Annotated in this window: 96 protein-coding genes, 2 tRNA genes and 2 riboswitches (2 of these 100 running past the window's edge); of the genes, 39 read left to right on the top strand and 59 right to left on the bottom strand. The window is 73.3% G+C overall.

Annotated features, from left to right (window positions below; all coding sequences use genetic code 11):
- Positions 1-1,886: the 3' portion of a beta-phosphoglucomutase family hydrolase gene (locus tag RF644_RS10840; protein ID WP_368796524.1), read on the top strand. Its footprint begins 1,438 nt before the window's first position; only the last 1,886 of its 3,324 coding nucleotides appear in the window; the start codon falls outside the window, past its left edge; the stop codon is at positions 1,884-1,886.
- 35 nt (positions 1,887-1,921) lie between these two features.
- Entirely contained in the window at positions 1,922-2,458 is a 537-nt protein-coding gene (locus RF644_RS10845) for a gamma carbonic anhydrase family protein (protein ID WP_368796525.1), read from the top strand.
- A gap of 18 nt (positions 2,459-2,476) precedes the next feature.
- Here RF644_RS10845 and RF644_RS10850 read toward each other — a convergent pair whose 3' ends face one another.
- Positions 2,477-3,058 (bottom strand): TetR/AcrR family transcriptional regulator, encoded by a 582-nt coding sequence (locus RF644_RS10850; protein WP_031282322.1) that lies wholly within the window; start codon positions 3,056-3,058, stop codon positions 2,477-2,479.
- A gap of 84 nt (positions 3,059-3,142) precedes the next feature.
- Here RF644_RS10850 and RF644_RS10855 point away from each other — a divergent pair, with 84 nt between their 5' ends.
- The 3 genes from RF644_RS10855 to RF644_RS10865 all read left to right on the top strand — a co-directional run bounded on the left by RF644_RS10855 (position 3,143) and on the right by RF644_RS10865 (position 7,312).
- Complete coding sequence (locus RF644_RS10855) at positions 3,143-4,237, top strand: Gfo/Idh/MocA family protein (RefSeq protein WP_368796526.1); 1,095 nt, start codon at positions 3,143-3,145, stop codon at positions 4,235-4,237.
- A 138-nt stretch (positions 4,238-4,375) separates the two neighbouring features.
- Complete coding sequence (locus RF644_RS10860) at positions 4,376-4,879, top strand: Hsp20/alpha crystallin family protein (RefSeq protein ID WP_017832166.1); 504 nt, start codon at positions 4,376-4,378, stop codon at positions 4,877-4,879.
- A gap of 210 nt (positions 4,880-5,089) precedes the next feature.
- Positions 5,090-7,312, top strand: coding sequence for an NADP-dependent isocitrate dehydrogenase (locus tag RF644_RS10865; RefSeq protein ID WP_368796527.1), 2,223 nt, complete (start codon positions 5,090-5,092; stop codon positions 7,310-7,312).
- Positions 7,313-7,442: 130 nt separating this feature from the next.
- Here RF644_RS10865 and purH read toward each other — a convergent pair whose 3' ends face one another.
- Together purH and purN are read right to left on the bottom strand one after the other, a co-directional pair.
- On the bottom strand, positions 7,443-9,053 hold the full coding sequence (purH, locus tag RF644_RS10870; protein WP_368796528.1) for a bifunctional phosphoribosylaminoimidazolecarboxamide formyltransferase/IMP cyclohydrolase: 1,611 nt from the start codon (positions 9,051-9,053) through the stop codon (positions 7,443-7,445).
- A 79-nt stretch (positions 9,054-9,132) separates the two neighbouring features.
- A complete protein-coding gene (gene purN, locus RF644_RS10875) occupies positions 9,133-9,714 on the bottom strand; it encodes a phosphoribosylglycinamide formyltransferase (RefSeq protein ID WP_368796529.1) in 582 nt (193 codons plus the stop codon).
- Positions 9,715-9,774: 60 nt separating this feature from the next.
- Here purN and RF644_RS10880 point away from each other — a divergent pair, with 60 nt between their 5' ends.
- Positions 9,775-10,281 (top strand): hypothetical protein, encoded by a 507-nt coding sequence (locus RF644_RS10880; protein ID WP_115162366.1) that lies wholly within the window; start codon positions 9,775-9,777, stop codon positions 10,279-10,281.
- Here the strand turns inward: RF644_RS10880 and RF644_RS10885 are convergent.
- Positions 10,170-11,822 (bottom strand): DUF6350 family protein, encoded by a 1,653-nt coding sequence (locus RF644_RS10885; RefSeq protein ID WP_368796608.1) that lies wholly within the window; start codon positions 11,820-11,822, stop codon positions 10,170-10,172. The genes RF644_RS10880 and RF644_RS10885 overlap by 112 nt on opposite strands.
- Before the next feature lie 115 nt (positions 11,823-11,937).
- Between RF644_RS10885 and RF644_RS10890 the strand changes: the two genes are divergently transcribed.
- A complete protein-coding gene (locus tag RF644_RS10890) occupies positions 11,938-13,113 on the top strand; it encodes a glycosyltransferase family 1 protein (protein ID WP_133410628.1) in 1,176 nt (391 codons plus the stop codon).
- 3 nt (positions 13,114-13,116) lie between these two features.
- Here RF644_RS10890 and RF644_RS10895 read toward each other — a convergent pair whose 3' ends face one another.
- Entirely contained in the window at positions 13,117-13,500 is a 384-nt protein-coding gene (locus RF644_RS10895) for a PIN domain-containing protein (RefSeq protein ID WP_368796530.1), read from the bottom strand.
- A gap of 11 nt (positions 13,501-13,511) precedes the next feature.
- The gene (locus RF644_RS10900; RefSeq protein WP_368796531.1) at positions 13,512-13,739 is read right to left on the bottom strand and encodes a hypothetical protein; all 228 of its coding nucleotides are present in this window, start codon (positions 13,737-13,739) and stop codon (positions 13,512-13,514) included.
- A gap of 13 nt (positions 13,740-13,752) precedes the next feature.
- Positions 13,753-13,878: riboswitch (SAM riboswitch) on the bottom strand.
- Between the two features lie 417 nt (positions 13,879-14,295).
- Here RF644_RS10900 and RF644_RS10905 point away from each other — a divergent pair.
- Positions 14,296-14,592, top strand: coding sequence for a hypothetical protein (locus RF644_RS10905; RefSeq protein ID WP_368796532.1), 297 nt, complete (start codon positions 14,296-14,298; stop codon positions 14,590-14,592).
- A gap of 102 nt (positions 14,593-14,694) precedes the next feature.
- On the opposite strand, the gene RF644_RS10910 is transcribed toward RF644_RS10905, so the two are convergent.
- The 5 genes from RF644_RS10910 to RF644_RS10930 all read right to left on the bottom strand — a co-directional run bounded on the left by RF644_RS10910 (position 14,695) and on the right by RF644_RS10930 (position 16,624).
- On the bottom strand, positions 14,695-14,883 hold the full coding sequence (locus RF644_RS10910) for a hypothetical protein (RefSeq protein ID WP_368796533.1): 189 nt from the start codon (positions 14,881-14,883) through the stop codon (positions 14,695-14,697).
- A 107-nt stretch (positions 14,884-14,990) separates the two neighbouring features.
- Positions 14,991-15,197, bottom strand: a complete 207-nt coding sequence (locus RF644_RS10915; protein ID WP_017832155.1) for a cold-shock protein — start codon at positions 15,195-15,197, stop codon at positions 14,991-14,993.
- A gap of 222 nt (positions 15,198-15,419) precedes the next feature.
- Positions 15,420-15,743 (bottom strand): multidrug efflux SMR transporter, encoded by a 324-nt coding sequence (locus RF644_RS10920; protein WP_368796534.1) that lies wholly within the window; start codon positions 15,741-15,743, stop codon positions 15,420-15,422.
- Positions 15,743-16,090 carry a multidrug efflux SMR transporter gene (locus tag RF644_RS10925; RefSeq protein ID WP_368796535.1) on the bottom strand — a complete coding sequence of 116 codons (348 nt, stop codon included), beginning with the start codon at positions 16,088-16,090 and terminating at the stop codon, positions 15,743-15,745. The genes RF644_RS10920 and RF644_RS10925 overlap by 1 nt, the downstream gene beginning before the upstream one ends.
- Positions 16,091-16,093: 3 nt before the next feature.
- Positions 16,094-16,624 carry a TetR/AcrR family transcriptional regulator gene (locus RF644_RS10930; protein ID WP_368796536.1) on the bottom strand — a complete coding sequence of 177 codons (531 nt, stop codon included), beginning with the start codon at positions 16,622-16,624 and terminating at the stop codon, positions 16,094-16,096.
- A 177-nt stretch (positions 16,625-16,801) separates the two neighbouring features.
- Between RF644_RS10930 and betT the strand changes: the two genes are divergently transcribed.
- From betT to RF644_RS10945, 3 genes are all read left to right on the top strand, one after another.
- A complete protein-coding gene (betT, locus tag RF644_RS10935) occupies positions 16,802-18,946 on the top strand; it encodes a choline BCCT transporter BetT (RefSeq protein WP_368796537.1) in 2,145 nt (714 codons plus the stop codon).
- Positions 18,943-20,436 (top strand): aldehyde dehydrogenase family protein, encoded by a 1,494-nt coding sequence (locus RF644_RS10940; RefSeq protein ID WP_368796538.1) that lies wholly within the window; start codon positions 18,943-18,945, stop codon positions 20,434-20,436. The genes betT and RF644_RS10940 overlap by 4 nt, the downstream gene beginning before the upstream one ends.
- Positions 20,437-20,551: 115 nt before the next feature.
- On the top strand, positions 20,552-22,138 hold the full coding sequence (locus RF644_RS10945) for a GMC family oxidoreductase (RefSeq protein ID WP_368796539.1): 1,587 nt from the start codon (positions 20,552-20,554) through the stop codon (positions 22,136-22,138).
- A gap of 93 nt (positions 22,139-22,231) precedes the next feature.
- Here RF644_RS10945 and RF644_RS10950 read toward each other — a convergent pair whose 3' ends face one another.
- A complete protein-coding gene (locus RF644_RS10950) occupies positions 22,232-25,357 on the bottom strand; it encodes a hypothetical protein (RefSeq protein ID WP_368796540.1) in 3,126 nt (1,041 codons plus the stop codon).
- 127 nt (positions 25,358-25,484) lie between these two features.
- Between RF644_RS10950 and RF644_RS10955 the strand changes: the two genes are divergently transcribed.
- The 5 genes from RF644_RS10955 to purU all read left to right on the top strand — a co-directional run bounded on the left by RF644_RS10955 (position 25,485) and on the right by purU (position 34,779).
- A complete protein-coding gene (locus RF644_RS10955) occupies positions 25,485-28,847 on the top strand; it encodes an SNF2-related protein (RefSeq protein ID WP_368796541.1) in 3,363 nt (1,120 codons plus the stop codon).
- Between the two features lie 208 nt (positions 28,848-29,055).
- Positions 29,056-30,468: a hypothetical protein gene (locus RF644_RS10960; RefSeq protein WP_368796542.1), complete on the top strand. Its 1,413-nt coding sequence runs from the start codon at positions 29,056-29,058 to the stop codon at positions 30,466-30,468.
- A 187-nt stretch (positions 30,469-30,655) separates the two neighbouring features.
- The gene (locus RF644_RS10965) at positions 30,656-31,894 is read left to right on the top strand and encodes a benzoate/H(+) symporter BenE family transporter (protein WP_368796543.1); all 1,239 of its coding nucleotides are present in this window, start codon (positions 30,656-30,658) and stop codon (positions 31,892-31,894) included.
- Between the two features lie 252 nt (positions 31,895-32,146).
- Complete coding sequence (locus RF644_RS10970; RefSeq protein ID WP_368796544.1) at positions 32,147-33,292, top strand: VIT1/CCC1 family protein; 1,146 nt, start codon at positions 32,147-32,149, stop codon at positions 33,290-33,292.
- A gap of 620 nt (positions 33,293-33,912) precedes the next feature.
- Positions 33,913-34,779 (top strand): formyltetrahydrofolate deformylase, encoded by an 867-nt coding sequence (purU, locus tag RF644_RS10975; RefSeq protein WP_368796546.1) that lies wholly within the window; start codon positions 33,913-33,915, stop codon positions 34,777-34,779.
- A gap of 26 nt (positions 34,780-34,805) precedes the next feature.
- On the opposite strand, the gene RF644_RS10980 is transcribed toward purU, so the two are convergent.
- From RF644_RS10980 to RF644_RS10995, 4 genes are all read right to left on the bottom strand, one after another.
- Positions 34,806-35,870, bottom strand: a complete 1,065-nt coding sequence (locus RF644_RS10980) for a Gfo/Idh/MocA family oxidoreductase (RefSeq protein ID WP_368796547.1) — start codon at positions 35,868-35,870, stop codon at positions 34,806-34,808.
- Positions 35,871-35,959: 89 nt separating this feature from the next.
- Positions 35,960-36,862 carry an ATP-binding cassette domain-containing protein gene (locus RF644_RS10985; RefSeq protein ID WP_368796548.1) on the bottom strand — a complete coding sequence of 301 codons (903 nt, stop codon included), beginning with the start codon at positions 36,860-36,862 and terminating at the stop codon, positions 35,960-35,962.
- A complete protein-coding gene (locus RF644_RS10990; RefSeq protein WP_368796549.1) occupies positions 36,863-37,963 on the bottom strand; it encodes an ABC transporter permease in 1,101 nt (366 codons plus the stop codon).
- 29 nt (positions 37,964-37,992) lie between these two features.
- The gene (locus tag RF644_RS10995) at positions 37,993-38,934 is read right to left on the bottom strand and encodes a substrate-binding domain-containing protein (protein ID WP_017832139.1); all 942 of its coding nucleotides are present in this window, start codon (positions 38,932-38,934) and stop codon (positions 37,993-37,995) included.
- Between the two features lie 278 nt (positions 38,935-39,212).
- On the opposite strand from RF644_RS10995, the gene RF644_RS11000 reads away from it, so the two are divergent.
- Positions 39,213-39,953, top strand: a complete 741-nt coding sequence (locus RF644_RS11000; protein ID WP_017832138.1) for a GntR family transcriptional regulator — start codon at positions 39,213-39,215, stop codon at positions 39,951-39,953.
- Positions 39,954-40,018: 65 nt separating this feature from the next.
- Positions 40,019-40,936 carry a 5-deoxy-glucuronate isomerase gene (gene iolB / locus RF644_RS11005; protein WP_368796550.1) on the top strand — a complete coding sequence of 306 codons (918 nt, stop codon included), beginning with the start codon at positions 40,019-40,021 and terminating at the stop codon, positions 40,934-40,936.
- Between the two features lie 73 nt (positions 40,937-41,009).
- Here the strand turns inward: iolB and RF644_RS11010 are convergent, their stop codons facing one another.
- Positions 41,010-42,017 carry a sugar phosphate isomerase/epimerase family protein gene (locus RF644_RS11010; protein WP_368796551.1) on the bottom strand — a complete coding sequence of 336 codons (1,008 nt, stop codon included), beginning with the start codon at positions 42,015-42,017 and terminating at the stop codon, positions 41,010-41,012.
- Entirely contained in the window at positions 42,014-43,192 is a 1,179-nt protein-coding gene (locus RF644_RS11015; protein WP_368796552.1) for a Gfo/Idh/MocA family protein, read from the bottom strand. Before RF644_RS11015 ends, RF644_RS11010 begins: the two co-directional genes overlap by 4 nt.
- Before the next feature lie 191 nt (positions 43,193-43,383).
- Here RF644_RS11015 and RF644_RS11020 point away from each other — a divergent pair, with 191 nt between their 5' ends.
- Positions 43,384-44,391, top strand: coding sequence for a LacI family DNA-binding transcriptional regulator (locus RF644_RS11020; RefSeq protein WP_368796553.1), 1,008 nt, complete (start codon positions 43,384-43,386; stop codon positions 44,389-44,391).
- Between the two features lie 102 nt (positions 44,392-44,493).
- On the opposite strand, the gene RF644_RS11025 is transcribed toward RF644_RS11020, so the two are convergent.
- The 7 genes from RF644_RS11025 to RF644_RS11055 form a co-directional block, all read right to left on the bottom strand.
- Positions 44,494-45,531, bottom strand: a complete 1,038-nt coding sequence (locus RF644_RS11025) for a Gfo/Idh/MocA family protein (protein WP_368796555.1) — start codon at positions 45,529-45,531, stop codon at positions 44,494-44,496.
- Between the two features lie 89 nt (positions 45,532-45,620).
- Positions 45,621-47,156 carry a CoA-acylating methylmalonate-semialdehyde dehydrogenase gene (locus RF644_RS11030; RefSeq protein ID WP_368796556.1) on the bottom strand — a complete coding sequence of 512 codons (1,536 nt, stop codon included), beginning with the start codon at positions 47,154-47,156 and terminating at the stop codon, positions 45,621-45,623.
- Positions 47,157-47,168: 12 nt separating this feature from the next.
- Complete coding sequence (iolD, locus tag RF644_RS11035; RefSeq protein ID WP_368796558.1) at positions 47,169-49,124, bottom strand: 3D-(3,5/4)-trihydroxycyclohexane-1,2-dione acylhydrolase (decyclizing); 1,956 nt, start codon at positions 49,122-49,124, stop codon at positions 47,169-47,171.
- Positions 49,121-50,059 (bottom strand): hypothetical protein, encoded by a 939-nt coding sequence (locus RF644_RS11040; RefSeq protein ID WP_035926938.1) that lies wholly within the window; start codon positions 50,057-50,059, stop codon positions 49,121-49,123. The genes iolD and RF644_RS11040 overlap by 4 nt, the downstream gene beginning before the upstream one ends.
- On the bottom strand, positions 50,056-51,042 hold the full coding sequence (gene iolC / locus RF644_RS11045) for a 5-dehydro-2-deoxygluconokinase (protein ID WP_126349894.1): 987 nt from the start codon (positions 51,040-51,042) through the stop codon (positions 50,056-50,058). Before iolC ends, RF644_RS11040 begins: the two co-directional genes overlap by 4 nt.
- Positions 51,039-51,965 (bottom strand): sugar phosphate isomerase/epimerase family protein, encoded by a 927-nt coding sequence (locus RF644_RS11050; RefSeq protein WP_368796559.1) that lies wholly within the window; start codon positions 51,963-51,965, stop codon positions 51,039-51,041. Before RF644_RS11050 ends, iolC begins: the two co-directional genes overlap by 4 nt.
- Positions 51,966-51,999: 34 nt before the next feature.
- Positions 52,000-52,959, bottom strand: a complete 960-nt coding sequence (locus RF644_RS11055; protein WP_017832725.1) for a sugar phosphate isomerase/epimerase — start codon at positions 52,957-52,959, stop codon at positions 52,000-52,002.
- A gap of 277 nt (positions 52,960-53,236) precedes the next feature.
- On the opposite strand from RF644_RS11055, the gene RF644_RS11060 reads away from it, so the two are divergent.
- Positions 53,237-53,629 (top strand): tautomerase family protein, encoded by a 393-nt coding sequence (locus RF644_RS11060; RefSeq protein ID WP_368796561.1) that lies wholly within the window; start codon positions 53,237-53,239, stop codon positions 53,627-53,629.
- 98 nt (positions 53,630-53,727) lie between these two features.
- Here the strand turns inward: RF644_RS11060 and sucD are convergent, their stop codons facing one another.
- The gene (gene sucD, locus RF644_RS11065) at positions 53,728-54,645 is read right to left on the bottom strand and encodes a succinate--CoA ligase subunit alpha (RefSeq protein WP_031282624.1); all 918 of its coding nucleotides are present in this window, start codon (positions 54,643-54,645) and stop codon (positions 53,728-53,730) included.
- Positions 54,646-54,684: 39 nt separating this feature from the next.
- Entirely contained in the window at positions 54,685-55,854 is a 1,170-nt protein-coding gene (gene sucC, locus RF644_RS11070; RefSeq protein WP_017832728.1) for an ADP-forming succinate--CoA ligase subunit beta, read from the bottom strand.
- Between the two features lie 262 nt (positions 55,855-56,116).
- On the opposite strand from sucC, the gene RF644_RS11075 reads away from it, so the two are divergent.
- Positions 56,117-56,866 carry a hypothetical protein gene (locus tag RF644_RS11075; protein ID WP_368796562.1) on the top strand — a complete coding sequence of 250 codons (750 nt, stop codon included), beginning with the start codon at positions 56,117-56,119 and terminating at the stop codon, positions 56,864-56,866.
- 234 nt (positions 56,867-57,100) lie between these two features.
- Entirely contained in the window at positions 57,101-58,549 is a 1,449-nt protein-coding gene (locus RF644_RS11080; protein ID WP_368796564.1) for a sugar porter family MFS transporter, read from the top strand.
- A gap of 185 nt (positions 58,550-58,734) precedes the next feature.
- Here RF644_RS11080 and pcrA read toward each other — a convergent pair whose 3' ends face one another.
- Positions 58,735-61,188, bottom strand: coding sequence for a DNA helicase PcrA (pcrA, locus tag RF644_RS11085; protein ID WP_368796565.1), 2,454 nt, complete (start codon positions 61,186-61,188; stop codon positions 58,735-58,737).
- A gap of 55 nt (positions 61,189-61,243) precedes the next feature.
- Positions 61,244-61,972: an integrase gene (locus tag RF644_RS11090; RefSeq protein WP_368796567.1), complete on the bottom strand. Its 729-nt coding sequence runs from the start codon at positions 61,970-61,972 to the stop codon at positions 61,244-61,246.
- A gap of 149 nt (positions 61,973-62,121) precedes the next feature.
- Between RF644_RS11090 and RF644_RS11095 the strand changes: the two genes are divergently transcribed.
- Positions 62,122-62,796, top strand: a complete 675-nt coding sequence (locus RF644_RS11095; protein WP_368796569.1) for a hypothetical protein — start codon at positions 62,122-62,124, stop codon at positions 62,794-62,796.
- Between the two features lie 95 nt (positions 62,797-62,891).
- Here the strand turns inward: RF644_RS11095 and RF644_RS11100 are convergent.
- A tRNA-Arg gene (locus RF644_RS11100) sits at positions 62,892-62,964 on the bottom strand.
- Positions 62,965-63,026: 62 nt separating this feature from the next.
- Here RF644_RS11100 and RF644_RS11105 point away from each other — a divergent pair.
- Positions 63,027-64,418, top strand: a complete 1,392-nt coding sequence (locus tag RF644_RS11105) for a DUF4031 domain-containing protein (protein WP_368796570.1) — start codon at positions 63,027-63,029, stop codon at positions 64,416-64,418.
- Here the strand turns inward: RF644_RS11105 and RF644_RS11110 are convergent.
- The 4 genes from RF644_RS11110 to RF644_RS11125 all read right to left on the bottom strand — a co-directional run bounded on the left by RF644_RS11110 (position 64,336) and on the right by RF644_RS11125 (position 67,783).
- Positions 64,336-64,602: a hypothetical protein gene (locus RF644_RS11110; protein ID WP_368796572.1), complete on the bottom strand. Its 267-nt coding sequence runs from the start codon at positions 64,600-64,602 to the stop codon at positions 64,336-64,338. The two genes, RF644_RS11105 and RF644_RS11110, sit on opposite strands and share 83 nt — an antisense overlap.
- A gap of 131 nt (positions 64,603-64,733) precedes the next feature.
- A complete protein-coding gene (locus tag RF644_RS11115) occupies positions 64,734-65,636 on the bottom strand; it encodes an NlpC/P60 family protein (protein ID WP_368796573.1) in 903 nt (300 codons plus the stop codon).
- Positions 65,637-65,917: 281 nt separating this feature from the next.
- Positions 65,918-66,583, bottom strand: a complete 666-nt coding sequence (locus tag RF644_RS11120) for a C40 family peptidase (RefSeq protein WP_035926910.1) — start codon at positions 66,581-66,583, stop codon at positions 65,918-65,920.
- A 5-nt stretch (positions 66,584-66,588) separates the two neighbouring features.
- A riboswitch (cyclic di-AMP (ydaO/yuaA leader) is annotated at positions 66,589-66,778 on the bottom strand.
- A 318-nt stretch (positions 66,779-67,096) separates the two neighbouring features.
- Positions 67,097-67,783, bottom strand: coding sequence for a metal-dependent transcriptional regulator (locus RF644_RS11125; RefSeq protein ID WP_017832738.1), 687 nt, complete (start codon positions 67,781-67,783; stop codon positions 67,097-67,099).
- A gap of 234 nt (positions 67,784-68,017) precedes the next feature.
- Between RF644_RS11125 and serC the strand changes: the two genes are divergently transcribed.
- Positions 68,018-69,157 (top strand): phosphoserine transaminase, encoded by a 1,140-nt coding sequence (gene serC / locus RF644_RS11130; protein WP_368796575.1) that lies wholly within the window; start codon positions 68,018-68,020, stop codon positions 69,155-69,157.
- Here serC and RF644_RS11135 read toward each other — a convergent pair.
- From RF644_RS11135 to RF644_RS11145, 3 genes are all read right to left on the bottom strand, one after another.
- Entirely contained in the window at positions 69,154-70,374 is a 1,221-nt protein-coding gene (locus tag RF644_RS11135; protein WP_368796576.1) for an MFS transporter, read from the bottom strand. The two genes, serC and RF644_RS11135, sit on opposite strands and share 4 nt — an antisense overlap.
- Positions 70,375-70,427: 53 nt before the next feature.
- Positions 70,428-70,985 (bottom strand): DUF3027 domain-containing protein, encoded by a 558-nt coding sequence (locus RF644_RS11140; RefSeq protein ID WP_368796577.1) that lies wholly within the window; start codon positions 70,983-70,985, stop codon positions 70,428-70,430.
- An 81-nt stretch (positions 70,986-71,066) separates the two neighbouring features.
- A complete protein-coding gene (locus RF644_RS11145; RefSeq protein ID WP_017832742.1) occupies positions 71,067-71,450 on the bottom strand; it encodes a cold-shock protein in 384 nt (127 codons plus the stop codon).
- A 154-nt stretch (positions 71,451-71,604) separates the two neighbouring features.
- Between RF644_RS11145 and RF644_RS11150 the strand changes: the two genes are divergently transcribed.
- Genes RF644_RS11150 through RF644_RS11170 form a run of 5 tightly spaced genes read left to right on the top strand, consistent with a single transcriptional unit; the run spans position 71,605 to position 77,900 of the window.
- Positions 71,605-71,856: a hypothetical protein gene (locus RF644_RS11150; protein WP_368796579.1), complete on the top strand. Its 252-nt coding sequence runs from the start codon at positions 71,605-71,607 to the stop codon at positions 71,854-71,856.
- A 3-nt stretch (positions 71,857-71,859) separates the two neighbouring features.
- Positions 71,860-73,998 carry a helicase-associated domain-containing protein gene (locus RF644_RS11155; protein ID WP_368796580.1) on the top strand — a complete coding sequence of 713 codons (2,139 nt, stop codon included), beginning with the start codon at positions 71,860-71,862 and terminating at the stop codon, positions 73,996-73,998.
- On the top strand, positions 73,986-75,662 hold the full coding sequence (locus RF644_RS11160) for a DNA repair helicase XPB (RefSeq protein WP_368796581.1): 1,677 nt from the start codon (positions 73,986-73,988) through the stop codon (positions 75,660-75,662). The genes RF644_RS11155 and RF644_RS11160 overlap by 13 nt, the downstream gene beginning before the upstream one ends.
- A 36-nt stretch (positions 75,663-75,698) precedes the next feature.
- Entirely contained in the window at positions 75,699-76,421 is a 723-nt protein-coding gene (locus RF644_RS11165; protein WP_017832745.1) for a response regulator transcription factor, read from the top strand.
- A 12-nt stretch (positions 76,422-76,433) separates the two neighbouring features.
- Entirely contained in the window at positions 76,434-77,900 is a 1,467-nt protein-coding gene (locus tag RF644_RS11170; RefSeq protein WP_017832746.1) for a cell wall metabolism sensor histidine kinase WalK, read from the top strand.
- A gap of 9 nt (positions 77,901-77,909) precedes the next feature.
- On the opposite strand, the gene RF644_RS11175 is transcribed toward RF644_RS11170, so the two are convergent.
- From RF644_RS11175 to RF644_RS11205, 7 genes are all read right to left on the bottom strand, one after another.
- Positions 77,910-78,914 (bottom strand): RNase H family protein, encoded by a 1,005-nt coding sequence (locus RF644_RS11175; protein ID WP_368796582.1) that lies wholly within the window; start codon positions 78,912-78,914, stop codon positions 77,910-77,912.
- A gap of 60 nt (positions 78,915-78,974) precedes the next feature.
- Positions 78,975-79,682, bottom strand: a complete 708-nt coding sequence (locus tag RF644_RS11180) for an MgtC/SapB family protein (protein ID WP_368796583.1) — start codon at positions 79,680-79,682, stop codon at positions 78,975-78,977.
- A gap of 150 nt (positions 79,683-79,832) precedes the next feature.
- Positions 79,833-81,464 carry a chaperonin GroEL gene (gene groL, locus RF644_RS11185; RefSeq protein WP_035926880.1) on the bottom strand — a complete coding sequence of 544 codons (1,632 nt, stop codon included), beginning with the start codon at positions 81,462-81,464 and terminating at the stop codon, positions 79,833-79,835.
- A gap of 250 nt (positions 81,465-81,714) precedes the next feature.
- Entirely contained in the window at positions 81,715-82,314 is a 600-nt protein-coding gene (locus RF644_RS11190; protein WP_095650833.1) for a GNAT family N-acetyltransferase, read from the bottom strand.
- A gap of 83 nt (positions 82,315-82,397) precedes the next feature.
- Positions 82,398-82,616: a hypothetical protein gene (locus RF644_RS11195; protein ID WP_368796584.1), complete on the bottom strand. Its 219-nt coding sequence runs from the start codon at positions 82,614-82,616 to the stop codon at positions 82,398-82,400.
- Positions 82,613-82,942: a DUF3263 domain-containing protein gene (locus tag RF644_RS11200; RefSeq protein ID WP_368796585.1), complete on the bottom strand. Its 330-nt coding sequence runs from the start codon at positions 82,940-82,942 to the stop codon at positions 82,613-82,615. The genes RF644_RS11195 and RF644_RS11200 overlap by 4 nt, the downstream gene beginning before the upstream one ends.
- 14 nt (positions 82,943-82,956) lie before the next feature.
- Positions 82,957-83,664 carry an SDR family oxidoreductase gene (locus RF644_RS11205; RefSeq protein ID WP_368796586.1) on the bottom strand — a complete coding sequence of 236 codons (708 nt, stop codon included), beginning with the start codon at positions 83,662-83,664 and terminating at the stop codon, positions 82,957-82,959.
- A gap of 110 nt (positions 83,665-83,774) precedes the next feature.
- Here RF644_RS11205 and RF644_RS11210 point away from each other — a divergent pair, with 110 nt between their 5' ends.
- The 4 genes from RF644_RS11210 to RF644_RS11225 all read left to right on the top strand — a co-directional run bounded on the left by RF644_RS11210 (position 83,775) and on the right by RF644_RS11225 (position 88,685).
- Complete coding sequence (locus RF644_RS11210) at positions 83,775-84,884, top strand: YihY/virulence factor BrkB family protein (protein WP_368796587.1); 1,110 nt, start codon at positions 83,775-83,777, stop codon at positions 84,882-84,884.
- A 113-nt stretch (positions 84,885-84,997) separates the two neighbouring features.
- Positions 84,998-85,675 carry a uracil-DNA glycosylase gene (locus RF644_RS11215; protein WP_368796588.1) on the top strand — a complete coding sequence of 226 codons (678 nt, stop codon included), beginning with the start codon at positions 84,998-85,000 and terminating at the stop codon, positions 85,673-85,675.
- A 30-nt stretch (positions 85,676-85,705) separates the two neighbouring features.
- On the top strand, positions 85,706-86,641 hold the full coding sequence (locus tag RF644_RS11220; protein ID WP_368796589.1) for a siderophore-interacting protein: 936 nt from the start codon (positions 85,706-85,708) through the stop codon (positions 86,639-86,641).
- Positions 86,642-86,849: 208 nt separating this feature from the next.
- The gene (locus RF644_RS11225) at positions 86,850-88,685 is read left to right on the top strand and encodes a DUF222 domain-containing protein (RefSeq protein ID WP_368796590.1); all 1,836 of its coding nucleotides are present in this window, start codon (positions 86,850-86,852) and stop codon (positions 88,683-88,685) included.
- Between the two features lie 129 nt (positions 88,686-88,814).
- On the opposite strand, the gene RF644_RS11230 is transcribed toward RF644_RS11225, so the two are convergent.
- Together RF644_RS11230 and RF644_RS11235 are read right to left on the bottom strand one after the other, a co-directional pair.
- Positions 88,815-90,773 carry a threonine/serine exporter ThrE family protein gene (locus RF644_RS11230; protein WP_368796591.1) on the bottom strand — a complete coding sequence of 653 codons (1,959 nt, stop codon included), beginning with the start codon at positions 90,771-90,773 and terminating at the stop codon, positions 88,815-88,817.
- Positions 90,774-90,843: 70 nt separating this feature from the next.
- On the bottom strand, positions 90,844-91,926 hold the full coding sequence (locus RF644_RS11235) for a lipid II:glycine glycyltransferase FemX (RefSeq protein WP_368796592.1): 1,083 nt from the start codon (positions 91,924-91,926) through the stop codon (positions 90,844-90,846).
- A 314-nt stretch (positions 91,927-92,240) separates the two neighbouring features.
- Between RF644_RS11235 and murJ the strand changes: the two genes are divergently transcribed.
- On the top strand, positions 92,241-93,788 hold the full coding sequence (gene murJ / locus RF644_RS11240; RefSeq protein WP_368796593.1) for a murein biosynthesis integral membrane protein MurJ: 1,548 nt from the start codon (positions 92,241-92,243) through the stop codon (positions 93,786-93,788).
- A gap of 12 nt (positions 93,789-93,800) precedes the next feature.
- On the opposite strand, the gene RF644_RS11245 is transcribed toward murJ, so the two are convergent.
- The 6 genes from RF644_RS11245 to RF644_RS11270 form a co-directional block, all read right to left on the bottom strand.
- Positions 93,801-95,003, bottom strand: a complete 1,203-nt coding sequence (locus RF644_RS11245; protein WP_368796594.1) for an ATP-grasp domain-containing protein — start codon at positions 95,001-95,003, stop codon at positions 93,801-93,803.
- Between the two features lie 141 nt (positions 95,004-95,144).
- Positions 95,145-95,423 carry an HPr family phosphocarrier protein gene (locus tag RF644_RS11250; RefSeq protein WP_017832764.1) on the bottom strand — a complete coding sequence of 93 codons (279 nt, stop codon included), beginning with the start codon at positions 95,421-95,423 and terminating at the stop codon, positions 95,145-95,147.
- An 81-nt stretch (positions 95,424-95,504) separates the two neighbouring features.
- Positions 95,505-97,205 (bottom strand): phosphoenolpyruvate--protein phosphotransferase, encoded by a 1,701-nt coding sequence (gene ptsP, locus RF644_RS11255; RefSeq protein WP_031282639.1) that lies wholly within the window; start codon positions 97,203-97,205, stop codon positions 95,505-95,507.
- A gap of 69 nt (positions 97,206-97,274) precedes the next feature.
- Positions 97,275-99,416, bottom strand: coding sequence for a fructose-specific PTS transporter subunit EIIC (locus tag RF644_RS11260; protein ID WP_368796595.1), 2,142 nt, complete (start codon positions 99,414-99,416; stop codon positions 97,275-97,277).
- Positions 99,417-99,485: 69 nt separating this feature from the next.
- Positions 99,486-100,460, bottom strand: a complete 975-nt coding sequence (locus RF644_RS11265; protein WP_368796596.1) for a 1-phosphofructokinase family hexose kinase — start codon at positions 100,458-100,460, stop codon at positions 99,486-99,488.
- Complete coding sequence (locus tag RF644_RS11270) at positions 100,457-101,248, bottom strand: DeoR/GlpR family DNA-binding transcription regulator (protein WP_017832768.1); 792 nt, start codon at positions 101,246-101,248, stop codon at positions 100,457-100,459. Before RF644_RS11270 ends, RF644_RS11265 begins: the two co-directional genes overlap by 4 nt.
- 245 nt (positions 101,249-101,493) lie before the next feature.
- On the opposite strand from RF644_RS11270, the gene RF644_RS11275 reads away from it, so the two are divergent.
- The 4 genes from RF644_RS11275 to RF644_RS11290 all read left to right on the top strand — a co-directional run bounded on the left by RF644_RS11275 (position 101,494) and on the right by RF644_RS11290 (position 106,332).
- The gene (locus tag RF644_RS11275) at positions 101,494-103,227 is read left to right on the top strand and encodes an ABC transporter ATP-binding protein (protein WP_368796597.1); all 1,734 of its coding nucleotides are present in this window, start codon (positions 101,494-101,496) and stop codon (positions 103,225-103,227) included.
- Positions 103,227-105,185 (top strand): ABC transporter ATP-binding protein, encoded by a 1,959-nt coding sequence (locus tag RF644_RS11280; protein ID WP_368796598.1) that lies wholly within the window; start codon positions 103,227-103,229, stop codon positions 105,183-105,185. Before RF644_RS11275 ends, RF644_RS11280 begins: the two co-directional genes overlap by 1 nt.
- On the top strand, positions 105,172-105,627 hold the full coding sequence (locus RF644_RS11285) for a DUF3817 domain-containing protein (protein WP_368796599.1): 456 nt from the start codon (positions 105,172-105,174) through the stop codon (positions 105,625-105,627). Before RF644_RS11280 ends, RF644_RS11285 begins: the two co-directional genes overlap by 14 nt.
- 102 nt (positions 105,628-105,729) lie before the next feature.
- Positions 105,730-106,332: a TIGR03085 family metal-binding protein gene (locus tag RF644_RS11290; protein ID WP_017832772.1), complete on the top strand. Its 603-nt coding sequence runs from the start codon at positions 105,730-105,732 to the stop codon at positions 106,330-106,332.
- A 70-nt stretch (positions 106,333-106,402) separates the two neighbouring features.
- On the opposite strand, the gene RF644_RS11295 is transcribed toward RF644_RS11290, so the two are convergent.
- The 7 genes from RF644_RS11295 to RF644_RS11325 form a co-directional block, all read right to left on the bottom strand.
- Positions 106,403-108,598, bottom strand: coding sequence for a L,D-transpeptidase family protein (locus RF644_RS11295; protein ID WP_368796600.1), 2,196 nt, complete (start codon positions 108,596-108,598; stop codon positions 106,403-106,405).
- Positions 108,599-108,618: 20 nt separating this feature from the next.
- Positions 108,619-109,266: a hypothetical protein gene (locus RF644_RS11300; protein WP_368796601.1), complete on the bottom strand. Its 648-nt coding sequence runs from the start codon at positions 109,264-109,266 to the stop codon at positions 108,619-108,621.
- Positions 109,267-109,421: 155 nt separating this feature from the next.
- Positions 109,422-110,474, bottom strand: a complete 1,053-nt coding sequence (locus tag RF644_RS11305; protein WP_368796602.1) for a glycoside hydrolase family 26 protein — start codon at positions 110,472-110,474, stop codon at positions 109,422-109,424.
- Between the two features lie 232 nt (positions 110,475-110,706).
- Positions 110,707-113,145: an OpgC domain-containing protein gene (gene opgC, locus RF644_RS11310; protein WP_368796603.1), complete on the bottom strand. Its 2,439-nt coding sequence runs from the start codon at positions 113,143-113,145 to the stop codon at positions 110,707-110,709.
- A gap of 296 nt (positions 113,146-113,441) precedes the next feature.
- A complete protein-coding gene (locus RF644_RS11315; RefSeq protein ID WP_368796604.1) occupies positions 113,442-114,077 on the bottom strand; it encodes a hypothetical protein in 636 nt (211 codons plus the stop codon).
- A gap of 443 nt (positions 114,078-114,520) precedes the next feature.
- Positions 114,521-114,597 (bottom strand) — tRNA-Thr (locus tag RF644_RS11320).
- Between the two features lie 174 nt (positions 114,598-114,771).
- Positions 114,772-115,343 carry the 3' portion of a DsbA family protein gene (locus RF644_RS11325; protein ID WP_368796605.1) on the bottom strand. It continues 292 nt past the right edge of the window, so the window shows 572 of its 864 coding nt (coding positions 293-864); the start codon falls outside the window, past its right edge; it ends in the stop codon at positions 114,772-114,774.

Raw genomic sequence — 115,343 nt, forward strand, 5'->3', positions numbered from 1 at the left:
ACGAGACCCTGCTCTCGCACGTGCGCACCACCCAGTCCAAGATCGAGATCACCACGGCCCAGCGCACCACCATCGAGGGCGGCCAGAACGTCCGGGAGCGCCGCGAGATCCGGCCCGGCGGCACCGAGTTCCGCCGCCACCAGGTCAACATCGCCGACGGCCGCCCGGTGATCATCGACTCGACCACGGCCGTGGTCACGAGCCGCGACGCCGCGATCGGCTCGCCCCGCGAGGGCGCCCTCGCGGAGCTCGACCGCAACCCCAGCGGCGTCCGGGGCCTGCTGCCCTCGCACGAGATCGAGTGGTCCCTGCTGTGGGACCGCTTCGACGTGGACGTGTGCCCGGACCCGGAGGAGCGCACCGGGGAGCTGGCCATCACCCAGCTGGCGCTGCGGGTGCACCTGTTCCACGTGGCCCAGACGCTGGCGCCGCACATGTCCCTGCGCGACGCCGGGGTCCCGGCCCGCGGCCTGCACGGCGAGGGCTACCGGGGGCACATCTTCTGGGACGAGCTCTACATCCTCCCGGTCGTCAACCTGCACCAGCCGCAGGTGACGCGCGCCCTGCTCTCCTACCGGTGGCGCCGGCTGCCCATGGCCAAGCACCGGGCCACCGAGTTCGGGCTCGAGGGCGCGGCGTTCCCGTGGCAGTCCGGCTCGGACGGCCGGGAGGAGACCCCGCCGGAGCTGTTCAACCACCACTCCAACCGGTGGCTGCCGGACAACTCGTGGCGGCAGTTCCACGTGGGCCTCGCGATCGCCTACAACGCCTGGATCTACTACGAGACCACCGGTGACCTCGACTGGCTGGCGGGGCAGGGCTCGGAGCTGATCATCGGGATCACCCGGCTGTTCGCGTCCCTCACCGACTACGACCCCGCGGACGGCCGCTACCACATCGCCGGCGTCATGGGCCCGGACGAGTACCACGACGGCCCGCGCGGCCAGCACGGCGGCGGGCTGAAGGACAACGCCTACACGAACGTGCTGGCGGCTTGGCTGTTCCGGCACAGCGCGCACATCTTCCACGACATGGTGGAGCACCAGCGCGAGGAGCTCTCCGCCCGCTTCGACCTCTCGGCCGAGGAGGTCGGGACCTGGCAGCGGATGGCCGAGCGGATGTTCGTGCCGTTCAACACGGACGGCACCATCAGCCAGTTCCACGGCTACGACGACCTCGACGAGCTGGACTGGGAGTACTACCGGGCCAAGTACCGCAACATCGGCCGCCTCGACCTCCTGCTGGAGAACGAGGGCGACATGACCAACAACTACAAGCTGGCCAAGCAGGCCGACACGATCATGCTGGTCTACCTCTTCGGCCCCGACGGCCTGGTCGAGGAGCTCGGCCGGATGGGCTACGAGGTGGACCACGCCGCCATCGAGCGCACCGTCGACTTCTACATCGCGCGGTCCTCGCACGGCTCCTCCCTGTCCCGGGTGGTCAACGCCTCGGTGCTCGCCTGGCTGAACCCGGACCGTTCGTGGTCCGCGTTCCAGGACTCCCTCCTGGTGGACCTCGACGACACCCAGGGCGGGACCACGGGCGAGGGCATCCACCTGGGCGCCATGGCCGGCTCCGTCGACGTCGTGACCCGCGCCTACGCGGGGCTGCGCGTGCGCGGCGGCTGGCTCGAGTTCGACCCGGCCCTGCCGAGCCAGCTGGACACCGTCTCGTTCACGGTGCTGTACCGCGGCCAGGTGATCCGGGTCTGCATCGACCACCACGTCCTGGAGCTCGAGGGGGCCTCCCGGCGCGCGGACGACGTCACGATCCACGTGCACGGCGCGGAGTACGTGCTCAAGGGCGGCCAGAAGATCCGCGTGGCCATCCAGCACGGGCACCAGCGCGCCCCGCGGCCGGCCGTCACGCGGCAGGGCGTCTGAGCCGCGGGCGGCGGGCCCGCCGCTAGGCTGGGCCCATGGCACACTCCACGACGCCCGGCACGGTCCTCCCGCACGGGGGGCACGAGCCCCGGATCGACTCCTCCGCCTTCGTGGCCCCGACCGCCACGGTCGTGGGCGACGCCGAGCTGGGACCGGAGTCCGGGGTCTTCTACGGCGCCGTGGTGCGCGGCGACCGCTCCCCCGTCCGGCTGGGCGCGCGGTCCAACCTGCAGGACAACGTGGTGGTCCACTCCGACCCCGGCCACCCCTGCACGATCGGCGCGGACGTGAGCGTCGGCCACGGCGCCGTGGTGCACGGGTGCACCGTGGAGGACGAGGTCCTGATCGGGATGAACGCGACCGTCCTCAACGGCGCCGTGATCGGCACGGGTTCGCTGGTGGCCGCGGGCGCCGTCGTCCTCGAGGGCACCGTGGTGCCGCCCCGGTCCCTCGTGGCGGGGGTGCCGGCCGGGGTCCGGCGCGAGCTCACGGACGAGGAGCAGGAGAAGGTCCGCGCCAACGCGCGCACCTACGTCCGGCTCTCCGCCGAGCACCGCCGGCTCACCGCCTGAGCCGGGCCCGGCGGCCCGTCACTGCGCCGCGAGGGTGCGCGCGTAGTCCAGGTACGCGCCGTGGTCGAAGCCGGGCAGCAGGCAGGACTGCACCACCCAGCCCTGCAGCACCGAGAGGATGGCCTGGGCGAACATGCCGGCCCACTCGCGGGCCGCGTCGTCGTCGAGGCCCAGCTCCTCGACCGCCCACCGTCCGTAGCGCTCCTCCACCCGGTCCCGCACGCGCCCCAGGTGCTCCCCGGCCAGCGCGGCCAGACCGGGGTCGCTCACCGCCCCGCCCCACGTGATGAGCAGCAGGCGGGTGGTGGCGGGATCCGCGGCCAGCCGCTCCAGCAGTCCCACGACCCACGCCGCGGGGTCGGTGCCGGGCTCGTCCTCCGCGGCCGCGAGGACCCGGTCCAGGGCCGCGCGGGCGGCCGCGGCCACGAGCTCCTGCTTGCTCGGGAAGTGGTTGTAGAGCGCCCCCGCGGACAGCCCCGTGGCGGCGATGATGCGGTGCATCGACGCCCCCTCGTAGCCGTGCTCGAGGAAGCACTCACTGGCGGCGGCCACGATCTCGCGGCGGCGCTCGTCCTTGTACTGCTGGCTCACCCGGGGCACGGGCTCAGCCTACGCCACGAACGGACGTTCGATCGGAGCCGGCGGGCGGGACCCCGGCGGCGGGCGGCGTGGCAGAATGCGCCCATGCCTGCCCAGACCCTCAGCCCGTTCGTCGACGCCTCCCTCGACGCCGCCCACCTGGACGACCCCGGCACCGCGACCGGCCGCACGCTCGGATGGGGCGTGGTCAGCACCGCCGACATCGCGGAGAAGGTGGTCCCGGACATCGCGGCGCTGCCCGACGCCCGGCTCGTGGCCGTGAGCTCGCGGGACCAGGACCGCGCCGAGGACTTCGCCCGCCGGCACGGGGTGGAGCGGGCCTACGGCGGCACCGCCACGAGCACGGGACTGGACCGGCTCGCGGCCGACCCGGACGTGGAGATCGTCTACGTGGCCACCCCGCACGGCTACCACCACCGGGACGTCTCGGCGCTGCTGCGGGCCGGCAAGCACGTGGTGTGCGAGAAGGCCCTCGCCATGACCGCGGCGGAGGTCCGCGACCTGTTCCGCCTGGCCCGCGAGCACGGCGTCTTCCTCATGGAGGCCGTCTGGACCCGCATGACCCCCGGCTTCCGCACCGCGATGCGCTGGGTCCGGGAGGGCCGGCTCGGCCGGGTCCGCTCGGTCGAGGGGTCCATCGGCACGCACCGGGCCCTGGACCCGGCCCACCGCCTGTTCCGCCGGGCCGACGGCGGCGGGGTGCTGCTGGACATGATGGTCTACCCCCTGACGTGGACCTCCGCGGTCCTGGGGGCCCCGGATCGCTGGAGCGCCCGCGCGGAGCTCGGCGCCACGGACGTGGACCTGGACACCGCCCTGACCCTGGACTTCGGGCACGGCCGGGCGCACGTGAGCGGCACCCTGTCCGCCACGGTCCCCCACCAGGTGACGATCAGCGGCACGGACGGCTGGCTGCGGGTGGACGGACGGATCAACTGCCCGACCACCCTGGTGCTGCAGACCGCCGAGGGCGCCCGCACGGGCGCCGCCCCCGTCGTGGAGCGCGTGGACGTGGCGGGCGCCGGATACGTGTTCGAGATGCGCGAGGCCACCCGCTGCGTGCAGCAGGGCCTGCTCGAGTCCCCCGTGATGCCGTGGGCCGACTCCCTCGAGCTCGTGGAGCTCTTCGACCGGGTGCGGGCGCAGATCGGCGTGCGGTATCCCCACGACGCCCGCTGAGGGCGGTTCGCCCTGGGCGATGGGGGCCGGGACCCGTTGAAGACCGCGGGGAGCGGGATTATTATGGTCCACAGTTGAGTTGATCGGACTCAACTAAATGTCGAAGACATTGCTCATATGGTTGAGGAGATGATTGACGTGGCCACGATGTTCACCCCGTTCAACGATTTCGACCGGCTCGCCGCCTCGCTGTTCGCCCGGCAGGGCCTGCGCGAGATGCCCATGGACCTGTACCGGGACGGCGACCAGTACATCCTCCGGGCGGACCTGCCCGGCATCGACCCGGAGAGCGTCGACGTCGACGTCGACGGCCAGCTGCTGACGATCCGCGCGGAGCGGGAGCTGCCCGAGGTGCAGGACGTCCAGTGGATCACCCGGGAGCGGCAGAGCTCCTCGTTCGTCCGCCAGCTCAACCTGGGCCAGGGCATCGACATCCAGAACATCGCCGCGAACTACGACAACGGCGTGCTCACGGTCACGATCCCCGTCTCGGCGCAGGCCAAGCCGCGCAAGATCCAGGTGGTCTCCGGCCAGGGCGAGCAGCAGGCCCTGGGCGAGGGCCGGGACGAGTCCGGCGACCGCGTGATCGGCGAGGGCGAGCTCGTCAACGGCGCCGGGTCCACCCAGTCCACGGAGGGCTGAGCCCGGCCCCCGGCACCGGCACGCCCCCGGGCGGGGCCCCACGGCCACGGGCCCGTTCCCCGCGGGGAACGGGCCCGCCGCCGTGCCCGGGCCGCCCGCGGCCTCCGGCCGGACGGCGGGCCCGGCCAGCGGACGGGGCGCCGCCTCGGGTATCTTGGCACCAGGAAGCACCACCACCGATCCGACGACATCCTGGGAGACAGCCCGCACATGGCCAAGATCATCTACACCCGCACCGACGAGGCGCCCCTGCTCGCCACCTACTCCTTCAAGCCGATCATCGAGGCCTACGCCTCGACCGCCGGCGTCGAGGTGGAGACCCGCGACATCTCCCTGGCCGGGCGCATCATCGCCGCGTTCGGCGACCGCCTCCCCGAGGAGCAGCGGGTGGACGACGCCCTCGCCGAGCTCGGCGAGCTGGCCAAGAAGCCCGAGGCCAACATCATCAAGCTGCCCAACATCTCCGCCTCCGTCCCGCAGCTGAAGGCCGCGGTCAAGGAGCTGCAGGACCAGGGCGTCGCCCTCCCCGACTACCCGGACGAGCCCCGCACCGAGGAGGAGAAGGAGACCCGGGCCCGCTACGACAAGATCAAGGGCTCCGCCGTCAACCCGGTGCTGCGCGAGGGCAACTCGGACCGCCGCGCCCCCGCCTCGGTCAAGAACTACGTCCGCAAGAACCCGCACCGCATGGGCGAGTGGACGGCGGAGTCGAGGACGAACGTCGCCACGATGGGCGCCGACGACTTCCGGGACAACGAGAAGTCCGTGGTCATGGACGGCGACGACACCCTGACGATCCGCCTGGTGGCCGAGGACGGCAGCACCACGGTGCTCAAGGAGTCCGTCCCCGTGCTGGCCGGCGAGGTCGTCGACGGCACCGTGATGCGGGCCGCCGCCCTGGACGCGTTCCTCGCGGAGCAGGTCGAGCGCGCCAAGCGGGAGGACGTCCTGCTCTCGGTGCACCTGAAGGCCACCATGATGAAGGTCTCCGACCCGATCATCTTCGGCCACGTCATCGAGGCGTTCTTCCCGGAGCTCTTCGCCGCCCACGGCGCGGCCCTCGAGAAGGCGGGCCTCTCCCCCGCCAACGGGCTCGCGGCGATCCTCAACGGCCTCGACGCCCTGCCGGCCGACGTGCGCGACGACGTGCGGGCCGCGATCGACAAGGGCCTCGCCGAGGGCCCGAAGCTCGCCATGGTGAACTCCGACAAGGGCATCACGAACCTGCACGTGCCCTCCGACGTCATCGTCGACGCGTCGATGCCGGCCATGATCCGCACCTCCGGCCACATGTGGGGCCCCGAGGGCGAGGAGGCGGACACCCTCGCGGTGCTGCCGGACAGCTCCTACGCCGGGGTCTACCAGGTGGTCATCGACGACTGCCGCGCCCACGGCGCGTTCGACCCGACCACCATGGGCTCCGTGCCCAACGTCGGCCTCATGGCGATGAAGGCGGAGGAGTACGGCTCCCACGACAAGACCTTCGAGATCCCCGTGCAGGGCACCGTCCAGGTCGTCGACTCCTCCGGCGCCGTGCTCATCGAGCACGAGGTCTCCCCCGGGGACATCTGGCGGGCGTGCCAGACGAAGGACGTCGCGATCCGCGACTGGGTCAAGCTCGCCGTGACCCGCGCGCGGGCCTCCGCGACGCCGGCCGTGTTCTGGCTGGACCGCACCCGCGCCCACGACACCAACCTCATCGCCAAGGTCGAGCAGTACCTGACCGAGCACGACACCGAGGGCCTGCAGATCGAGATCATGTCCCCCGAGGAGGCCACCGCGTTCTCGATCGAGCGGATCCGCCGCGGCGAGGACACCATCTCGGTCACCGGCAACGTGCTGCGCGACTATCTGACGGACCTGTTCCCGATCCTCGAGCTGGGCACCTCCGCAAAGATGCTCTCGGTGGTCCCGCTCATCAACGGCGGCGGGCTCTTCGAGACCGGCGCCGGCGGGTCCGCGCCGAAGCACGTCCAGCAGCTGGTGGAGGAGAACCACCTGCGCTGGGACAGCCTCGGGGAGTTCCTCGCCCTCGCCGCGAGCCTCGACCACCTGGCGACCACGGCCGACAACGAGCGCGCCCGGATCCTCGGCGAGACCCTCGACCGGGCCACGGGCAAGTTCCTCGAGGAGAACAAGTCCCCGAGCCGGAAGGCCGGCGAGATCGACAACCGCGGCAGCCACTTCTACCTGGCCCTGTACTGGGCCCAGGAGCTGGCCCGCCAGGACGAGGACGCCGAGCTGGCCCAGGCCTTCGCCTCCGTGGCGGAGCAGCTGGCGGCCAACGAGGACGCGATCAACGAGGAGCTGCTCTCCGTGCAGGGCCGTCCCGCCGACATCGGCGGCTACTACCGCCCGGACGATGCCAAGACGTTCTCGGTGATGCGCCCCTCAGAGACCTTCAACCGGGTCCTCTCCTCGCTCAGCGCGTGAGCTGAGCGCCTGAGCGGAGCGCGCGGGCCGACCGCGCGCTCCGGCACGGGCAGCACGCACGGCAGCGGCCGCACTCCCCACGGGGAGTGCGGCCGCTGCCGTGCGCGGGGCATGCCGTCCGGGAGACGGCTCAGTGGAAGAAGTGCCGGGCCCCGGTGAAGTACATCGTCACGCCGGCGGCCTCGGCCGCGGCCACGACCTCCTCGTCCCGGATCGAGCCGCCGGGCTGTACCACGGCGCGCACGCCGGCGTCGAGGAGCACCTGGAGGCCGTCCGCGAACGGGAAGAACGCGTCCGAGGCCGCCACGGCGCCGCGCGCGCGCTCGGCGCCGTCCTCGCCCAGGGCGTTGGCCCGCTCCACGGAGAGCTTGCAGGAGTCCACCCGGTTGACCTGGCCCATGCCGATGCCCACGGACGCGCCGCGGTCGGCGAGCAGGATCGCGTTGGACTTCACCGCCCGCAGCGACGTCCACGCGAAGGCGAGGTCGGCGAGCGTCCGCTCGTCCGCCGGCTCCCCCGCGGCCAGCGTCCAGCCGGCGGGGTCGTCGCCCGCGGCGTCGAGCCGGTCCGAGACCTGCAGCAGCGCGCCGCCGGAGATCTGCCGGTACTCGAGGACGTCCCGCTCGAAGCCCTCGGGCAGCTCGAGCAGGCGGATGTTCTTCTTGGCCTGCAGGATCTCCAGGGCCGCAGGCTCGAAGCCGGGGGCCACGACCACCTCGGTGAAGATGTCCTGCACGGTCTCGGCCATCGCCCGGGTCACGGTCCGGTTCGCGGCGATGACCCCGCCGTAGGCGGAGAGCGGGTCGCACGCGTGGGCCTTGCGGTGGGCGTCGGCGATCGGGTCCTCGGCACCGGGGGTGGCCACGGCCAGCCCGCAGGGGTTGTTGTGCTTGACCACGGCCACGGCCGGCTCGTCGAAGTCGTAGGCGGCGCGCAGCGCGGCGTCGGCGTCCACGTAGTTGTTGTAGGACATCTCCTTGCCGTGCAGCTGGTCGGCCTGGGCGATGCCGGGGGACGCGGCCTCGTCCACGTAGAGCGCCCCCTTCTGGTGGGGGTTCTCGCCGTAGCGCAGGGAGGCCGAGCGCTGCAGGGCCAGGCCGGCGTAGGGCGGCCAGAAGTTGGCGTCCTCGTCCTGCTCGAACTGCTGGGCCGTCCAGGTGGCCACCGCGGTGTCGTAGGCGGCGGTGTGCGCGAACGCCGCGGCGGCCAGCCGGCGGCGTGCCCGCAGGTCGAAGCCGCCCGAGGCCGCCGCCTCCACAACCGCGTCGTAGGAGGACGGGTCCACGACCACGGCCACGGCCGCGTGGTTCTTCGCGGCGGCCCGGACCATGGAGGGCCCGCCGATGTCGATCTGCTCGACGACCTCGTCCTGGCCCGCGCCGGAGCGCACGGTGTCCACGAACGGGTAAAGGTTCACGACCACGAGGTCGAACGGCTCGATCTCCAGCTCGGCGAGCTGGTCCATGTGGTCCTGCTTCCGGCGGTCCGCGAGGATGCCCGCGTGCACCCGCGGGTGCAGGGTCTTGACCCGCCCCTCCAGGCACTCCTGGAACCCGGTGACCTCCGCGACCTCCGTCACCGGCACGCCCAGGTCGGCGATGCGCCGCGCGGTCGAGCCGGTGGACACGATCGCGACGCCGGCCCGGTGCAGCCCCGTGGCGAGACCCTCCAGCCCGGTCTTGTCGTAGACGGACACCAGCGCCCTCTTGAGGGGCACGCGGTCAAGCTGGGTGGGGCTCACAGGTTCTCCAAGCGTTCGAGGTCTGGGGTTGCCGGCGGGATCCGCCGGGAACCATTTTACGGACCCTCGCCGGGCCTGCTCACCGGGCGTCGTGCAGGGCTCCCTGCCGGGCCGCCGCGCCGAGCGTGCGCACGAGCAGCTCGCGCTCGGCGGCCTTGATCCGCTCGTGCAGCTGCGCCTCGGTGTCCCCCTCCTCCACGGGCACCGCCGCCTGCGCCAGGATCGGACCGGCGTCGACGTCGGCCACGACCTCGTGGACGGTGACGCCGGTGACCTTCACCCCGTGCGCGAGGGCGTCCCGCACCGCGTGCGCCCCCGGGAAGGACGGCAGCAGCGAGGGGTGGGTGTTGACGATGCGCCCCGCGAACGTCTCGACGAACTCGGCGTCCACGATCCGCATGAACCCCGCGAAGACGATCCGGTCGGGCTCCCGGGCGGCCACCGCCTCCTGCAGGGCACGGTTCCACCGCGTCCGGTCGGGGTGGTCGCCGGGCCGGACGAGGAACGTCTCGACGCCGGCCTCCCGGGCCCGCTCCAGGCCGGTGCAGGGCTTGTCCGCGCCCACGGCGGCGATCTCGACGTCGATCCGGCCCTCCCGGACGGCGTCGAGGACCGCCTGCAGATTGGTGCCGGAGCCGGAGACCATGACCACGATGCGCATGCCCCCGAGTCTAGTCGGGCGGGCGGGGAGGGCCCCCCGGGGTGCCCTAGAGTGAAGGGCATGACCCCTCCCCGCCCGACCCCCGAGGCAGCCCCCGCGGACGCACGACGCGCCGCCGCGACCCGCACGGCAGGGGGCGCGCTGGTGTGCGCGGCGGTCGCCCTGGTGCTCGTCGGCTCCGCCCTGTGGCCGACCGTGGCCGGGGTCGTGCTGGCCGCCCTCGGGATCGGGCTGGGCGTCGCGGCGCTCGTGCGCTCCCGCGGGACCGGCACGCGCCGGCTGCTGGTGCTGAGCGCGGTCGCCGCGATCGTGCTGGGCGCGCTGAGCCTGCTCACCGGCGGGGCCCGTCTGGCGCTGTGGCCGGTGGCCGAGGCCTACCAGGAGTGCGTGGCCGGCACCCTCACCCTCTCCGGGGCGGCGCAGTGCCAGCAGGAGCTCGAGGACGGGATCTGGAGCTATCTCTCCGGCGGCCCTGCGGCGCCGGCGTCGGAGGACGCCGCGGGCGCCTCGGCCGCGTCCACGTCGAACGCCTCCGCGGACCCGGTCTCCGCCACGGCCGGCCCCTGAGCCGCCCACGGGCCCGCGTCCCGGTGCCCGTCCGCGGTGCTGCGGCCGGTCCCGGGCCCGTCGGCGCCCTGCCCCTCGGTGCCGTGCTGGTCAGCCCCGTGCCCGCGTGCGGGCCGCGGCCTCCGCCGGCCGGCCGAGCGCATGGCGCGCCGGGCCGCGGTCTCCTCCCGGCGCCGCCGGCGCGCCGCCCGCCGGCCGGCCGGCGTCCCGTCCTCGCCGTCCTCGCCGCCGCGGGGCGGCGCGAACGGCGGCTCGTGCTCGAGCCACGGTCCCACCACGCAGCCGACCGCCGCCCCGACGGCCACCTCGGCGCCGAACAGCAGCAGCACGGCGGGACCGTCCGGCCCCACGTCCGTGAGCCGGCCGAGCCCCAGCGAGCCGTGCGCGAGCCAGCTCAGCAGCATCACCAGCACGCCCGCGACGGCGCCTACGAAGACCCCGGTCAGCAGCGTCGAGAGCGGGTACGTGATCCAGCGCGCGGGCAGCCGCAGCGCCATCCAGTCGTCCAGGTGGTTCTCCCCCTCGCGCAGGAACCACCAGCCGGCGAGGACGCCGGCCAGGACTGGCAGCACGACCACCACGAGCGCCCAGGCCGGGAGCTCGGCGGGCGGCAGCGCGGCGAGCGCCGGGAGCAGCGGCACGGGCCCGGCCTCGGTGCCCAGCGGAGAGGCGTGCGTGCCGGAGCCGAGCTCGAAGCCCGCGCCCGTGGCCCAGGCCAGGGCGTAGACCGCGAGGTTGGGCAGGTAGCCGAGCTGGAGTCCCGTCAGCGCGGTGTCCCCCGGCACGCCGGTGCCCAGCCGCTGGTAGACGCCCACCACGTCGTTCCAGTTCCAGAACAGGGCGGCGGCCAGCAGGGCGGCCCCGGCCCCGACCCCGGCCACGGCCGCGACGAAGCCGGCGCGCAGCACCGCCCACGCGTAGGACCCGGCCCAGCGGGAGTACTGGCTCGTGCGCTCGACCCACGCGGCGGCGTTGACGCCGATCAGTCCCGGCAGCGACCGGGAGGCCCGGTACGCGCCCACGAACCCGCCCAGGGCCACGGGGACGAGCGGGAAGACGGCGGCCGCGGCCGGGCTCGCCGAGACCTCCCCTCCGCTGAAGAGCAGCGCGGCGGCGGCGCCGAACGCGGAGTAGGCGGCCAGGCCGCTGAGGTACGGCTGCCAGAACTGGCCCTCCCAGCAGGCGCGGGCCAGCCGTCTCCCAGCGTGCCAGGAGAGCGCGAACGGCACGAGGGTCAGCCCGAGCGGGACGAGGTTGAGCGTCCCGGTGGTCGCGGGCAGCCCTGCGCCCGGGTCCAGGGCCACCTGGAGCGGGGTGAGGTGGGCGAGCAGCCACACGTGGCCGGAGAGCACGAACCCGCCGGTCAGGCCGAGGGTGTCGAAGCCGTCGGCGAGCCACACCATGAGGACGGTCAGCAGGACCAGCAGGTAGGACACCACGGCCACGGAGCCGAGTTCCAGCGCGCCCTGCAGCCACAGCGGCATGGGCACACCCCGGCGGTCCGGGCGTGCAGCGGGGGAGGACAGGCCTTGGGAGTTCATCACCGACCATCCTCCCACGCCCGGGCGGCACCCCGGCCGAGGCTTCACGGCGCCTTCACCGGCGGGCCACGCCCCGCTTGCCGTCCGGTCGCCGGGCCCCGGCAGGCTCGGGAGCATGAGAGTCGCCGTGGTCGCCGAGCAGTTCCTCCCCCACCTCAACGGAGTCACCCACTCGGTGCTGCGGGTCGTCGAGCAGCTGGTCGCCGGCGGGCATGACGTCGTGGTCGTGGCGCCCTCCTACGACCCCGCGCCGCTGGGGCGCCCGGCGGAGCAGGTCGTCGAGGACCTCGACGGGGTGCCGGTGCACCGGCTGCCCGCCGTTCCGCTCACCGGCTACCCCGCCGTGCGGGTGGCCGGCGGGACCGTGGCCCGGGTGCGGCGGCAGCTGGAGCGCTTCCGGCCGGACGTGGTCCACGTGGCCTCCCCGTTCGTGCTGGGCCGCCGGGCGATCCTGGCGGCCCAGCAGCTCGGGGTGCCGTGCGTGGCGGTCTACCAGACCGACGTGCCCGGCTACGCGGCCAAGTACGGGGCCCCGTTCCTCGAGCAGCTCCTGTGGGGGCACGTGCGCTCCATGCACAACCTCGCCACGCTCACGCTCGCGCCGTCCACCGCGGCGGTCCGGCAGCTCACCGAGCACGGCGTCCAGGACGTGCACCTGTGGCGGCGCGGGGTGGACACCACCCGCTTCTCCCCCCGGCACCGGGACGAGCGGTGGCGGGAGGAGGTCGGCGGCGGCCGGCGGATCGTCGGCTACGTGGGCCGGATCGCCCCGGAGAAGCAGGTCGAGGACCTCTCCGCGGTCGCGGACCTGCCCGGCACCCGTCTGGTGGTCGTGGGCTCGGGCCCGGAGGAGGACGCCCTGCGCCGCCGGCTCCCGCAGGCCCACTTCACCGGGCGCCGCAGCGGCGCCGACCTGGCGCGCATCATGGCGTCCTTCGACGTGTTCGTCCACCCCGGCGAGTTCGAGACGTTCTGCCAGACGATCCAGGAGGCCATGGCCTCGGGGGTGCCGGTGGTCGCGACCGGCCGGGGTGGGCCCCTCGACCTCGTGGACCGGTCCCGCACCGGCTGGCTCTATCCCCCGGGCGACCTCGGGGCGCTGCGCGGGCACGTGGCGGATCTCCTGGGCGACGAGGCGAAGCGGGCCGCGTTCGGCGTCGCGGCGCACGCGGCGGTCCAGGGCCGGACGTGGGACGTGCTGGTCGGGCAGCTGCTCGAGCACTACGAGCGCGCCGTGGCGCTCTCGGCCCAGGGGCAGGGGCGGGGCCGGCGGCACCGCCGGGCCGTCTGAGGGCTACCGGCGGGCGGGGGACGCGTCCAGCACGGGCGCCCCGGTGCCGGCGTACCGCTCCGGCTCCGCGGTCAGCACGGTCAGCCCGTGCACCAGGGCCGTGGCCGCGGTGAGCCCGGCGAGCGGGTCGGCCGCCCCCGTCGCGGCCAGCGCTCCCCACGCCCGGGCCACGGCGGCGTCCGCGGGGAGCACCCGGCCCGGGAAGCGCAGCTCGAGCTGCTCCGCCCACAGCGTCTCGTCGGGCCGCTCGGCGAGCAGCTCCCCGAGCACCGTGGCGGGCAGGAACAGCCGCCGGTGTCCGTGCCGGCGCAGGGCCTCGGCCAGCTCGGGGCAGCGCTCCGGGGTGCGCACCCCCAGCAGCACGGAACGGTCCAGGAGGAGGTCCACGGCGGCGGGCCTCAGGCCGCGGCGGCGAGCTCCCCGCGGGCCGGAGCCAGCAGGAAGTCCACGAACTCGGTGCGGACCTGCACCACGCGGGCGTAGTCCTCGACGCTCATGGCGGAGACGCTGATCGCCGGGACGCTCGGCGCGGGGCCGCGGCGGGCTCCGTCCCCGGTGGCCGGGACGGCGAGGGAGGGCTGGGGATACGCGCCCGTGCGGGCGGCCGAGTGGCGGGGGTCGGACATGACCGGGATCCTTCGTGCGCTCTTGCTCGCACCGGGTACCGCTGCTGCGGCGATGCGAGCCGCTTCGTCATCCGAACCACCCGTGAACATGGGGTTGGTGCCCGGTCAAGTCGGAGCTTGCCGACCGGGTCTCTTGAAGCTCTCCCCATTGAACCACATCGGCCGAACCGTGTCCGGTGCGGCGCCCCGGCCGGATCCGGTGCCCCCCTCCTGTGCACAGGCCTTCCCCGGGGTGTCACCGCCCGGACATCTCGACGACACATCGTTGCGCTGGAATGGGTCCCGTAGGACCGGGGACGGCGCAGGCGACGACCCCGCGCATTACGTTTCAGTGACACAACTCACGACTCGCTTGTCGTGGTGTCGGTGCCGCGGGGTAGCCTGAACCTGCTTCTCGAGATGCGGCGTCCACGCCCTCGGCCGGAGATCGACGATCCCCGGCGGAACCGTGGAGGGGCTCCGACCCGCTGCGCGCCAACCCGATGTTCCCGGGTGGATCGGATGACGAAGCGGCGGGCAACGCCATCGGATGCCTGCAAGAACGTCAGGAGAAAACATGACCATGTCCGAAGAAAGAACAGCCATCACCACCGACCAGCGCGAGGAGTGGATCGACGTGACCGTCACCGCCCTCCCCGATCTGCACCTCGTCCGTCTCACGTCGACCGACGGGGACGTGCAGGAGTACCTGAGCCCCGAGGCCGACGACCTGGCCGCCGCGGCGGAGCACACGGAGGGTACGGCGCAATGGTGCGCCAAGTACCGCCAGCTCCTCGTTCCCGGAGCCCTCGCGGCGACCGGACGGCACCCGTTCTTCAAGCTCCACCCCTCGTCCCTCCCGATGTCGGCATAGCCGGCGGACAGGAGCGCACGGAGGCCGCAGCCCGTCGGGCTGCGGCCTCCGTCGTGCCGGAGGACGGTGACGTCCGGAGCGCCGGTGGGACCCGCGGGGTGCTCACTCGAGGCCGTAGTCCCCCGCCAAGCCCCACCCGCCGCCGGCCTCGTCGGCGGAGCCGTCGAATGTCCACTCGGAGGCCTCGACCTCGAACGGCACGGAGACGTCCAGCTCGGCGTCGGAGACCCGGTTCACCACGAAGGGGTCCTCCGGCTCCTCCGCGGCGGGGAGCGGATCGGGAACGGTCACGGCGCTTCCTCCCGGTGCTGCTCGGCGGGTACGACGACAGAACCGCCGCCGGGCGCAGCCCGACGACGGTTCTGGAGGATCAACGGGCCGGAGCCCGCGGAAGATCCTTAGGAGATGACGTTGATGTTCGCAGCCTGGGGGCCCTTGGGGCCGTCCTGGGTCTCGAACTCGACGCGGTCGTTCTCGTTCAGCGAGCGGAAGCCGTTCGAGTTGATCGCGGAGAAGTGGGCGAAGACGTCCTTGGAGCCGTCCTCGGGGGTGATGAAGCCGAAGCCCTTGTCAGCGTTGAACCACTTGACGATACCGGTAGTCATGGGAGACCTGATCCTTCATGAGATGAACGTTTCCCGACGTTCGAGAAACAAAACAGTTGTGATGCATGGAAAACGTCTTCTCAGAAAAACTGCTGCACCCGAGTGGGCCGAACTGCTTGAAAGACAAAAACGAACCTCAACAACTGCGGACTACTCTACACGAGATCCGGCGCCGCACCACCCGGGGCGGTGCGGCGGACCCGGCCCGGCGCCGGGGACCGCTCAGACCGGCGGGGCGCCGAGCTCGATGAGGAGCACTCCGCCGGCGATGAGAGCCACCCCGGCCGCCGTCACCCAGGTGAACGGCTCGCGGAACAGGACCCGGCCGGCCAGCGCCGTCAGCGCCACGCCGGAGGCCGACCAGATGCCGTAGGCGACGCCCAGCGCCATGCCCTCGGCCAGGACGAGGCTCAGGCAGGTGAACGCCACCAGGTAGCCGACGGTCACGGCGGCGTACCAGCGGCGGCGGCCCCCGGCGGCCATCCGCAGGGACAGGGTCCCGGCGACCTCGGTGAGGATCGAGACACTGAGGAAGAGCCAGGCCATCAGGCTGCCTCCTCGGTCTCGCGGGCGGGGCGGCGGGAGCCGAGCTCCACGCACAGCACGCCGGCCACGACCAGCACGATCCCGGCCAGCACGGCCGGGCCCAGCCGCTCACCGTAGACCACGGCCGCCGCCAGGGCGGTGAGCATCACCCCGAGGGCGGCCCACACGCCGTAGGCGACCCCCACCGGCGTGCCGCGGCGCAGCACGGCCGCCAGGAGGGTGAACGCGGCGAGGTAGCCGGTGACGACGAGCACGTACCAGGCGGGCTCGTCCAGAGCCGCCTTCAGCGACAGCGTGGCCGCCACCTCGGCGAGCACGGCGGCGAGCAGCAGCAGCCTGCGCAGCACGGCTCAGCCCTCCAGGAGCTCGTCGGCGACCGCCCTGACCCGGGCCCGCTCCTGCGGGTCGGGGGCGAAGACGCCCGCGGCGTCGGCGAACCACACGCCGTCGGCGAGCAGCCGCACGGCCAGCAGCCGGCTCCGGCGCTCGGCGGGCAGGTCCTCGGGCAGGTCCACCCACGGCTCCACCCGCGCGACCCAGCGCTCCTTGAGCGTGGCGCGCAGCCGCTGGTCGGTGAGCATCACGAGGTCGGTCTCGTCGACCTCCCCGGACAGGCACCAGTCGAGGTAGGCGCGCAGCCGCTCCGCCGCGGGCACCTGCTCCGGCGGGCCGGGCAGGCGGCGGGCCATCTGCGCGTCCCAGCCGTCCATCACCCGGTCCACCAGGGCGAGCATCAGCGCCTCCTTGGTGGGGAAGTGGTACATCACCCCGGGCTTGGTCAGACCCGCCTGCCGCGCGGCCGACGCCAGGGAGACCGTACCGCCGCCCCGGATCAGCTCGAGGGCGCCGTCGAGGATGCGCTCGCGGGAGGAGGTGCTCATGAAAAAGAACTTTACCAACCGGAAGGAAGGTGTCACGATGTTGCGCACGGCCGATGTGCTGTCCAGCACGGCACGGGCCCACTACACGACGACGACGTCCCGCCCCGCCCGGTCCGTGCAGGTCCGGTCACCGGGTGCACCCCGCCCTGGACCACTCTCCACAGGAGGACCCGTCCCATGACCACTGCCGTGCACGACAGCACGTCCAAGAGCGAGGCCCCCAACGGCGCCCAGCGCCCCCGACCGACGGTGAACTGGGTCGTGTTCGCCGGCTCGGGCGTGACCATCATCCTGTTCTCCCTGTGGGCGATCCTCGCCCCCGACCAGGCCTCCGCGGTGATCAACGCCGTGGTCGGCTGGATCGCGACCAACATGGGCTGGTTCTACGTCCTGACGGCCACGGTGGTGACGGTCTTCGTCCTGGTCGTGGCGTTCTCCCGGGAGGGGACCATCAAGATGGGCCCCGACCACTCGAAGCCGCAGTACAACCTGTTCACCTGGACCGCGATGCTCTTCGCCGCCGGCATCGGCATCGACCTGCTGTTCTTCTCCGTGGCCGAGCCCGTCACCCAGTACTACGGCCCGCCCGCCGGGGAGGGCGGGACGGCCGAGGCCACCCGCATGGCCGTGGTGTGGACGCTGTTCCACTACGGCGTCACGGGCTGGGCGATGTACGCGCTGATGGGCATGGCCTTCGGCTACTTCGCCTACCGGTGGAACATGCCCCTGAGCATCCGCTCGGCCCTCTACCCGCTGATCGGCAGGCGGGTGCAGGGGCGCACGGGGGACGTCGTGGACATCGCGGCGCTGCTGGGCACGATCTTCGGCGTGGCGACCTCGCTGGGCATCGGCGTGGTGCAGCTCAACTACGGCCTCTACCTGCTCTTCGGGATCGAGGAGGGGACCGCGGCGCAGATCGGGCTGATCGTCGTGGCCGTGGTGATGGCCACCGCCTCGTGCGTCTCGGGCGTGGACAAGGGCATCCGCAGGCTCTCCGAGCTCAACGTGCTCATGGCCGTGGCGCTGATCGTCTGGGTGCTCGTGGCCGGCCGGACCTCGTTCCTGCTCGACGCCACGGTGCAGAACCTCGGCGACTACGTCTCCTCGCTGCCGGGGATGACCATGGAGACGTTCGCCTACACCGGTGCGGCGGAGTGGATGGCGGGGTGGACCCTCTTCTTCTGGGCCTGGTGGATCGCCTGGGCGCCGTTCGTCGGCCTGTTCCTGGCGCGGATCTCCCGGGGCCGTACCCTGCGCGAGTTCGTGATCGCGACCCTGACCGTGCCGTTCCTGTTCATCCTCATCCTGGTCTCGGTCTTCGGCAACAGCGCCCTGGCGATCGTCACGGGCGGCGACGACGCCTTCGGCCAGGCCGCCATGAACACCCCCGAGCGGGCGTTCTACTCGCTGCTCGAGCAGTACCCGGGCGCGCCGGTGCTCATCGCGCTCGCCTCGCTGGCCGGGCTGCTGTTCTACGTCACGAGCGCCGACTCGGGCGCGCTCGTGATGTCGACGTTCACCTCGACGATCCAGGACCCCACCCAGGACGGGCCCAAGTGGCTGCGCATCTTCTGGGCCGCCGCCACCGGGCTGCTGACCCTGGCGATGCTGCTGGTGGGCGGGGTGCCGACCCTGCAGGCCGCCACGCTGATCATCGGCCTGCCCTTCTCGATCGTGATGTACCTGGTCATGATCGGGTTCTGGAAGGCCCTGCGCGCCGAGCGCTCCCAGCGCGAGGGACGCAGCTCCACCCGCCGCTCCGCGGCCGCGTCCCGCATCCCCGGCCCGGACAGCCACTGGCGCCGGCGGCTCTCCCGGACCGGCTCGTTCCCGGGCCCTAAGGCCGTGCGCCGCTACGAGGACGAGGCGCTCGTCCCCGCCCTCGCGGAGGTCGTCGAGGAGTTCCGGGCCCAGGGCCTCGACGCCGGGCTCACCAGCTCGGTGGTCGGCTACCAGGACCTGTCCGAGCACACGCTGACCGTGCGGATGGGCGAGGACCGGGACTTCTGCTACCAGATCTATCCGGTGGCCACGCCCGTGCCGGCCTTCGGCGGGTTCCGCACCAACCCGGACTCCGACCTGTACTACCGCCTGGAGGTCTTCAACGAGACCGGCTCGCAGGGCACGGACGTCATGGACTGGAGCCACGAGCAGGTCATCAACGACGTCCTCGACAGCTGGGAGGCGCACCTGGCCTTCCTGAGCATCCACGACGGGCCGTCCGTCATCCAGGACGGCGAGCAGGGCCACCCCGACTGGTCCACCGACATCCACGACGTGCCGACGGGGCAGATCCCCGCGGCGAAGGAGGCACACCCGTGAGCAGCACTTTGTATATCGACGGCCAGTGGCAGGCCGCCGCCGAGGGCGGCACCCGCACCATCGTCTGTCCCGCCGACGGCGCCGAGGTCGGCACCGTCGCCGAGGCGACCGCGCAGGACACCGAGCGCGCGATCGCCGCGGCCCGCCGCGCCTTCGACGACGGCCGCTGGTCGTCCGTGCCGGCCCCGGAGCGCGGGGACCTGCTGCTGCGGGTCGCCGCCCGGCTGCGCGAGCGCAAGGACGAGTTCGCCCGCGCCGAGTCCCTCGACACCGGCAAGCGGCTGGTCGAGTCCGAGATCGACATGGACGACATCGCCGCGTGCTTCACGTACTTCGGCAAGGCCGCCGCGGAGCAGGCCGGGCGCGTCGTCGACGCCGGGGACCCCACCGTGGTCTCGAAGGTCGTCACCGAGCCCGTGGGCGTGTGCGGGATGATCACGCCCTGGAACTACCCGCTGCTCCAGGCCGCGTGGAAGATCGCCCCGGCGATCGCCGCCGGGTGCACCTTCGTGCTCAAGCCCGCCGAGCTCACCCCGCACACGGCGATCCTGATGATGCAGGTCCTCCAGGAGGTCGGCCTGCCCGACGGCGTGGCCAACCTCGTGCTGGGCGCCGGCGCCGAGGCAGGCGCGCCGCTGTCCTCCTCCCCCGACGTGGACCTCGTCTCCTTCACCGGCGGCGTGCTGACCGGCCGGCGGATCGCGGCCGCCGCCGCGCCCACCGTGAAGAAGGTCGCCTTGGAGCTCGGCGGCAAGAACCCCAACGTGGTCTTCGCGGACGCCGACTTCGACGCCGCCGTGGACAACGCCCTCAACGCCGCGTTCGTGCACTCCGGGCAGGTCTGCTCTGCCGGGGCGCGCCTGGTGGTCGAGGAGTCGATCGCCGAGCGCTTCGTCGACGAGCTCGTCCGCCGGGCCGAGCGGATCCGCCTCGGCGGACCCTTCGACGAGCAGGCCGAGACCGGGCCCCTCATCTCGGCGGCCCAGCGCGAGAAGGTGCACGCGTACGTGGAGCGCGCCCGCGAGCAGGGGGCGCGCGTCCGCACCGGCGGCGAGCACTCCACCGGGACGTCCGCCGACGGGTCGCTGGACCTCGGGCAGGGCTTCTTCTACCCGCCCACCGTGATCGACCGCTGCACCCGCGAGATGGACTGCGTGCACGACGAGGCCTTCGGCCCCACCGTCACGGTCGAGACCTTCCGCACCGAGGACGAGGCCGTCGAGATCGGCAACGACACGATCTACGGCCTCGCCGGGGCCGTGTGGACCGCGGACGCCGGCCGCGCCCACCGCGTGGCGGGCCGGCTGCGCCACGGCACGATCTGGATCAACGACTTCCACCCCTACCTGCCGCAGGCGGAGTGGGGCGGGATGAAGCAGTCGGGCGTCGGGCGCGAGCTCGGCCCCACCGGCCTGGGCGAGTACCAGGAGCTCAAGCACGTCTACCAGAACACGGCCCCCGCCGTGACCGGCTGGTTCGCCGCACCCTGACCCGCGCCCGCCCGGCGTCGTCGTCGCCCGCACGACGACGACGCCGGCGCGCCCCTAGAACTGCCACGCCCCGAAAACTTCCCGAGACCTTCCCGAGACCCTCCCGAGGAGAGACATGACCACGCCCAGCACCACCCCAGCGCCCGAGACCCCGCAGGAGTTCGACTACCTGGTGGTCGGCGGCGGCTCCGCCGGCGCCGTCGTCGCCGCCCGCCTGTCCGAGGACCCGTCCGTGAGCGTCGGGCTGATCGAGGCCGGACCGCACGACCGGGGCATCGACGAGGTGCTGACCCTCAGCCGGTGGATGGAGCTGCTGGAGTCCGGCTACGACTGGGACTACCCCGTCGAGGAGCAGGAGAACGGCAACTCGCACATGCGCATGGCCCGCGCCAAGGTGCTGGGCGGCTGCTCGTCGCACAACTCGTGCATCGCGTTCTGGGCTCCGGCCGAGGACCTGGACGAGTGGGAGGAGGTCCACGGCGCCGAGGGCTGGAACGCCGAGACCGCCTTCCGGCTCTACCAGAAGCTCGAGACCAACGACGACGAGGGCGCCCACCACGGCCACGACGGGCCCGTGCACCTGATGCAGATCCCGGACGACGACCCGTGCGGCGTCGCCCTGCTCGAGGCCTGCGAGCAGGCGGGGATCCCGCGCACCACCTTCAACACCGGCAAGACCGTGGTCAACGGCGCGAACTTCTTCCAGGTCAACCGCCGCGCCGACGGCACCCGGGCGTCCTCGTCCGTGTCCTACCTGCACCCGGCCGCCGACCGGGACAACCTCACGGTCCTGCACTCGACCCAGGCCAAGCGCGTGGTCGTCGAGGACGGCCGGGCGACCGGCGTCGAGGTGGTGGACAACGCCTTCGGCACGTCCCGGACCGTGCGCGCCCGCCGCGAGGTGGTCGTCTCCGCCGGCGCCATCGACACCCCCAAGCTGCTGATGCTCTCCGGGATCGGACCCGCCGAGCACCTGCGCGAGGTCGGCGTGGACGTGCTCGTGGACGCCCCCGGCGTCGGCGAGCACCTGCAGGACCACCCCGAGGGCGTGCTCCAGTGGGAGGCCCGCCGGCCCATGGTCACCGAGTCCACCCAGTGGTGGGAGGCCGGGATCTTCACCCAGGTGGACCCGGACACCGACCGGCCGGACCTGATGATGCACTACGGCTCGGTCAACTTCGACCTGCACACCTACCGGCAGGGCTACCCCACCTCGGACAACGCCTTCTGCCTCACCCCGAACGTCACCCACGCGCGCTCCCGCGGCACGGTGCGGCTGCGCTCGCGGGACTTCCGGGACAAGCCCCGGGTCGACCCCCGCTACTTCACCGACCCCGAGGGCTACGACCTGCGCATCATGACCGCCGGGATCCGCAGGGCCCGGGAGATCGTCGCCCAGTCGGCGCTGGCCGAGTGGGCCGGTGCGGAGCTGTTCCCGGGCCCGGACGTGCAGACCGACGAGGAGATCGCCGACTACGTCCGGCGCACCCACAACACCGTCTACCACCCGGCCGGGTCCTGCCGGATGGGACCGGCCGACGACGCGATGTCCCCGCTGGACCCGCAGCTGCGGGTCAAGGGGGTGGCCGGCCTGCGCGTGGCCGACGCCTCGGTGATGCCGGAGCTGACCACGGTGAACCCCAACATCACCGTCTACATGATCGGGGAGCGCGCGGCGGAGCTGATCGCCGCGGACGCCTGAGCGCCTCCCGCGCAGCACCCCCGCCGCCGGACCGGGCGCGGACGGGCCCCGGGTCGCACACCGACCCGGGGCCCGTCCGTCCCTGCCGCCCGCTCAGCTCATGAGCTTGTCCACCAGGGCCTGGGCGAACTCGGGCGTGACGTCCCCGTAGTTGAGCGAGAAGTCCTCGTCCACCTTGGCGGGCAGCAGCCCGGAGCACAGGACGGCGGCGCGGGCGTAGAGCCCGGCCAGCTCCGCGCCGATGGGCACGGACAGCAGCTCCAGCTCGGGGTCGTAGGAGACGATCGGCACCCCCGCCTGCCGGGCCGCGAAGTGCTTGCCGATGCCCGAGGCCACGAACCGGGCGTGGCCGGACTCGACGTCGGCCTGGGTGCGGAACGCGTACCGGGTCCGGTGGTGGTGGTTGATCCGGTACAGCCCCGGGCGGTTCCGGTCCTCGGTGAGCTCCCACGTGGCGTCCTCGGGGACGAAGCGCTCGGCCACCCCGTTGTACTGCATCTCCGCGCGCCGCAGCTGCTCCTCGACCTCGGACAGCGGGGGCAGGGTCTCCAGCATCGCGGGCCCGGCGTCGAAGACGACGTCGCACAGCCCCACCGGCAGCGCCTCCTGCAGCGTCCCGAGGTCCACGTCCTGCAGCAGGGTGGTCCCGTGGTCCTCCGGGGAGAGCACCACCACGGACGCGTCCTGGGCCGCGGCCGCCTCCGCGACCACGGCCTCCTTCTCCGGGGTCCAGCCGCCCGTGAGCAGCACGGAGCCGTCCACGAGCTGGGTGAGGGAGGGCCCGCAGACCTGCCAGCGCCGCACGGTCCAGTGCTCGTCGCGGACCACCTCGAGGAAGCCGAGGGCCTGCAGGTGGCCCACGAACCACTCCTCGAACCGCTCGGAGTCCTCGAGCTGGCGGGCCACGATGGACAGGCTCGAGCGCTTCCCGCCGCCCAGGAACGTGAGGGCGTCCCGGAACGGCGCCCAGGACGTCGGGTACTCCCCCTCGTCCGGGCCGATGAAGCGCAGCGCCTCCACGGAGCCGGTGGAGGTGAGCGCGGAGGGCTTCGTGAGCCGGCCCGGATAGCGCTTCTGCAGCCCGCACTGGGCGCACTGCCCGAAGATCCACGGCGCCTTCGCCTTGGGCTCCATGGCCGGCAGCACGATGCGGTGCCGGCCGGTGGCCAGGCAGGAGCGCCCCTCCGGCTCGGGCAGCGCGTTGGTGCGCTCGAGCAGCAGCTGCCCCTCCGAGGAGTGCCAGCCCGGGGCGCCGGGGACCTCGTGGTCCCCGGCCGCCTCCCGTGCGGGCAGGTTGTCGAACGCGCCCTGCACGTACCGCTCGGGCAGCTCCGCCACGATGCCCGCGGTGACGGGCCACAGGGGCTCCTCCTCGACGTGCACCATCTCGCCCTCGTAGCCGAGGGAGCGCTGGGTCAGGTGGAAGGACGAGTCCCGGAGCTTGAACTCGCGGCGCTGCCGGACCGTGCGCCCCGCCTTGAGGACGAGGGTGTAGTCGTTGGGCTTGAGGGTCCGGTCCGCCCGCGCCATCGGCGTGCCGTGCAGCGAGATCTGGAACGGGGGCACGCGCCCCTCCACGAGCTTGGCCTTCTCCAGCTTGAAGGAGTGCGGGTTGCGCCACTCGCACTCCACGGTGAGGGGCGCGTCCGTGTCCGAGGTGATGGTCACCTGCGGCGGGCGCAGCGCGGACCAGCGCACCACGTCGCCGGGGATCCGCAGCCCGCCGGAGAGGGTCACGGCGGGCACGAGACGGGGCACCAGGCCGGAGAAGTTGTCGTTCGCGGTCAGCTCCGGGTTGCCCGCGCGCAGCACCTGCACGTCGTCGAACATCACCCACCCCTCGGCGAGGCCGTGGCTGCCGGCCTCCACGAAGCGGTAGTCCGGGGAGGCGGAGTCGTCGAGGATCCGCTTGATCTGGGCGATCCACTCCGGCTCGTCCCGGACCATGATCCGGCACGGCCAGGCCGCGGGGATGTGGTCCACGGAGATGAAGGTGTCCGAGAACCCGTCCTTCGCGAAGATGACGACGGGGCGCGGGTGGCGCTCGAAGCGCACGTCCCCGGCGCTGAGCTGCAGGGTCCCGCCCAGCAGCGTCCCCGGGTCCATCCGCGCGGTGTAGGCGGAGACCCCCAGGAAGGCGTCCCCGATGAAGGACAGGAACACGGTGCGGGGCCCCGCCGTGGTCTCGAGCTCCACCTCCCGGCCGGAGAGGAAGCGCTTGGGCACCACGAAGCCGAGCTCGAACACGGGGTTGCCCACGTAGTCGGTGCTGTCCGTGAGGGACAGCGAGCAGGACTTCACGGCGCTGCGGCCGGGCCCCCGGCCGTTCGCGCGGACCTCGGCGCGGGCCTGCTCGCGGGACTGCTCCCAGACCGCGAGCTCCGCCAGCGCGATCTCGAGACCGGGCTCGCGGGTGAGGGGGTTCGCCCAGACCTGCTTCATGGCCTTGGACGCCTTCGTCTCGGCCATGTCGAGCCAGAAGTCGAGGTAGACCCCGAGCTCGGCGGCGGAGAGCCCCTGCGCGGTGGTCATCCCCAGGTCCTCGAACATGCGGTGCAGCTGGCGCCGCTCGGCCTCGCCGAACATCGTCTGGGACAGCGCGAGCCCGACCGGCCGCTGGTTCACCGCGTACGCCGTGGGCAGCCCGATCTCGCCGTTGCGCAGCTCGAGCCAGTAGCGCAGCGCGTCCCAGTACGCCTCGGTGTCCTTCTTGAAGGAGGACTCGAGGGCCTTCGCGTTCTCCGGCCCGGCCTGCAGGAGCACGGTCAGGGGCAGGAAGAACGTGGAGACGGACTTGTTGCCCGTCCGCGCGGCCAGGGTCGACATGTGCCGCCCGGCGAGCGCGAACAGGGCGAGCAGCGCGACGACGGGCGGCGGCGGGATCTCCGCGATGGAGTCCAGGCTGCGGCGGGTGGCGCGGTACCACTGGCCGTTGAGCCGGTTGAACACGTCGAACACCGAGCGCCGCCCGTCCTCGGTCACCAGCAGGGGCGTCACCGAGTCGGCGAGCGCCCGCAGGGTCGAGGGCCCGTCGAGGCCGCGCTCCTCGCCGATCGCGGCGAGCGTCTTGTCGTCGAGGTCGAGGTAGATCAGCTCTCCCGCCCGCTCCGGGCCGAAGAACGCCGCGCAGACCGCGTCGTTCCAGCGGAGGTAGGCGAGCTCCTCGGCACTGTCGGCAATGGCATGGTCTCCGAGGCGGAGCCCAGCAGTGTCGGGCACGAGTCCTCCGTCCGCGGCCGCACGTGGGGCCGCTGTCGTCGTTCGAGGGGTCGCCTCGATTATAGAGAGCCCGCGGGGCCGCTCCGCACGCGCGGCGCCCGGCGCCCCGGCCCGATACGGTGGGACGATGCACTCCCCTCCCGGTCCCCTCGTGGACTCCCGGCGGCTCGTCGCCGCCTCCGGGCCCGCCGTCTTCCGCCGCGGCCAGGAGTACTTCCGCACCGGACGCGTGCGCGCCGTGCGCTGGTCCCCGGGCGCCGAGGGGGCCGGCAGCCTCTCCGCCGAGGTCGAAGGCTCCGGGTCGGTGTACTCGGTCACCGTGCGGGTCGGGGCCGGCGGCGCACCGGGACCGGCCTGGTGCAGCTGCCCGGCCGGCGGGTTCTGCAAGCACGCCGTGGCCACCGTGCTGCGCCACAACTTCGAGACCGCGGTCCGGGCCCACCAGCAGGGCGGGACCGCGGCGCCGTCGTCCCCGGCCGGCGCCGCGGCCCCCGAGGGCGCCGCCCCCCGGGCGGGCACCGCGTCCGCGCGACGCGGCGGGGCCCCCGACTGGAAGGACGCCCTGACCGAGATCCTGGGCGGGCCGGACCCCGCGGATCCGCCCGCCGAGGAGCCCGAGGGAGTGGCCCTGGAGTTCGACCTGCGCCGGGAGCCGTACCGCTACGTGCACGGCACGGGCCGGGCGGGCTCGCCGTGGCACCTCTACGTCCGCCCGGTGCGCCGGGGCCGGCGGGGCGGGTGGATCAAGGGCGGGCTGGACTGGGAGAGCGTCACCGCCGACGCCGGCCGGTGGTCGCTGAGCCCCGCGCAGGTCGACTGGTTCGACGAGCTCCGGGCGCTGAGCGCCACCCGCTCCCCCTACGCGGTGCACGACCGGCACTGGATCCGGCTCGACTCCTACGCCTCCCCCCTCCTGTGGGGCATCCTCGCCCGGGCGGAGACCGCCGGGATCACCCTGGTCGGCCGGGAGCACGGGCTGCCCGTGACGGTCGAGGAGCCCGGACGCTTCCACGTGGACGTGCTGCGCGGGCCCGGGAAGGACCTCGAGCTGCGGCCCACGGTGGACAGCGGCGGCCGCCGGATCGCCCTGGGCACCGCCCGGATCATAGGGGACCCCGGGCACGGGCTGTTCGCCCCGGACGGGGACCCGCAGGACGTCGCCGACACCGAGGACCTCAACGTCTTCCCGCTGCGCCTCGTGCCCCTGGCCACCCGGCTCACCCGCGAGCAGCGGCGGTTCCTGGACACGGCGGGCGGTCTGCGGATCCCCGAGGACGAGGTCGAGGAGTTCTTCGACCGCTACTTCCCGCGCCTGCACCGCAGCATGGACGTGGACACCGGGGACGGGTCCATCGAGCTGCCGCAGGTCGCGGACCCCGAGCTGGTGCTCACCCTGGAGCACCAGGAGCTCACGATCCGCGCCCGCTGGGAGTGGGAGTACCAGAAGGGCCGCGACCGGATCCTGCTGCCCTTCCGCCCCGAGGACCCGCTCGCCGACGAGCCCGTCCACCGCGAGTCGTCCTGGGAGACGGCGGTCACCGCCGCCGTCCGGCACCGGGCGCCGGGGGTGGACTTCCGCCGCTCGAGCTACGTGGCGCAGGACGCGCTGGTGCTCGTGCGGGAGTGGCTGCCCGCCCTCGAGAAGGTCCCGGACCTGCGGATCGAGCACACCGGCGGGCGCATGGCCTACCAGCAGATCGCCGACCCGCCCACCATCACCGTCAGCACCGCCGCCACCGAGCGCCGCGACTGGTTCGACCTCGGGGTCACGGTCAAGGTGGGCGAGTTCTACATCTCCTTCGCCGACGTCTTCCGCGCCCTCGACCTCGGCCAGGACGTGATGCTGGCCCCGGACGGGTCCTGGTTCTCCCTGGACCGCCCCGAGTTCGACCGGCTGCGCGAGCTGATCGCCGAGGCCCGCTCGCTGCAGGAGACCCCCGAGGGACCGCTGCGCATCCACCGGCACCAGGCCGGGCTGTGGCAGGACTTCGAGGACGTCGCGACGGACACCGACCAGGCCGAGGCCTGGCGGGAGGGGGTGCGCTCCCTGCTCGAGCTCGAGACCCTCGAGGCGCCCCCCGTGCCCGCGACCCTGCACGCCGAGCTGCGGCCGTACCAGCGCGACGGCTACTCGTGGCTGAGCGTGCTGTGGGACCACGGCCTGGGCGGGATCCTCGCCGACGACATGGGTCTGGGCAAGACCGTGCAGGCCATCGCCCTGATCTGCCGCGCCGTCGAGCGCGACCCGGACCTCCCCCCGTTCCTGGTGGTCGCCCCGACCTCCGTGGTGCCCAACTGGACGGCGGAGATCCGCCGCTTCGCCCCGTCCCTGCCGGTCGTGGGCGTGACCGACACCCAGGCCAAGGCCGGCACCGATCTCGTGGACGCCGCCGCCGGCGCCCGTGTGGTGGTGACCTCCTACACCCTGCTGCGCCTGGACGAGGCCGCCTACCGGGGGATGGCCTGGGCGGGGGTGCTCCTCGACGAGGCACAGTTCGTGAAGAACCCCCGGACCAAGGCGCACCGGGCCGCGAAGGACCTGGACGCCCCGTTCAAGCTGGCGATCACGGGCACCCCCCTCGAGAACAGCCTCGTGGAGCTGTGGGCGCTGCTGTCCCTGACGGCGCCCGGCCTGTTCCCGTCCCGGCGGAAGTTCACGGAGACCTACCAGCGCCCCATCGAGCGCGGGGAGGACGCCGCCGCCCTCGCCCGGCTGCGCCGCCGCGTCAAGCCCCTCATGCTGCGCCGCACCAAGGAGTCCGTGGACCTGGAGCTGCCCCCCAAGCTCGAGCAGACCATCGAGGTGGAGCTCTCCCCCGCGCACCGCCGCATCTACGACACGCGCCTGCAGCGCGAGCGGCAGAAGGTCCTGGGCCTGCTGCGCGACCTCGACCGCAACCGGTTCACGATCTTCCAGTCCCTGACCACCCTGCGCCTGCTCAGCCTCGACGCGTCCCTCGTGGACCCCACGGCGGACGTCTCCTCGAGCAAGCTCGACCTGCTCTTCGAGCACCTGCCCGAGATCGTGGCGGAGGGCCACCGGCCCCTGGTGTTCAGCCAGTTCACGAGCTTCCTCAAGAAGGCTGCGGCCCGCCTGGACGAGCTGCGGATCCCCTACGCCTACCTCGACGGCTCCACGACGGACCGGGCCAGGGTGCTCGAGCGGTTCACGTCCGGGCAGGTCCCCGTGTTCCTGGTCAGCCTCAAGGCCGGCGGCTTCGGGCTCAACCTCACCCAGGCGGACTACTGCTTCCTCCTGGACCCGTGGTGGAACCCCGCCACCGAGGAGCAGGCCGTGGACCGGACCCACCGGATCGGTCAGCAGAAGAAGGTCATGGTCTACCGGCTCGTGGCCCGGGACACGATCGAGGAGAAGGTCATGGAGCTCAAGGAGCGCAAGGCCAGGCTGTTCACCGCCGTGCTGGACGACGACAGGATGTTCTCCAGCGCCCTCACCGCCGAGGACATCCGGGGCCTGCTCACGCCGTGACCTGCGGGTTCGTCCACCGGCCGTTGCTGGACGCGTCATCAGGGGGTCACATTCCCCCGCACGCGCGGCGACCGGGGAGCAGGCACTAGCATCGGAAGTGCGTGGTGTCGTGCGGCGGCGTGGTGTCGTACGGCGGCGCGGCCCCCTCGGCCCGGGCGCCTTCCCCGAGCCGATCCGACCATCTGACCATCCGACCGGAGGATCCTCCATGCCTCATGCCGTGGCGGGTCTCGCAGCCTTCGTGCAGCGCTATGGCTCCCTGATCCACGCGATGGCCGACCGCGGGATGACCCGCGGCCAGGTGCGGATGCGCTTCCAGCTGCTGTTCCCCGAGGAGTCGACCGCCCTGCTGGACGCGGCGATCGCCCACCTGGGCGAGCGCTTCCCGCGGGACGCCTCCGCCCCGGACCTCAACGACGGCGCGGTCGGCGCCGGCGTGTGGCTGGTCATGGCCCAGCACCTCGGCCTGGCCCCGGCCCCCGACTACGCGGCGCTGAACCTGAGCACTGCCCTGGTCCGCGACGTCACGGGGCTGCTCGCGGCGTCCGACGCCGACGGCTCGCTCACCCGGCGGACCCTGGGGCTGATCGGGGCCGCCCAGCAGCACTGCGCCAAGAAGGCCTCCTGCCCCCCGCTCAGCGCGCACAGCTACGAGATCGCACGGCTGGGCCTGTGCACGGAGTCCGACTTCCTGTGCGTGCTCGCCCACCACTGGCCCGTTCCCGAGCGCACCGTCTCCCAGCGCCTGGGCGGCGGGCGGTGGGACGTGGCGCTCGAGCGGATCGGGCTGCAGGCCGGCGCGGAGCCCGCCCTCGAGCACGTCTTCACGGAGGAGGAGTACGCGACCGCCGTGACGGCGTTCCTCTCCCACTGCCGCAGCACCGGCCACCACCCGACCACCGCCCGCTACGGCCGGTGGGTCGTCGAGCAGGAGGCGGGCAGCACCCGCCGCCCCTACTTCGACGGCGTCCGCCGCTTCTTCGGCTCCTGGGAGGAGGCCATGCGCTTCGCCTCCGCCCGCCAGCCGGCCGGGGAGCCCGCGGGGGACGGCTTCGCCGACACGAGGACCTGGTCCGACCTGGCCACCCCGGAGGCCCAGGAGATGCTGGGCCGCGCCGGCATCGGCGTGGTCCTGCCGGACGCGGCGGCCCCGGTGGCCGGCGAGGACGTGTGGGAGGACCTGCGCCGGCTCATCGCCACGGTGCTCGCCCGGCTGCCCTGGAACGACTTCCTCGTCGTGGAGTACGAGCGCGACGACGACCGGTCGGAGGCGCCCGTCGCGTGGGCCGGGGTCGGCCCGCACGGCGTGGAGTGCGCCGTGCTCTCGGGCGGCCAGCTCGCGCACGCGGCCTGGCCCGTGGACGCCACCTTCTTCCACGAGGACGAGTGGAACGAGCCCACGGGCTGGGACCAGCCGTGGACCACGGCCCCGCTTGACTTCCCGGAGGCGGCGCAGAAGCTCGTCGAGGGCCTGCGCTTCGGCTGGGGCTGCGCCGACCCGTACCGCTTCCACTGGGGCGTGGGCTCCTTCCCCGCGGAGACCCGCGACGAGGCCTCGGTCATCGCTCCCGAGCGCCGGCAGTGGCGCACCCCGGCGGCGCCGGACACCGTCGACTCCTGACCCCGCCCGCCGACTCATATGCCGGAGGCGGAGAATCATGCAGGATCGATATTTATCCTCCGGAGAGCGGCGTCCTAGGCTGGCACGGTCCGCCGTCCCGGCCCCGGGTCGCGCCGTCCGGTCCTGGCGCCGCCGTCCGGTCCTGCGGCCGGACGCCGTCACCCGACCCAGCCCCCAGGAGCACCCCATGAGCCGCCACGTGCCGAGCACCACCCGGCAGGCCGGCCGCCCGGCCCGCGGCCTCCGGCGGGACTGGTCGGCGTCGGCGACCCTCGCGGGCTTCGTGGCCGTCGTCGTCTCCTACTCGGGGCCCGTGCTCGTGGTCCTCGAGGCGGCCCGGGCGGGCGGGCTCAGCCCGGAGCTCACCTCCTCCTGGCTGTGGGCCGTCTCGGTCGGCTCCGGCGTCACGTGCGCCCTCATGAGCCTGTGGACGCGCCAGCCCGTCATGGTGGCGTGGTCCATCCCGGGGGCGGCGCTGCTCATCACCTCGCTCGGCAGCTACTCCTTCTCCGACGCCGTGGGCGCCTACGTGGTCACGGGCGTCCTGGGCCTGGTCCTGGGCGTGACGGGGCTGATCGGCCGGATCCTGGCCGCCGTCCCGAAGCCCATCACCGCCGCCGTCCTGGCCGGCGTGCTCTTCCCCTTCGCCATCAAGGTGGCGGCGGCCGTCGTCGAGAACCCGTGGGTGGCGGGCGCCCTCGTCCTCGGCTACCTCCTGGGCCGGCGGTTCTTCCCCCGCTACGCCGTCTTCGCCGCGCTGGGCCTGGGCGTGCTGACGGCTCTCGTCCGCGGCCGGATCGAGCCCGTGGCCCTGGACCTGTCCCTCACCCAGCCGGTGCTGACCGTGCCCACGTTCTCGTGGGAGGCGATCGCCGGGATCAGCATCCCGCTGCTGATCGTGACCGCGGCCGGGCAGAACGCCCCGGGCCTGGCCATGATGCACACGGCTGGCTACGCCGCCCGGGACCGCCTGCTGCTCGGCGCCTCGGGCGTCGCGTCGGTCGCCTTCGCGCCCTTCGGCAGCCACGCCCTGAACCTCGCGGCCGTCACCGCGGGCATCGCGACCAGCCCCGAGTCCCACCCGGACCTCGGCCGCCGCTACGTGGCCGGCATCTCGTGCGGGGTCTTCTACGTCCTCTTCGGCCTGTTCGCGGACACCCTCGTCGCCGCGTTCGCGGCGATCCCCCCGGGGATGATCACGGCCCTCGCGGGGGTGGCCCTGCTGGGCGCCCTGCAGGGGTCCTTCTTCGACAGCATGCACCCCGGCCGGCACCAGCCGGCCGTCATCGAGGCGGCGCTCATCACCCTGGTGGTCACGGTCTCCGGCATCGCCCCCTACGGCATCGTCTCCCCGTTCTGGGGCATGCTCGCGGGCATCGGGTCGTACGCGATCCTGCGCCGCCCCGCGGCGCCCGCCGCCCGCTGAGCACTCCCGCGCGGCTTCGGCGCACCGAATCCCGGGGCCGGCGCCCCGGGTCTACACTCGTCGGGAAGCGAAGGGGAGTAGTTCCCGGGTGCCGTGCACCCGTCGGTCTGTCGCCATCCCGGTCTCGACGAGGAGTCCCGGCAGCCCACCCGTGCCCGCGGGCGAACGAGACCTTCCGGACGACACCGCACCCCGGTCGGACCCCGCGCGCCCCGTGCCGCCCCGGGCCGCGCCGGGCCCGAGGAAGGCCGCATGACACCCGCACCCGACGCCCACGCCCCCACGCCCCGGGGAGACCCCGCCCGCCCGGCCCGGCCCGAGCGCGGACAGATCCGCCGCTGGCGCAAGTACCTCGCGGAGGAGCGCGCCGAGGCGCGGATCTACAGCCTCCTCGCCGCCCGCAGCACCGGCCGGGAGCAGGAGATCCTGCACCAGGTCGCCGAGGCCGAGCAGCGCCACGCCGAGCACTGGGTCCGGCTGCTCGGCCCCCACGCGGAGGCCGAGGCCCGGCCGTCCCTGTACTCCCGGCTGCTGATCTTCCTCGCCACGCACTTCGGCTCCGTCTTCGTCCTGGCCCTGATCCAGCGCGCCGAGAGCCGCTCCCCCTACGACCGGGAGGAGGACGCGTCCGAAGCCATGGCGGCCGACGAGGCGGTGCACGAGGAGATCATCCGCGCCCTCGCCACCGAGGGCCGGCACAAGCTCTCCGGCAACTTCCGGGCGGCGGTCTTCGGCGCCAACGACGGCCTCGTGTCCAACCTCGCGCTGGTCATGGGCGTGGGCGCCACCGGCACCTCCCCCGGGATGGTGCTCTTCGCGGGCGTCGCCGGTCTGCTCGCGGGGGCGCTGTCCATGGGGGCCGGGGAGTTCGTGTCCGTGCGCTCGCAGCGCGAGCTGCTCGACGCCTCCCAGCCGACCCAGGTGACGCTGCACGTGGCGCCGAACCTGGACCTGGACGCCAACGAGCTCGTGCTGATCTACCGGGCGAGGGGCATGAGCGAGGAGGCCGCCGAGCACCGTGCGGCGGAGCGGCTGGGCTTCTTCGAGTGCGACTGCGACCCCTCCCGGTCGTTCCGCGACACCGTCGAGGACGAGCCGGCGCCGCACTCCACCGTGGCCCTCGGCACCGACCTGGGGGCCGCGGCGTCGAGCTTCTGCTTCTTCGCGTCCGGCGCGATCATCCCGATTCTGCCGTACCTGGCGGGCCTCACCGGGGTCCCCGCGATGCTCGTGGCCCTCGTCCTCGTGGGGCTCGCCCTGCTGGTGACGGGCGGCCTGGTCGGGCTGCTCTCCGGGGCCTCCCCCTGGAAGCGCGGGCTGCGCCAGCTGGCCATCGGCTACGGCGCCGCCCTGGCCACCTATCTCCTCGGCCTGCTGTTCAACACGAGCGTCGCCTGACCGGTCGTCACGAAGGCAAACCGAGGCTGTCCTCACTTGAGGGGACATCCCGGGCGGCCGGCGGATCCCCGGGGTCCGGGACCGTGCGTGAAACCGCTGGTGGGAGCGGATTCCCTGCCGATTCCGCCGCCCCCGAGCCCCGCCGACCGGCCCACGTTCCGGGGGCGGCCGGCGGCTCAGGGCCCGCCCCGCGAATTCGCGGGGGGAAACCGGGTGCGGACGCGGCACCGCGTCGGATAAGGTGGCGATCGTGGTGAGAACCACAGCAATGGGGGAAATTGCACGGATCGGACCGATTCGGACGCACTGGGGGGTGCACCGTCTGCGGCATCCGTGTTCTGAAAGCCGCTCAGCCCACGGCTCTCCTCTGTTGAGGCGTTCAACGCCTGCCGATGGCCGCGGGTCCTCCATGGGAGGCGCATCTCTCCCCGCGCCGGGCGGACTCCTACCGCCCGTTCCCGCGGCCATCGGTCTACACCGCACCTCCTCCGCCCCGGTCGTCCCGCTGCGCACGCCGTCCTGGCGCCCTGCCCGCTGGGGCTAGGATCGTAGGGCCGCGCCCGCCGTCGTCGAGACCGGACCGCGCGGCGCACCCGTCATCAGCGCCGAGGAGCCCGCCCATGCCCGCCCAGGGGACCGTCGAACACGTCCTGACCGTCCACTGCCCCGAGGCCCACGGGCTCGTGAGCGCCATCACGTCCAACCTGACGCAGCAGGGCTGCGACATCTTCGACGTGAAGCACTTCTCGGACCGTTTCACCGACGAGTTCTTCATCCGCTGCCACACCGTCAGCGAGGCCGGCACCGCCACCGTGGAGTCCCTGACCGAGGGCTTCGCCCCGGTCGCGGAGCAGCACGACATGCGGTTCCGGCTGGTCCCCGTGCAGCGCCGGACCCGGGTGCTCGTCATGGTGTCCCGCTTCTCGCACTGCCTCACGGACCTGCTGCACCGCACCAGGATCGGCGAGCTGCCCATCGAGATCGTGGCCGTGGTCTCCAACCACCTCGACCACAAGAGCCTCGTGGAGTGGCACGAGGTTCCCTTCCACCACATCCCCGTCACGGCAGCGACCAAACCGCAGGCCGAGGGCCGGCTGCTCGAGCTCGTGGACCGCTACGACGTCGAGCTGGTCGTGCTGGCCCGCTACATGCAGGTGCTCTCCGACGAGCTGACGCGGGAGCTGTCGGGGAAGTGCATCAACATCCACCACTCCTTCCTGCCCTCGTTCAAGGGCGCCAAGCCCTACCACCAGGCCTACGCCCGGGGCGTGAAGATGGTGGGGGCCACCGCCCACTACGTGACGGCGGACCTCGACGAGGGCCCGATCATCGCCCAGCGCGTCATGCCCGTGGACCACGCCCACACCCCGGCGGACCTCGTGGCGGTGGGCCGCGACGCCGAGATGCAGGCGCTGTCCCGCGCCGTGAAGTGGCACGCCGAGGGCCGCGTGGTGCTCTCCGGCAACCGCACCATCGTCCTGGTCTGACCCGGCCCCGGGGCGGCCGGGCGCGCTCACGCGCGGGCGGGCCGGCGGACCGGCGGCGCCGCGCCGTCGGACGTCCCGAGAGGCTCCACCCGGACCGGGGCGCCAGTCTCGAGCGAGCGCTGCGCGGCGTCGGCCACCCGGGAGGCGGCCACGGCGTCGCGGGCCGTGCAGGGGCTGGGGATCTCCCCGCGCACCACGCGCACGAAGGCCGCCATCTCGCGGCGGTAGGCCTCGGCGAAGCGCTCGTGGAACGTGGTGTGCGGGGGCCCGGCCGGGAACCCGACCCCGGGCTCGGCCGAGCGCATCGCCATGTGCTCGTCCATCCCCACGGCCACCGAGCCCTTCGAGCCCTGCAGCTCGAGCCGCACGTCGTGGCCCGCGCCGTTGTAGCGGGTCGCGGCCACGGTGGCCACCGTGCCGTCGTCGAGGGTGAGCACGGCCAGCGCGGTGTCGACGTCGCCCACCTCGCCGATCCGGGGGTCCCCGCGGTTGGACCCGCGGGCGTACACCTCGACGACCTCGCGGCCGGTGATCCAGCGGAGGACGTCGACGTCGTGCACGGAGCAGTCCCGGAACAGCCCGCCCGAGGTCGCGAGGAACTCGACCGGCGGCGGGGTCATGTCACCGGTCATCGCGCGCACGGTGTGCAGCCAGCCCAGCTCGCCCGCGGCGTACAGCTCCCGGGCCCGGACGTAGCCGGGGTCGAAGCGGCGCTGGTGACCGATCTGGACCACGCCCTGCACGCGCTCGATCTCGTCGAGCAGGGGCAGCGCCTCCGCCACGGACAGCGCCACCGGCTTCTCGCAGAAGACCGGCAGCCCCGCGGCAAGGCCCGTCCGGATCAGCCCCGGGTGCGTGGCCGTGCCGGTCGCCACGACGAGGCCGTCCACCCCGTCCTCGAGCAGCGACTCGACCGTGGGCAGCGGCACCGCCCCCGTCCGGCCGGCCACGGCGGCCGCCTGCTCGGGCACGGCGTCCACGATGCTCAGCCGCACGGCCGGCTCACCGCCGGGATCGCGCAGGGCGGCGAGGTGGGCGGCGTGCATGGCGCCGATGCGGCCGGCGCCGATCAGTCCGATCCGGACGGTCATGGCGGGGAGTCCTTTCGACAGGGAGGGAGGGGTGCTGTGGGACCGGCCCCGCGCCCGGAGTCCTCCGGGGGCGCGGGGCCGGGGTCCGGTCAGGCGCGGGGGCGGGCCTGGGACTCGGCCATGTCGGCCTTCACCTGCTGCATCTGGGTGGTGTGCCCGCCGAGCTGCTCGAGCTCGTGGGTGAGCTCCTCCAGCTCCGCACCACCGGCCATCTGGGCGGTGAGGTCCCCGAGCAGGATGTCCTTCTTCTCGTAGTAGCCGATGGACCGCCCGCGCTTGAGCAGCAGGAACCGGTCCCCCACGGGGTAGGCGTGGTGCGGGTTGTGGGTGATGAACACCACGCCCAGGCCGCGTTCCTTGGCCTGCAGGATGTAGCGCAGCACCACCCCGGACTGCTTCACGCCCAGGGCCGCGGTGGGCTCGTCAAGGATGAGGACCTTCGCCCCGAAGTGCACCGCCCGGGCGATGGCCACGCACTGGCGCTCGCCCCCGGACAGCGTGCCGATGGGCTGGTCCACGTCGCGCAGGTCGATGCCCATGTCGGCGAGCTCCTGCTTGGTGATCTCCTTCATCCTCGCCACGTCCAGGCGCTTGAACGGCCCGAACCCGGTGGTGAGCTCGGAGCCCAGGAAGAAGTTGCGCCACACCGGCATCAGCGGGACCACGGCCAGGTCCTGGTACACGGTGGCGATCCCGGCGTCGAGGGCCTGCCGGGGCGAGGTGAAGGTGGTCTCCTCCCCGCCGACCCGCAGGGTCCCGTCGGTGTGCTGGTGCAGTCCGGCGATGATCTTGATCAGGGTGGACTTGCCGGCCCCGTTGTCACCGAGCACGCAGGTGACCTTCCCGGCGTCGACGGTCATGGTGACCTCGCGCAGGGCGATGATGTTGCCGTAGCGCTTGCCGACGTCCGCGAGCTCCACCAGGGGCGCGGCGGTGACGGTGGTGTCGGGGGTGGTGCCCGTGGGCGTGTTCTGCGTCGACACGGTGGTCACCTACTTCCTCTCGACGCGCTTGCGCACGTACATGTTCACGATGGTGGCCAGCAGCAGCATCAGGCCCAGGAAGAACTTGAACCAGTCGGGGTTCCACTCGGCGTAGACGATGCCGCGGGAGGCGATGCCGAAGATCAGCGCGCCCAGGGCGCCGCCGATGGCCGAGCCGAAGCCGCCGGTGAGCAGGCACCCGCCGATCACGGCGCCGATGATGTACAGGAACTCGTTGCCCACGCCCTCCCCGGACTGCACGGAGTCGAAGGCGAAGAGGTTGTGCATGCCCAGCAGCCAGCCGCACAGGCCCACCCCCATGAACAGCCCGATCTTGGTCTTCGCCACCGGCACGCCCACGGCGCGGGCGGCGTTCTCGTCCCCGCCCACGGCGAAGATCCAGTTGCCGATCCTCGTCTTGAGCAGGATGAACGTGGCGACCGCCACCAGGGCGATCCAGTAGAACACCGTGATCCGCACGTTCACCCCGGCGATGGTCACCGAGGAGGCGAAGATCGCCTTGGCGGAGTCGAAGCCGTCCATGGTGCTGATCGAGGGCGAGGAGACCGAGCCGCCGATCAGCCGGGTCAGGGCCAGGTTGAGCCCGGTGAGCATGAGGAACGTCGACAGGGTCACGATGAAGGAGGGCAGCTTGGTGCGCATCAGCAGCCAGCCGTTGATCAGCCCGATCCCCAGCGAGGTCAGCAGGGCGATGCCCACCCCGACCCAGACGTTGACGGCGAAGAACCAGCTGAACATCGAGGCGGCCAGCGCGGAGGTGATCACGGCCACCCCGGTGGAGAGGTCGAACTCCCCGCCGATCATCAGCAGGGACACCCCCACCACCATGATCCCGATGGTCGAGGCCCCGTACAGCACGGTGGAGATGGACTGGGCCTGGGTGATCGAGGGGGCGGCGACGGCGAAGAACAGCGCCACCACGATCGCCCCGACCAGCGCCCCGATCTCGGGGCGGGCCAGGAAGGTGCCCAGCAGGCCCTTGGTCTGGATGCGCTCGTCGGCCGGAGCCGCGGCGGTTGGCGTGGAGGGGGCTCCGGAGGAGCCGCGGTCCGGCGCCGGTGCGGCGGCCGGTGTACGGGTGGAGGTCATGGTCTTCTGCTCCTGGTTCCCGGGCCTGCTCAGCGGATGCCCTCGTTCGCGTACTCGAGGACGTCCTCGGCGTTCGACGAGTCCACGACGGCGGGACCCGTGAGCGTCGCCTGGCCGCCGCCGATCTTGAAGGCGCCCCGGTGGTTCTGCCACAGGGAGTCCACGGACAGGTAGCCCTGCAGCCACGGCTGCTGGTCGATGGTGAACAGCACGTCGCCGTCGACGACGGCCTGGGCGAGGTCGCCGTTCATGTCGAAGGACGCGACGGTCGCGTCGCTGCCGGCCGACTCCTTCGCCTCGAGCAGGGTCATCGTGTAGGGCGCGCCGAGCCCGATGATCGAGTCGGCCTCCGTCGAGGCCTGCAGCTTGGCCGTGGCGGTCGAGGACACCTGGGTCATGTCCGTGCCCTGCACGTAGAGGATCTCCGTCTCCGGCAGCGCCTCCTTGACGCCGGCGCACCGGGCCTCGAGGCCCACGTGGCCCTGCTCCTGGATCACGCAGATCGGGTGCTGCAGGCCCTCCTCCTTGAGCCGCTCCCCCGCCGTCTGCCCGGCCAGCTGCTCGTCGGACCCGAAGTGCGCGAACGCGCCGAGGTCCTCGAACTCGTTCTCGCCGGCGTTGAGGGTCACCACCGGGATGCCGGCCTCCTCGGCCTGGGCCAGCACGTCCCGCAGGGCGTCGGGCTTGGCCAGGGTCACGGCGATCCCGTCGACGCCCTGGTCGATGTACTGCTGCACGAGCTGGGCCTGGCGCCCGCCCTCGGGATCGGAGGCGTAGAGGAACTCCACGTTGTCCTTCGCCGAGGCCTCCTCGGCGCCCGCGCGGATCCGGTCCCAGAACGTGTCGCCCGGGGCGGCGTGCGTGATCATGGCGATCTTGATCTGCTCGGTCTGGGCCGCCTGGCCGCCGCCGCCCTCGCCCGCGGCGGTGGTCTCCCGGCCGCCCTCGGACGAGCAGCCGGCGAGCGCCATGGCGGGGACCAGCAGGGCGGCGGCCGCCAGGAGACGCCGGGGTGCCCTGGGCCGCAGGTTCTCGGGGGAAGGACGTCGTGCAGTCATGGGATGTTCTCCTCGTGTCGATGCGGGGCCTCGCGCCTCCGGGCGCCGCCTCGGCCGTCCGCTTGGGGATCATCCTGGGTGACCCGGATCACAGATGTCAATAGAATGTATGGACATATTCACATCTCGCCCTTCACAATGGAGGAAGTCGGCGGTCCCGCCCGCTCGGTTCCACTCCTTGGAGGTCCACCATGTCCGGCCCACTCCGTCTCACGGTCGACAAGACCTCCCCCGTGCCCCTCTACCACCAGGTGGCGCAGGGGCTCGAGGACGCGATCCGCAGCGGTGAGCTGCCCCCGGGAACCAAGCTGGACAACGAGATCGACCTCGCCAACCGGCTCAACCTGTCCCGGCCCACCATGCGCAAGGCCATGGACCAGCTCGTGCGCGCCGGGCTGCTGGTGCGCAAGCGCGGTGTGGGCACCCAGGTGGTGGGCAGCCAGGTGCGCCGCTCGCTCGAGCTGACCAGCCTGCACGAGGACCTCCAGCGCAGCGGGGGCAGTCCCAGCACGGACGTGCTGGACTTCGCGCGGATCCCTGCCGACGACGAGGTGGCGCTGCTGCTGGGCATCGCGCCGGGCGACGAGGTCTACCACCTCGTGCGCCTGCGCGGCACGGACGGCGAGCCGCTGGCCCTCATGGAGAACTGGATCCCCTGCGCCCTGTGCGAGCTCACGCGCGAGCAGCTCGAGCAGGAAGGGCTGTACTCCCTGATGCGCGGCCAGGGCGTCAACTTCCAGCTGGCCCACCAGCGGGTGGGCGCCGTCTCGGCCGACGCGTTCCAGGCGGAGCAGCTGGGCGTCGAGCCCGGCGCCGCGCTGGTCAGCATGCACCGCACCGCCATGGACGACCTCGGCCGGCAGGTGGAGACCGGCCGGCACGTGTACCGGGCCGACAAGTACACCTTCGAGCTGACTCTCGTCCAGCGCTGAGCGCCGGACCACCGCCGCGGCCCGAGACCACCGCACGACGACGACACCGGAAGGCACACCGACCCATGCACACCGACAGTTCCCGCCCCGAATGGGTCCACCCCAAGGACTCCGCCGCCCAGGACGGCTGGTTCGTCTCCCTGGGCGGCCACGACTCCGCCGCCGAGGTCCCCGGCTGGGCCCACACGGGTCTGCGCGTGGCCGACCTCGGCCCGGGCGGACGGATCCGCTTGGACGCCGCCGAGGAGGAGCGCATCGTGGTGCCCCTGGCGGGGAGCTTCACCGCCGAGACGAATGGTGAGAGCTACGACCTCGCCGGCCGGCCGTCGGTCTTCGCCGGCCCCACCGACGTCCTCTACACCGGGATCCGCCGGGACCTGACCGTGTCCACCGCCACCGGCGGCCGGGTGGCCGTGGCCTCGGCGCCCGCCCGCGCGGAGCACCCGACACGGCTCGTGACCCGCGCGGAGATCCCGGTCGAGCTGCGCGGGGCCGGGAACTGCTCGCGCCAGGTGCACAACTTCGGCACCCCGGCGGCGCTGGAGGCCGACCGGTTCATCGTGTGCGAGGTGCTCACCCCGGCCGGCAACTGGTCCTCCTACCCGCCGCACAAGCACGACGAGGAGAAGGACGGGGAGACCGCGCTGGAGGAGATCTACTACTTCGAGACGCAGCTCGCCGAGGGCATGCCCGTGCCGGAGGGCGGCGGCACCGACCCGATGGGCTACCAGCGGGTCTACGCCTCGGACGACCGTCCCATCGACGTCAGCGCCGAGGTGCGCTCCGGCGACGTCGTCCTGGTGCCCTACGGCTGGCACGGGCCCGCCATGGCGACCCCCGGCTACGACCTGTACTACCTCAACGTCATGGCCGGGCCGGGCCGGGTGCGGGAGTGGCTGATCAGCGACGACCCCCACCACGGCTGGATCCGCCGGACCTGGGACGAGTCGGCGGTCGACCCCCGGCTGCCCTTCGGCCGCTGAGCACCCCCGGCACCGTCCGTGCGCGAAGGGCCCGTCCCCGAGGGGGCGGGCCCTTCCTGCACCGGCGAACGGATCAGCGCAGGGCGCCGACGGACGCGGCGGCGTCCTTCAGGACGCCGGCGGCGATCTCGAGGCCCTCGATCCGGCCCAGGGAGACGTCCTCGTGCTCGATGTTGACCGCCATGTCCGGGTCGACCTCGTGCAGCGCGGTGAGGAACTCGGCCCAGTAGGCGGTGTCGTGGCCGCGGCCCAGCGCCACGAAGTCCCACGCGGAGTCCTTCGGCCACTCGTTGGCCCACTCGTCGCCGCCGAGGTTGGTGCGGTCCTCCTCGGGCGCGAGGCGGCGGAAGCTGTTGTCCAGCACACCGTAGAGCGCGGCGTTCTCCTGGTTGATCCGCACGTCCTTCGCGGCCGCGTGGAGGATCAGCGGGCCGAGTTCGCGGACCACGGCGACCGGGTCCATCTGCTGCCAGAACAGGTGCGAGGCGTCGAGCTCGACGCCCACGTGCGTGGCGCCGGTCAGGTCGACGAGCTTGCGGACGTCGGCGGTGTTGAACACGACGTTCTGCGGGTGCAGCTCCAGGGCCACCTTGACGCCGTGGTCGGCGGCCATCCGGTCGATCTCCCGCCAGAAGTCGGCGACGAGGCCCCACTGGTAGTCCAGGACGTCCAGGGAGGCGGAGTTCCAGGCGTTGACGATCCAGTTGGGCACCGTGGCCCCCGGCTCCCCGCCGGGCAGCCCGGACATGGTCACCACCCGGGTCTGGCCCAGCCGCTCGGCCAGCCGGATGGAGCGGCGGATGTCCTCGGCGTGCTTCTCGCCGATCGCACGCTTGGGGTGCAGCGGATTGCCGTTGCAGTTGAGGCCGGCGATCGAGACGCCGGTGCCCTCGAAGACGGCCAGGTAGTCGTCGCGGGCGGCGTCGCTCTCCAGGATCTGGTCCATGTCCGGGACGTGGACGGCCGGGAGGAACCCGCCCGTGTTGATCTCGATACCGGTCAGGCCGAGGTCCGCGATGACCTTCAGCGCCTCGGGCAGGGACCGGTCGTGCAGGATCGCGTTGTAGACACCGAGCTTCACAGGACGACCTTCTTTCCGTGGTGGGTGGCCGACTCCACGGCCGCCTCCAGGATCTCCATGTTGTGCACGCCGTCCGCGAAGGAGGCGTTGCGGGGCAGTGAGACGGACTCCTCGAGACCAGCTACCTCCTCGAGGAAGGCGCGGGCCTGGTAGCCGAAGGCGTCGTTCTGGCCGAACCCGACGCCGGGGGCGTCCATGGCCAGTCCCTGCGACAGGTAGGCGTGGCCGGGGCCGAGGTTGACGGTGCGATAGCCGTTGGTGGCCTCGGGCCCGTCGGTGAGGAACAGCTCGATCTCGGCCGGGCGCAGCTGGTTGAACCGCGCGGCACCCTTCTCGCAGAACACCTCGAAGGTCAGGGTGTTGGGGTGCCCGGCCGCCACCCGGGAGACCTCCAGGCTGCCGGCGCCGGTGGCGAACTCGGCCGAGAACGCGGCGTAGTCGTCGTTCTCGACCGGCTCGTAGTCGTCGCTGACCTCCACGAGGTCATGGCCGGTCACCGCGCCCAGGGGCAGCGGCCGCTCAGAAATGGCCGTGGCCAGCCGGCCGCCGCTCACGGAGCGGACGTCACCGCAGAGGAACTCCGCGACGTAGGCCAGGTGGCTGCCGACGTCGGCCAGCGCCCCGGAACCGGGGCCGCCCTTGTAGCGCCAGCTCATGGGCGCCTTGGGGTTCACGCCGTAGTCGGTCCAGTACCGGCCGCTGAAGTGCAGGACCTTCCCCAGCGTCCCGCCCTGGATCAGCTCGCGGATCGCGGCGATGCCGGGGGTGCGCCGGAAGGTGAAGCCGATGCGGGCGACGGCGTCCGCCTGCTCGGCGGCCCGGGCCATGGCGCGGGCGTCCTCGAGGGTGTCGCTGAGCGGCTTCTCGCACAGCACGTGCTTGCCGGCCTCCAGCAGGCCCTCGACGGCCCGGCGGTGGAAGCGGTTGGCGATGACGACGCTGACCACGTCGATCTCCGGGTCCTCCGCGACCGCCTCCCAGGACCCCAGGGCCTTCTCGTAGCCGTAGCGGCGGGCCACGTGAGCCCCCAGCGTCTCGTTGACGTCGCCGATGGCGACGTAGCGCAGCGGGGGCAGGACGGGGTCGTAGAGCGTGGGGGCCACGCGGTAGGCGGCCGCGTGGGCCTGGCCGGCCATGCCGGCGCCGATGACGGCGATGCCGATGCTGTCGGTCATGCTTCTCTCCTGGACTGGGGACGGGACGAGGACGGTTCGGGAACGGGACGAACACGAAGGAAGAGCAGCCGTCGCTCCGGGCCCTGTGGCACCGGTCACGATTGGAGCGCTCCAACGAGCGTAGGATCTTCCGCGGACCGGGTCAAGAGATTTGTCAGGACAAATTCGGGAGAGCGATCGGGGACAATGCTGTGGTGAACACTCGACCGCCCACCATCTACGACGTCGCCCGGAGCGCGGGCGTCTCCAAGTCCTTGGTGTCCCTCGTCCTGCGCGGCTCCCCCAGCGTCTCGGAGGCCCGGCGGACCGCCGTCCTGGAGGCGGTGGAGCGGCTGGGCTACCGCCCCAGCCAGGCCGCCGCGGCGCTGGCCGGGGCGACGACGCGCACCATCGGGGTGGTCATCGACGACTGGCGGAACCTGTGGTTCGTGGAGCTGCTGCGCGGTCTGCAGGAGGGCCTGGCGCCGCACGGGCTGCGCATCGCGGTCGCCGACCACACGCTCAACGCGCACGTGGAGGCGCACCCGCTGGACGGCTTCCTGTCGATGCGCGTCGACGGGCTGGTGATCGCCACCGAGCCGACCGGGGCCATGCGCGTGCCCGAGGGGCTGCCCGTCGTGGTGGCCGGCCACCGGGAGGGCGTGGTGCCGGGTGCCGAGGTCGTCGCCAACGACGACCGGCTCGGCGCGCGCCTGGCGACGGAGCACCTGATCGGCCTCGGCCACCGCGGCATCGGCCACCTCACGGGCGGCGGCGGAGCGGCCCGGCTGCGGGCGGAGGGCTTCGCGGCGGCGATGGCCGCGGCCGGCCTCGAGCCCCGCACCGTCACCGGGCACGGTGCCACCACGGAGGAGGACGGCTACGCCGCCGCGGTGCGCCTGCTCGACGCCGCTCCGGAGACCACGGCGGTCTTCGCCGCCAACGACACCATGGCCATGGGGGCCCTCGCGGCGGCCGGTGAGCGCGGAATGCGCGTGCCGCAGGAGCTCTCGGTGGTCGGCTACGACGACTCCCCCATCGCCTCCACCCATCTCCTGCGGCTGACCACCGTCGACAGCCGCAACGCGGAGATCGGCGCGGTGGCCGCCGAGCGGCTGGTGGCCCGGATCGGCGGGCGCCCGGACACGGGGGCGGCGGTCCTGCTCGAGCCCGAGCTGGTCGTCCGCGGCTCCACGGCGGCAGCCCGCGCGACCGGGTGAGGGCGGGGCCCTGCGAGCGCCCCGCCGCCGCGCCGGGGAGACGCGTCAGGGCGCGGCGGGGCCGTCGCCCCGCCGCGCCCTGACGCCGGCCCCCGCTGCCGCTCAGGCGCGGGCGGCCACCGGTGCCGTGCTGTAGAGCTCCGGCCTGGGCTGCATCCGCACGGGCACGATCTCCCCGCTGGCCTGCGCCCGGACGCCGGCCTCGCAGCACGCGGCCGTGGCGTAGCCGTCCCATGCCGAGGGGCCACCGATCTGCCCGCGCGCGGCGGCGTCGACCCACGCCTGGATCTCGCGGTCGTATGCCTCGACGAAGCGCTCCTCGAAGCCCGGGGTGACGCTGCCGCCCCAGGTGCCGGCCGTGCGGACGTAGGGCTCGCTGTCGCCGCCGATGCCCACCACGCCCGTCTCGAAGGACGCCTGCGTGGCGACCTGGTAGCCGAACTGCGCGTTGACGTAGGCCTCGACCTGGGCGAGGATCCCGGACTCGGTCTCCATCAGCACCAGCTGCGGGTCCTTCTGGCCCTCCGGGGCGTTGCGGGTGGAGCGCCCGATCCGGACCTGGACCGAGGTGATCTCCTCCCCGGTGAAGAAGCGCACGGCGTCGAACTCGTGCACCACGGAGTCGTTGATGATCATCTCGTTGGTGAACCCGGGCGGGGTGGTCGGGTTGCGGTGCTGGTGGTGCAGGGTCAGCAGCTCCCCGTAGGTCCGCTCCTCGATCATCCGACGCAGGGCGAGATAGCCCGCGTCGAAGCGGCGCATGAAGCCGACCTGGATCAGCTGCCGGCCGGCGGCCACCTCGGCCTCGACCACGCGCCAGGAGGACTCCGCGTCCGGGGTCAGCGGCTTCTCGCACAGCGTGGGCAGCCCGTGCTCGATCGCGGACAGTAGCACCTGCTCGTGCAGGAACCCGGGGGTGGCGATGAGGGCGGCGTCGATGTCGTCCCGGTCGAGCACCTCCTGGAAGTCGGTGTGGGCGACCGCGCCGGGGATGTGGGCGATGGCGGCCTCGGCCCGGGCCCGGTCGATGTCGACGACGGCGGCGATCTCGGCGCCGTTGATCCGGCGGTGGATGCGCTCGATGTGGTCGGCGCCCATGCGGCCGGCTCCGACGACGGCTACGCGCAGCGGGGTGTTCATGGTGTTCTCCTTCCGCCGCCCCTGCGGGGCGGGATGTGCGGGGCGCTCCCGCCGGTCCGGGGACCGGCGGGAGCGGGGTGGCGTGCGGGTCAGTGGTCGGACGAGGACGGGAACGCGAAGGACGCCCCCGAGGCGTGGTGCGGCTCGGGCCACCGCTCGGTGACGGCCTTGCCGCGGGTGTAGAAGCGCACGCCGTCGGGCCCGTAGATGTGGTGGTCGCCGAACAGCGAGGCCTTCCAGCCGCCGAAGGAGTGCCAGGCGACGGGCACGGGGATCGGGACGTTGACGCCGATCATGCCCACGGTCACCTGCCGCTTGAACTGGCGGGCGTAGGCGCCGGAGGAGGTGAAGATCGCGGTGCCGTTGCCGTACGGGTTGGCGTTGATGACCTCGATGCCCTCGTCGAGGGTGTCCACGCGCAGCACCACGAGAACGGGCCCGAAGATCTCCTCCTCGTAGGCGGCCATGTCCTTCCGGACCCGGTCCAGGACGGTGGGGCCCACGAAGAAGCCGTCCTCGTGGTCGGCCACGATCAGGTCGCGGCCGTCCACGACGACGGCCGCGCCGTCCTGCTCGGCGGCGGTGACGATCCGGCGCACGCGGTCCCGGGACGCGGGGGTGATGACGGGGCCCATGTCGGAGGAGGCGTCCATGCCGTTGCCCACGGTGATGTCCTTGGCCCGGGCGGCCAGCTTGTCCACGAGCAGGTCCGCGGCCTCGCCGACGGCCACGGCCACGGACACGGCCATGCAGCGCTCCCCGGCGGAGCCGAAGGCGGCCGCCGTGAGGTTGTCGGCCGCGGAGTCCATGTCCGCGTCCGGCAGCACGATCGCGTGGTTCTTCGCCCCGCCGAGGGCCTGGACGCGCTTGCCGTGCTTGGTCGCGGTCTCGTGCACGTACTGGGCGATCGGGGTGGAGCCCACGAACGAGATGCCGTCCACGTCCGGGTGGGTCAGCAGCCCGTCCACGGCCTCCTTGCCGCCGTGCAGCACCTGGAACACCCCGTCCGGCAGTCCGGCCCGCTGCCACAGCTCGGCGATCAGCAGGGCCGGGGAGGGGTCCCGCTCGGAGGGCTTGAGGATGAAGGCGTTGCCGGTGGCGATCGCCACCGGGGCCATCCACAGCGGCACCATGACGGGGAAGTTGAACGGGGTGATGCCCGCGACCACGCCGAGGGGCTGGCGGAAGGAGTAGACGTCGATGCCGGTGGAGAACTGGTCGGAGTACTCCCCCTTGAGCTGCTCGGCGATCCCGCAGGCGAACTCGACGACCTCGAGGCCGCGGCCCACCTCGCCCTTGGCGTCGGAGAGCACCTTGCCGTGCTCGGCGGTGATCAGGGCGGCGAGGTCGTCGGTGTGGGCGGCCACGAGCTCACGGAACTTGAACAGCACGGCGGTGCGCTTGGCCAGGGACACGTCGCCCCACGAGTCGGCGGCCGCCCGCGCCGCGGCCACCGTGGTCTGCAGGTCCTCCTCGGTGGCCAGGTGCAGGATGCCGGACACCTGCCCGGTGGCGGGGTTGTAGATCTCCTGCGTGCGGTCACCGGTGCCGGGCGTGCGGGCCCCGGCGATGAAGTGCTCGACGTGCTGGATCTGCTGGTCGGTCCTGTCGATCTGCTGGGTCATGGGACTCCTCCTTCAGTTCCCCAGCAGCGGACGCTGCCGGGCCTTGTGCTGCTGGTAGACCTCGTAGGCCTCGTTCGTGGACTCGAGGGTGGCGGTGCCCGTGACGGGCACGTCCCACCAGGACTCGGAGCTGGGCGCGTCGATCAGCGGGTCCGACTCCACGTGCACGAGCACGGGACCGGAGCCCTCGGGCACGGCCTTGGCCTCGGCCACGGCCGCCTGCAGCCGGTCGATCACGCCCTCGCCGGGCTCGACGCGCAGCACGCGCACGCCGAGGGACTCGGCGTTGGTGGCGAGGTCGATCGGCAGCGTCGAGCCGTCGTCGAAGCTGTGCCGCTGCCCGTCGAGGTAGCGGTACTTCGTGCCGAAGCGCTGGGACCCCAGCTGCTCCGAGAGCGCACCGATCGAGGCGTAGCCGTGGTTCTGGATGAGCACCACCACGAGCTTGAGCCCCTCGGCCACGGCCGTGACGAGCTCGGTGTGCATCATCAGGTAGGAGCCGTCCCCGACCATGACGACGACGTCGCGCGCGTCCTGCGGCGTCCCGGCCCGCTGGGCCTCGGCCACGGCGGCCCGCTTGACCCCGAGCCCGCCGGCGATCTCGTAGCCCATGCAGGAGAACGCGTACTCGACGTGGTAGCCGAAGGCGTCCTTGACCCGCCACATCTTGTGCAGGTCACCGGGCAGCGAGCCCGCCGCGCACACGACGACGTCGCGGTCGTCCATGGCCTCGTTGACGGCCCCGATGATCTCGTTCTGGCTGGGCAGCGGCAGGTGCCGCTCGGAGAACACCGCGTCCACGGTCGCGTCCCAGCGCTGCTTCTCGGCCTCGACGGTCTCGGCGAGGTCCGCACCGACCCGGTACCCGCCGAGCGCCCTCGTCAGTTCGACGAGCGTCTTGCGGGCGTCGGCGACGACCGGCACGGCGGTGCCCTGCTTGTAGGCGTCGAACGCCGCGACGTTGATGTTGACGAAGCGCACGTCCGGGTGCTGGAACGCGGTGCGGGACGCGGTGGTGAAGTCCTCGTACCGGGTGCCGATGCCGATGACGAGGTCGGCGTCGGCGACCACGGCGTTGGAGGCCGTGGAGCCGGTGGAGCCGACGGCCCCGAGGCACAGCGGGTGGTCCCAGTCCATGACCCCCACGCCCGCCTGGGTGTAGGTCACGGGGATCCCGGTGGTCTCGGCGAACTCGGCCAGCGCCTCGGTGGCGAAGGAGTAGTGCACCCCGCCGCCGGCGATGACCACGGGCCGCTCGGCCGCGCGGATCGCCGCGACGGCCGCGCGGACGTCCTCCTCCTCGGGCGCCGGCCGGCGGATCCGCCACTCCCGGGGGGCGAGGAACTCCTCGGGCACCTCGAGCGGCTCGGCCTGCACGTCCTGCGGGAGCGCGATCGTCACGGCGCCGGTCTCGGCCGGGTCCGTGAGCACCCGCATGCCGTTGAGCAGCGCCGAGAACAGCTGCTCCGGCCGCCAGACGCGGTCGAAGTAGCGGCTGACCGGCCGGAAGACGTCGTTGACGGTGATGTCGTTGGCGTCGGGCCGCTCGAGCTGCTGGAGCACCGGGTCCGGGCGCCGGGAGGCGAACTGGTCCGAGGGGAACAGCAGCGCGGGCAGCCGGTTCGTGGTGGCCAGGGCGGCGCCGGTCACCATGTTGGTGGCACCGGGGCCGATCGAGGTGGACACCGCGAAGGTGGCCCGGCGCCGGGTGTGCCGGGCGTAGCCGACGGCCTGGTGCACCTGGGCCTGCTCGTTGCGGCCCTGGTAGTAGGGCATCAGGGCGGGGTCCTGGGCCTGGTACTGCTTCAGGGCCTGGCCCACCCCGGCCACGTTGCCGTGCCCGAAGATGCCGAACATGCCCGGGATCGTGCGCTGCCGGTACTCCTCGGCACCGATCCGGTCGACGGTCCACTGGTTGGCCAGGAACTCCACGAGCGCCTGGGAGACGGAGAGGGTGCGGGTGCTCATCGGGCGGCTCCTTCCTCGACGGTGTGCCCCTTGAGCAGGGACGCGGCGGTGGCCACGGCGCCGGCGACGTCGCCGTCCTCGGGGTAGAGGAGGGTGCGGCCGACGGTCAGACCCTGCACGCCGGGCAGCGCGAGGGCGGCCTCCCAGGTCGCGAAGACCTCATCGGGCCGGCCGCTCGGGTCGCCGCCCAGCAGGACCGTGGGCAGGGTGGTGGCCGCCATGACGCGCTCCATGTCCTCGACCACGGGCAGCTTCATCCACGTGTGCGCCGACGTGCCGCCGAGGCCCTGGGCGATCGCCACGGACTGGATCACGGCGTCGGCCGAGAGGTCGTTGACGATGCCGGTGCCGGTGATCCGGGAGATGAACGGCTCCACCATCGCGATGAGGCCGAGGGCGGCGAGGGAGTCCACCGCCCTGGCGGTGTTCTCCAGGACGGAGGTGGTGTGCGGGTCCTCGAAGCAGATGCGGGTGAGCATCTTGCCGCCGTCGGCGCCGATCCGGTCCAGTGCCTCGGCGGTGTGCCCCGTGAAGCGGTCGTCGATCTCGTTGACGAGGCCCGGCAGTCCGCCGCGGTTCATGGAGCCGAAGACGAGCTTGCCCTCGAGCGCCCCCAGCAGCAGCAGGTCGTCCAGCACGTCCGGGGAGGCGAGCACGCCGTCCACCTGGGGGTCCGCCAGGGCGATCTGCAGCCGGTCGAGCAGGCTGCGCCGGTCGGCCATGGCGTCGGCCTCGCCGCGCACCCGCAGGGCGCCGCGGGCCGCGTGGTCGGCGGCGACGACGAAGTTCTGCCGCCCGTGCACGGGTCCGGGGTGACGACGGCGGGAGTCCGCGGCGCGCTGGACGGCGCGCGGGTCCTCCAGCCGGACCCGGGTCAGGTGCTCGTAGCGGCGGGGGTCCGCCGTGTCGAGCTCGAGGGGGGTTGTCGTGGTCATCGGGTGGCTCCTTCGGGTACGGCGCGGCCGCGCTCGCGCAGCAGTTGGAAGACCTCGGCGGGGGTGGGCATGGCGTCGGAGCACGAGATCTTCGAGGCCACGATCGCGCCGGAGGCGTTGGCGTAGTCGAGGACCTGCTCGAGGCTCCAGCCCTGGTTGACGCCGTGGCAGAAGGCCCCGCCGAAGGAGTCGCCGGCGCCGAGGCCGTTGACGGTCTCCACGGGGACGGGGGCCGAGACCACTCGCTCGTCGCGGGTCTTGGCCATGACCCCCTCGGGGCCGAGCTTGACGACGGCGATCCGCACGCCGGCCTCCAGCAGCCGGTCGGCCTGCTCGTCGGGGGTGCCCTCCCCCACGGCCACCGCGCACTCCTTGTCGTTGCCGATGGCGATGGTCACGTGCTGGAGCAGCTCGTGGACCTGCGCGCGGGCGTCCTCCTCGGTGTCCCAGAACATGGGCCGGTAGTCGAGGTCCAGGATCGTGTGCTGGTCGGCCCGCAGCTGCTCGCGGGGACGGGCCTCGTGGGCGGCGAAGTGCGCCGCCCGGCTGGGCTCCTGGCACAGGCCCGTGACGGTGGACCACAGGATCCGCGTGTCGGCCACGACCTCGGTGTCGATCTCCTCGGGCCGGATCTGCAGGTCCGGGGCCGTGGGGAAGCGTCCGTAGAAGTACAGCGGGAAGTCCTCCGGCGGGCGGATCGCGCAGAACGTGGCGGGGGTCTGCAGACCCGGCACGGCGCTCACGAACCGGTCGTCCACGCCGTAGCGGGTGAGCTCGCGGTGCAGGAAGGTGGCGAACGGGTCGTCCCCGGTGCGGGTGATCACCGCGGTGGACTCGCCGTGGCGGGCCGCGGCGACCGCCACGTTGGAGGGCGATCCGCCGAGGTACTTGCGGAACGTGGTCACGTCCTCGAGGCCGACGCCCACGTCGTCGGGGTAGATGTCGACGCTGATGCGTCCCAGGGTCACGACGTCGTAGCTCACGCGTGGGCCTCCGTCCTCTGCTCGGTGTGCTGCGGGGTGCGGGCGGCGGCCTTCCGGGCCGCCTCGGCGCGCTCGGTCATCTGGGCCAGCTGGTAGCGGGAGACCTCCATCGCGCTCTCGTCCTCGGCGAAGACCGAGGAGACCATCACGGAGTCCGCCCGGTCCAGGAAGCCGTTGGCGGCCAGCCCGCCGAAGAACTCGTCCCAGTCGACGTCGCCGTCCCCGATCTTCAGGTGCTGGTGCACCCGGGCCGCGTTGCCCGGAGGGTTGGTGATGTAGCGCAGCCCGTGCGAGCGGTGGTGGTCCATCGTGTCCGCCACGTGCACCACGCGCAGGCGGTCGCCCACCGCGGCCATGATGTCCAGGGGCGCGTCCTCCATGTGGAAGGTGTGCGGGGCCACGTAGGCGAAGCCGAGGCTCGGGGAGTTCACGCCCCGGATCACCCGCCACGCCGCCAGGCCCTGCTCCACGAAGTCGTCGGGGTGCGGGTCGATCGCGATGTGCACGCCCTCCGCCTCGACGAGCGGCAGCAGCTCCTCCATGGAGCGGTAGAACGCGCGCTCCGACTCCTCGGACAGCTCGGGCCGGCCGGAGAACTCGGTGTTCATCTGCTGCACCCCGAGGTCCACCGTCATCCGGATGGCGCGCTTCCAGTACCGCACGGCGGCCTCACGGGCGTCGGGGTCCGGGGAGGACCAGCGCAGCACGGGCAGCACGGAGGCGATCTGCACCCCGGCGGCGCGGCAGGCCGCCCGCAGGTCCGCGACGAGCCGGTCGTCGGCCTTGGGGTGGTGGAAGAAGGGCAGGAAGTCGGCGTGCGGCGTGAGCTGCAGGTGGTCGTAGCCCAGGTCCGCGGCGAGCTGCGGGAACTCGAGCAGGGAGTGGGTGGAGTGGAACGGGGTGGGATCGAGGGCGATCTTCATGGGCGGATCTCCAGGTCTGTGGTGCGCGGACGGGTCAGCGGACGCGGGTGCGGGAGCCGCAGCCCAGCAGGTAGGAGCGCGTGCGGGTGGCGATGGGCAGCGGGACGTCGAAGGAGGAGACGGGGTACATGTCCTGCTCGACGATGCCGAAGACCGGCCGCTCCAGCTTCTCCACCTCTGCGATGACCTCCGCGAGGTCCGGCAGACCGGCGGGCGGCTCGACCATGACACCGGCGAGGTTGGCCGCGGCCCAGGTCAGGTTCTCCCGGCGCACGCGTTCGAGGACCACGGGGTCGATCTGCTTCAGGTGCAGGTAGCCGATCCGCTCGGGGTAGCGGCGGATGAGGTCCACGGAGGACGCTCCCCCGTACTCGGCGTGGCCCGTGTCCAGGCAGAGGGTGACCAGCTCGGGGTCGGTGCGCTGCAGGAAGGTCTCGATGTCGGGCTGGCCGCACACGTGGGAGTCGGCGTGGGAGTGGAACTGCTGCTGCAGACCGAAGTCCTCGCGCAGCACCTTCCCCAGCCGGTCGTGGCCCTCGCACAGCGCGTTCCACTGCTCGGTGCTCAGGTGCTCGTTCTCGAGCGCCTGGCCCGTCACGTCGTCCCGCCACATGGCCGGGATCACCACGATGTGCTCGCCGCCCATGGCTGCGGTCAGCTCGGCGACCTTCCGCGCGGGCTCCCACGCCTCCTGCCACTGGCCGGCGCCGCGGTGGAACGCCGTGAAGACGGTGCCCGCCGAGACCTTCAGGTTGCGCTGGGCGAGCTCGTCGGCGAGCCGGGCGGGGTCCGTGGGCAGGTAGCCGTAGGGACCCAGCTCGATCCAGGAGTAGCCCGCCTCGGCGACCTCGTCGAGGAAGCGCTCCCAGGGGGTCTGCTTCGGGTCGTCGGCGAACCACACGCCCCAGGAGTCGGGGGCGGTGCCGATGAGGACGGGGTTCTGCTGCTGCGCCGCCGCGCCGGCGGTCGTGGAGGTCGCGCTCTGCTGCGCCATGGTGACCTGCTTTCTGGTGCTGGACCGGCGTCACGGTGCGGATCCCGTGCGCCCGGCCGATCAGTGGTCCGGATCACAACCAGAATACGACATCAGGTCAGTTTGTAAAGACATACCGTCTAACTGCGCGCCGGGCGATCCCTGGAACCCGGTTCGAGGCCACCGAAGGTACGAAGGGACGCCGACCACGTCCTCTATTTGTCGTAATGTGTTAACATAGCTTCGAGTACGGTGGAACAGTCGTCCACCACGTGCCATCCACCGGAAGGACCCACCCGTGCCCCTCGTGCGCATCGACGTCACCGAAGACCGTCGAACCCCCGAACAGCTCCGCGAGCTCGCCGACACCGTGCAGGACGTCATGCTCGACACCTTCGCGGCCCCGCCCCGCGACCGCTACCAGATCATCACCGAGCACCGGCCCGGCCAGATCATCGCCGAGGACACCGGCCTCGGCCTCACCCGCACCGACGACCTCGTCATCGTCCAGGTGGTCCAGCAGGGCCGCAGCGAGGCCCAGAAGCAGGCCATGTACCGGGCTCTGGCCGACCGCCTCCGCGCACGCACCGGGCTGGACCCGCAGGACCTCATCGTCTCCGTCACCGAGAACACCCGCGAGGACTGGTCCTTCGGCGAGGGCGTCGCGCAGTTCCTCGAAGGCCGGCTCTGACTCCTCGGCCGGCCCGGAGCACGGGAAAAGCCCCGCCCACGGTGTTCGTGGACGGGGCCTTTCCCGGGTGCTGGGTCGACGGGCCGGAGCCCGCCGGGTCACTTCGTCTCGAAGATCTCCCGCATCAGCTGGGCGGTCTCGGACGGGGTCTTGCCGACCTTCACGCCCGCGGCCTCGAGGGCCTCCTTCTTGGCCTGCGCCGTGCCCGAGGAGCCGGAGACGATGGCGCCGGCGTGGCCCATGGTCTTGCCCTCGGGAGCGGTGAAGCCGGCGACGTAGCCGACGACCGGCTTGGAGACGTTCGCCTTGATGAAGTCCGCGGCGCGCTCCTCGGCGTCGCCGCCGATCTCGCCGATCATCACGATGGCCTCGGTCTCGGGGTCCGCCTCGAACGCCTCGAGGGCGTCGATGTGGGTGGTGCCGATGACCGGGTCACCGCCGATGCCGATGGCGGTGGTGAAGCCGATGTCGCGCAGCTCGTACATCATCTGGTAGGTCAGGGTGCCGGACTTGGAGACCAGGCCGATCTTGCCCTTGCCGGTGATGTTCGCCGGGGTGATGCCGACGAGCGACTCGCCCGGGGTGATGATGCCGGGGCAGTTCGGGCCGATGATGCGGGTGGTCTGCTTGCCGTCCGCACCGGTCCTCGACTTCGCGTACGCCCAGAACTCGGCGGAGTCCTGCACCGGGATGCCCTCGGTGATGACGACCACCAGCGGGACCGATGCGTCGATGGCCTCGATCACGGCGTCCTTCGTGAAGGCCGGCGGCACGAAGACGATCGACACGTCCGCGCCGGTCTTCTCGACGGCCTCGGCGACGGTGCCGAAGACCGGCAGCTCGACGCTGTTGCCGTCCTTGTCCTGGTGGGCCACGGTGGTGCCGGCCTTGCGGGCGTTGACGCCGCCCATGACCTGCGTCCCCGCCGCGAGCATGCGGCCGGTGTGCTTGGTGCCCTCGCCGCCGGTGATGCCCTGAACGATGACCTTGGAGTCCTTGTTCAAAAAGATTGACATTGCTGTTCGTTCCTTAGAAGTGTTCGTCCGGTCGGCGGATCAGTTGGCGGCGTGGGCGAGCTCGGCGGCCTTGTCCGCGCCCTCGTCCATGGTCTCGGCGAGGGTGACGAGCGGGTGGTTGGCGCCGGCCAGGATGCGCCGGCCCTCCTCGACGTTGTTGCCGTCCAGGCGGACCACGAGCGGCTTGTCCTCCTCGTCCCCGAGGATCTCGAGGGCCTTCACGATGCCGTTGGCCACGGCGTCGCACGCGGTGATGCCGCCGAAGACGTTGACGAACACGGACTTCACCTGCGGGTCGTTGAGGATCACGTCCAGGCCGGCGGCCATGACCTCGGCCGAGGCCCCGCCGCCGATGTCCAGGAAGTTGGCCGGCTTGACGTTGCCGTGCTTCTCGCCGGCGTAGGCGACGACGTCCAGGGTGGACATCACCAGGCCCGCGCCGTTGCCGATGATGCCGACCTCGCCGTCGAGCTTGACGTAGTTGAGGTCGTGCTCCTTGGCCTTCTCCTCCAGGGGGTCGGCGCTGGACTTGTCGGCGAGGGAGGCGTGCTCCGGCTGGCGGAACTCCGCGTTCTCGTCGAGGGTGACCTTGCCGTCGAGGGCGATGACCTGCCCGTCGCCGGTCTTCACCAGCGGGTTGACCTCGACGAGCGTGGCGTCCTCCTTCTTGAAGACGTCCCACAGCTTCACGAGCACGGGGACCACCTTCGCGGCGGTCTCGTCGTCGAACTTCGCCTCGCGGACGATCTCCTGGGCCTTGGCCTCGGTGATGCCCTCGGTCGGGACGACCTCGACGCGGGCGAGGGCCTCGGGCCGCTCGACGGCGAGCTGCTCGATCTCCACGCCGCCCTCGACGGAGCACATGGCCAGGTAGGAGCGGTTGGCGCGGTCCAGCAGGATCGAGAAGTAGTACTCCTCGGCGATGTCCGCGCCCTGGGCGATCATGACGCGGTGAACGGTGTGGCCCTTGATGTCCATGCCGAGGATCTGCTGGGCGTACTCGTAGGCCTCGTCGGCGGTCTTGGCGACCTTGACGCCGCCGGCCTTGCCGCGGCCTCCGACCTTGACCTGCGCCTTCACGACGGTGACCCCGCCGATCTTCTCGGCTGCGGCCCTTGCTTCTTCGGGGGTGGTCGCGACGATGCCCTGGAGCACGGGGACGCCGTGCTTCTCGAACAGGTCGCGTGCCTGGTATTCGAACAGGTCCACGGGTGAATGCCCTTCTTCGTCGAAGTCGTGGGCGGCGGCGACCCGGGCAGTGTGCGGGTCGTCCTCCGACCTGGTGGTGAACGGAGCACTCCGCATCCTCCCGGCCGGGGCCGGCAGGACGCGTCCGGGCCGTTCCGCGGAGCCGTTCCGGGCGCGGGACGTACCGGTGCACTCCCTGTACGAGACTGTAGTGCATGCTGAAACTGCGGCCACAACCGGGGACGCGCGCGTGCGGCCCGGCGATTCTTGATTGACTGGCCCCATGAGCTCTGTCGACTCCCCCGAGAACCGGGCGTTCGCCCCCGCCGATGCCGGCTTCCTCGTCTCGATCGCGACCTTCGCGTTCGTGGCCCTCGGGCTGGAGGCCGTGGTCGACGGCACGGTGCTCACCTTCACCGGCGGGATCCCCGACGTCTACCCGCTGGGCTGGCAGGTCGTCACCTGGCTGACCCTCGGCGCGGCGTGGCTCGGGATCCAGCGGGGCCTCGTGGCGTGGCTGCGCCACCGGGCGGCGGACCCCGCGGTCCCTGCGCCCTCGGGCCCCGCCCCCTCGTCCGCGGTCGACCACCGGCGGACCACCACGGCCCTGGTCGTCTTCGTGCTGGCCGTCCTGCTCGGGGTGATCCTGCCCGTCTTCCTCGTGGGCGAGTGGCGCGTGCAGCCGATCCAGCTCTACCTGGACCTCTACGCGGAGTACGGCGCGGGCGCGTGGCTCGGCATGGTGGGCTTCGCCGCCTACCACGTGGGGCGGGCCCTGCTCCTCGCGCTGGTCCTGACGTGCGTGCAGCGGGCCGTGGAGCTGCGCCGGCCGGCCCCCTGGACACGGGCCGCCCCGGTGGGCGGGCTCGTCCTCGGGCTCCTGCTCGCCCTGCCCGGGCTGGTCCTGGGCGGCTGGGCCTCCGTCGCCACTGCCGTGGTCTGCTGCACGCTGCTGGGCGTGGTGCACAACCTCACCGGCAGGTCGCTGCGCTGGGCGGCCCCCGCGGCCGTGGCGGTGCTGCTGTTCGTCTAGCGGCGCCGTCCGGGGCTCCTGTCGCCGTGCGTTTCTCCGGCTCGGGGCCCGGATCCGGCGGAGAAATGTTGCGGCGATCACAAGAATCTGTCCGTTGGGGTTCCCCGGCCCGACCATATGTCCTAACATAATGACATCAGGACCACTGAGACGTGCGTCACGCACGGAGTGACCCGTCCGACCCGTCAGCACCGTGCAGAGCGCACCGGTTGCGCCCGAGCAAAGGAACTCCCGATGGCCACCTCCTCACCCCGGGAAGCAGCAGCCACGCTGCCTCCCCTCACGTCCGGGCCGCATCGCAAGCGCCTCGGTCTCATCTCCGTCGTCGCCTGCTTCGGCGGCCTGCTCTTCGGCTACGACACCGGTGTGATCAACGGCGCGCTCCGACCGATGTCGGAGGAGCTCGGCCTCACCCCGTTCACCGAGGGCGTGGTCACCAGCTCGCTCGTCTTCGCCGCCGCCGTCGGCGCACTGTCCGGCGGCCGCCTCTCGGACGCCTGGGGACGCCGCAAGACCATCCTCCTGCTGGCCGTCCTGTTCTTCGTCGGCACGATGATCGTCGTCTTCACCCCGAGCTACGAGATCCTCGTGGTGGGGCGCATCTGCCTGGGCCTGGCCGTCGGCGGCGCCTCGGGCGTGGTGCCCGTCTTCCTCGCGGAGCTGGCCCCCTACGAGATCCGCGGCTCGATCGCCGGACGCAACGAGGTGGCCATCGTGATCGGCCAGCTCTCGGCGTTCGTGATCAACGCGATCATCGGCAACGTCTTCAGCGACGTCACCGGGGTCTGGCGGATCATGTTCGCGATCTCCGCGCTGCCGGCCGTGGCGCTGTTCATCGGGATGCTCCGGATGCCGGAGTCCCCGCGCTGGCTCGTCGAGAAGGGCCGGCACGAGGAGGCCCTCGAGGTGCTCAAGACGGTGCGCTCCGAGGACCGGGCGATCGCCGAGCTCGGCGAGGTCGAGCACATCACCGAGGAGGAGCGCGCCGAGAACCAGATCGGGCTGGGCGCGATCCTGACCAACAAGCACCTGGTCCGCATCATGCTCGTCGGCATCGGCCTGGGCATCGCCCAGCAGCTCACCGGCATCAACTCGATCATGTACTACGGGCAGATCGTGCTGATCGAGTCGGGCTTCAGCGCGAACGCGGCCCTGATCGCCAACATCGCCCCCGGCGTGATCGCCGTGGTCGGCGGCTTCATCGCGCTGTACATGATGGACCGGCTCGACCGGCGCAAGACCTTCATGATCGGCCTCACCCTCACCACCACCTGCCACCTGCTGATCGGGATCTCCGCGATGACGCTGGAGGAGGGCAACCCGCTGCGGCCCTGGGTGATCCTGGCCCTCGTGGTGGCCTTCGTCGGCTCCATGCAGACGTTCCTCAACGTCGCCGTGTGGGTGTACCTCTCAGAGGTGTTCCCCCTGCACATGCGCGGCTTCGGGATCGGCGTGTCCATCTTCGCGCTGTGGGTCGCCAACGGCGTCCTCTCGCTCTACTTCCCCTCCCTGGTCGCAGCGGTCGGCATCACCGGGACGTTCTTCCTCTTCGCCGGGGTCGGCGTGCTGGCGCTGCTCTTCGTCTACACCCAGGTCCCGGAGACCCGGGGACGCACCCTCGAGGCCCTCGAGGAGGACGTCTCGACCGGCGCGATCTACACGGTGAAGGCGAAGTCCTCCTAGGGTCGGGCAGCCGGAGAGGTCAGCGGCGGGGACGCCCTGACGTGCGGAGAGCCTCCGGCCGGAGCGTGGTCAGGGACCACGTCCGGCCGGAGGCTCTCCGCACGTCCCGCCCCGGCTCCGGCACGGGACCGGGGGACGAGAGCCACCGGTACGACCACCGCGGGGGCGGGCGGAACCGGGGCGGCTCAGCCGACCTTCGTCAGCGGCGCGTAGCGCAGCAGCAGCCGCTTCTCGTCGGCCCCGAACCGCACCTTCGCCACGGTCTTGTCGCCGGCGCCCTCGAGGGACACCACGGTGCCCTTCCCGAACGCCGTGTGGTCCACGGTGTCGCCGACCGAGAGGCTGGGGATCTCCTTGTTGGGCTGGACCCGTCCGGCCGTGGTGGCCCGGGACGGCGCCATCCGCTCGAAGGCCGCGTTCGACGCCGCGGCGGCGCCCCAGTAGGAGCCCCGCATCGGGTCCCGCTGCCCGGAACCGCCGCCGTGCAGCGAGGAGCCCCACGACGCCGGGGCCGAGGACCCCTCGCGCTTCCAGTCGAGGAGCTCCGCCGGGATCTCGTCGAGGAACGGGCTGGCCGGGTTGTACTGGGACTGACCCCACATGGAGCGGAACTCGGAGCGGGTGAGGTAAAGGCGCTCGCGGGCCCGGGTGAGCCCCACGTAGGCGAGCCGCCGCTCCTCCTCCATCTCCTTCTCGTCCGTGAGGGAGCGCTGGTGCGGGAACAGCCCGTGCTCCATGCCGGTCAGGAAGACCACGGGGAACTCGAGGCCCTTGGCGGTGTGCAGGGTCATGAGCGTGACCACGCCCTGGGCGCGGGCCTCGGCGACCTCCGCCGCGATCTGCTCGGCGCTCGGTCCGCCCTCGGTGCCGGCGGCGGGCCGGTTCGGGATCTGGTCGGCGTCGGCCACGAGGGAGACGTGCTCGAGGAACTCGGGCAGCCCGGCGTCGGGGTGGTCCCGCTCGAACTCGCGGACCACGGCCACGAGCTCCGCGAGGTTCTCGACCCGGGACTCGTCCTGGGGGTCCTGCGACTGGCGCAGCGCGGCGAGGTATCCGGACTGCTCCAGGACGGCCTCGAGGACCGTGGCGGCCCCCGAGCCCTCGGCGACCGAGGCGAGGTCGTCCATGAGCTGGACGAAGGCCTTGACCGCGTTCAGGGAGCGGGTGGCCATGCCGGGTGCCTCGTCGGCGCGGCGCAGCGCGGCCATGAAGGAGACCCGCTCGCGCTCGGCAAGGGCCGCGGCGGCGCCCTCCGCACGGTCGCCGATGCCGCGCTTGGGCTCGTTGACGATCCGGCGGACGTTGATGTCGTCGTCCGGGTTCACGATCGCGCGCAGGTAGGACAGGGCGTCCTTGATCTCCTTGCGCTCGTAGAAGCGGGTGCCGCCCACCACCTTGTAGGGCAGGCCCACGCGCATGAGGATCTCCTCGAGGGAGCGGGACTGCGCGTTGGTGCGGTAGAACACGGCGACGTCGCCGGGGCGGTACCCGTCCTCGTCCTGGAGACGGTCGATCTCCTCGGCGATGAAGCGGGCCTCCTCGTGCTCGTTCTCGGCGGCGTAGCCGGTGATCTTCTCGCCGCTGCCGGAGGCCGTCCACAGCCGCTTGTCCCGGCGGCCCTTGTTCTTGGCGATCACCGCGTTGGCCGCGGTGAGGATGTTCTGGGTGGACCGGTAGTTCTGCTCCAGCAGGATGGTGCGGGCCTGGGGGTAGTCCTGCTCGAAGTCGACGATGTTGCGGATGTCGGCCCCGCGGAACGCGTAGATCGACTGGTCCGAGTCCCCCACGACGGTCAGCTCGGCGGGCGGCACGGGGCTCGCCCCCGGCCCGGTCCCGACGAGCTCCCGGACCAGCGCGTACTGGGCGTGGTTGGTGTCCTGGTACTCGTCGATGAGCACGTGCCGGTACCGCCGCCGGTAGTACTCGGCGACCTGCGGGAACGCCCGGAGCATGTGCACGGTCTGGGCGATGAGGTCATCGAAGTCCATGGCGTTGGCCGCGCGCAGCCGCTCCGTGTAGCCGCGGTAGACCTGGGCCACGGCGCTCTCGAAGGGGTCGGTCTCGGAGACCCGGGACAGGTACGTCTCGTCGTCGACGAGCTCGTTCTTCAGCGCGGAGATCCGGTGCTGGATGCTCTTGGGCGCGAAGCGCTTGGGGTCGAGGTCGTGCTGCTTGGCCACGAGGGTGAGCAGCCGCAGGGAGTCGGCGGAGTCGTAGATGGAGAAGGTCGACTTCAGGCCCACGCTGGCGGCCTCCCGCCGCAGCACGCGCACGCAGAAGGAGTGGAAGGTGGAGATCGACATCGACCTCGCGGAGTCCCCCACCAGCTCCACCACGCGCTCGCGCATCTCGGCGGCGGCCTTGTTCGTGAACGTGATCGCCAGGATCTCGCCCTGGTGGGCGCGCCCGGTGGCCAGCAGGTGCGCGATCCGGTGGGTCAGCACCCGGGTCTTGCCGGAGCCGGCGCCGGCGACGATCAGCAGCGGTGAGCCGGAGTGCTCCACGGCGGCCCGCTGCGGGTCGTTGAGCCCCTCCACCAGGGCGTCGGCGGAGACGGTGCCCCGCCGCGGGCGGGTGTCGGTGCCGGGGCGGGCCACGGAGGCGGAGGGCAGGAGCGGGTTGTCGAAGAGGTAGTCCATCGTGGACCCAGTCTACCGAGGCCCGGCGACAGCCGGGCCGGCCGGGGGACGGCCCTCAGACGAAGTGCAGTTCGAGCCGGTGCCGGCCGTTGTCGTCCTCGACCCACAGCTCCGAGTCGGCGACCGTGACCCGGACGGGCCGCTTCAGCTCGATCTCGTCGTCGAACTCGACGGAGCCCTCGGTCCCTCCGCCGTAGACGGTGTCGAGCTCCCGGCTGGCCGGGTCGAGGTGCCGGATGGCGTCGTTGCCGGTGTCGGCGATCACGATGGAGCCGTCGTAGAGGATCTGCAGGTCCTCGGGGTGGTCCAGCTGGGCCACGTCCGCGGACCCGTCCGCGAACCCCGCGCCCGCACGGCCGACCACGGTGCAGACCTGCGGGGCGCCGTCGGGCTTGTCGGTGTCGATCTCGATGCAGCGCAGGGACGAGGAGTCCCGGTCGATGAGCCACAGCGTGCCGTTGCCGTCCTCGGTGATGGAGACGGTCGCGGCGAACTTGGCCTGCGCCGCCTTCCCGTCCCGCCGCCCGGACTCGCCCGTGCCCGCGAACTCGTACAGCACGTCGGTGTACGGGTCCCAGCGGAAGAGCCGGTGCAGGGAGGGCACCGCCACGATCACGGCCGAGAGCTTGTGCGACCACACCATGTCCGCGATGGGGGCGCCGCCGAGGACGGAGCAGTCCACCGTGCGGCGCACCGTCTCGTGGTCCTTCTCGAACAGCGTCAGCACGTTGCCCTCGGTCAGCCGCATGAGCAGGCCGTCCGGGAGTCCGATGGACAGTTCCATGACCGGCACCTCCGTGTCGTCCTCGTCGAGCGCCCGGTCGTCGTCGGCCGGTCCGCCCCCCGTGCGGCCCGTCAGGGCCGGTGCGGGTGGCCCCAGCCTACCCCGCGGTCCCGGCGTTGGGCGGCGGGCGCGCGCCGGATAATGGGGGCATGGGACTGACACGCGCACAGAAGGCACGCAAGCACGGCGGCACCGCGGCACCCCCGGGACCGGCCCGTGGCACCCGCCTGCACGAGGCGGCTCCCGGTGAGCTCCGCCCCGAGCCCACGAGGTCGAGCTCGGGCCTGGTGGTGGGCGTGGCCATGTCCGTCTCGGCGCTCCTGTGGCTCTGGGTGCACGCCGGGGTCCTCCCCCGGTTCGGCGCCGCCGCGGCCGGCGGGCTGACCCTGCCCGAGTGGATGCCGGGCGGTTTCGACCAGGCGCACGCCCAGCGGCTCGCCGCGGCGCTGGGCGAGGAGGGGCTCGCCCAGTACGAGGCGGTGCACGGCTCCTCCGGGCTGCTGGCGCCGCTGTTGGTGGGGCTGGCGTGGCTGCTGTTCGTGGCGGTCAACACGCAGTCCCGCGCCCGGCGGTGGCTGCGCTCGGCGGTGGTGCTCGGCTTCGCGGCCGTGTCCCTGGCCGGCAACGCGGCCATCGACGCCGCTCTCGCGGACCCCGGGGACGGCGCCGCCGTGACCACGGCGTCCGTGCTGGTGATCGCCCGCTGGGTGCTGCTCGTGCTGCTGCTCGCCGTGACCGGGGCCGTGGCCGTGGAGGCCCTGCGGCGCCGGTCGAGGACCGCCGGCGCCCCGCGGCAGGACCCGCGCTCCGGGCCGCGGGGGTGAGCCCGGCTCCCGACCGAGTGGAGGCCGCCCGGCCCCGCCGGTTCCGTTCCGGACAGCAGGACGCCCCGGACCGTGTGGTCCGGGGCGTCCGTGCGTGCCCCCGATTGGATTCGAACCAACGACACCGGCTTTAGGAGAGCCGTGCTCTATCCCCTGAGCTACGAGGGCGACGCGAACAGTCTAGGGGGTCCCCCGGACCCCTGCTAACCGGCCCCGTTAGGATCGGTCGCATGCCCGTCTACATCGATCCGCCGCTCTGGCCCGCCCACGGGACGCACTTCTCGCACCTGGTCTCCGACACGTCCTACGAGGAGCTGCACGACTTCGCGGACCGGCTGGGCGTGGCCCGGCGTGCCTTCGACCGGGACCACTACGACGTGCCGGAGAGCCTGTACCGGCGGGCGGTGGCCGCGGGCGCGGTGCCGGTCGACGGGCGGCAGCTCACGCGCTTGCTCGTGCGCAGCGGGCTGCGCGTCCCGGCGCGGGCGCGCCCGGACCGGATCGCCCGGGTCCTGCTGCGGCGGTGGGCCGCCCGCTTCCCGGCGCACCCGGCGCTGGGCGAGGAGCTCGTGGACCGGTGGAGCGAGCCGCACCGGCACTACCACGGTCCCGCTCACCTGCTGGCGGTGCTCGAGGCCGTCGACCTGCTGCGGCCCGGCGTCGACCTCGATCCCGACCGGTCCTCCGCCCTGGTCCTCGCCGCCTGGTTCCACGACGCCGTCTACCGGGGCCGCCCCGGGGCGGACGAGCGGGAGTCGGCGGAGCTGGCCCGCACCCGGCTGGGCGCCGCCGGTTTCGCCGAGCCGCTCGTGGCGGAGGTCGAGCGGCTCGTCCTGCTCACCCTCGGGCACCGGGTCCCGGACGGGGACGCCGCCGGACGGGTGCTCCTGGACGCCGACCTCTCCGTGCTCGGCGCGGACCCGGACGGGTACGCCGCCTACACGGCGGGCGTGCGGAAGGAGTACGCGCACGTGCCCGGCCCGGTGTTCGCGCGGGCCCGGCTGGAGGTGCTGGAGGACCTCCGGGGCCGGCAGCCGCTGTTCCGGACCGCCGCGGCCCAGCGCCGGTGGGGTCCGGCGGCGGCCCGCAACCTCGACGAGGAGATCGACCGGCTGCGCGTGGCCGCCGAGGAGTCCCCGGACGCTCCCCCGGCGGACGCCGAGGTGCTGGTCATCACCGCCGTGTGCCTGCGGGACGACGACGGGGCGCTGCTGACGGTGCGCAAGCGGGGCACGGAGCGCTTCATGCTGGTGGGCGGCAAGCTCGACCCGGGAGAGTCCCCGGCGGCCGCCGCTGTGCGGGAGACGGCGGAGGAGGTGGGGCTGCGGCTGGACGCCGCCCAGCTGCGCCTGCTCGGGGTGTTCGTGGCGCCGGCCGCGAACGAGGCGGGCACGTGGGTGCGGTGCACGGTGTTCACAGCGCCTCTCACGGGGCGGCCGGTGCCGCTCGCGGAGATCGAGGAGCTGCGGTGGCAGCCCGTCGACGAGGACTCCGCCGGAGCGCTGCCCGCGGACCTGGCCCCGCTGCTGCGGGAGCACGTCATTCCGGCGCTGCGCCGCGCTCCCGAGGGTCCTCGGTCACGGTCGCAGCGTGCCGCCTCCGGTGGAGCAGGATCCCGGTGATCAGGCCGAGCACGATCCCGATGCCGCCGAAGACCGAGAGCCACATCGCGGCGTGCCCCACGAACGCGGCGACGACGAAGCCGGCCACGATGCCGGGCACCGCGCCGCCGATCATGCCGTAGGCCATGTAGGCGTACTCGCGATCGAGGCTCGTGCGGGCGTTGCGGCTGAAGTCGGTGGACATGGGCCCAGTCTATCGGCCGCCGGCGGGGCGCCGTGGTGGCCGGCGCGGTGGGCGCCGGGACGACAGCGGGTGCGCGGTTCCCGTCTGGCCGACCAGGAACCGCGCACCCGAAGCGGTGCTCTCGCGTGCGGTCAGCGCACGCGGACGAAGACGGGGCCGGAGCCCACGTTGACGCCGGAGATCGCGGTGGTCCCACCGTTCCAGCCGCCGTGGACGGCCTTGCCGCCACCGATGTAGACCGCGATGTGGGCCGCGCCCATGCCGCCGTCGGCGTAGTAGACGAGGTCGCCGGGCTGGGCCTGGCCGGCGGAGACCTGCGTGCCGAGGCTCAGGTAGGAGGCCGGCCAGCCGTGGTGGTTGATGCCGGCGGCGCGCAGCGCGTTGGTGACGAGCGCGGTGCAGTCCTGGCCCACGCCGAGCTGGCCCATGGCGGCGGAGGAGATGGTCGCGCCCTTGCCGGAGGCCGAGCTCTGCGGGGCGACGGTGCGCTGGGCGGCCGGAGCGGCCTGCACGGCCGGCTTCGGGGCGGGCGCGGCGGCGGGCTTCGGGGCCGGAGCCGCCTGCACGGCCGGCTGCGGAGCGGCGACCGGAGCGGCCTTCGGGGCCGGAGCCGCCTGCACGGCCGGCTTCGGAGCGGCGACCGGAGCTGGCGCGGCGGCGGCCTTCGGCGCCGGAGCGGCCACGGCGGGAGCCGCGACGACCGCGGTCTCGACCTTCTCCTTCTCGACCTTCTCGGTCTTCTTCTCGGTCTTCTTCTCGGTCTTCTTCTCGGCCTTCTTCTCGGTCTTCCGGTCGGACTCGGCCTTCTGCACGTGGGCGACGGGCTCGAGGGACACCGTGGGCGCCGCGGCGGGGGTGGCCGCGGCCACGGCGGACAGCGGGGCGTCGGCGGAGGCGTCCTGGGCCGGAACGGCCTGCACGGAGACGGTGGTGGCGAGGGCCAGCCCGGAGAAGGCGGCCACGGCGGCCACGGTGCGGGCCTTGCCGGAGAAGAGCGAGCCAATGCCGTTCGAGGAGGTCAGATCACGGGTCATGAGGAGTTCAGACGACTTTCTTTCGGAGCCGGGCCTGCCGGAGGGCGCGGGAGACAGCACGGATCACCCCGGGCAGTGCGCGGGGTGGACCGGTGTCCGGCAGGAGTGCGTTCCGGGATCGGGAACGACGGCCGGGCGAGCGGAGGAGGGGGGCGCCGTCCGGTCGGACAGCAGGCACCGCCGGGAACCGGGAGAGCGGTTCTCGGCGTGCGGGGTGGGGGGGGGGGGGGTGATCGGGTGCCGCCCGCGACGAGCGGGGTCGTCGCGGGCGGCGGACCGGATCAGAAGGTGTAGTAGCCGTCCAGCTGCATGGCGTTGACGGAGTGGACCTGGGTGCCCTGGGTCGGGTTGAGGGCGGAGATCATCTTGCCGCCGCCGATGTAGATGCCCACGTGGGCGCCGCCGTTCTGCGAGACGAGGTCACCGGGCTGCGGGTTGGCGGTGGGGGTGCCCGCCGCGAACTGGGACCAGGTGGTCCGGGGCAGGTCGATGCCGTTCTGGGCGAAGACCCACTGGGTGAAGCCGGAGCAGTCCCAGGCGCCGTAGGCGGTGCCGCCGTAGACGTAGCCCGCACCCTGCGCGGACATCGCGGTGCCCACGACGCCGCCGGCGGCCGGGGCGATCTCGGTGGTGGCGGTGGACTGCGGGGTGACGCTCGAGGTGGCGGCGGTCTGCTGCGGGGCCGGGGCCGGGGCCTCGTAGGCGGGAGCGGCGGGCTGCGCGGCGACCGGGGCCTGGTAGGTGTACGAGGAGTACTCGGCCAGCGAGGCGGAGGCCGGGGCCGAGTAGGCCGCGCCAGTCTCGACGGGGGCCTGGGCGAAGGCCTGGGCCGGGGCGACGGAGCCGATCATCGCGGCGCCGGCGGCGGCGGCGATGGTGGTGTTGCGCACGACGTGCGAGGTGGTCTCGGCACGGTGGCGGGCAGCGTTCAGCGTGAAAAGCGACATGGTTGAGTTCCTCCCTTTGCCTACGAGGTGAGCTGTCGGATTCGGGTGGGAGACACCCGGCCGCAGAACGCACGCGCTCTGACGACTTAACCCCAAGGACCCGGATCACCGGGACCGAAAATGGTTCCCCCGCTTCTGCCAAGCAGTTTCTGTGTAGAGGCCTCGGGCACCGGCAGAATTCGGCGATGTGCTCCGAGGGCGCCGATCCGACCAGTGATCGGCACGCGTTGAACAGTACATGACAGATTACGGAAGTGTCACGTTTTGATCACGACAGATAACAGCCGGACAACGCCTCAGGTTTCAATGCCATGCCATTGAGACGCGTGGGAAAATCAATTCGCACCTGTGACGAGCTGTGCAGTGCCTTCGAGCGCCCTGACAATCCGCCTGTCACCAGGGAAGCCGCGCCTCCGGGGTCCGGCCCGGGCCGGACTGGCCGAAAGTGGCTTGTGAACGTCCCCACACCCGGGACGAACCGTTCGCCGCCCGGCTCCGGGAGGCGGCGGCGCCTCAGGGAGCGAGGACGCGGATGGCCGCGGCGGTGCGCAGGTCGATCTCCGCGGACCGCCCCGTGGCCGCCACCTCGATGCGCACGATCTGACCGTCCACCCGGGCCGTGACCTCCGCCCCGGTGAGCACTCCCACGTCGCTCAGCACGCCCAGGAGGTCCGCGTCCGCCTGGACCACCTCCGGCAGCAGCGCCACGGTGTGCGACCCGTCCGGGTCGTGGCGGGCGGCGTCGAGCAGGGAGGGGTGCGCCGCTGCGGGGCTCTCCTCGACCCCGAGGGCGGCCAGACCGGGGATCGGCGTCCCGTACGGCGAGTACCGGGGGCTGTGCAGCAGGTCCACGAGCCGCCGCTCGACCTGCTCGCTCATCACGTGCTCCCACCGGCACGCCTCGTCGTGCACCTGGGCGAGGTCCAGGCCGATGACGTCGGCGAGCAGCCGCTCCGCCAGCCGGTGCTTGCGCATCACCTGCACCGCACGCTCACGGCCGGCAGGGGTGAGCAGCAGCGACCGGTCCTGGCCCACCGTCAGCAGCCCGTCCCGCTCCATCCTCGACACCGTCTGCGAGACCGTGGGCCCGGAGTGGTCGAGGCGCTCGACGATCCGCGCCCGCATCGGCGTGATCCCCTCCTCCTCGAGCTCGAGGACGGTCCGCAGGTACATCTCCGTGGTGTCGATCAGGTCGCTCATGCCTCAGTCATCCTTCGTCCGGCCGTCCCGGCCCGGGGATCCCGCCCGGTCCGGTCTTCCCGCACGAGCTTAGTGCGCGCGCCCTCCGGCCGCCCGGAGGGAGGAGGCGCCCGCGGGGCCCGCCGTCCGCGGGTGGGGCAGAATGGGCCGAGTCGCGAACGGCGCGAGCGGCCTCCGCGGCGGCCGTGCCCGTCGCGCACCACCCGCCGCACGTCACCCACGAGGGAGCGCCCGTTGCCCGCACACGTCACCATCCCCCAGCACCTGCTGCCCGCCGACGGCCGCTTCGGCGCCGGCCCCTCCAAGATCCGCCCGGCACAGGTCGAGGCCGTGTCGCGCGCCGGGGCCGGCCTGCTCGGCACCTCCCACCGCCAGGCGCCGGTGCAGGAGCTCGTGGGCTCGGTGCGGGAGGGCCTCGCGCAGTTCCTCGGCCTGCCCTCCGGCCACGAGGTGTTCCTGGGCCTGGGCGGGGCCACCGCGTTCTGGGACGCCGCCGCGTTCGGGCTGGTCGAGCGCAGGGCCCAGCACCTGGTGTTCGGGGAGTTCGGCGCGAAGTTCGCCCAGGCCACCGACGGCGCCCCGTTCCTGGAGGCCTCCTCGATCGTGGAGTCCGCCCCCGGCACCCGCCCGGAGGCCCGGGCGGAGGAGGGCGTGGACGTCTACGCGTGGCCCCAGAACGAGACCTCCACCGGTGTCGCCGCGCCCGTGCACCGGCCCTCCGGGATCGCGGACGACGCGCTGGTGCTGGTGGACGCGACCTCGGCCGCCGGGGGGATGGCCGCGGAGGTGGCCGCGGCGGACGTCTACTACTTCTCCCCGCAGAAGAACTTCGGCTCGGACGGCGGACTGTGGCTGGGCGCGTTCTCCCCCGCGGCGATCGAGCGGATCGAGCGGATCGGCGCCTCCGGGCGGTGGATCCCCGACTTCCTGCAGCTGACCACGGCGCTGGAGAACTCCCGGAAGAACCAGACCTACAACACCCCGGCCCTGGCCACGCTGGTGATGCTCGACGAGCAGGTCCGCTGGCTCAACGACCAGGGCGGCATGACCTGGGCCGCGGCCCGCACGAAGGCCTCCTCGGACCTGGTCTACGGGTGGGCCGAGGCCTCGTCCTTCGCGTCCCCGTTCGTGGCCCGCCCCGAGGACCGCTCCACCGTGATCACCACCGTGGACTTCGACGCCGCCGTGGACGCGGCCGCCGTCGCGGCGGTCCTGCGCGCCCACGGCGTGGTCGACGTCGAGCCCTACCGCAAGCTGGGGCGCAACCAGCTGCGGATCGCCACGTTCGTCTCCATCGAGCCCGACGACGTCGCCCGGCTGCTGGCCTGCGTGGACCACGTCGTCGAGCAGCTCCGCGGAGGAGCCGGGCGCTAGCCGGAGTTCTCGGGCGCGGAGCGCTCCGCGCGCAGCCGCAGCCAGACGACGAAGCCCACCAGGGCCCCGCCGAGTCCCGCCGCCACGGCGACCCCCATGCCCCAGCGCGCCCCGAGGGCGTCGGTGATCCAGCCGACGACCGGCGCCCCGATCGGGGTGCCGCCCATGAAGATGGCCATGTAGAGGCTCATGACGCGTCCGCGCATCACCGGAGAGGTGGTGGACTGCACGTACGCGTTGGCGGTGGTCATGATGGTCAGGGAGGACAGCCCGCAGGGGACCAGCCACAGCGCGAACAGCGGCAGGGTGGGCGCCGTCGCCGCGCCCAGGCAGCTGAGGGCGAAGACGGCGCTGCCCCCGTAGACGTAGCGCAGCCGGGCGCTGCGGCGCCGGGCCGAGAGCAGGGCCCCGGCCACCGTGCCGACCGCGAGCACCGAGTTGAGCAGCCCGAAGGTCTCCGATCCCCGGCCGAACTCGGGTCCGGCCATGGCGGCCAGGAAGACCGCGAAGTTCAGCCCGAAGGTGCCGATGAGGAAGATGGTGACCAGCACCGCCACGATGTCGGGGCGGCCGGCCACATAGGCCAGCCCCTCCCTGATCTGGCCCCGCCCCCGGCCGGAGCGCGGCATCCCGCGCAGCTCGTCGGCGCGGATCGCCAGGACGGCGGCGAGCATCGCGCCGAAGGTCAGCGTGTTGAGGAGGAACACCCAGCCCGAGCCGATGGAGGCCACGAGCACGCCGGCCACGGCGGGCCCGATCATCCGCGCGGCGTTGAACGAGGTCGCGTTCAGGGCCACGGCGTTGGAGAGGTAGGCCTCGTCGACCATCTCCGAGACGAAGGTCTGGCGCACGGGGGCGTCGAGGGTGGAGACGACGCCCAGGGCGAGGGCGAAGCCGTAGACGTGCCAGAGGGTGGCCGCGTCGGCCAGGACCAGCGCCCCCAGACCGGCCGCCAGCACCGCCATGGCCGTCTGGGTCCACAGCAGCAGGCGCCGCCGGTCGAGCCGGTCCGCGAGCACGCCGGCCCAGGGCGCGAGGAAGAGCTGGGGCAGGAACTGCAGGGCCGTCACCACGCCCATGGCGGTGGCGTCGTGGTCCGAGAGCTCGTCGAAGACCAGCCACGACTGGGCCGTGCGCTGCATCCACGTGCCGATGTTGGACACGAGCGCGCCCAGGAACCACAGCCGGTAGTTGCGGAACCGGAAGGACCGGAACATCCCGCGCGCGGGCTCCGGGGCCTCGTCCGTCCTCGCGGTCCCCGGCGGGACGGTCAGAGCTCCTCGCCCTCCTGCGGCGGGACCGGCCTGTCCTCGACCCGGTCACCGGACGCCGGCTCGCCGTCGGGGGCGCCGCCGGAGCCCTCGGGCCCGCCGGCCGCCGCGGTCTCCCCGGCCTCGTCCTCGGCCCGGTCCCGCTCCTCCTGGGCCTTCTCCTCGGCGCTGACGCGGGCGGACCACGGGACCCACTCGGGCGCCAGCAGGGCGTCCTCCCCCGGCAGCAGACCGACCTCGCAGACCGTCACCGCCTTGCTGCGCGGGGCGCGGGCCAGGCTCGCGAACCAGTTCCAGCCCCGGTACCCGGGCAGGGTGCACTCGAAGTGGTGGACGACCAACCGGTCCTCCTCCACCGTCACCCGGTGACCGGCGCCGATCTGCGAGGGCTCCGCGATCTGCTCCACCCCGGCGCGAGCCGTGGCGACGTCGGCCACGAGCAGGGGGTCCTGCTTCGGGGCCCGGCGACGGCGGGGCGCCGCCGCCACCGGTGCCGCCTGCTCGGGCGCCGGCGGCACGGCCTCGGCGGGCGCGTCCTGGACGGTCTCCTCGGTCACTGCTGGTCTCCCTCGGGTGGGTGCCGGCGGGGGCCGGCGGGTGGTTGCTCGGGATCGGTGGACGGCAACGGCGCGGCGGCCTCAGACGTCCAGGTTGTCGGCCACCGTGCGCAGAATGGCGGCGATCTTCTTCCCGTGCGCGGAGTCCGGGTAGCGGCCCCGGTGCAGCCCGTTGGACATCTCGTCCAGGAGCTTGATGAGGTCCTCGGTGATGACCGCCATCTCGTCGGCGGGCTTGCGGACGTTCTTCGCGACCGACGGGGTCCGGTCGAGGATCCGGACGGAGAGCGCCTGCGCGCCGCGCCGGCCCTGGGCCACCCCGAACTCCATCCGCGTGCCCGGCTTCACCGTGGTGGCACCGGAGGGCAGCGCCGAGGAGGGCAGGAACACTTCCTGGCCGTCGTCGGCCGCCAGGAAGCCGAAGCCCTTCTTCGCATCGAACCACTTGACCTTGCCGGTGGGCACGCTGTCTCCCTCGTCCTCGTGTTCGTGGAGGGGCGGCCCGTCGGTCCCTGCCGCCGAGCCACCCTGTGGAACCTCCCATTCTAGCCCTGCTCCGGGGGCGGGGACCGCCGGGGCGCGGTCAGCGGCACACCGTTGCGCTCGGTACCCTGGAGCCATGCCTGTCTCCGACGACCGCGTGCCCGCGCCCCGCACCGCCCGACGCCCCGGGATCGACGTCCTCGGCGTCTCCGCGGTGGTGCTCGGCCTGGTGTGCGCCGTGTGCCTCGCCCTGCTGCTCGTGCTCACGGCCGTCGGAGCGGACCCCTGGGACGGGCTCACGGTGGTGCCGTGGTTCGCGTTCCCGGTGGCCTTCCTGCTGTTCTGCGCGGTCCTCGTGCGCTCCCTGCTGCGCCGCCGCCGGGCCTGATCCGTGCTCCCGGACGGGCTGCTCCGGGATCTCGCGTCCCGCTCCCCCGCCGAGCTGGGCGAGCTGCTCGCCGCCCGGCCCGACGCCGCGCGCCCGGGCACGGAGTCCCTCGAGGACCTCGCCGAGGTCCTGCTGTCCCGGGCGGGGCTGCGCCGGGCCCTCGACGCCCTCTCCCGGCCCGAGCTGGACGCCGTGGAGCGCGCCGTGCTGCTGGGCCCGCCGGAGGATCCCGCCGCGCGGCTGCTGGCCGGCCCGCCCTGGGACCGGCTGCACCGTCTGGGCCTGGTCCACCGGGACGACGACGCGCTCCGGCTCGTGCCCGGCCTGGCGGAGGCCCTCGGCCGCTATCCGGCGGGCCTGGGCCGTCCGCGGCCGGTGCTCGCCGCCCTCGCCGCCCGGCTGCGCGGCGGGGCGCCGGACGCGGCGGGGGCCGCGGCCCTGCCGCGCACCGCCGAGGACCTCGCGCAGTGGCCCGCCCCCGCGCGGGAGGTCCTCGAGCGGTTCCGCTCCCGTCCCGTGGGCGCTCTGCCGGACGCCCTGCGCCGTGTCGACCCGGCCGTCGACGCCGGTGCCCGGCCCGTCGACTGGCTCCTGGCCCACGGCGTCCTCCTCCCCGTGGACTTCCGCCACGTGGAGCTCCCGAGGGAGGTCGGGCTGCTCCTGCGCGGGCCCGACCCGTGGGCCGCGACCTCACCGGAGCCGCCGGTCGGGCCGGCCCTCCGGGTGCCCGACCGGCTGCGGGACAACGCCGCCGCGGCGGCGGTCGAGCAGCTGCTGCGCCGGACCGCGGCCCTGCGCGCCGAGCTGCGGGCCCGCCCGCTGACCACCCTGCGGGCGGGCGGGATCGGCGTGCGCGAGCTGCGCCGGCTGCGCTCCGCCCTCGGGATCGAGCACCCCGAGCTCGTCCGGCTCCTCGGTCTGGGCGAACTGGCCGGGCTCGTGCGGCTGGACCCGGACACCTCGGCCTGGCGCCCCGCGCCGGCGCCCTTCGAGGACGCCGAGCGCGCCGACCAGTGGCGGCACGTGGTCCGGTCGTGGCTGGCCTCCGACGTCGTCCCCTCCGCGGTGGGCCTGCCCCTCGCGGACGGCACGGTCGTCGGGGTCCTCACCCGCGGCACGCACGCCCCGGAGGCCCCGGTGGTGCGCCGGGCGCTGCTGGCCGCCCACGCCGAGCTCGCCGAGCGGGCGCCGGGGGGGCACGACCCCGAGGACGTGCTGGCGCTCGCCCGCTGGCGGCGCCCGCGGCTGGCCCGGACCCTGGACCGGTGGGGCCAGGGGATGCTGACGGAGGCCGCCGAGCTCGGCCTGGTGGGCGCCGACGCCCTCACCGAGCCCGGCCGGGCGCTCGCGGAGGACCGGCCCGAGGACGCCGTCCGCTCCGTGGCCGGGTGGCTGCCCGCGCCCTCGCGGACGGTGCTGCTGCAGAGCGACCTCACGGCGACGGCCACGGGCCACCTCGCCCCGGACGTGGCGCGCGCCCTCGACCGGCTGGCGGAGCCGGAGGGCCACGGGCCGGTCCCGCGGCACCGCTTCAGCGAACGTTCCCTGCACCGGGCGCTCGACGCCGGCTGGACCCCGCCCTCGATCCTGGCCTGGCTCGAGGAGCACGGCCGGGGCCCGGTGCCCCAGGCCCTGGCCTACCTGGTCGAGGAGGCCGGCCGGGGGCACGGGCGGATCCGGATCACCCGGGCGGACTGGGTGCTCACCGGCGAGGAGGAGCTGCTGGAGGCGCTCGCCGGCTCCCCGGACCTCGCTGGGCGGCGGCTGCGCCGGCCCGCCCCCGGCGTGCTCGTGGTCGACGCCGGGGAGGAGGCCCCCGCCCGGCGCCGGGGACCCGCCGGCCGGGAGAGCGGGCTCCGGGAGCTCGCGGCGGCCGTCCGGGCCACCGGCACGGAGCCGGCCCTCGACGTCGCCCCCGCGGAGCCAGCGCCGCAGGCCCCCGCCGCGGACCCGACCCTGCTGCTCGAGGTGCCCGCCCCGCGCCTGCCCGTCCCCTCCGCGGAGGAGATCGAGGACCTGGTGGACCGGCTCACCGGCCGGGACCGCGCGCGGCGCCCGCCGGACGACCCGGCCGAGGACCCGGCCGAGGACCTGATCGACGACCCGACCGACAGCGGAGGAGCCGCCCCGTGGGACCCCTGATCGTCCAGAGCGACCGGACCGTGCTGCTCGAGCTCGACCACGAGGACGCGGACGACGCCCGGCGGGAGCTCGCGGCCTTCGCGGAGCTCGAGCGCGCCCCGGAGCACGTGCGCACCTACCGCATCACCCCGCTGGGCCTGTGGAACGCCCGGGCCGCCGGGCTGGACGCCGAGCAGGTGCTCGACGTCCTCCTCACCCGTTCCCGCTTCCCGGTCCCCCACGCCCTGCTCCTGGACATCGACGAGACGATGTCCCGCTACGGCCGCCTGGTGCTCGAGCAGGACCCGGTGCACGGGCTCGTGCTGCGCTGCCACGACGCCCCCGTCCTGGAGGAGATCGCCCGGCACCGGAAGATCGCCCCGCTGCTCGGTCCCCGCATCGACGGCGCCACCACGGTGGTGCACGCGAGCGCCCGCGGCCAGCTCAAGCAGCTGCTGCTCACCGTGGGGTGGCCGGCGGAGGACCGGGCCGGCTACGTGGACGGCACGCCCCACCCCGTCGCCCTGACGGAGACGGACCCCGTGACGGGCGAGGCCTGGGCCCTGCGCCCCTACCAGCGCCACGCGGTGGAGAACTTCTGGGCGGGCGGCAGCGGCGTCGTCGTCCTGCCGTGCGGCGCCGGCAAGACGCTGGTGGGCGCCGGGGTGATGGCCGCGAGCTCGACGACGACGCTCGTCCTGGTCACGAGCACGGTCTCGGCGCGGCAGTGGAAGGCCGAGCTGCTGCGCCGGACCACCCTGACGGAGGACGAGATCGGCGAGTACTCCGGGGCCGTCAAGGAGGTCCGCCCGGTGACGATCGCCACCTACCAGGTGCTGACGGCGCGCCGCGGCGGGATCCACCCGCACCTCGAGCTGCTCGACGGGCACGACTGGGGGCTGATCGTCTACGACGAGGTGCACCTGCTGCCCGCCCCCGTGTTCCGGATGACCGCCGAGCTGCAGGCGCGGCGCCGGCTGGGCCTGACGGCCACCCTGGTGCGCGAGGACCACCGCGAGGGCGAGGTGTTCTCCCTCATCGGCCCGAAGCGCTACGACGCGCCGTGGCGGGAGATCGAGGCTCAGGGCCACATCGCCCCCGCCGACTGCGTCGAGGTCCGGGTGGAGCTTCCCCTCGCGGACCGGATGGCCTACGCCTCCGCGGAGGACGCCGACCGGCACCGCCTCGCCTCGTCCTCCGCGCACAAGCTCGACGTCGTGGCCCGGCTCGTGGCGCGCCACCGCGGGGAGCCGGTGCTCGTGATCGGTCAGTTCCTGGACCAGCTCGACGAGCTGGGCGCGCTGCTGGACGCCCCGGTGCTCAACGGCAGCACGGGCACGGCCCGGCGGGAGAAGCTCTTCGCCGCGTTCCGGGCCGGGGAGCTGCCGGTGCTCGTGGTCTCCAAGGTCGCGAACTTCTCGGTGGACCTGCCGGAGGCCTCGGTCGCGGTGCAGGTCTCGGGGGCCTTCGGCTCGCGCCAGGAGGAGGCGCAGCGCCTGGGCCGGCTGCTGCGGCCCAAGCACGACGGCCGCCCGGCGACCTTCTACACCGTGGTGGCCCGCGACACCGTGGACGCCGACTACGCGGCCCGGCGCCGCCGCTTCCTCGCGGAGCAGGGCTACGCCTACCGGATCGTGGACGCCGCCGCCGTCGAGGCCCCCGGGGAACTCCCCGAGGACCGGTGAGCGCCGTTCAGCCGGCGTTCAGGGTGTTCCGAGAAAATGGGCGGCGTGAAGAACGACAACCCCGAAGCGAAACTGCTCGTCGTGGACGACGAGCCCAACATCCTCGAGCTGCTGGCCACGTCCCTGCGCTTCGCCGGCTTCGAGGTGGTCACCGCCGCCAACGGCCGTGACGCCCTGGCCAAGGCGGAGTCCGAGAACCCGGACCTCGCGGTGCTCGACGTCATGCTCCCGGACATGGACGGCTTCACCGTGACCCGCAAGCTGCGCGCGTCCGGGCAGCACTTCCCCATCCTCTTCCTCACGGCGAAGGACGAGACCGAGGACAAGGTCACCGGTCTGACCGTGGGCGGCGACGACTACGTCACCAAGCCCTTCAGCCTCGACGAGGTCGTCGCCCGCATCCGCGCGGTCCTGCGCCGCACGCAGCCCGCCGAGGAGGACGACTCCCGGCTGCGCGTGGACGACCTGGTCCTCGACGACGACGCGCACGAGGTGTTCCGGGGCGAGCGGGAGATCGACCTGTCCCCCACCGAGTTCAAGCTGCTGCGCTACCTCATGCTCAACCCGAACCGGGTGCTGTCCAAGGCGCAGATCCTCGACCACGTGTGGGAGTACGACTTCAACGGGGACGCCTCGATCGTGGAGTCCTACATCTCCTACCTGCGCCGCAAGATCGACAACGACCCGGAGCTGCCCCCGCTGATCCACACCAAGCGCGGTGTCGGCTACCTCCTGCGCTCCCAGCACAAGAACCACTGACCCGGCCCCGGGATGCACACCTTGTCCTCCCGGTGGCGCTCGGCATCGCTGCGCTCGCAGCTCATGGTGCTCACGGGACTGCTCCTGGCGCTGTCCATCCTGGTGACGAGCTTCGTGGCGATCTCGGTGCTGCGCACCTCGCTCCTGAACGACATCGACCGCGGGCTGCGGGACTCCGTCCGGCCGGTCTCCACGGTGCTGGTCGCCGACATGGGCGGGGCGCAGGGGGTCCAGGTGCCGCACGCGGGGTTCCTGCTCGACGCCGACGGCGAGACCCTCGCCGAGGCGGTGCACACCCCGGAGGGCGTGCTCGAGCGGCGGCCGGACCTGTCGCAGGTCGACCTCGAGCACGTGCGGGAGAACCCCTTCGAGCCGACGACCGTGGGCTCCGTGGACGCCCCGGACCGCCGGTGGCGGGTGGTCGCGGCCGAGACGGAACGGCTGAACCTCGTGGTGGCGGTCGCCGAGCCGCTCGACGACATGAACGCGATGCTCAGCGCGGTGACCCTCCTGACGCTGAGCTTCGGGGTGGCGACCCTGTTCGCGGCCATGGCGGTCGGCTGGATCCTGGTCACCCGGGCGTTCGCCCCCCTGCACCGGGTGGAGCAGACCGCCGCCCGGATCGCCGAGGGCGACCTCTCCCAGCGCATGGAGGGGTACAACCGGCAGACCGAGATCGGCCAGCTCTCGGCGTCGCTCAACGCGATGCTCGGCCACATCGAGGACGCCTTCGACGCCCGCACGCGGTCCGAGACCAAGCTCCGGCGGTTCGTGGCCGACGCCTCCCACGAGCTGCGCACGCCCCTGGTGACCATCCGGGGCTACTCGGAGCTCTACCGGCACGGCGCCCTGCAGGAGCCCGAGGACGTGGCCGGGGCGATGTCCCGGATCGAGTCGGAGGCGAAGCGGATGACGCAGCTCGTGGAGGACCTGCTGATGCTCGCGCGCCTCGACGAGCGGCGGCCCGCCGAGAACGTCGACGTGGACCTGCTCCACCTCGCGTTCGACGCGGCCGGGGACGCCCGCGCCTCCGCCCCCGACCGGCGGATCGAGGTCGGCGGCCTGGGGGGCGGGGGCCCGGTCTCGGCATGGGTGCACGGCGACGAGTTCCGGCTGCGCCAGGTCGTGGCGAACCTCGTGACCAACGCCCTGCGCTACACCCCGGAGGGCACGCCGATCGAGATCGCGGTGGGCGTGGAGCGCTCGGTCGACGACTCCTTCAACGCCGTCCTGCAGGTGCGCGACCACGGCCCGGGCATCCAGGGCGAGGACGCGGAGCGCGTCTTCGAGCGCTTCTACCGGGCCGACTCCTCCCGCACGCGCGAGACCGGCGGGACGGGGCTGGGGCTGTCCATCGTGGCCGCGATCGTCCAGCAGCACGACGGCACGGTGCGGCTCACCGAGACCCCCGGTGGCGGGGCGACGATGACCGTGCGCGTGCCGGGCATCGAGCCCGCCGACGACGCCCCCGAGGTGTGAGCGGGCCCGTCAGGACTCGTCGGTGCCCTGGTGGAAGCGCAGCTGCCAGGGCCCCAGCTCGTTGCGGGAGTCCTCCCGGACCCACAGGGAGCTGCGCAGGCTCGTGCGGTCCCCCGCCGTGAGCCGGTAGACGAGGTGCACGGCCGCGGGGCCGAGCTCGACGGCCTCCAGCACGTGCACGTCCACCGCGCCGAGCCCCGGTTCGCGGGGCAGCCGGTCGAGGACGTCCGCCCGGGACCGCCACGCCCCCGAGGCCCCGACCTCGGCGAAGGCCTCGTGCAGCAGCTGGCCCAGCCGGCCCGGGTCCGCCCTGACCTCCGGGCGGAGCAGGTCCCGCTCGAGCTCCTGGACGGTCTCCCCCGCCGTCCGGCCGCGGGCGAGCTCCTCCTCGTGGGCGAGCAGCTCGCTCAGCAGATCGGGGTCGTGCCGGTCCTCGAACGCGCCGGGATCCTCGTCCTCCCCCGGCCCTGGGGCCGGCACCAGTGGCGCGGCGTCCGCCGGCTGCGGGGCCGGGGTCCGGGGGCCCGCGCCGTCCGGGTGCCGGGCGGCGCCGTCGAAACCGGGTCCCTCGGGCGCGGGGCGCCCGGTCTGGAACGCCGTGGCCACGGCCCGGGCACGGACGTCGGCGGCCTCGTTGAGCTCGTGGCCGGCGTGGCCCTTGACCCACTCGAAGTGCACGTCGCGGCCCGCCATCGCGGCGTCCAGGGCCTTCATGAGCTCCACGTTGAGGACGGGCTTGCCGTCCCTCTTCTTCCAGCCCTTCTTCTTCCAGCCGGGCATCCACTTCGTGATCGAGTTGATGACGTACTGGCTGTCGCACAGCACCCGCAGGGGCTCGTCGGGGCGATGGGCCGTGGCCTCGAGCAGGTCCAGGACGGCCTTGAGCTCGCCCATGTTGTTGGTGCCGTGCGGCCACCCGCCGGCCCGCCAGGTGTTGTCGTCGATGTACCAGGCCCATCCCGCGGGACCGGGATTGCCCAGCGCGGAGCCGTCGGCGGCAGCAGTGATCGTCATGGCACTCATCTTTTCACGGCGCCCAGACGCCGTGCGCCACGGGTCCTGTGCGCCGCCGGCTCAGTCGCCGGGCTCCTGCTCGAGCTGCTGCTGGGCCACGTCGCGCACCCCGGCGACCCTCGACAGCTGCACGGCCGCCGTGCGCAGGTCCGTCTTGCCCTCGAGCCGCAGGAGCAGCTCCACCTCGGTGCCCTCGGACCCCTCGACCGTCCGGCTCGAGACCACGGAGGCGCTCAGCTGCAGCTCGTCGACCACCGTCAGGACCTCCCGCAGCACGCCGTGCCCGTCCTCGTAGCGCAGCCGGAGTCCCTGCGGGGCCACCATCCCGGGCAGGCGCCGGGAGAGCGGGGTCAGCACGATCGCGGAGACGAAGTGCAGGCCCGTGGCGACGACGGCGAGCGGCACGAGCCCGGCCCCGCAGGCCATGCCGATGGCCGCGGAGAGCCAGATGCTCGCGGCCGTCGTCAGGCCGTGCACCACGTCCCGGTTCGTGAAGATCACGCCCGCGCCCAGGAAGCCGATGCCCGTGATGATCTGGGCCGCCACGCGGGAGGGGTCGGGACCGGCGTCGATGCCGGGCAGGACACCGAAGCCGTAGGCGGACACGAGGGTGAACACCGCCGACCCGGTGCCGACCAGGGCGTGCGTGCGCAGCCCGGCGCTCTTGCGCCGCAGCCGCCGTTCGAGGCCCACCAGCGAGGTGAGCCCGAAGGCGATCAGCACGAGCGCGACCTGGACGGGGACCGCGTCCCACACGACGACGTCCACGGCTTCTCCTCCGGCAGCTGGTGCTCACGATTGAACACCACTTCCGGCCCCGCGGCACCAGGTGCGGGACGACGACGGGCCGGGCACCTCCGCGAGGTGCCCGGCCCGTGCCGGATGCGTGCTGGGCACGCTCGACGGGTCAGCCGTCGATCACATCATGCCGCCCATGCCGCCCATGCCGTCGTCGGCACCGGCGCCGGCGCCGGCGGGCTCCGGCTTGTCGGCGACGACGGCCTCGGTGGTGAGGAACAGCCCGGCGATGGACGCCGCGTTCTGCAGCGCGGACCGGGTCACCTTGACCGGGTCGTTGATGCCGGCGGCCATCAGGTCCTCGTACTCGCCGGTGGCGGCGTTGAGGCCGTGGCCCTGGGCCAGACCGCGGACCTTGTCCACGACCACTCCGGCCTCGAGGCCGGAGTTGATCGCGATCTGCTTCAGCGGGGCGTCGATGGCGACCTTCACGATGTTCGCGCCGGTGGCCTCGTCGCCGGTGAGCTGCAGCTTGTCGAACGCCTTCTGGCCGGCCTGGATCAGGGCCACGCCGCCGCCGGCGACGATGCCCTCCTCCACGGCGGCCTTGGCGTTGCGCACGGCGTCCTCGATGCGGTGCTTGCGCTCCTTGAGCTCGACCTCGGTGGCCGCACCGGCCTTGAGGACGGCCACGCCGCCGGCCAGCTTGGCCAGGCGCTCCTGCAGCTTCTCGCGGTCGTAGTCCGAGTCCGAGTTGTTGATCTCGGCGCGGATCTGGGCCACGCGGCCCTCGATCTCCTCGGCGGTGCCGGCGCCGTCGACGATGGTGGTCTCGTCCTTCGTCACGACGACCTTGCGGGCCTGGCCCAGCAGGTCCACGGTGGCGGTCTCCAGGGAGAGCCCGACCTCCTCCGTGATGACCTGGCCACCGGTGAGGATGGCGATGTCGGCCAGCTGCGCCTTGCGGCGGTCGCCGAAGCCGGGGGCCTTGACGGCCACGGACTTGATGGAGCCGCGCATCTTGTTGAGCACCAGCAGCGCCAGGGCCTCGCCCTCGACGTCCTCGGCGATGATCAGCAGCGGCTTGCCGGCCTGCATGACCTTCTCGAGCACGGGGACCAGGTCCTTGACCGCGGAGATCTTGGAGTTGACCACGAGGATGTAGGGATCCTCGAGGACGGCCTCCTGGCGGTCGGCGTCGGTGACGAAGTAGCCCGAGAGGTAGCCCTTGTCGAAGCGCATGCCCTCGGTCAGCTCGAGGTCCAGCCCGAAGGTGTTGGACTCCTCGACCGTGATCACGCCCTCCTTGCCGACCTTCTCCATCGCCTGGGCGATGAGGCGGCCGATCTCGGGGTCGCCGGCGGAGATCGACGCCGTGGCGGCGATCTGCTCCTCGGTCTCGACCTCCTTGGCGGAGGCCAGCAGCTCCTCGGTGACCGCGGCGACGGCCTTCTCGATGCCGCGCTTGAGGCTCAGCGGGTCGGCGCCGGCGGCCACGTTGCGCAGGCCCTCCTTGACGAGCGCCTGGGCGAGCACGGTGGCGGTGGTGGTGCCGTCGCCGGCGATGTCGTCGGTCTTCTTGGCGACCTCCTTGACGAGCTCGGCGCCGATCTTCTCGAACGGCTCGTCGAGCTCGATCTCCTTGGCGATGGACACGCCGTCGTTGGTGATCGTGGGGGCGCCCCAGGCCTTCTCGAGGACCACGTTGCGGCCGCGCGGGCCGAGGGTGACCTTGACGGCGTCGGCCAGGGTGTTCAGGCCCCGCTCGAGTCCGCGGCGTGCCTCTTCGTCGAAAGCAATCATCTTTGCCATGTGACTTCGTCCCTCCTGGACGGTAGACAAACGGTCGACCTCCACGGTGCCCGCGACGGACGGCGCACACGACGGCGGACTCTTCCCGACGCCGTGCGGCACCTCACCGTGGTGGTTGAGGTGTCACTCCTGTGCCGGTGGCTGCCCGGGTCGGGCCGGGGACCGAGCCATTAGCAGTCCACACGACTGAGTGCTAATCGCAATCTTGGCACTCGTCCCCGGAGAGTGCAAACCCCTGAGCCGATTCCGCTCAGCCCTGCCACTCCTCGCGCAGGACGCCGTAGACCATCCGGTCGTAGTACTCGCCGCCGACCCTGCGGGCCCGGCGGATCCTGGCCTCCTCGGTGAAGCCCAACTTCACCGCCACACGGCACATGCCCGCGTTGCCGCTCCACGTCTCCAGGTCGAGGCGGTGGGAGTCGGAGTGGGCGAAGAGGTAGTCGATCCACAGGCGCATCGCCTCGGTGCCGTAGCCGCCGCTCCAGTGCTCCGGGGAGTACACGGTGATGCCCAGGGAGCGCAGCGGCAGCAGGTGCGTGCCGTCACCGGGGTCCTCGGTGGGCTTCTCCGACCAGTACCAGGACACCTGCCCGATGAACCGGTCGTCGGCGGCGTCGGCGATCACCATCGTCTCGCGCGGGTCCGGCCAGTCCCCGGCCGTCACGTGCTCCCGGAGGGTGCCGAGCCAGCGCTGGGCGCCCTCGGCGGTGAAGTTCGGGTAGAACGGGCCGTCCGTGCGCTGCCACTCGTGCTCGCCGCCGCCGGCGGGCGGCATGATCCACGCCTCGTAGTCGACGAGGTCCTCCTCGGTCCAGTCGCGGACGCGGACTCGGCTTCCTTCGATCTGCACAGTGGTTCCTTCCGGTGGCGTCAGGGGTGGACGACGTCGTGGTGAACGACGTCGGAGCGCTCGGGCTCGAGGGCCGGGCCGGCTCAGGACCCCGTGGACGTGGCGCCCGGCGCCGGGGCGGCCTCGCCCGGGGCGTTGAGGAACGAGAACACCCCGACGCCGAGGGTCAGCACCCCGACCAGGACGATGGCGGTGAGCTCCCGGGCGCCCACGCGGACGGTCGGCCGGACACCGCGGTGGGCGCCCTGGCGGGGCCCGTCCTCGGGGACGTCGTCGAACTCGTCGTGCGGGTACTGGGTCATCCGTGGTCTCCTCGCTGCCGGCGCAGCCTGGCCACGAGCATCGGGGCGTGCTCGAGGGCGGCGCGGGTGTCGATCAGGACGTTGAGCCGCTGGTAGTAGTGGGTGGGCGAGAGGTTCAGGCGGCGGCGGATCTCCATCTCCTTGGCCCCCTGGTACTTCCACTGCAGGTTCTCGAGCGAGAGGATCTCGCGGTCCACGGCGTCCAGGCCGGCCCCCTCCCCGGGGTCTTCCCCGCCGGGGGCGGCCTCCCCGGCCGGCACCGGCTCCGCGCCGAGGGCGGCGTCGTCGTCGGGCCGGGTCTCCGCGGGCACCGCGTCCTCGGGCACCGCGTCCTCGCCGGTCACCGCGACTCGGCCCGCGGCCGCAGGGAGAGGGTGGTCAGCTGCGCGTCCTCGCCCGCGTCCACGACGGCGCGCACCGCCGCGGCCACGGACTCCGGCCGGAGGTAGCGCTCCGGGACGTACTCGTGGCCCAGGCCCGCCTGGATGTCCCGCTGCATCTGCGTGTCGACCGGGCCGGGGTGCACCGAGCTGACCACGACGCCGTCGGCCTCGATCTCCTGGCGGAGCGAGTCGGCGAGCGCGCGCAGGGCGAACTTCGAGGCCGCGTAGACGGCGTCCCCGGCGCGGGCGTTGAGCCCCGAGCCGGAGTTGAGGAACACGACCTTCCCCCGGGCCGCTCGCAGGGCCGGCAGCAGGAGCCTGGTCAGCTCCGCGGGGACCACCACGTTGAGCTCGAGCTGCGCCCGCCAGTCCGCCACGGAGGCGGCCTCCACCGTGGTGCGCCCGGCCACGGCCGCCGAGTGCACCAGGACGTCGACCCGGTCCAGGCCGGCCACCACGGACGGCAGGGCCGCGACGTCGGTCAGGTCGGCGGCGCGGACGGTGACGTGCGGGAGGCCGGAGAGCTCGGCCAGCCGGCCGGCGTCCCGGCCCAGGGCCAGGACGTCGTGGTCGCGGGCGAGGTCCACCACGCACGCGCGGCCGATGCCTCCGGTGGCACCGGTGACGACGGCGAGGGGTCGGGTCTCGGTGGAGGAAGCGCTCATGCGCCCACTCTAGCCAGTCCGCCGCCGGTCCCGCCCGCCGCGGACGGAACGGGCCGGGGCGGTGGCGGCCCCGGTATCCTGGCCCGCAGCCGACCACGCGGAGGAGCCCCATGGCAGCCGACCCCCACGCCACGGGAGATCCCGGGGCGGACCCGGACAGCGCGGAGAAGCCCTCGTCGCCGGCGCAGATCACGAGACCCTCGTGGGGCTACATCCTGCGCCGGACCGTGCACGAGTTCCGCCGCGACGAGTGCACGGACTCGGCGGCGGTGATGACGTTCTTCGCCGTGCTGTCCATCTTCCCGGGGCTGCTCACAGTGGTGTCGATGCTCGGCGTCGTCGGTCAGGCCGAGGCGACCACCAGGACCCTGTTGCGCCTGCTCGACGAGTTCGGGGTCCCGGCGGGGGCCGTGGCCGTGCTCGAGGGGCCGATCGGCGAGCTCACCGGCTTCCCGTCCGCGGGCCTGGCCCTGGTCACCGGTCTGGTCGGCGCCCTGTGGACGGCCTCGGGCTACGTGCGGGCCTTCGGACGGTCCATGAACCGGATCTACGAGGTCGAGGAGGGCCGCCCCGTCTGGAAGCTCTACCCCCTGATGATCGCGGTGACGCTGTCCCTGGTGGTCCTGGTGGTGGGCATGATGCTGCTCCTGCTGCTCTCCGGGCCGGTCGCCGAGCGGCTCGGCGGGCTGATCGGCCTGGGCGGGCCGGCACTCCGGCTCTGGCAGGCCGCCCGGATCCCGGCCCTGCTGCTGCTGCTCGTCTTCGTGATCGCCCTGCTCTACTACGCCACCCCGAACATCCGGCAGCCGAGGTTCCGGTGGCTCAGCATCGGCTCGGTGGTCGCCATCCTGGTCATGAGCGCTGCGACCACCGGGTTCAGCTTCTACGTGTCCAACGTCAACGACTTCAACGCCACCTACGGTGCCATCGGCGGAGTGATCGTCCTGCTGCTGTGGATCTGGATCATGAACATCGTGCTGCTCGCGGGCGCCGAGCTCAACGCCGAGATCGAGCGCGGACGCCAGCTCCAGGCCGGGATCGAGGCCGAGGAGAACCTGCGGCTGCCGCCGAGGGACCTCCGGGGGGTGCGGAAGATGCAGGCGAAGGAGGACGAGCTCGTCGAGGAGGGCCGTGCCCTCCGGCACCGGCACACCGGTCCGGGCAGCGGTGCGGACCACCCGTCGGACACCGGGACCGCGGGCGACGCCGCACCGGCCTAGAGTGGTGCCCGGCACATCCGGGTCCGCACCTGCCGGAGCACCGGTGCCCGGACCGGCACCTGCCGTCCGTCCCGGCGGCCGACACCCGCACGACACCCGCACCGAGGAGCACCGTGAGCGAGCCCCAGCCCCTGGACAGGATCATGGCCCCCGACTGGGCGGAGGCCCTCGCCCCGGTGGAACCGCAGATCCGGCAGATGGGCCGGTTCCTGCGCGAGGAGCACGCCGACGGGCACCGCACGCTCCCGGAGGGCCCGGCGGTCCTGCGGGCGTTCCAGGAGCCGCTCGAGCAGGTCAGGGTGCTGGTCGTCGGGCAGGACCCCTACCCCACTCCCGGCCACGCCATGGGCCTGTCCTTCTCCGTGCAGCCCCACGTGCGTCCGGTGCCCCGCTCCCTGCAGAACATCTACAAGGAGTTGCGCGAGGACCTCGGCGTCGACCCGCCGGAGCACGGGGACCTCTCCGCGTGGTCCCGGCAGGGCGTGATGCTCCTGAACAGGGTCCTCACCGTGCGCGAGGGGGCCCCGGCCTCCCACCGGGGCAAGGGCTGGGAAGCGGTCACGGAGCGCGCCATCAAGGCCCTCGCCGGCCGCGGGACCCCGCTGGTGGCCATCCTGTGGGGCCGGGACGCGCGGAGCACCGCCCCCTGGCTGGACGGCTTCCCCACGGTCGAGTCCGCGCACCCGTCCCCGCTGTCCGCGTCCCGGGGCTTCTTCGGGTCCCGGCCGTTCTCCCGCACGAACCAGCTCCTCGAGCAGCAGGGCGCGGAGCCCGTCGACTGGCGGCTGTGACACCAGGAGGCCTCCGTTAGGGTGGGCGGCATGACGACGACCCCCGGGGCCCGGCCCGCCAGACCCCGCAAGCCGCAGCTGAACCTGACGGTCCGCTCCCGCGAGCTGCTGTCCCCGTCGATGGTCCGGGTGGTCCTGGGCATCGACGAGCCCGAGCGGTACACGGACATCGTCCCGCCCGAGAAGTACGTCAAGCTCGTCTTCCTCCGGCCCGGCACGGGCGAATCCGGCACCGCGCTCCCCGGGACTTCGAACCCCGGCACGGACGCTCCTGACCCCGAGACCGCAGGTTCGTCGCGGCCGGGGGCGGAGCCCGGCCGGAACCCCGACTACTGGGAGCTCAAGGAGACCCTGCCGGGCGACCGGCAGCCCGTCACCCGCCACCTCACCATCCGCCGGTACGTGCCGGAGCGGCACGAGCTGTGGATGGACTTCGTACTGCACGGCGACGACGGCTTCGCCGGCCCGTGGGCCGCCCGCGCCGAGCCCGGGGACCGCATCATCGCCCTCGGCCCCGGGGGCAGGTGGACGCCGGCCCCGGACGCCGCGTGGACCCTGATCGCCGCCGACGACGCCGCGGTCCCCGCCGCCCTCGCCGTCCTGGAGACCCTCCCGGCCTCCGCGCAGGGAGAGGTGCTGCTGGAGGTGGACACGCCCTCCGACGTCCAGCCGGTGTCCGCCCCGGCCGGGATGGCGGTGCGCTGGGTGTTCCGGGCGGACAGCGGTCCCGGAGAGGACCCTGCCCTGGTGCGGGCCGTGCGCGAGGCCGGGTGGCCCACCGACCCGGAAGGGGTCCAGGTCTTCGCCCACGGCGAGCGGGAGGTCATGAAGGCCCTGCGCGAGGAGCTGTTCACGCGCCGGCGGCTGGAGCGGGACCAGGTCTCGCTGTCCGGCTACTGGGCGAGGGGCCGCACCGAGGACGTGTTCCAGGCGGAGAAGAAGCTGCCGGTCGGCCAGATCCTCTGAGCCGGGCCCGCGAGCGGTGATCCTTCGGGCTGCGGGACGCTGGGCAGCGCGTCCCGAGATCGGGCCCCGGTTCTCGGACGCGCCCGGAAGCCGGGCCATCCCTCCGCGTCTCACGGCCGCTACTCCCCGTCCCAGGGCATGGTCACGGTCCGGGCCACGGGCTCCGTCTCCGTCCTTATGGTGTCGGATCCGGTGGGGATCATGAGACATGACTACCACCGCCGGCCGGCCGCGGAGCCTGGAGGAGGTCCTCGGCGAGGACACGGCCGTTGCCGACCGCGAGTACGCCGGTGCTGTGACGGAGCTGGTCGAGGACGCCCGGGCGGAGGCCCGGGCTGCGGGCCGGCAGCTGCGGGTGATCCACCGGATGTGGCAGCTGCAGGAACTGGCGCACGATCGGCGTCGGGCGGCCCGGGCGCGCTGGTCGAACGAGCGAGCCCGCAGTCGTGGGCAGCACGTCCCGGAACCGGAGAAGCGCACGGTGCTGGACGTGGCCGACGAGATCGGCTCGGCGCTGCGGCTGCCGGCGGGCACGGCGGTGCGCCGGGTGGAGAACGCGGTCCTGCTCGCCGAGAGCCTGCCCCGGGTCCTGCAGGCTCTCGAGTCCGGGGCGATCGCCCCGCGCCAGACCGAGGTGATCGTGGACCTGTGGCGGGACCTGGTGGGTGCGACCGGTCGGCCGCCCGAGCCGTGGCCACTCGGCGAGGCTGTGTCCCGTGTCGTGGACGAGCTGCTGGAGAAGGCGCCGACGGCCACCGCGTCGCAGCTCCGGGCGCTGGCCCGGCGGCGGCGGGCCTGGCTGCTGGCCGGGTCCCAGGAGGACCGTCACCGGCTGGCCCGCCGGGGGCGCAGGGTGTGGATAGAACCCGAGGAGGACGGCATGGCGCGGCTGTGCGCGCTCCTGGACGCAGCCACCGCCCACGCCGTCCACGCCCGTCTCGCGTCCATCGCCGCCCGTGTGGATCCGCACAGCCCGCCGTCGGACCTGGCCGGGTCTGCGTGTGGCGGCCAGGGCGTCGGTGGGGGCCCGGGCCCGGACGACGAGCGGAGCTGCTGGGAGGACGGGCCGCGCACGGCAGGGCAGCTGCGCGCGGACGTGCTCGCCGCACTGCTGCTGGACGGGGAGCCCTCCTGCATGCCGGAGCACCTGCGCGGGATCCGCGGGCAGGTCACGGTCACCGTTCCCGTGCTCTCGCTGCTGGAGCACAGCGCACAGACTCCCGGCCGCGGATCCTCCGGCCGGTCGCCCGGCGGAGACGGGCTTCCCGGAGGATCACCCGACGGAGGCGCGCTCCCCGGCAGATCACCCGGCGGACACGCGGTCCCAGGTGAATCATCCAACGGAGACGGGCTCCCCGGCCGATCACGCAGCGCCGGCGGAACGACCGGCGGCGGGCCTGCTGGGAGCCCTGGCTGCGCGGAGCTGGCCGGGTACGGGCCGATCCCGGTGGGCGTGGCCGAGCGGATCGCCGCCGGCGCCGGGTCCTGGTCGAGGGTTCTGACACATCCGGTCACCGGCACCGTCCTGGACCACGACCGCACCACGTACGCCGTACCGGCCGATCTCAAGCGCCGGCTGCGAGCGAGGGACGGCACCTGCCGGTTCCCCGGATGCCGGCGCCGTGCCGAGCGCTGCGACCTCGACCACACCGTGGCCTGGGTCGAGGGCGGGCCGACCGCCGCGGACAACCTCGCCCATCTGTGCCGCCACCACCACGTCCTCAAGCACCGGGACGGCCCGCTCGGGCGCTGGCGGGTCCGGCACCGCCGCCGGGAGTCCCCGGAGGGCGTCCTGGAATGGACCTCACCGGCCGGATGCGTCCACGTGACCTACCCCCAGCAGCACCACCACCCCGTGCTCTCGCCGCTGCGGATCGCCGACGACCTGCCCGTCGACGGCCGGCCCCCGGCAGAGCAGGCACCGGACGAGCCGTCACCGGCTGCGGTCCTGTGGACATCCCACAGGACCGTGCCCTCCGGCGCCCGGCCTGACGAGGTCCGCCCCGACAGGGTCCGGCAGGACGGCGACCCGCCCCCGTTCTGAGCCGCTCCGAGGATCCAGCCCGGTGCTGCCCCGGGCCCACAGCCCACGGCGGTGCTGGCCCGGCTCGCAGCCCACCGCGGTGCTGCCCCAGACCCACAGCCCACCACGGCGCGGTCCGTCGTCCGCCTGTCAGCGGCGCCGGTTGCGCCGGGAACTGGTGCCGTTGAGGTGCCCCACGAAGGGGCGCATGAGGTACTTGCCGAGCACCACCCCGGAGGCCAGGGCCACGATCGAGGCCATCGCGTTGACGAGCCCCACGATCCCGGGGCCGTAGGTGTCCGTCTCCACGGTGATGGTGTACATGCCGCGGAAGATGGACAGCCCGGGCAGCAGGAAGGTCATCGCGGGGATCGCCAGGACCAGCTGGGGAATCCGGTGCCGGGCCGCGAGCACGGTCGCCACGCACCCGCTGGTGATCGCCGCGAGTGCCGTGTCCAGGCGGGAGCCCAGGCCGGCGGCCATGCCGGTGTGGTAGACCACGAGGCCGCCGAGGGCGGCGGCCACGGTCGAGAGCACGTGACGGGGCTTGGCCTGCATCGTGACCGCGATGAGCCCGGTGGCGATCAGCATGAACACGGAGTTGGTCAGCGGGCCCACCGGGTCGAAGGCGCTCTGCGAGACGTCGACCCGGGGCATGCCGGCGTAGCCGGCCACGGAGATGCCACCGGCGATGCCGGCCACGATGCCGAGGAACGCCATGGACGTGGAGAGCAGCCGCCCGGCCGCCGTGACGGGGAACCCGTTGATCGCGTCCTGCATGGTGGAGACCATGCGGGTGGTGGGCAGGAGCAGGATGATCCCGCCCGCGATGACCCGTGCCGGGGACAGGTCGACACCGGCCCAGGACATCAGCAGGGCCATCGTGGTGAGGATCCCCGACTGGGCGGCCATGGTGAAGAACTCGGGGATCCGCCAGACGCCCAGCCGGTGCGCCACGACCTGGTTGATGACCGAGGACAGACCGGCCACGAGCGCACCCAGCACTCCCCCGCCGATGCCGACGGTGATGGTCATCGCTGCGGCGGCCGTGGCGGCCCGCACCATCCACCGCGGATAGGGCTTGGGTTTGGCGTTGATCGCCTCGAGGCGCCGCTCCGCCTCCCCGCGGGGCATCTCTCCGCCCGTGATGTCCGCGACCAGCTGGTGCGTCTCGGCCAGCCCCGCGTAGTTGTCCGTCCAGGAGCGCACGACCCGCATGACCGTGTGGCTGTTGGTGTCAGGGTCGTTGAAGACGTCCTCGCGGGTGCGGGTGTCCCCGCCGTCCGGCTGGTCGTCGGCGACGTAGTTGATCGTCACGGCCTGGTTGGTGATGTCCACCTCGACGTTCTCGACCCCGTAGGTGGCGCACACGGCGATGATGGCGTTCTCGACGTCGAGGGCGTCGGCCCCGTAGTGGAACATGGTCTCCGCGAGCCGCAGCGCGAAGTTCAGGGTGCGCCGGGCCTGCCGGCTGGTGGACTCCCCGAACCGGCGCAGATTGGCGAAGGGCGAGGCGTTGAGCCGTTCCACCACGCGCATGGGGGCGGTCGGGGCGGCCTCCCCCTGCAGGATGGAGCGCAGCCGGGCGCGCCCGCCGGGCCGGGTCCCCTGCGCCCGGGTGGACGGGTAGGCGCCCCGCTGCATCCGGTCGGAGCTCTTGCCGGGAGCCGGGAGCGGCCCGATCGTCGTCGTCTCCGGGCGGGAGACGGGGACCGTGTCGGTGCCGGTGCGGCGCCGCCGGCGCGCCGACGCCGGCAGGGGCACGGTCTCGGCGGCGGAGAGCAGCTCGCGGCGCTTCTCCGGCTCGGGGGTGTCCCCGTGCCGGCGGATCAGGCTCGTGCTGAGCACGGGCAGCGCCTGCGGGGCGTCGGGCACGATGTCGAGCACGGTGGTCCCGGCGCGGCGCCGGGCGTGCTGGGCCTGGTCCTCGGTGGGGCGCACCGCGGGCAGGCCCGCGCCGTGCCGGGCGACCGGGCGGGCGGCGCCCGTGAGCGTCGTGTCCCCGCCCGGACCGAAGGGCTCGACGACGTGGAGGTCGGGCTCCTCGGCCCCGTCCGACGAGGGGTAGGCGGCGAACGGGCGCAGGGGGGCGCGCTGGTCGGTCACCACGCGGCGTTCCTCCTTCCGGGGCGCGAGGGCGGGGGCCCGGCGGGCGGTCGGGGTCGGGGTCGGGGTCGGATCAGTAGAAGGGCTGGCCCGTGCGGCGGACCCACAGCTGGCGCTGGACCTTCTCGGCCACGTTGGTCCACACCGCGTACTTGGCGGGGCTCAGGACCTGGTCGTGGACGCCCACGAAGTCGACCACGGTCTTGGTGAAGCTCGTCTTGAACAGCCCCAGACCGTAGTAGGGGTGCTCCTTGTTCTTGAGCTGGTCGCTCGGCGGGGTGCCGCAGAAGTCGTACTCGACGATCCCGTGCTCCCGCATGAGGTCCGTGATCGCGGTCCACTGCAGCAGGTGGGAGTCACCGTACTGGCGGCGCCGGGGCTTCGAGCCGCCGTCCTTGTAGGTGCCCTTGGTGCCGTAGGCGATGACGTAGGCGCCCACCGAGGGCTCGCCGTCCTCGTAGGTGAAGTACAGCCGCCCCTGGCCGGCCTGCTCGAACGCCGTCCAGAACTTCGCGTAGTACTCGTAGGAGCGCAGGTTCACGTTCGCGTCCCCCTGCCCCACGGTGTCCATGAGCGCGTACATCCGGCGCATGTTCTGCTCGGTCAGCTCGACGCGTTCGACGGTGCAGTCCTCGCGCAGGGCCCGCCGGACGGCGTTGCGCCCGCGGGAGTGCAGCGACTTCAGCACGGTCTCCTCGTCCCGGTCGGTGTCGAGGACCGCCGTGGAGTCGTTGGGCTGGATGTTGAAGGACTTCTTCAGCCCGGCCCGCGCGAGCACGCCGCGGGCGTAGTCGGAGTCCAGGACGTCCGGCTCGATCTTGATCGCGAAGACGTTCAGCCGCTGCTCGGCCACGAGCCGGGCGCTGGCCGCTGCGATCCCGGGGATGTCGTCGACGGAGGCGACGTCCGGGCCCTTGATCATGTACCAGAGCTTGCCGAGGGCGGGCACCGGCTTCTCGAGGACGAGGTTGTAGGACGCCTGTCCGCCGTCGGCGGGCTCGTGCACGAGGTGCAGGGGCCGCCAGCCGTGGTCCGCCTTGACGTCCGCGAAGGACGCGGACTGCAGCAGGTTGCCGCCGTGCGGGTTCGCCGTGACGTGGGTGTCCCAGGCCTCGATCTCCTGGGCGGTGGCGAAGCGTGCGGTGAACTCTCGCAAGGCTCTCTCAATCGTCGGGGTCGTCGGGGCCGGCCGGCCGGGGGTGGCCGGCGGGCCGGTGCGCCGGCGGGGGCCGGCCCCGGTCAGTCTAACCGCGCGGGCCTGAGGGGCCTCTGAGCCGTGCCGGTCGGGCGCCGCGCCCCCGTTCCCGTCCCCGCGGCGGGCCCGGGACGGGCCCGGGACGGGCCCGGGGCGGCGCCGGGTGCCGCGCTGTGTATTCTGTTCAGGCGGTTCGCACCGGCAGGTCCGCGGCGCGCACCGGCAGGTCCGCTCCGATCCCCGGCGCGGTCCGGACCAGGGAGGTGGCGGGAGCCGTGGGTGGACCGGGCGGGCGCTGGAGCATCGCCCGCGCCGCGGTCCTCGTGACCGGCCTGACCGCCGTCTCCACCGTGCTGGGCTTCGCCCGGGACGTCGTCGTCGGCGCCGTCTTCGGCGCGGGCGCCGAGCTCGACGCGTGGCTGGTGGCCCAGGGCGTGCTGAACGTCGTCCTCGGCCTGGTCGCCTGGGCGATGGCGCGCTCCGTGACCCCCGTGACCTCGCGGGAGGCCGCCCGGGAGCGCGTCGACGACACGGGGTGCCGCGGCCACCGCGGCTTCGAGGTCTCCCTCACCGTCACCGTGGTCGTCCTCGGCCTGGCCGCCGTGGTGACGGGGCTGCTCGCGGAACCGGTGACGGCCCTGCTCGCCCCCGGGTTCGACGACGCCCAGACCGCCACGGCCACCTCGCTCACCCGGATCGTCCTCGTCGCGACGGTGCTCGTGGCCGGCACGGACCTGCTGGCCTCGCTCGTCCAGGCCCACGGCCGCTTCGCGTGGTCCTCCCTGCAGGGCGTCCCGTTCAACCTCGTCATGATCGCCGCGGCAGGTCTGTTCGGGCCCCGGTACGGCGTCTCGGCGCTCGCCGTGGGCTACGTGGTGGGCTCGGCGGCGCGGCTGCTGATGCAGGTGCCCCCCGTGCGGGCGCTCGGCGCCCGGCTCCGGCCCCGGTGGGACCTGCGGGACCCGGGCTTCCGGGAGATCGCCCGGCTCGTGCCGCCCATGCTGGTGGGCAACGCCGTGGTCAACATCAACACCCTCGTCGACCGGGCGGTGGGCTCCACCCTCGAGGACGGTACGATCACGGCGCTGACCTACGGCTGGCGCCTGGTCGACCTGCCGGAGACCGTCGTCATCGCGGCCCTGCTCGTCCCCCTGTACCCGGCCCTGGGCGCCTCCGCGGACGACCGGCCTGAGCTGCGCCGGCTCGTCGACCGAGGGCTGTCCGTGGTCGTCACCGTGCTCGCCCCGGTGTGCGCGGTGTTCGTGGTCGCGGCCGGACCCCTCGTCGCCACGGCCTTCGGGCACGGCGCGTTCGACGACGGGGACGTCGCGGCGACGGCCACCGCGGTCGCCTGGTACGCGCCGGCGCTGCTCGCGCTCGGCTTCCGCCAGGTGGTGGTCCGCGCTTCCTACGCCATCGGCGACTCCCGCGGGCCGGTGGTCGTGGCGGTGCTGGCGATGGTCGTCAACGTGGTCGGCGACGTCCTGCTGGCCCCGGTGCTGGGCCTCGCCGGCATCGCCGCGGCCACGACCGCGTCCCTGGTCGTGGCGGCGCTGCTCAACGCGTGGCTGCTGCACCGGCGGCACGCCGGGCTGGACGCCAGGGCGACGACGGCCCTGGTGGCGCGGGCGCTCGTGCTGGCGGCCGTCGCCGGCGCCGCAGGGCTGGGTGCGCGGGAGGCGCTGACGGAGCTGCCCTCGTTCGTGCTCGCGGCGCTCTGCGCCGCCGTAGTGGGCGGGACGTACCTGCTCGGGCTCGTCGTGCTGCGGGCTCCCGAGCGCCTGCTCGTGGGCGAGACGCTGCGGACGCTGCGCCGGCGCTGACGCGGCGCCGCCCTACCCGGAGCGGGCGCCGTTCCTGAGCCGCCAGGTGGCCAGGTGCCACGTGGGCCCGGGATCGCGCAGGTCCCACACGCTGTGCTGGGCGCCGCGGCCCCAGCGGAGGGTGTCGGCGACGTCCGCGGCCAGACCGCCGCGGCGCTCCACGGAGGCCCGCCGCAGGTCCCCGGCGAGCCAGGCGTAGCGGACCCCGGGGCGGGCGTCCGGCAGCTCCGGCACGGGCGCGCCGAGCACCAGCCGGCCCCACGCGTCGGCCAGCCCGGGGCGGGCGGCCTCGGCCAGGGCCATTGAGCCGAAGAAGCGGCCGTTGAGGTCGATGAGCTGCGGGACGCCGTCGTCCCCGGTGAGGAACTGCAGCTCCACGAGGCCCCACCAGCCCAGGTCGCGCAGCAGCACCTCGGCGCGTGCCGCGAGCTCCTCGTCGACGGGCACCGTCTGCGCACGGGCCGAGACGCCGTTGGGCGTAGGCCACAGCCGGGAGGTGGTCTGCTGCACCCGGCCGCGCAGGCGGCCGTCGTGGTGGACCCCGATGAGGGCCCCGAGGGTGCCGCGCACGGGCACCTGCAGCACCGGTTCGGCACCGGCCTCGCGGATCCGCCGCACCTGTCCGGCGGCGGCGGGGGCGTCCGGGAAGAGCTTGGCCTCGATGCGGTGGGGCCGGGTCTGCCCGGGCGCCCAGTGCGCCCGGCACTTGACGACGACCGGGCCGTCCCAGGCGGCGAGCGCCTCGTCCGTGGCCGCCAGCGTCCGGGGGGCGGCGAGGCCCGCCCGGGCCGCCCGGTCCGCGAGCCCGACCTTGTCGAGGGCCGCCGCGACCACGTCCGGGCCCGGGTGCGCCACCGCCGCCGGGAGGTGCTGGCGGTAGGCCGAGACCGCGGCCATCCAGTCGTCGCCGGCGCCGAAGACGACGTCGTAGGACCCCTCCGCGACCGCCCGGCGGACGCCGTCGATGAAGCGGGCGCCGTCCCCGCGCGGGCGGGGCACCTCGTGGCGGGCCGCGGCCGCCCGCGTGGCGCCGAGCATGCCCGGCCCGTCCGGGGTGCCGACGCCCACGTGCCAGCCCGCCCGTTCGAGGGCGCGCGCCGCCGCGAGGGCCCCCCGGTCCCGGCCCGTGCCCACGACGAGGGCCCGCCGCGGGGCCTGCGCGGCGCGCTCCGGCTCCCGGCGGCGGTGGTCGAGCGGTGGTCGAGCGGCGGTCATCGGTCCTCCATCGGGGTGTGCGGGCATCCCCTCCACGGTAGTCGGAGCACGTGAGAGGTCCGTGCGGCGGGTCGGCACGCGCGACGGCGCCCGCTCACCGTGCGGTGGGCGGGCGCCGTGGCTGGACGGTGCGGCGGGGTCCTACTCGGCGTCGTGGTCCGTCTCGAGGATCTGCACGAGCGCGTCGAGCGCGTCGTCGGCGCCCGCGCCCTCGGCGCGGAGGACGACCTTGTCCCCCTGGCCGGCGCCGAGGGACATGAGCGACAGCACGCTCGAGGCGTCCATCGCCTCGTCCTCGGGCTCGCCCTCGGCGGCGATCGTGATGTCGAGGTCGTACTCCCCGGCGGCCTCGGCGAAGATCGCGGCGGGACGGGCGTGCAGGCCGACGGACGAGGCGATGGTGGCGGTGCGTTCTGCCATGGTGGTGCTCCTTCGGGTTGCGGGGCCCTGGGTGACGGGCCCCGGTGGTTGGGGTGGTGCGGAAACGGTGCGGTCGGTGGGTCAGAGGCCGAGCTCGGCGAGCACGCTGAGCTCGGTCCGCACGGCGGCGGCGGCCTCCTCCGCGCTGGGCTGCTCGATCGCGACCTCGGCGAGGGCCTGGGCGGTGGCGAGGTCGACGCTGCGCAGCACGGCGGCGACCGCGGCCAGTCCGCGGGGGCTCATGGACAGGGTGTGCACCCCGAGGCCCACGAGCACCACGGCGAGCGCGGGGTCGGCCGCGGCCTCGCCGCAGACGCCCACGTTGCGCGGGCCGGCGCCCTCGGACTCGGCCCGGCGGGCGCCCTCCACGGTGTACCGGATCATGCGCAGCACGGCGGGCTGCCACGGGTTGTTGAGCTCCGCGAGGGAGCCCATCATCCGGTCGGCGGCCATCGTGTACTGGGTCAGGTCGTTGGTGCCCAGGGACACGAACTTGACGTGGCGCAGGATCTGGTCGGCGGTGACGGCCGCGGACGGCGTCTCGACCATGACCCCGGGCACCCGCAGGCCTGCGGCCGTCGCCATCACGGCGAAGTCCCGGGCCTCGGAGGGCGTGGCGATCATCGGCGCCATGACCCACACGTCCGCGTCCGTGGCCTTCTCCGCCAGCGCGATCGCCTCGAGCTGCCGGGCGAGCACGCCCGGCACGGAGCGGTCCGTGCGGTAGCCCCGGACCCCGAGCGCGGGGTTCGGCTCGGCGGTGTCGGTGAGGAAGGGCAGCGGCTTGTCCGCGCCGGCGTCGAGCGTGCGGACCACGACCTTCTTGCCGGCGAAGGACTCGAGGATCGCGGTGTACTGCTCCACCTGCTCCTCGACCGAGGGCTCCTTGTCCCGGCCCAGGAAGCAGAACTCGGTGCGCAGCAGCCCCACGCCCTGGGCCCCGGCCGCGGCCGCCGTGCGGGCGTCCTCGGGGGTGCCCACGTTGGCCAGCAGCGGGATCTCGGTGCCGTCCGAGAGCACGCCGCGGCCGTCGAAGGCCTCGCGCGCCGCGGCGCTGCGCACCCAGGCCTCCACGAGCTCCTGCTCGTCCGCGCCGGGCTCGGTGCGGATCTCACCGGTGGCGCCGTCCACGAACACGCGGGTGCCGTCGGCGAGCGCCTCGACGCCCCGGGCCGCCACGACCGCGGGGAGCCCGAGGTTGCGGGCCAGGATGGCCGTGTGGGACTGCGGGCCGCCGCCGGAGGTGACGAGGGCCAGGACCATCTCGGGGTCCAGGGTCGCCGTGTCGGCGGGCGCGAGGTCCTCGGCGGTCAGCACGAACGGGACGTCCCGCTGCGGCACGCCCGGCATGGGCAGCCCCTGGAGCTGGGACACGAGCCGCGCCCGGACGTCCTCGATGTCCGCGGCGCGCTCGGCCATGTACCCGCCCAGGGCGCGCATCTGGTCCGCGTAGTCGCTCGCGGCCTCCCACAGGGCGCGCTCGGGGGCGAGCCCCTTGCCGTTGACGAGCTTCGCGGCGTTCTTCAGCAGTGCCTTGTCCCCCGCCATGAGGGCGGTGGACTTGAGCACGTCCGCGGCGTCCTTCTCGGTCGCCACCTCGGCGCGGCGCTTGAGCTCGGCCTTGACCGCGGCGGCGGCCGTGTGCAGCCGGGCCACCGCCGCCTCGGGCTCCTCGTCCCGCAGCATCAGCCCCGCGGCCGGCTCGGAGACCGGCTCCGGCATGCTCACGAGCTCGCCGATGACGCGGCCCGCGCACACCCCCACGCCTGTCAGTGTCTGCATCGTGTTCCTCTTCCTCGAGAAGGCTCGGATCGGTGCGCACGGGCCCCGGTCGGGGCCCGTGCGCACCGCTCAGGCGGTGGTCGGCACAGCGGCGGCGTCCTCGCGCGAGCGGGTGGCGTCGGCCACCCGGCCGTGCGCACCGCCCACGTGCTTGAGGGCGACGACGATGCCTGCTGTGACCACGGTACCGACAACCACCGCGAGCAGGAACATCAGCGGGTTGCCGATCACCGGCAGGATCCACACCCCGCCGTGCGGCGCGGCGGAGGTGACGCCCGTGGCCATGCTGATCGCGCCGGTCACGGCGCCGCCGACCATGGAGGCGGGGAGCACGCGCAGCGGGTCGGCCGCGGCGAACGGGATGGCGCCCTCGGAGATGAAGGAGGCTCCCAGCAGCCACGCGGCCTTGCCGTTCTCCCGCTCGGCCACCGTGAAGTAGCGCTTGGCCACCGTCGAGGCGAGGGCCATGGCCAGCGGGGGCACCATGCCGGCGGCGATGACCGCGGCCATGATCTCCTGCGGGGCGGTGTTGGCGACGGTCGCGGCCCCGAGGCCGGCGGCGGCGAACGTGTAGGCGACCTTGTTGATCGGCCCGCCCAGGTCCGAGCCCATCATCAGGCCGAGGATCGCGCCGAGCGCCAGCGCACTGGCACCGGTCATGCCGTTGAGGACCTCGGTCAGCCACGCCATGAAGGTGGCGATCGGCCCGCCCAGGACCAGCAGCAGCAGACCCGCGGCGAAGATCGTGGCGAGCAGCGGGATGATCACCACGGGCATCAGCGAGCCCAGCCAGCGGGGCAGCCGGGGCTGCGCCAGCCAGTAGGCGGCGAGACCGGCCAGCAGACCGCCGACGATGCCGCCGAGGAACCCGGCGCCCATGAAGTTCGCGACCAGGCCGGCCGCGAAGCCCGGGGCGATGCCGGGACGGTCGCTCAGGCCGTAGGCGATGTAGCCGGCCAGTGCGGGCACCAGCAGGCTCATGGCCAGGTTGCCCATCTTGAACAGGACCGCGCCGATGTACTGGGCGAGGGTGAACTCGCCGAGGTTCCAGATGGTGGAGCCGGTCAGCACGTCGTCGGCGATGTTGGCGATGTCCGCCCCGGCCACCATGAACCCGAAGGCCATGAGCAGCCCGCCCGCGGCCACGAACGGGATCATGTAGCTGACACCGGTCATCACGGCCTTGCGGATGCGGGTCCCCCAGCCCTCGTTCGCGCCGCCGGTGGCGCCCTGCTCGGCGTCCCCGCCGGCCCCGCCCTGCACGCGCGGGGCGTTCGGGTTCCCGGCGTTGGCGAGGGCCTCCTCGATCATGACCTTCGGCTCGTCGATGCCGCGCTTGACCGGCGAGGCGACGAAGGGCTTGCCGGCGAACCGGGAGCGGTCCCGGACGTCGACGTCGGTCGCGAAGATCACCGCGTCCGCCGCGGCGATCGTGGCGGGGTCCAGCTTGGTGAAGCCGGCGGAGCCCTGGGTCTCGACCTGCAGGTCGACCCCCATGTCCTCGGCGGCGTAGGTCAGCCCGTCCGCCGCCATGTAGGTGTGGGCGATGCCGGTGGGGCAGGCCGTGACGGCCACGATCTTCTTGCCGGCGTGCGGGCCGGCGTCGCCCGCGGCCGGAGAGGCGTCCGTGGCCGGCGCGGCGGACGCCGGGGCGGCGCCCCCGTCCGCGGCCCGGGCGTCGACCGAGGCGGGCACCGCGGCGGCGGACGTGGCGCCGGCGGTCGCCGGGCCGGTCGCGGAGGCGCCCTCGGCGGTCCCGCCGAGCCCCAGCGCGTCGTCGACGATCCGGACGACCTCCTGCTCGGACCGCGCGGCGCGCAGGGCGGCCACGAAGTCCTTCTTCATCAGCGAGCGGGCGAGCTTGGCCAGCAGCTTCAGGTGCGTCTGGTCGGCGCCCTCGGGCGCCGCGATGAAGAAGACGATGTCGGCGGGGCCGTCCTTGGCGCCCCAGGGGACGCCCTGCGCGAGCCGGGCCATGACCAGGGTCGGCTCGGTCACGGCGGCGGAGCGGCAGTGCGGGATCGCGATGCCGCCGGGGATGCCGGTGGCGGTCTTGTTCTCGCGGGCGATGGCGTCCGCCAGCAGCCCGTCGAGCTGCTCGGCGCGGCCGGTGCGCTGCACCAGGGCGGCGAGCCGGCCGATGACGGTTTCCTTGTCTGCTCCCAGGTCCTGGTCGAGCGAGACCAGGTCGGGAGTGATGAGCTCGGACACGATGTCCTCCTTGAGCGGCCGGGCCGGTGGCCCGGGTGGTTCGGATGAGGTGGGGTGGAGTGGTTCGGTTCAGCCGGAGACGGCGCGCGCGGGGAGCTCCCGCACGGTGACCGCCTCGGGGGTGGTCTCGGAGAGGGAGGGGACCCGGGTGCCCGGCAGCGCGGCCGCCGCGGACCCGGAGGCCACGGCCTGCCGCAGGCACTCCGGCGCCGCGTCCCCGCGCTCCTGGGCGATGAGGTAGCCCGAGAGCGAGCTGTCGCCGGCGCCCACGGTGGAGCGCACGGCCACGGGGGCGTGGACGGCGTGCCAGGAGCCCTCGGGGACGGTGAGCACGGCCCCGCCGGCCCCGAGGGTCGTGAGGACCGCGCCCAGGCCGCGGTCCACGAGCGCGGCGGCGGTGGCGGCCGCGAGGTCGGGGTCCGCCTCGAGCCGTTCGCCGTCGACCGTCCCGACGAGCTCGGCGAGCTCCTCGCCGTTGGGCTTGATGAGGTCGGGCAGGGCGTCGTCGCCGGACACGGCGCCCTGCAGCGCCGCCCCGGAGGTGTCCACGGCGAACAGGGGCGAGCGCTCCCCCAGGGCCGTGCGGACCCGGCGGACGATCCGGGCGTAGACGTCCTCCGGGGCGCCGGGCGGCAGCGACCCGGCCAGGACCACCCAGGAGGCGTCCGCGCCGCGGTGCACCAGGAGCTCGACGACGGCGTCGACGTGCTCGGTGCCCAGCGGCGCACCCGGGGCGTTGATCTTTGTGGTGGTGCCGTCCGGCTCGGTGATCGTGATGTTCGAGCGGATCGGGGCGCCCACGGGGACCGCCTCGTAGGGGACCTCGGCCGCGGTGAGCTCCGCCAGCAGCGGATCGCCGGGGTCGCCCGGCAGCACGGCCAGGGTCGGGACGCCGCTCGCGCGCAGCGCCCGGGAGATGTTCACGCCCTTGCCGCCGGCGTCCTGCCGGGCGCCGTCGGCGCGCTGGACGGCGCCGCGGCGCAGCGGCGCCGGGAGCTCGACCGTGCGGTCGAGGGACGGGTTGAGGGTGACGGTGAGGATCACGCGATCACCACCTCGACGTCGGCCTCCTCGAGGGCGGCGGCCAGCTCGGGGCCGGGGGCCCGGTCGGTGATGAGGGTGTCGATCTCGTCGAGCGACGCGAAGCGCATGAGGGTCTCCTGATCGTGCTTGGCCGAGTCGCAGAGGACCACGACCCGGCGGGAGGTCTGGATGATGGCGGTCTTGACGACCGCCTCGATGGGGTCCGGGGTGCTCAGCCCGAACGCGGCGTGGATCCCGTTGCAGCCCACGAACGCGAGGTCCGGGCGCAGGCGGGTGTAGTGCTCCGCGGCCCGTCCGCCGGCTGCGGCCCAGGTGAGCTTGCGGACGCGCCCGCCGACGAGCTCGAGCCCGATGCCCGAGGCGTCGGCGAGCTTGGCGGCGATGTGCAGGGCGTGGGTGATGATGAGCTGCTCCTGCCCGTCCGGCAGGGTGGAGTCGGTGCGGACGATGAGGTCGGCCAGGGCCTCGACGGTGCTGCCGGCGTCGAGCACGACGGCCCCCGCCCCGCTGGTGCGCAGGAGGTCGAACGCCGCCTGCGCGATCCGCCGCTTCTCCGGGGTGTTCAGGTGCTTGCGGGACGAGATGGCCTTCTCGTCGGACGTCGACTGGTCCGCGGAGACGGCGCCCCCGTGCACCCTGCGGAGCCTGCCCGCGGCCTCGAGGGCCGCGAGGTCGCGCCGGACCGTCTCCATGGTGACGTCGAAGCGGCGTGCCAGGTCCGCGCCGTTGACCCGGCGAGTCGTGAGCACCAGCTCGGCGATCTCGGCCTGGCGTTCTTCTGCGAACATGGCGTGCACCTCACGGACGGGAACGATGGACTGTCTTTGCGTTCCCTTGAGTTTATGTGAGTTCGTGTGGTTTTACCAGGGGTTGTGGTGATCCACTTCACGAAAGGCCACAATCGGCGGCGAGGCCCCGGCCGACCGGGCGGGCCACGGTGTCCGCGTCCCGGCGTAGCCTGGATCACGGACCGCCCGGTCCGCCCCGCCCGTCCCGCCCGTCCCGCCCGTCCCGCCACCAGGAGCGGACGCCCATGCTTCTCCGCCTCGTCCGGCAGCACACCGGCCGCTACCTGCCGTGGGTCCTGGCCGTCGTCGCGCTCCAGCTGGTCGCCACGATCGCCGCGCTGCTGCTGCCGAGCCTCAACGCCCGGATCATCGACGAGGGCGTCGTCCGGGGCGACACCGGCCTGATCCTGCGCGTCGGGGAGGTGATGCTCGGCGTCGCGCTCCTGCAGGTGGCGGCCGCCGTCGCCGCGGTGTACTGCGCGGCCCGGGCGGCGATGGGCACCGGCCGGGACCTCCGCCGCGCCGTGCACCGGCAGGTCGGCTCCTTCGGCTCCCGCGAGGTCAACGGCTTCGGGGCCCCCACCCTCATCACGCGGGGCACCAACGACGTCCAGCAGATCCAGATGCTCGTGCTCATGGGGCTCAACTTCATGGTGGCGGCGCCCATCATGTGCGCCGGCGGGATCGTGATGGCCCTCCGGGAGGACGCCGGGCTCTCCTGGCTCGTGTGGGTGTCGGTGCCCGTGCTCGGGATCGCGGTGGGCGTCCTGGTGGGCCTGCTCATGCCCCTCTTCCGGCTCATGCAGGGGCGGATCGACCGGATCAACGCGGTGCTGCGCGAGCAGATCGTCGGCATCCGGGTGGTGCGGGCCTTCGTGCGGGAGGACCACGAGCGCCGCCGCTTCGCGGCCGCCAACCGGGAGCTCACCGACGTGTCGGTGCGCATCGGCTCCCTGTTCGTGCTGATGTTCCCGGTCATCACCATGATCCTGCACCTGGCCACCGCCGCCGTGCTGTGGTTCGGCGGACAGCGGGTGGGGGCCGGGCAGATCCAGGTCGGCTCGCTCACCGCGTTCCTGCAGTACCTCCTGCAGATCCTGACGGCCGTGATGATGGGGACCTTCATGGTGATGATGGTCCCGCGCGCCATGGTGTGCGCCGAGCGCATCACCGAGGTCCTGCGCACCGAGCCCTCCCTGCGGGAGCCCGCCGAGCCCGCGGTCCCCGCCTCCCGGACCGGCGTGGTGGAGCTGCGCGACGTGACGTTCCGGTACCCCGGGGCGGAGCTGCCCGTGCTGGAGGGCGTGGGCTTCCGGGCCGGACCGGGCCGGACGACCGCCGTCGTCGGCGCCACCGGGTCGGGCAAGTCCACCCTCCTGCACCTCGTCCCCCGGCTGCTGGACCCCACCGGGGGCACGGTGGAGCTCGACGGCGTCCCGCTGCCCCGGCTGTCCCACGAGCAGATCGCCGCCCGGGTGGCCCTCGTGCCGCAGCGGCCGTACCTGTTCTCCGGCACCGTGGCCTCCAACCTCCGGCTCGGGGACGCCGGGGCGACGGACGAGGAGCTCTGGGCCGCCCTGCGCACCGCGCAGGCGGACGACTTCGTCCGCCGGATGCCCGGGGGGCTCGACGCCCCGATCGCCCAGGGCGGCGTCAACGTCTCCGGCGGGCAGCGGCAGCGATTGTGCATCGCACGGGCGCTGGTGGCCCGCCCGGTGGTGTACCTCTTCGACGACTCGTTCTCCGCCCTGGACGTGGCCACCGACGCCCGGCTGCGCGCCGCCCTCGTGCCGGCGACCCGGGACGCGACCGTCCTGGTCGTGGCCCAGCGCGTGTCCACCGTCCGGGACGCGGACCAGATCCTCGTCCTGGACGCCGGACGGATCACGGCGCGCGGGACCCACGACGAGCTGCTGGCCTCCTCCGGCACCTACCGGGAGATCATCGAGTCGCAGACCCGCGCGGAGGAGGTGGCCTGATGGCCGCGCCCGCCCCGCCGCGCAGGCCCCAGCACTTCTGGTCCTCCGCCGGACGGCTGCTGGGCCTGCTCGCCCCGCAGCGGCGGGCGCTGGTGCTCGTCCTCCTGGCCGGGACCGTGTCCGTGGCGCTCAACGTCTGGGCCCCGCTCGTCCTGGGCCGGGCGATGGATGTGATCTTCACGGGGGTGCTCGGCCGGGACATGCCCGCGGGCGCGACGCGGGAGGAGGTGGCCCAGGACCTGCGGGACCGGGGCGAGCAGAACCTCGCGGACCTGGTCTCCGCCGCGGACGTCGTCCCCGGGGCGGGGATCGACTTCTCCGCGCTCGCCCGGCTGATCGCGGCGGTGCTGGTCATGTACCTGGTGGCCTCGCTGCTGATGTGGGCGCAGGGCTGGCTGCTCAACCGCCTGGTCATGCAGGTGGTCCACGACCTGCGCAGCGCGGTCGAGGACAAGCTGAACCGGCTGCCGCTGGGGTGGTTCGACACCCGTGAGCGCGGGGACGTGCTCTCGCGGGTGACCAACGACGTCGACAACGTCCAGACGGCGCTGCAGCACTCCTTCGCCCAGCTGGTCCAGTCCCTGCTCACGGTGGTGGGCATCGTGATCATGATGTTCGTGGTGTCGTGGCAGCTGGCGCTCGTGGCCCTCGTCGCCCTCCCCCTGTCCGCGGGGGCCGCCGGGTTCATCGGGGTGCGCGCCCAGCGCCTGTTCACGGAGCAGTGGCGCGCCACCGGCGCCCTCAACGGGCACATCGAGGACTCGTTCTCCGGCCACGAGCTGATCAGGGTCTTCGGCCGCGAGCAGGAGATGGCCGAGCGCTTCGACGAGCGCAACGAGGAGCTGTACCGGGCGGCCTTCGGGGCACAGTTCGTCTCCGGCACGATCATGCCCGTCATGCAGTTCATCTCCTACCTCTCCTACGTGGGCATCGCCGTGCTCGGCGGGCTGCGCGTGGCCTCCGGGCAGCTGAGCCTCGGGGCGGCGACCGCGTTCATCCAGTACTCGAGGGAGTTCACCCAGCCCCTGTCCCAGATGGCGGGCATGGCCAACACCCTGCAGTCCGGGGTGGCCTCCGCGGAGCGCGCCTTCGAGCTGCTCGACGCCCCGGAGCAGCAGGCCGACGCTACCCGCGCCCGCCTGCCCGCACGGTCCCCCGGCCGGGTGCGCTTCGAGCACGTCTCCTTCTCCTACGTCCCGGGGGCCCCGCTCCTCCAGGACCTGACCTTCGAGGCGCTCCCCGGCCGGACCGTGGCCGTCGTGGGGCCCACCGGCGCCGGCAAGACGACGCTCGTGAACCTGGTGCTGCGCTTCTACGAGCTCGACGCCGGGCGGATCACGCTGGACGGCGTGGACATCACCGACCTCTCCCGCGCCGAGCTGCGCTCCCGGGTCGGGATGGTCCTGCAGGACGCCTGGCTGTTCGGCGGGACCATCCGGGAGAACATCCGCTACGGACGGCTGGACGCCACGGACGAGGAGGTGCTCGAGGCCGCCCGGGCGACCCTCGTGGACCGCTTCGTGCGCGCGCTGCCGGAGGGCTACGACACCGTGATCGACCCGGAGGGCAGCAACGTGTCCGTGGGCGAGCGGCAGCTCATCACCATCGCCCGGGCCTTCCTGTCCGACCCCTCCCTGCTGATCCTGGACGAGGCGACGTCCTCGGTGGACACCCGCACCGAGGTGCTCGTGCAGCAGGCCATGGCCGCGTTGCGCAGCGACCGGACCTCGTTCGTCATCGCGCACCGTCTCTCCACCGTCCGCGACGCGGATATCATCCTGGTGATGGAGGACGGCCGGATCGTGGAGCGGGGCGCCCACGACGACCTGCTCGCCGCCCGGGGCGCGTACGCCGCGCTGCACGCGAGCCAGTTCGCGGCTCCGGCGGTCCCCGACGACGCCCCCACCGACCAGCAGCCCCTCGACGTGCAGGAGAGCACCACCCATGACACCCCGTGAGCTCTACGGCCGCTTCGCCCTCGCCGAGGCGGTGACCTGGACGCTGCTGATCCTCGGCATGGTCCTGAAGTACACGGGGGTCTCGGAGTCCTTCGTGCCCGTCTTCGGCATGCTGCACGGGGTCGTGTTCCTGGGCTACTGCGTGGTGACCTGCTTCGTCTGGGTGGACCAGCGGTGGTCGGCGGGCTTCGGGGCCCTGGGCCTGGCCAGCGCGGTCGTCCCCTGGGCCACGATCCCCTTCGAGCGACGCGCCGAGCGCACGGGCCGGCTCGACGGCGGCTGGCGCCTGGCCCCCGGCGGCGACCGTCCCGCCACCGTGCCGGAGCGGCTGGAGGCCTGGTCCCTCCGCAGCCCGTGGCTGGCCGTGGCGGCGGGCGCGGTCGTGGTCGCGGGCCTCACCTCGGTGCTCCTGTACCTGGGACCGCCCGTCCCCCGCGGCTGAGCCCGGCCCGGCCGCGCCGGTTCCTGGCGGGCCCGCACCCGGTATAGCGTGGACGTCAGGACGGCCCCGCCGACCGACGGCGGCGCCACGAGGAGGATCCACGTGACCAATTTCGCCAACGTCGAGCGCCGGCACCTCGCCGCGCTCCTGCGCCGACTGGGCCCCGACGCCCCGACCCTGTGCGAGGGCTGGAGGACCCGTGACCTCGCCGTGCACCTCGTCGTGCGCTCCGGGCGGCCCGACGTCCTCGCCGGTCAGGTGCTTCCGCGGGTGCCCGTGCTGGGCGAGCGCGCCCGCCGCGCCGAGCAGGCCGTCGCCGGCCAGCCCTGGGAGGAGCTCGTGCGGAAGGTGGAGCACCCGCCGCTGTACTCGCCCGCGCGGCTCGGACCGGTGGACAAGCGGATCAACACCGTGGAGTACTTCGTCCACCACGAGGACGTCCGCCGGGCCCAGCCCGACTGGCACGAGCGCCCGCTGCTGCACGACGAGGAGCAGGCCCTGTGGCGGTCCCTGAGCCTGCTGGCCAAGGTGGTGCTCAAGGACGAGGAGGACACCGTGGTGCTCATCGCCCCGTCCTACGGCGCGGTGCGCGGCGGCCGCGGCAGGACGGGGACCGTGCGCGTGCTGCGCGCCGTGCCGAGCGAGCTGGTGCTGTGGGCCCTGGGCCGCCGGGAGCAGGCCCGGGTGGAGCAGTCCGTCGAGTAGCCCGTGACCCGCACGGACGACGGAGGGGGACCGCGCGCCGCGCGGTCCCCCTCCTGACATCCCCGGTCCGTCAGCGGAACAGGTCCGCCCGGACGCCCATGATGATCCGGTCACCGGGGCGCGCGGTGCGCATGTACCGGGCGACCTCGTGCTCGTGCAGGGCGATGCACCCCGCCGTGGGCTTCTTGTTCGCGTGCAGGAAGATCGCGAAGCCGTTGCCCTGGACGATGGACGAGTCGGGCGGGCGGTTGTAGTTGATCACCACGCCGAGCCGGTAGTCGCCGGACAGCGAGAAGTACCACATGTTCTCGTCCGGCCAGGTGTAGCCGGTGGACTCGAAGTACTTGTTGTAGAGCGTGCCCAGGCGGCCGCCCCACCGGGAGTTGGGGTTGAGCTGCCGGTAGGGCAGCGCGGTGCCCGGGTTGTAGACCCCGAAGGACTCCGTGACCGAGTACGAGCCCTGCGGCGAGAACAGGTACTGCGTGTGCCCCGAGGGCACCCCGGGCCGCTTGAACCCGCTGGCCCCCACGTAGGCGGACGTCCGCCACTCCTCGACGTAGCTTCCGCCGATCCGCACGCAGTTGACGAACGTGGCCTGCGAGCGCCCGTAGCCCTCGGCGATAGTCAGGGACACGCGCGCCGCGTTGCGGGTCGGCTGCACGGAGCGCCCCGTGTTGAGGTGGTGGCACTCGCCGCGGAACAGGTGCGTCCGGGCGCCGGTGGCGCGGCTCCAGGTGACGAGTCCCCGCTGGAACTTCTGGTGCACCGTGCCGGTTCCGACCTCGTCCGTGACGGGGTAGCCGAGCGATCCCCGCTCGCGCTCGGCCGCGGTCCAGGTCTTGCCGATCGCACCCCAGGTGTTCACCGTCCGCGCCCCCGTCGAGGAGGTCCAGTAGATCGTGCGGTGGCCCGAGAACGACTGCCGGCACCCACGACCGGCCAGCCCGCAGATCTCGTCCGTGGTCGGATAACCGTGGGCCCCGGACTCGCTCCCGCCGAGGGCCCACTTCTTGCCGATCGCACCCCAGGTGTTCACCGTCCGCGCCCCCGTCGAGGAGGTCCAGTAGATCGTGCGGTGGCCCGAGAACGACTGCCGGCACCCACGACCGGCCAGCCCGCAGATCTCGTCCGTGGTCGGATAACCGTGGGCCCCGGACTCGCTCCCGCCGAGGGCCCACTTCTTGCCGATCGCACCCCAGGTGTTCACCGTCCGCGCCCCCGTCGAGGAGGTCCAGTAGATCGTGCGGTGGCCCGAGAACGACTGCCGGCACCCACCACCCGTCAAGTGGCAGGACTCGTCGTCGACGGGCCAGCCCAGGGCCTCCACCCCGCCACCGAGGGTCCACTTGGTGCCGATCCCGCCCGACAGCTGCACGAAGTGCGCGCCGTGCGCCTCGGACCAGAGGACCACGCCCCTCTGGTGCGGCCACTCCCAGCCTCCCTTCCAGGGGCGCATCTCCCCGGTCGGCTCCCCGGTCCTGGCGGACGCCCGGGCCGCGGCGGCCTCCAGGGCCTGCCGGACCTCGGCGGGCACGTCCGCGTTCTCCGCGGCGGCCGCGGCGGCGGTCTCCTGCGACTCCGGCCGCGGTGCGGCCGGCCGCTCCTCGGCGGGCTCCGCGCCCGGGGAGGGCTCCGTCGTCGGCTCGGCGCCGTCCGTCGGCTCGGCCGGGACCGCCGGTTCCGTCGGCTCCCCCGAGGCGGTGGGCGCGGCGAAGGTCCCGGGGGCCTCCTGGTCCGGGGCGACCGTGAGCACGGCCCGGGCCGCCTCGCCCCCGGCGCCCAGCACGGCGTAGGCCACCTCCACCGAGGCGGCGTCGATGGGCCGGTCCGGAGCGGGCGTCAGGGCGAGGACCGGGTGGTCCGGGACCTCCCAGCCCTCGGGCAGGGCTTCGGGCTCCGTGTCCGGCGACACCACGCGCAGGGACCCGAGGTCCGTGCGCAGCTCGTCGACGAGCTCGTCCTCGGCCGCGCGGGTCGCGGGGTCCACGAGCAGGAGCCGCACCCTCGCGGGGTCCTCGAGGCCGTCGTTGGCGAGGACGTCGACGAGCGAGGTCTCCCGCTCGGGCACGGTGGACTCGTCGTCCACCGGCTCGAGCCGCACGGTCGCCGCGACGGCACCCGCCGTGGGTCCGGGGCTCGTCGTCGGACCGGCCGAGACACCGGGGGCGGGCGCGGACGGCGCCGCGGACGCCCCCGGGGCGCCGGCGAGGACGACCGCGAAGCAGGCCGCGACCGCGGCGGGGATGCGCAGAGCTGAGATCTTCATGGGGGGTCCCTTGCTGGGCTTCAGTCGGTGAACTCGACGTAGTGGTCGGGGGTGGTGTTGTCGAAGACGCGGACGGCCAGGTCGGCGTCGTGCTCCGCGGAGAAGGCGACCTCGAGGGAGGCGCTCCCGCCGGGGGCGATGGTCGGGAAGGTCTCCATCGGCACGCCCAGCGAGTCGTCGAAGACGGGGGGCGCCGGGTCCTCGCCGTCGACGGCGACCGGGAAGGACCAGGGCACGGCGTCGACCGGGGCGGCCCCGGTGTTGGTGAGGGTCAGCGTGAACACCTGCACCGGGGTGCCGGGGGCTGCCCGGACGGGGCGCTCGCCGGTGGTGCCGGGGCGGGGGCCCTCCACGACCGCCTCGAGGGAGTCGTCGAGCCGCTGGGCGGCGCCGAAGGATCCGGCGGCGTCCCGGGTGGCGGTGTCGTCGTAGGGGGCCACGTCGTTGCCCGGCGGGGCCGGGCTGTCGCGGGGCGTCTCCGGCGTCGCGCTTCCGTCCGCCCCCGACGCGGGCGCGGACCCGGCCGTGGCCGCCGGCGGGCTCGCGCTGGACGCCGCGGTGGTGCCGGTCCCCCGGTCCTCGGCGCAGCCCGCCAGCGCGACGACGAGCAGCGCCGCGCAGACGGGTCCGAGCCGGCGGCCGGGGGGCGGGGTGAGGGGAACTGCCATGGGGGGACTCCTCGACACGGTCCTGGGGGGACCGACCGGCGCCGCGCCGCCTCCGGATGAGCGGTGGCGCGGCGCCGGTCGTTGGGGGTCACGCTACACGTGCGGTTTGCTTTTGTGATTCGCATGACCCGGTGTGGCGCGCGGCGCCGGGGTGCTCAGGGGCAGGGGCGCTTGGCGAGCTCGGCGGCCAGGGCCTGGGCCGAGGCGGTGGAGGAGTTGATCCGCCAGTCCACCTCCTTGTCGAGGTGGAACCAGACGAGCCCCGTGACGTCGGGCTGCTGCGCGAGGTAGTACACCAGGTGCGCGTTCCACTCGGCCTTGGACCCGCCGGCCTCGGCGGTGGCGGTCTCGGCGACGACGATCTCCTTGCCCGGGGCCAGGCGCCGCATCTCGGACAGGCCGTAGGCGAACAGGTCCCACGGCTGCTGCCAGCTGGACCAGCTCTGGGAGGTGCCCCAGTTGTAGCCGTCCAGGGCCACGACGTCGACGTAGTCGGCGCCGGGGTAGAGCCCGTCCAGGGGCGTGGACCCGTAGTACGGCACGTTCGGGTTCCAGACCCACTGGACGTTGTCGGCCCCCGCGCGGGTGAAGATGTCGTGGACGTGGCGCCAGGCGGCGACGTAGTCCCCGGCGCCGTTGCCGTTGACCCCCTCGGCCCACGGGTACCAGTTCCCGTTCATCTCGTGGCCGAAGCGCAGCATCACCGGGGATCCCCAGTCGGCCAGGCGGGTGGCCCAGTCGGTGATGTGGGCGTCGTGGGCGCCGGAGGCGATCGCGTCCAGGGAGTGGGCCGGCTGGTCGATCCCGCCGCCCCAGACCCACGGCTCCCAGGTCAGCAGGGTGGTGGCCCCGGCCGCGCGGGTCTGTTCGAGCTCCCAGTAGGGAACGGGCTGGGCGAAGTCCTTGTAGGAGAGGACGATCGACGGCTTCTCACCGGTCAGGGACGCCACCTCGGCGAGCTCGGTGGAGGCGGCGGGACCACCGGCCGTGCCGACGCCGAAACGCAGGGGGCACGTGCGGACCTGGGGCTCGACCGGCACGACGGCGGTCGTCCGGACCGGTTTCTTGGCCGGGGCGAGCGCCGCCGGTCCGGCCGGGAGGTGGACCGAGGGCGCCGCGTGCGCCGCGGGCACGGCGACGAGCCCCAGGGCCACGGCGGCGGCCGCGGTGAGGGAGCACAGGACACGTGGGGGAACGAAAGCAGGCATGGGGGTTCTTCCGACGGGAGCGGGCTCCCCGCCGACGGCGAGCGCGCTGGGGGGTCTCGCACGGGGCCACGAGAATTAGCGAGCGCAAACTACCACCCGCGGGCGGCCGCTACCCCACCCGCCCGCCGGCCGCGTCATACGCGCTGACCGGACGGGGGGTCCCTCCGTCACGGAACGACGCGGGCCGGCAGTGGACCACGGCCCGGGCCGGGCCGAGGCCGCCCGCGGCATCTCACCGGGGGACGAGCCGGAAGAGGAACCGGGTCCGGACCATGCCCCACAGCAGACCGAGGACCACCACGTAGGCGGCGGTGTTGAGCCACACGTCCTCCTGCTGGAGAGCGGGCACGTTGGCCACGGCCAGGATCAGGAACACGTGCACGATGAACACGTAGAGGGTGGCCCGTCCCAGCGGAACGAGGAACCACCCGAGCGCGCGCTCGAGCGGCGTCCAGTAGGCACTGAGGACGGCGTAGCCGGCGATCACCACGAGGAGCACGTTCAGCAGCCGGCCGATCCCCAGGTAGGTCCGGCCGAAGTAGGCGTCGTAGACCGTGCGGAACGCCGGCTCCGGCAGCAGGGCCAGCCGGACGTCGTAGGCGCTGCTGGCGTAGGGACTCGACCAGGAGAACAGGGCGAGGGCGACGGCGAGCAGCAGGCAGGCGACGAGCAGCGGCCGGCGGCGCCGGTCGGCGAACCACGTGACGATCTGCCGCCGGTAGAACCCGGTGACCATGCCGAGCACGAAGAGCACCTGCCACACGAGCAGGGGGAACGAGTCCTCGAACTGGGAGGGCAGCAGGCGGATCCGGAAGACCGAGCCCGCGGCGTAGAGCCCGGCGCTGACCAGCAGGACCAGCCAGGCCCAGCCCCGGGCCAGGGCGGCGAGCACGAGGGGGCTCACCAGGAGGAGGATCACGTAGAGACCCATGATGTTGAACTGCCACGGGCCCACCTGCAGCAGCAGCACGGCGGGGATCAGCTGGGCCCGGACGGGGAACTCGAGGAGCCCGTCCATGCCCGCGTAGAGGTCGTACGTGGCGCCGGCGGCCCCTCTGCCGGCGGCGCCGGTGCCCTGGTCGGTGAACGTGGTGACGGCGCCCGCGTCCAGGAAGGGCAGCAGGCTGAGTCCGTAGACGAGCAGCACGACGACCAGCGCGGTGACGTAGAGCTTCCACGCCCGCGCGGCGGTGCGGTCGACGACGGTCCCCAGGTCGTTCTTCGTCCGGGGCCCGTAGACCATCCCCAGCACGGCCCCGGAGAGCAGGACGAACAGCTCGGCCCCCGAGACCACGCCCACGGTCTCCTGGGTCAGCAGCTGGAACAACGAGGTGAGGCCCACGTGGTTGACGACGACGAACACGATCGCGAGGCCCCGCAGCATGTCGATCCGGCTGTCGCGCGGGGCGGGCTCGGCGTACACCCAGGCCCGGGCCGGCGCCCGCCGCGCCAGGAGCCAGAGGAGCGCGCCCGCGGCGAGCACGGCCGCCGCCGCGCCCCAGGCGGCCGGCCCCTCGAGGACGGCCCCCGCCGCCGCCGGACCGGCGCCCGGGAGCGGCGCCGCCGCCGTGACCGGCCCGCTGACCAGGGCGGAGTCCCGGAGCCGCTCGCCGACGGCCGCGGCCAGCCCGGGATCGGCCGTGACGCGCCAGTCGACGGTCACCGCGCCGTCGTCGCGCTGCTCGACCGTCTCGTTCCACACGATCGCGCGGATGCGGTCGTGGTCGCCGGCGGCGACCGTCGCGAGCACCTGGTCCCACCAGGCCTCCTTGATGTCGCGCTCGGACGGGCCGTCCGTCCCCGGATCGTAGAAGGCGCCGGTCTCCACCATGAGCGGCTTCTCGCGGCCGACGGCGTACGCGGCGTAGAAGTCGTCCTGCCCCGCGGATCCGGCCGGCTCCCCGGAGCCCAGCATGGCGCAGAACGAGCCGGCCTCCGGCAGGACGTTGCGGGCCGGACCCGTGCCGGTCTCGTCGAGATAGGCCACCAGTCCCACCCAGTCGACCACGTCGTCGCCCGGGTAGTAGGGACCGTAGGGGTCGTCCTCCCGGTCCCAGACGCCGTCGCCGTTCGTGTCCGGGGCGGCCGGTCCACCGTCCTGCGCCGGGACGCTGGACGGGTCCCGGAAGGGGTAGTCCGTGCCGACCGTGGGCGACCAGACCATGACCGGGTCCGGGAGCTCGGCGTCGAGCGCGCTCGCCACCGTGCGGAACGCCTCCGTGTACGCCTCGGGCTGCTGCCCCCACGGCACCCAGGTGGTGTTCATCTGCGGGGCGAAGCGGACGAAGACCGTGCCGGGGAACCCCTCCGCGGCGTCCGCGAGCTGTCCTGCCAGGACCGCGGCCTGCGCCTGGTCCACCCGGTCCAGCGCGATCTCGGGGCGGACGGTGAGCAGGGCGTGGGCGCCCTGCGCGGAGACCTGGGAGAGGTAGTCCCGCAGGTGGCCCTGCTCCTGCTCGTCCATCGGCAGCGGGACGGGCCTGCCGTAGACGGCCGCCGGCGCGCCGAGACGCTCGGCGTGGCCGGCCGCCGTGTCCGTGCCCCAGTCCAGCAGGGCCCCCAGGTACGGGCCTTCGGGGCCCTCGTCCTCCGCGGCCCGGGCGGCCCCGGACGGCACGAGGAGGAGCGCGAGCAGGAGCAGGATCAGCGCCGCGGCGGCCGGGGGGCGCACGCGTCCTCGGACGGTGGATACCAGGGTGCCCTCCAGGGTCGGTCCGCGTGCGGCGTCGTCCGCTCGCAGGGGGGGACCGTCGCCCGGGGGTGCCGAGGCGGCCGGGGGGCTGCGGCGGACGACGGACGTCACGCGGGAGGATTCTCCCCGCGTGCGTCCACCGATATCATCACGGTGCGGCACCGGATGCGCGGAGGCTCGGGCCGTGTCCCCGGAGGCTCCCCAGCGGCTTCCCCCGGCTCCGTGCGGGGCGCGCCGGAGGGTTCGGCCGGCGGGATCCGTCGGTGCCGGACCGCTCAGTGCTCGCCGTCGTCATCGCCCTTCTGGTGCGAGTGCTCGCCCTCGTCCTTCATGTCGTCGTGGTGCTTCCTGCTCCTCCAGTCGTCGTCGTCGTAGAAGTGCCACTTCTCGTGCTCTTCGCAGTACCACCAGTGGTCCTGGTGATCGTCGTCGTCGCGGTCGTACTCGCCGTCCTTGTCGCCCCGGTCGTACTTGCCGTCGTGGTCGTCCTCGTCGTCCCGGTCGTACTTGCCGTCCTTGTCGTACTCGCCGTCCTTGTCGTCCTTGTCGTACTTGCCGTCGTGGTCGTCCCGGTCGTACTTGCCGCCCCGGTGCTCCCTGCGGTCCTCGCGATCCCGGCGGTCCCGGTCGTCCCGGTCGCGCTCGTGCTCCCCGTCGCGACCCCGGTCGTCGTCGCCGTTGCCGCCGCGATGGTATGCGTACTTCCGCTCCTCGTCGTCACCGCGGTCCCTGCGATCCTCGCGATCGCCGCGGTCGCCGCGGTCGTGACGACTTTCATGCGATTCACTGTGGTCTCCACGGCTCTTGCCGTTATCCTGATCTGACCCCGCGACCGCCGGGGTGGCAACCGTTCCTCCCACGAGGGCGGCGGCCATGGCCGCGCCGACGAGGGTCTTCCGCAGACTGCTCATTGCTGCTCCTGTGGAAAGGGCATGACATGGGGATCGTCATGCGATCGAGATGTTCCGAGACCTGGGCAAGAGGTCTCACCTATGACATAGGTAGGAACACCGTAGGAGTGAGCTGAGTCACGGTTCAAGACTCCGGCCGGGGCGATCACGATCACGGTTCCGTCTCGTCGCATCCCCGGAGCGGCATGTCCTGTCCGGACCCTCGCCGGTGCGGTCCCGGCGCGGTCGGGCCGCCGGCAACCCCGGAAGCCGGACCGGCAGAATCCCCGTGACGGCGCGGATCTCCGGCTCACCCCTTGCCACCGCACATCTTCCGAGGGGGTCAGGAGCGAGTTCGCCGCAGCCCGGCCGGGGCACGGACATCAGCATGCGCACACCCGCACCGAGACCGCGGCGCAACATGTGACGTCATGAGCGGTCGCGAGTGCAACGTCGCGGACTGGTGGAGCCCCCTACCGGATTCGAACCGGTGACCCCCTGTTTACAAGACAGGTGCTCTGGCCAGCTGAGCTAAGGAGGCGGATCGGCCCTCGGGCCTCCGCACGGGTGCGGCCCGGGCAACCGGTTCCTCAGGATATCGGACGCGTCGCAGGACCCCGAAATCCGCGGGCGCCCGGACGGTCCGCACAGCGCGACGGCACCGTGCCCCGCGCGGGGACACGGCGCCGTCGCGCTGCTCCGGCGGAGCGGGACCCTACTCCTTGGCCTCCAGGGCCGCGTCGAGGGCCTCCTGGAACGCCTCGTTGCCCAGCCGCTCTCCGTCGATGAAGACGGTCGGGGTGCCGGACACGCCGTTGGCGAGGGACTCCTGCGAGACGACGTTGACCATCGGCCGCCACGTGTCCTCCTCGAGCGCGGCCGCGATGTCGGCGCCGTGCGCGGAGGCGATCTCCACGAGCTGCTCGTCGTCCAGCCCACCGGTGCCCTGGTGGCTGAACACCTCCTCGACGAAGGCCAGGTACTGCTCGGCCGAGGCCTGGTTGCCCACCTCGTAGGCGGCGGCCGCGGCCCGCGAGGAGTACTGCGTCGGCGTCGAGCGGTCGAGGAAGTTGAGGTTGCGGTACTCGAGGACGATGTCGCCGGAGGTCACGGCCTCCTCGAGCGCATCGGCGTTCTCGGCCTCGAAGTCGGCGCAGTGCACGCACTCGAAGTCCTGGAAGATCACGACCTGCACGGGCTCGCCGTCGCCCGAGGCCTCGACGCCCGGCGGGACGGCGGAGTCGTCCGGGGTCTCCGGGGCCTCGGGCACCTCGGCGAGGTCTCGCT

It is taken from the genome of Kocuria sp. CPCC 205258, from assembly GCF_040981005.1.
Classification (GTDB): domain Bacteria; phylum Actinomycetota; class Actinomycetes; order Actinomycetales; family Micrococcaceae; genus Kocuria; species Kocuria rosea.

Excerpts from the sequence above, each read along its gene's own strand:
- RF644_RS11040 (WP_035926938.1), bottom strand. The coding sequence starts at position 50,059 with ATGACCACGACAACCCCCCTCGAGCTCGACACGGCGGACCCCCGCCGC.
- RF644_RS10955 (WP_368796541.1), top strand. The coding sequence starts at position 25,485 with ATGCACTCCCCTCCCGGTCCCCTCGTGGACTCCCGGCGGCTCGTCGCC.
- RF644_RS11115 (WP_368796573.1), bottom strand. The coding sequence starts at position 65,636 with ATGACCCGTGATCTGACCTCCTCGAACGGCATTGGCTCGCTCTTCTCC.
- RF644_RS11030 (WP_368796556.1), bottom strand. The coding sequence starts at position 47,156 with ATGACCCAGCAGATCGACAGGACCGACCAGCAGATCCAGCACGTCGAG.
- RF644_RS11090 (WP_368796567.1), bottom strand. The coding sequence starts at position 61,972 with ATGGAACTGTCCATCGGACTCCCGGACGGCCTGCTCATGCGGCTGACC.
- RF644_RS11270 (WP_017832768.1), bottom strand. The coding sequence starts at position 101,248 with ATGTTCGCAGAAGAACGCCAGGCCGAGATCGCCGAGCTGGTGCTCACG.
- iolB (WP_368796550.1), top strand. The coding sequence starts at position 40,019 with ATGCACACCGACAGTTCCCGCCCCGAATGGGTCCACCCCAAGGACTCC.
- RF644_RS10980 (WP_368796547.1), bottom strand. The coding sequence starts at position 35,870 with ATGACCGTCCGGATCGGACTGATCGGCGCCGGCCGCATCGGCGCCATG.
- RF644_RS10845 (WP_368796525.1), top strand. The coding sequence starts at position 1,922 with ATGGCACACTCCACGACGCCCGGCACGGTCCTCCCGCACGGGGGGCAC.
- RF644_RS10900 (WP_368796531.1), bottom strand. The coding sequence starts at position 13,739 with ATGTCCGACCCCCGCCACTCGGCCGCCCGCACGGGCGCGTATCCCCAG.
- betT (WP_368796537.1), top strand. The coding sequence starts at position 16,802 with ATGACCACTGCCGTGCACGACAGCACGTCCAAGAGCGAGGCCCCCAAC.
- RF644_RS11170 (WP_017832746.1), top strand. The coding sequence starts at position 76,434 with ATGCACACCTTGTCCTCCCGGTGGCGCTCGGCATCGCTGCGCTCGCAG.
- RF644_RS10970 (WP_368796544.1), top strand. The coding sequence starts at position 32,147 with ATGACACCCGCACCCGACGCCCACGCCCCCACGCCCCGGGGAGACCCC.
- RF644_RS11015 (WP_368796552.1), bottom strand. The coding sequence starts at position 43,192 with ATGACCGACAGCATCGGCATCGCCGTCATCGGCGCCGGCATGGCCGGC.
- RF644_RS11025 (WP_368796555.1), bottom strand. The coding sequence starts at position 45,531 with ATGAACACCCCGCTGCGCGTAGCCGTCGTCGGAGCCGGCCGCATGGGC.
- RF644_RS11080 (WP_368796564.1), top strand. The coding sequence starts at position 57,101 with ATGGCCACCTCCTCACCCCGGGAAGCAGCAGCCACGCTGCCTCCCCTC.
- RF644_RS10915 (WP_017832155.1), bottom strand. The coding sequence starts at position 15,197 with ATGACTACCGGTATCGTCAAGTGGTTCAACGCTGACAAGGGCTTCGGC.
- RF644_RS10880 (WP_115162366.1), top strand. The coding sequence starts at position 9,775 with ATGACCCCTCCCCGCCCGACCCCCGAGGCAGCCCCCGCGGACGCACGA.
- purN (WP_368796529.1), bottom strand. The coding sequence starts at position 9,714 with ATGCGCATCGTGGTCATGGTCTCCGGCTCCGGCACCAATCTGCAGGCG.
- RF644_RS11095 (WP_368796569.1), top strand. The coding sequence starts at position 62,122 with ATGGGACTGACACGCGCACAGAAGGCACGCAAGCACGGCGGCACCGCG.
- RF644_RS11210 (WP_368796587.1), top strand. The coding sequence starts at position 83,775 with ATGGCAGCCGACCCCCACGCCACGGGAGATCCCGGGGCGGACCCGGAC.
- RF644_RS11295 (WP_368796600.1), bottom strand. The coding sequence starts at position 108,598 with ATGAAGATCTCAGCTCTGCGCATCCCCGCCGCGGTCGCGGCCTGCTTC.
- RF644_RS11110 (WP_368796572.1), bottom strand. The coding sequence starts at position 64,602 with ATGTCCACCGACTTCAGCCGCAACGCCCGCACGAGCCTCGATCGCGAG.
- RF644_RS11075 (WP_368796562.1), top strand. The coding sequence starts at position 56,117 with ATGAGCTCTGTCGACTCCCCCGAGAACCGGGCGTTCGCCCCCGCCGAT.
- RF644_RS11055 (WP_017832725.1), bottom strand. The coding sequence starts at position 52,959 with ATGGCGCAGCAGAGCGCGACCTCCACGACCGCCGGCGCGGCGGCGCAG.
- RF644_RS10995 (WP_017832139.1), bottom strand. The coding sequence starts at position 38,934 with ATGGCGCTCGCCGGCTGCTCGTCCGAGGGCGGCCGGGAGACCACCGCC.
- RF644_RS11195 (WP_368796584.1), bottom strand. The coding sequence starts at position 82,616 with ATGACCCAGTACCCGCACGACGAGTTCGACGACGTCCCCGAGGACGGG.
- RF644_RS11000 (WP_017832138.1), top strand. The coding sequence starts at position 39,213 with ATGTCCGGCCCACTCCGTCTCACGGTCGACAAGACCTCCCCCGTGCCC.
- RF644_RS11250 (WP_017832764.1), bottom strand. The coding sequence starts at position 95,423 with ATGGCAGAACGCACCGCCACCATCGCCTCGTCCGTCGGCCTGCACGCC.
- RF644_RS11275 (WP_368796597.1), top strand. The coding sequence starts at position 101,494 with ATGCTTCTCCGCCTCGTCCGGCAGCACACCGGCCGCTACCTGCCGTGG.
- RF644_RS11305 (WP_368796602.1), bottom strand. The coding sequence starts at position 110,474 with ATGCCTGCTTTCGTTCCCCCACGTGTCCTGTGCTCCCTCACCGCGGCC.
- RF644_RS11245 (WP_368796594.1), bottom strand. The coding sequence starts at position 95,003 with ATGACCGCCGCTCGACCACCGCTCGACCACCGCCGCCGGGAGCCGGAG.
- RF644_RS10885 (WP_368796608.1), bottom strand. The coding sequence starts at position 11,822 with ATGAACTCCCAAGGCCTGTCCTCCCCCGCTGCACGCCCGGACCGCCGG.
- RF644_RS11220 (WP_368796589.1), top strand. The coding sequence starts at position 85,706 with ATGACGACGACCCCCGGGGCCCGGCCCGCCAGACCCCGCAAGCCGCAG.
- RF644_RS10930 (WP_368796536.1), bottom strand. The coding sequence starts at position 16,624 with ATGAGCACCTCCTCCCGCGAGCGCATCCTCGACGGCGCCCTCGAGCTG.
- RF644_RS11050 (WP_368796559.1), bottom strand. The coding sequence starts at position 51,965 with ATGAAGATCGCCCTCGATCCCACCCCGTTCCACTCCACCCACTCCCTG.
- groL (WP_035926880.1), bottom strand. The coding sequence starts at position 81,464 with ATGGCAAAGATGATTGCTTTCGACGAAGAGGCACGCCGCGGACTCGAG.
- RF644_RS11300 (WP_368796601.1), bottom strand. The coding sequence starts at position 109,266 with ATGGCAGTTCCCCTCACCCCGCCCCCCGGCCGCCGGCTCGGACCCGTC.
- RF644_RS11165 (WP_017832745.1), top strand. The coding sequence starts at position 75,699 with ATGGGCGGCGTGAAGAACGACAACCCCGAAGCGAAACTGCTCGTCGTG.
- purU (WP_368796546.1), top strand. The coding sequence starts at position 33,913 with ATGCCCGCCCAGGGGACCGTCGAACACGTCCTGACCGTCCACTGCCCC.
- RF644_RS10855 (WP_368796526.1), top strand. The coding sequence starts at position 3,143 with ATGCCTGCCCAGACCCTCAGCCCGTTCGTCGACGCCTCCCTCGACGCC.
- RF644_RS11125 (WP_017832738.1), bottom strand. The coding sequence starts at position 67,783 with ATGAGCGACCTGATCGACACCACGGAGATGTACCTGCGGACCGTCCTC.
- RF644_RS11285 (WP_368796599.1), top strand. The coding sequence starts at position 105,172 with ATGACACCCCGTGAGCTCTACGGCCGCTTCGCCCTCGCCGAGGCGGTG.
- RF644_RS11225 (WP_368796590.1), top strand. The coding sequence starts at position 86,850 with ATGACTACCACCGCCGGCCGGCCGCGGAGCCTGGAGGAGGTCCTCGGC.
- RF644_RS10960 (WP_368796542.1), top strand. The coding sequence starts at position 29,056 with ATGCCTCATGCCGTGGCGGGTCTCGCAGCCTTCGTGCAGCGCTATGGC.
- ptsP (WP_031282639.1), bottom strand. The coding sequence starts at position 97,205 with ATGCAGACACTGACAGGCGTGGGGGTGTGCGCGGGCCGCGTCATCGGC.
- RF644_RS10905 (WP_368796532.1), top strand. The coding sequence starts at position 14,296 with ATGACCATGTCCGAAGAAAGAACAGCCATCACCACCGACCAGCGCGAG.
- RF644_RS11120 (WP_035926910.1), bottom strand. The coding sequence starts at position 66,583 with ATGTCGCTTTTCACGCTGAACGCTGCCCGCCACCGTGCCGAGACCACC.
- RF644_RS10865 (WP_368796527.1), top strand. The coding sequence starts at position 5,090 with ATGGCCAAGATCATCTACACCCGCACCGACGAGGCGCCCCTGCTCGCC.
- RF644_RS11175 (WP_368796582.1), bottom strand. The coding sequence starts at position 78,914 with ATGACGATCACTGCTGCCGCCGACGGCTCCGCGCTGGGCAATCCCGGT.
- sucD (WP_031282624.1), bottom strand. The coding sequence starts at position 54,645 with ATGTCAATCTTTTTGAACAAGGACTCCAAGGTCATCGTTCAGGGCATC.
- RF644_RS10920 (WP_368796534.1), bottom strand. The coding sequence starts at position 15,743 with ATGGCCTGGCTCTTCCTCAGTGTCTCGATCCTCACCGAGGTCGCCGGG.
- RF644_RS11280 (WP_368796598.1), top strand. The coding sequence starts at position 103,227 with ATGGCCGCGCCCGCCCCGCCGCGCAGGCCCCAGCACTTCTGGTCCTCC.
- iolD (WP_368796558.1), bottom strand. The coding sequence starts at position 49,124 with ATGAGCACCCGCACCCTCTCCGTCTCCCAGGCGCTCGTGGAGTTCCTG.
- RF644_RS11135 (WP_368796576.1), bottom strand. The coding sequence starts at position 70,374 with ATGTTCCGGTCCTTCCGGTTCCGCAACTACCGGCTGTGGTTCCTGGGC.
- RF644_RS10990 (WP_368796549.1), bottom strand. The coding sequence starts at position 37,963 with ATGACCTCCACCCGTACACCGGCCGCCGCACCGGCGCCGGACCGCGGC.
- RF644_RS10945 (WP_368796539.1), top strand. The coding sequence starts at position 20,552 with ATGACCACGCCCAGCACCACCCCAGCGCCCGAGACCCCGCAGGAGTTC.
- RF644_RS11315 (WP_368796604.1), bottom strand. The coding sequence starts at position 114,077 with ATGAGCAGTCTGCGGAAGACCCTCGTCGGCGCGGCCATGGCCGCCGCC.
- pcrA (WP_368796565.1), bottom strand. The coding sequence starts at position 61,188 with ATGGACTACCTCTTCGACAACCCGCTCCTGCCCTCCGCCTCCGTGGCC.
- RF644_RS10890 (WP_133410628.1), top strand. The coding sequence starts at position 11,938 with ATGAGAGTCGCCGTGGTCGCCGAGCAGTTCCTCCCCCACCTCAACGGA.
- RF644_RS11205 (WP_368796586.1), bottom strand. The coding sequence starts at position 83,664 with ATGAGCGCTTCCTCCACCGAGACCCGACCCCTCGCCGTCGTCACCGGT.
- RF644_RS10965 (WP_368796543.1), top strand. The coding sequence starts at position 30,656 with ATGAGCCGCCACGTGCCGAGCACCACCCGGCAGGCCGGCCGCCCGGCC.
- RF644_RS11105 (WP_368796570.1), top strand. The coding sequence starts at position 63,027 with ATGCCCGTCTACATCGATCCGCCGCTCTGGCCCGCCCACGGGACGCAC.
- RF644_RS11150 (WP_368796579.1), top strand. The coding sequence starts at position 71,605 with ATGCCTGTCTCCGACGACCGCGTGCCCGCGCCCCGCACCGCCCGACGC.